The sequence below is a fragment of the Brevundimonas sp. UBA7507 genome, from assembly GCF_002478355.1.
Taxonomy (GTDB): Bacteria; Pseudomonadota; Alphaproteobacteria; order Caulobacterales; family Caulobacteraceae; genus Brevundimonas; species Brevundimonas diminuta_D.
In genome coordinates this window covers 603-110,665 of the sequence record NZ_DLNP01000013.1, presented here as the reverse complement: position 1 = coordinate 110,665, position 110,063 = coordinate 603, and the positions used below count along the sequence as shown (strand labels likewise).

The following is a 110,063-nucleotide window of genomic DNA, read 5'->3' as shown; positions in this document are numbered from 1 at the left end:
ACATCGTGGCCCAGACCCGCGACGGTCTGGTCATCGTCGACCAGCACGCCGCCCACGAACGGCTGGTCTATGAGCGAATGAAGGCCCAGATGGCCGACGGCGCCGTCACCCGTCAGGCCTTGCTGACGCCCGAAGTGGTCGAACTGGACCCCGCCGAGGCCGAGCGCGTCGCCGCCAAGGCCGAGGAACTGGCCGAGATGGGTCTGATCGTCGAAGCGTTCGGCGCGGGCGCGGTGCTGGTGCGCGAAACGCCAGCCCTGCTGGGCGACACCGATGTTCAGGGACTGATCCGCGACATCGCCGACGACCTGTCCGAACACGGCGCCGCCCTGTCGCTGAAGGAGCGCATGGCCGAGGTCTGCGGCACCATGGCCTGCCACGGCTCGGTGCGCTCGGGCCGCGTCCTGTCGGCGCCGGAAATGAACGCCCTGCTGCGCCAGATGGAGGCCACGCCGCACTCCGGCCAGTGCAACCACGGCCGCCCGACCTATGTGGAGCTGAAGCTGCACGATCTCGAGAAGCTGTTCGGACGACGCTGATCTTTTCGCCGCCCTACCGCTTCGCTACTTGAGGGCATGACCCCTTCCGTCCTCTTCGTCTGCCTGGGCAACATCTGCCGCTCGCCGCTGGCAGAGGCCGCCTTCCGTGAAGAAGCGCGGCGCCTGAAGCTGGACGCCATCACGGATTCCGCAGGGACAGGAAACTGGCACATCGGCTCCCCACCCGATCCGCGCGCCCAAGCCGTGGCGCTTAAGAACGGCGTCGACATCTCGGCCTTGCGCGGCCGTCAGGTGAAGCCCGCCGACTTCCGACGCTTCACCCATCTGGTGGCGATGGATCACGACAATCTGGCGAACCTGCGCCGCCTCGCCCCGCCCGGCGCAACGGCGAATCTGTCCCTGCTGCTGGATCACGTCGAGGGCCGCAGAGGTCAGGCCGTGGCGGACCCCTATTTCGGCGAGGACGACGGTTTCGACGTCACCTGGGCCGACGTCACAGCCGGCGCCCGCGCCCTGGCCGCCAAGCTTCAGCGCCGCAGAGGTTGAAGCGCCTAGCCGCCGACCACGCCTCGCGCTATAAGTCGCGCCTTCCCCCAATGGGATGGAACCATGTTTGAGATTGTAGCCACGGCATAGGCCCGGGCGCTGATCGTCCCGAGGCCTCCTGAGCCCGCCCGCGCCCCGTTGCGCCGGGCGCGTGTCTTCTCATGCCTTGGAAATCTCAATCCCATGAACCTGTCACGTGCGGAGCAACGCACGCTCCACGCCCTCGCCCAGGGCGGTCGCATCCTGCTGGAACGCGACGAACAGGGCCGCATCCTGGCCGCCCGCTGCTTCACCCGCGAAGGCTGGGTGCTGGACGGCTGTAACCTCGATCAATGGCGCAGCCTGAAGCGCAAGGGCGTCATCAAGTCCCGAAACGGCGGCCCCTACGTCGTCAACCGCGACGGCCTCAGCCGCCTGCGCAGCCGGGCCGACAACCGGACCTCAGGCCGAAGCTTCTGACGCCCTGAGGAATAGGACGCGCGCGGCGCCGTAGTCGCGCGCGTCCAACCGCTCATAGCCGGGGGTGTCGATCTCGGGCTCGTCCGAGCCGCGCTCGAAGACCACGATAGCGCCCGGCGCCAACCAGCCGCCCTCCAGCAGCCGCGCCAGCGTCTGCTCTCCTAAGCCTTTGGCGTAGGGCGGATCCAGAAACGCCAGGGTAAAGGCCTCGCCCGCCGAACCGGGGCGCGGCCCCAGATCGGTCGCACTGCGCCGATGCACCCGGCACCGGCCGAACAGGCCATAGGCGTCCATATTCTCGCGGATCGCGCCGCGCGCGCCGTCGTCCGTATCCACGAACAAACAGAAGGCCGCCCCGCGCGACAGCGCCTCGAACCCCAGCGCGCCCGATCCAGCGTACAGGTCGATCACCCGCGCCTCGTGCAGCCCTTCAGCCCACGGCGCGTGCTCCAGCACGTTGAAGATCGCCTGACGCGCCCGATCCGACGTCGGCCGCGTGTTCTGTCCCTCAGGCGTGACGATGGCCCGACCGCGATATTGTCCAGCGACGATTCTCATGGCCCCGCCTCTGGACCGGTCACGCGCGCAATGCAACGTTCGGCCCATGTCGAACGCCGGATTCTCAAGTTCCACCCCCTCGCCTTTCCTCACTGCGGTCGAGGAAGTGCGAAGCAGTCCAATGATCGCTGGCGTTCGGCCCGTTGCGCGCTGGAAGCGGCTGGCAGGCTTCATCGCTCTATCCTGCGTGCTGATAATCGCCGCCGGCATCATCATCGGTCTGGCGAGGTCCGCTTTAGAGGCCGCAGGCGTTGTTGGTGCAGACGCCTTGGCCACTGTGCCGGAAGGGCCTGACCGCCTGTATGGCGAAGGCGCTTACGTACTGGAACTCGGCGCTTTCCTTGGTTTGCTGGCGGGGGCCGTCCTGCTCAGCGCCAGAATCGCCTATGGCGTGCCGACGACGGCCTTTCTCTGGCCCCGCCGCCGACTCTCGCTGCGATATTTGTGGCTCGGGTTCGCCGGTATGGCCCTGGTGGGGAGCGCCAGCGCCATAATCTACAACTTGATCGACCCTGCAGGTCCGGCGCCGATCCTGAATCCCGCCTATTCGGTCGAAAGCCGTCTGTTCTACGTCGCCGCAGCGGCCCTCGGCCTGTTCGTCGCAGCCACGGCCGAAGAAGTCGTCTGCCGCGGCGTCCTGCTCCGAGTGACAGGCGGCTTCACCGGCAGCCTGATCATTCTATGCCTGTTCAACGCCATCGTGTTTTCCGCCATTCACATGGACCCCGATCCGGTAGCCTTCGTCGCGCGCGCGCTGTCAGGCCTAATCTGGACCTGGGCCGCCCTGCGTCTTGGCGGGATCGAGTTCGCCATCGGCGCCCACTGGGCCGGCAACCTCGCCATCGCTCTACTGGGTGAACCGATTTCTACTGAACCTCCGCCAGGAGAAATTCTGCCGCTGTCGGCGCTTGCCTACGAAGCCGTCGCCCTGATCGTGGTGCTGCTCGTCGTCGAGCGGATCGTGCGCGCCCGACGCGCTCAGCCCTCCCCGTAGAGGGCTTCGACCTCGGCGCCGGTCATGCGGACGCGGTCGCCGGCGAAGGCGTAGTTGGCAGGCTTGGCGTCGATGTAGATCTCGCTGTCGAAGGCGAAGGCCGACGGATCGTCGAAGGCCTGAACCGAGACCATGACCATGCCGCCCGCCTTCAACCGCCAGAACAGGTTGGAGCCGCAGGCCGAGCAGAACTGCCGCTCGGCCCAATCGGACGAATCATAGGTCGTCAGCGGTCCCTCGACTTCGACGGTGTCGCCGCAGTCCACGCTGAGCGACACCCCGCCCGAGGTCCGGCGACACCGTTCGCAATGGCAGGCGTGCATCCCGCCCTTGGGCGTGGCGGTGAAGCGCACCGCCCCGCACAGACAGCGGCCGTTCAACTGGGTTTCAACATCCGCCATGCCTTGCGTCTCTGCTCAATAATCAGCCGCGTCCGCGCGGGCCGCCACGACCGCCCCCGCCGCCGGAAGGCTTGCCTCCGAACGGCTTGCCGCCGCCGCGAGGACCGCCTGATCGGTCGCCCGAACGAGAGTCCGAACGCGCGTCAGGACGCCCACCGGCTCCACCGGGACGACCGAACGGCTTGCCGCCGGGCTTTCCGCCGGGACGGCCGCCCTTGGGCGGACCGCGACGGTCGTCGATGAATTGGTCCGCGCGTGGTTCGCGCGGGGTGAACGGACGGCGCGGACGATCGCCGCCTTCCGTCCCTTCGCCATCGCCCGGACGAGCGCGCGGCTTGAAGGTCTTCTTGTGCTCGAACTTCGGCTTGGCCTTGGCCCAGCCTTCCTTGCGAGCGGGCTTGCCGAACTCAGCGCCTTCCTCGGCCGCCGTTTCTGCGGCGCGAACGCGGCTGGGCTTGCGCGACGGATCCGACATGGCCGAGCCGGATTTGCCGCGCACGATCGGCGTGCCGGTGCGACGCCCCGGAATCGGCGCCGGAGTCGCAACCGTATTGCCGGTCGGCAGGTTCTCGGGACGAATATGCTCGGCCAGCATTTCGCGGATCACGCGCGGGCCGACTTCCTCGACCGATCCGACCGGCAGGGTGCCGAGCTGGAACGGACCATAGGCCAGGCGGATCAGGCGATTGACCGTCAGGCCGATGCTCTCCAGCACCTTGCGGACTTCGCGGTTCTTGCCCTCGGTGATCGAGACGCTGAGCCACAGGTTGGCCGACGACTTCTCGCCCTCCGCCTTTTCCTTGGCCTTGTCGATGGTGGCTTCCACGGGGCCGTAGCGCACGCCGTCGACGACCACGCCGTCCTTCAGCTTGTCCAACTGCTCCTGGGTGATGCGGCCGCGCGCACGGGCGCGATACTGGCGCACCAGGGCCGTTTCCGGCAATTCCAGCGCCCGGCTGAGTTCGCCGTCGTTGGTCAGCAGCAGCAGGCCTTCGGTCGCTAGGTCGAGGCGGCCGACCGAAATCACGCGCGGAAGGCCGCTGGGCAGGGCGTCGAACACGGTCGGGCGGCCAGCCGGATCGTTGTGGCTGGTGATCAGGCCCGCAGGCTTGTGATAGCGCCAGACGCGCGTCGCCTGGGCCGCGCCGATCGGCTTGCCGTCGACGGTGATCTTGTCGTCGCGTTTCACCAGCACGGCGGGCGTGGCCAGGATGCGGCCGTTCACCGCCACCTTGCCCAGACCGATCAGCCGTTCGACCTCACGACGCGAGGCGATGCCCGCGCGGGCCATGGCCTTGGCGATTCGTTCGGTGCGTTCGGGGCTCTTGGCCTCGGGCGCAAACTTGTCGCCCGGCTTGCCTCCGGCGCGGTCGCGCGGCTTGCCGCCCGGCTTTGCGTCCTTGTCGAAGGACTTTCGCGGGCCTTTATCGGCGAAATTGCGGGGACCGCGCGCACCGTCGTCTTGACGGGAGCGGGGCTTCTTGTCGTTGTCTTTGGGATGGCGATCCATGATGAGCGGTTCATGAGCATGGCGCTCGATCTGGCGCAAGCGGCGGCTGAAGCCGGCGAGGTGCCGGTCGGGGCCGTGATCGTGGACGAAAACACCGGCGAAGTGCTTGGGCGCGGGCAAAACGGGCCCATCACGGCCCATGATCCGACCGCCCATGCCGAGATCGTCGCCCTGCGCGATGCGGCGGCGAAGTTGCAGAATTATCGCCTTACGGACCTGACTCTCTATGTCACCCTAGAGCCGTGCGCCATGTGCGCGGGCGCCATCAGCCACGCTCGCATCGGCCGCGTGGTCTGGGGGGCGGACGATCCCAAGGGCGGCGCCGTGATCCACGGCGGGCGTTTCTTCGACCAGCCGACCTGCCACTGGCGACCACAGGTCGAGGGCGGCGTCCTGGCCGATCCGGCGGCCGGCATGCTGCGCGGCTTCTTCCGCTCGCGCAGGAAGTCCCGCACAGGAACGACGGGCGACGCAGGGCGTTGAACCTTCAAGCTTGACCTTGAGAGGGGCCTCACTTGCCGACCCGTATCCTCTGGCCCGCCGTCGCCGCTCTGGTTCTATTGTCCGGCTGCGGCCCTGAACCGCGCAAGGCCCCCACAGATGGCGAAGAGGTGCGCGAACGCGCCGTGGAGGCCCAAACCGCGCGCCGACGCACCGGCGCCGAACTTCAGGACCGAGCCCTGAACCGCGTCATCCACGCCGTCTATCTGTGCAACAATTCCGAACGTCTGTCGGTCGACTTCGACAATCCGCGCCAGATGGCGACTGTGCGCAACTCCAGCGGCGAGGCGGTCGACCTGTATCAGGAGCGCGCCGCCGACGGCATCTGGTATCGCGCCTCGGGCTATGAGCTGCGCGGCAAGGGCGTCATGGCGACATGGACCGCCGCCGACCGCGAACCCACCGAATGCCGGGCCGTCGACTAGGCGAAGGCCGCCAACCGTTCGTCCAGCCGTCGCCGCACCTCGGGCCAGTCCTCGTCCAGGATGGCGAACTGCGCCGTATCCCGCGCCCGCCCGGTCCAGGTCGTCTTGTGCTTGCGCAGCACGCCCTCATGGGTCGCGCCCAGCTTACGGATGGCGGCCTGGCTGGCGGCGTTCAGGGCGTCGGTGATGATCTCGACCCGGATCGCCCCGTTCGAAAAGGCGTAGTCCAGCAACAGACGCTTGCACGCCGGGTTGACCGGCCCGCCCCGCGCCTCGGGTCGATAGAAGGTCGAACCGATCTCGCAGCGTCGATGCGCGGGCTTGATCTCATAGAGGCTGGTCGTGCCGACGACCGCACCATCGGCACGACGCCGCACGGTATAGGCGATGCGAGATCCCGCCGCCATCGCCTTCAGCGCCGCTTCCCACCAGTCGTCGAAATGCGCGCCATAGGCGGCGGCGACCATGCCGTTCCAGGCCTCCGGGTCGCAGTCCAGCGCCGCCCGAACCTCATCCTTCAGCGCCTCGGTGAACGGCTCCAGCCGAACAAAAGCGTCTTCCAGGACGACGGGCGACAGCTTCACGCCGCGCCTTCCTCGATCAGGAAAGCGCGCACCGCCTCGGCGTCCACGTCCTTGTCGGTGAAGGCGTCGCCCACCGCCCGCGCCAGGATCAGGGTCAGACGACCGCCCTCGGCCTTCTTGTCCCCCGCCATGCGCGCGATCAGGGCGTCAGCCGCAAAGGCGTGCTCCACGTCAGCCAACCGCGTCGGCAGACCCGCCGCGCGGATGCCCGCCTCGGCGCGCTCGGCCTCGGCCGCCGGGCACAGCCCCTGCCGCGCCGAATAGCGGAAGGCCATGGCGCAGCCCAGCGCCACCGCTTCGCCGTGGGTGACGGTCTCGTCGAACGCCAGTTCAGCCTCCAGCGCGTGGCCGAAGGTATGGCCCAGGTTCAGCAGGGCTCGACGGCCCGCCTCCTTCTCATCCTCGCCGACGATCCGGGCCTTGATCTCAACCGAGCGGATCACCGCCCGCTCCAGCGCATCAAGATCGCCCCGCGCCCCAGAAGCTCCTTCGCCGCCCAGCCAGTCGAAGAAGGCCGCGTCGCAGATCAGCCCGTGCTTCAACACCTCGGCCCAGCCCGAGCGCACCTGACGCGCAGGCAGGGTGGCCAGGGCTTCGATGTCCGCCAGCACCCTGCGCGGCTGATGGAAGGCGCCGATCAGGTTCTTGCCGCGCGGGGTGTCGATCGCCGTCTTGCCGCCGACCGAGGAATCCACCTGAGCCAGTAGGGTCGTCGGAATCTGCACGAAGTCGATCCCGCGCATGAACAGGGCCGCCGCCAGACCGGCCAAGTCGCCCACCACGCCGCCGCCCAGGGCGACGACCAGGCTCTTGCGGTCCAGTCCTTCGGTCAGCAATCGGTCCAGCACCGCTTCAAGCTGTTCAAACGACTTGGACGCCTCGCCTGCGGGCACGGTTACGATCCCGGTCGCCAGCCCCGCGCCTTCCAGCGACGAGCGCACCGTCTCGCCGTGAATGGCCGCCACCGTCTCGTCGCTGACGATGAAGGCGCGCGTCGGTTTCAGCACAGCGACCTCGGCGCCCGCCGCCTTCAGCAGACCGCGCCCGACGACGACCTCATAGGGGGCGAAGGCGCCGCCTGCGACCGGGATCGTCGTGGTCATGACTGGGTCTCCTGCCGTCCGAACCGGCGCAATTGTTTCAAGATGGCCTCAACGGCCTGGGCGTGCGATCCGCCGCCCACATCGACCGTCAGATCGGCCTCGCCGTAGATGGGATAGCGCGCCTTGGCCAAATCGTTCAGGGCTGTCAGAGGATCGCGATTGCGCAACAGCGGCCGGGTGTCGCGTCGCCCTACCCGCTCGGCGATGACCTTCAGGTCCGCACGCATCCAGACGCTGACGGCGTGCTGCTTCATCAGGGCGCGGGTGTCGGGGTTGAGCACCGCCCCGCCACCGGTCGCCAGCACGATTGGCGGCCCTTCCAGCAGGCGCTTCATGACCCGCGCCTCGCCCGCCCGGAACTCGACCTCGCCGCGCGTGGCGAAGATTTCGCTGACGGTCATGCCCGCCGCTTCCTCGATCACATGATCGCCGTCGGCGAACGGCAGGCCCAGCCGCGCCGCCAGGCGCCGCCCCACGGTCGATTTCCCGACGCCCATCAGCCCCACCAAGGCTATGGTGCGGACCGAAGACAGCGGGAAGGAATCAGGCGAGGCGTCAGAAGGCATGGTCCGTACACCCTCTACACCAGACGCCGCCCCGCTCCACACCCAGAAGCGATGACCAGACGCGCCGCATGACCCCGCAGATCGAAGCCTTCCTGGAGATGATGGCGGTGGAGCGCGACGCCTCGCCCCACACCCTGGCCGCCTACGGCCGCGATCTGGCGGATGCACAGACATGGCTGAACGACGCCGGCGGTCTGATGGGCGCGCCGCAGGAGGCGCTGGAGGCCTGGTTCGCCGATCTGTCGCGGCGCGGCCTGTCCGCCGCCACAGCCGCCCGCCGCCGCGCCTCCGTGCGCCAGTTTTATCGCTTCGCCCTGGGCGAGGGCTGGCGAGCCGATGATCCTTCGCGCCGGCTGGACGCGCCCACGCAGGGCCGCAGCCTGCCCAAGACCCTCAGCCGCGACGAGATCGAGGCCCTGCTGATCGCCGCCGCCGCCGCCGACAGCACGGCGGGCCTGCGCCTGATCGCCCTGGTCGAGATGGCCTACGCCTCGGGCCTGCGCGTATCCGAGCTGCTGGCGCTCAAGGTCGAGGCCGTTCGCCGTGACCCCGCCTATCTGATCGTGCGCGGCAAGGGCGGCAAGGAGCGGCTGGCCCCGCTGAACATGCCCGCGCGCGAGGCGATCAAGGCCTGGTTGAACGCCCGCGACGCTGCTCGCAAGCCGAACACGCCCGACAGCGCCTGGCTGTTCCCCTCGCACGGCAAGAGCGGCCATCTGACCCCGCGCCGTTTCGCCCAGCTTCTGGATCAGGCGGCGATCACGGCCGGTATCGACCCGGCCCGCGTCAGCCCCCACGTCCTGCGCCACGCCTTCGCCACCCATCTGCTGGAGGGCGGCGCCGACCTGCGCGTGGTGCAGACCCTGCTGGGCCATGCCGACATCTCGACCACCCAGATCTACACCCACGTCGCTGTCGACCGCCTGTCCCAGGTGGTTCACGCCAACCACCCCTTGGCGAAGGACGACTGAACCCGCGCTTGCTCCGAGGCGTTCCGCGCTCTAGGTTCCGCCGCCTTCCGTAGCGCCAAGCGCGCTTCTTCCTCACGGACGCCTTATGGCCACGCACTATCTCGAATTCGAAAAGCCGATCGCCGAACTGGACGCCAAGATCGCCGAGCTGTCGCTTCTGGCGCCGACCAGCGGGTCGTTCGAGACCGAGATCGCCGCCCTGCGCAAGAAGGCCGACGCCATGCGCACCAAGGCCTACGCCAACCTTGATCCGTGGATGCGCACCCAGGTCGCGCGCCACCCCCAGCGTCCGCACTTCGTCGATTACGTCGACGGCCTGTTCACCGACTTCGTTGAGCTGCACGGCGACCGTCAGTTCGGCGACGACCAGGCCATCCTCGGCGGTCTGGCCCGCTTCCGCGGCCAGCCGGTCGTGGTCATGGGCCACGAAAAGGGTCACGACACCCAGACCCGCATCACCCACAACTTCGGCATGGCCCGCCCCGAGGGCTATCGCAAGGCCGTCCGCCTGATGGACATGGCCGAGCAGTTCGGCCTGCCGGTCCTGACCTTCGTCGACACCGCCGGCGCCTATCCGGGTCTGGGCGCCGAAGAGCGAGGACAGGCCGAGGCCATCGCCCGCTCGACCGAGCGCGGCCTGACCCTGGGCGTGCCCTCCATCGCCACGGTGACGGGCGAAGGCGGCTCGGGCGGCGCCATCGCCATCGCCGCCGCCAGCCGCGTGCTGATGCTGGAGCACTCGATCTATTCGGTCATCTCGCCGGAAGGCGCGGCGGGCATCCTGTGGCGCGACGGCGCGCGGGCCAAGGACGCGGCCAACGCCATGAAGATCACCGCGCCCGACCTGATCGAGCTGAAGATCGTCGATCGCGTGATCCCTGAGCCCCTGGGCGGCGCCCACGCCGACCGTGAAAAAGCGATCCGCAATGTCGGCCAGGTTCTAGAAGAAGAGCTGAAGGCCATGTCCGGCCTGTCCGCTGAGCAGCTCAAGAAACAGCGCGCCGACCGCTTCTACGCTATCGGCCGTCTGGGTTGATCAAGGGCTGATCGCGATTGCGCAGCGTCGCAACGCCGCCGAAGCTGACATCATGCGATTCGTTCTGTTTCCCTCCGCTCGCATCGGCAGGCTCCCATGCGCGGCATGAACGGGGTCGGCGAATCCCTGCGCGAAAGCGCGGTGTTCAACTTCGACGGCGCGGTGACGATGGTCATCGACGATTCTCCCTTTTCACTGGAGCTGACCGCCCAGGCCCTGCTCGGTTTCGGCATGAAGGTGCGTCACGCCTGCGAGAGCGCGGCCGAGGCCATCTCCATTCTACAGACTCATCCAGTCGATCTGATCCTGGTCGACTGCGAAATGCCGGGCATGAGCGGATACGAATTCGTGCGCTGGCTGCGCCGTTCCGGCCTGGAGCCGAACGCCTATACGCCCGTCATCATGACCGCCGCCCACGTACGCCGCTCCAAGGTGTCGGATGCGCGCGATTGCGGCGCCAACTTCCTGATCACCAAGCCGTTCAGCGCGGGCGTCCTGCTGGAGCGCATCGTCTGGGTGTCGCGGGATAACCGCCCCTTCCTGGAGGTCGGCGACTATTTCGGCCCCGACCGCCGCTTCCGCAGCGAGCCCTGGCCCGGCCCCGAGCGTCGCGCCGAAGAGCGCCGCAAGACAGCCTTTGAAAAAGAACGCAGGGCGGCGGTGGAGCTATGACAGTCATCACGCACAATCGCCGCCGCAGCCGCCTATCGACCCTGGTCGACCAGCCGGGCGGCGTCAGCGTCGGCGTCGCCCTGAACCAGGCCCGCGCCAATCTGGCCGGGCTGGAGGCCCGCAGCCGAGCGATCATTCAGGAACAGGTCACTGCCCTGGCGGCCCTGCCCGCTCCTGTCGGCGTCGACGAAACCGCCCTGGATCAGGCGTACGGCCACGCCAGCGCCGTGATCGACGCGGCCGGGCCGTTTGAGCTCAACGACCTGTGCGCGGCCGCAGCCAATCTGTGCGATCTGATCGACGCCGCGCCCGAAGGCCGCCCGTTCGACTGGCGCGTCGTCACCGTCCACGCTCAAGCCCTGCGCCTGCTGCTGACGCTGCCTTCCGAAGCCGCCGACGCCCGCACCAAGGTGCTGGACAGCCTCAAGGACGTGCTCAAGGCCAAGGTTCCCGGCGCCGGAGAGCCTGAAGCCTAACCGGCCTGGGCCTTCGCGCCGCGCGTCTGCTTGCGCCACAGGGCCGCATACTCTCCGCCCTGACGCGCCACCAGCTCATGATGGGCGCCGCGTTCGACGATGCGGCCCGCCTTCAGCACCAGAATCTGATCGGCGTCGGCCACGGTCGACAGGCGGTGCGCCACGACCAGGGTCGTGCGGCCCGTCCGCGCCTTGCGCAGCGTCTTCTGGATCGCCGCCTCGGTTCGGCTGTCCAGCGCGCTGGTCGCCTCGTCCAAGATCAGGATGCAGGGATCGGCCAGCAGGGCGCGGGCGATGCCCACTCGCTGACGTTCTCCGCCCGACAGCTTCAGACCCCGCTCGCCGACGCGCGTGTCCATGCCGTCGGGCAGGTTGCGGATGAAGTCAGCCAGTTCCGCCGCTTCCGCCGCCGCCCAGATCGCCGCCTCGTCCGCGTCAGGCCGGGCGAAGGCGATGTTGGCGGCGATGGTGTCGTTGAACAGGGCCACGTCCTGCGGCACCAGGGCCACGGCCGCCCGCAACGACGCCTGGGTCACGCTGCGCGCGTCCCGGCCGTCGATGAGCACCGCGCCCTCCTGCGGATCGAGCAGTCGCAGGGCCAGCTTGACGATGGTGGACTTGCCCGCCCCCGACGGCCCGACCAGGGCGGTCGTGGTGCCCGCGGGCGTGACGAAGCTGACGTCGTCCAGTCCCGCCGCCCGCGCGTCATGCCGGAAGCCGACATGGTCGAACACGATTTCGGCGCCCCGCCCGCTTTCAGGACGCGGCAGATCGGTGGCGTCGGGCGCGTCCGCCACCTGCGGCGCCTGACGCGTCACTTTAAGCATCTCTTCCATGTCGATGAAGGATTGGCGGATTTCTCGATACGCAAAGCCCAGAATATTCAGCGGCGCATAGAGGGAGATCATGATCAGCACCGCCGCCGTGACATCCCCCGGCCCCATGCGCCCGGCCGCAGCCTCGAATCCGGCCATGACCGCCATGACGCCAAGGCCGACGTTCATGATCAGACCCTGGATCAGGTTCAGGGTCGCCAGCGAAGTGTTCGCCTTCAGCGACGCCTTCGCATAGGTTGCAAGGGACGAATCATAGGCCTGCGCCGCCCGACCCTCGGCGCCGAACGACTTGACGGTTTCGTAGTTCAGCAGGGCGTCGACCGACAGGCCCGCCGCCTCGCTGTCGGCCGCGTTCATGGCGCGCCGGTGCTCCAGCCGCCAGTTGGCCATTGAGAAGGTCGCGACCGCATAGACCAGCACCACGGCCACCGCCACGGCGCCGAATCGCCAGTCGTATTTGCCGCCCAGAACCGCCGCCGCCAGCACCAGCTCCAGCACCGTCGGGCCCAGGTTGAACATCAGGATCCGCAGCAGGAAATCGACCGCGCGCGAGCCCCGGTCCATCACCCGCGACAGTGCGCCGGACCGCTTAGTCTGGTGGAAGTCCAGCGACAGGCTGAGGGCGTGGGCGAAGGTCTCGGCCGCCGTCTTGCGCTGGGCCGCCGCACGCACCGGCGCGAACACCACGTCTGACAACTGCGGCGTCGCCGCCGACAAAAAACGCACCAGGGCCCAGCCCACGGCGAAGGCGGCGAAGCCCAACCCTATTGACGCCGCCGGCCCCTGATCCGCCGCAAGATGATTGACCGCCGCGCCCAGGACCAACGGCGCCAGCACGCCCAGCCCCTTGCCCGCCAGGGTCAGCAGGATCGCCCCCGTCACGCGCCACGGCAGTTGCGGCGCGCCCGAACGGGCCACCACGCCGATCAGATTCTTCAGCGCCTCCAGCGTAGGCGGCGCCTCCTGTTGCACAGGATCTGTCCCGGCGTTCATGGCCTTACTTGCGACGTCGCCGCGCCGTCCTGAGCGTTCACCGCGCATCGTCACGTCCCGCCGCCATCATGCCTCCGAGGCGGAACGCGCCCGCCACGTCAATCCAGGCTCGCCACGGCGGCGATCAACTCATCCACCGACGCTTCATCTGTGGCCCAGGAGCAGACGAACCGCACAGAACCATCGTCGAATTGATAGCAGGCCCAACCCGCAGCGTTCAGCGCCTGATGCGCCTCGTCCGGCATCCGCACGAAGACGGTGTTCGATTCTACCGGGTGGGCCAGCACGAAGGGCGTCCGCCCCTCGATGCCGTCAGCCAGGCGCTGAGCCATCAGATTGGCGTGGGCGGCCCCCGTCAGCCACTCGCCGGATTCCAGAAGTCCCAGCAGCGGCGCCGCCAACAAGCGCCCCTTGGACGCCGTCTGCCCCGCCTGCTTCAGCCGGTTGTCGATCCGGCGCGTCAACGTCTTGTCGAAGATCACCAGGGCCTCGACGCAGTGCGCGCCCGCCTTGGCCCCGCCGAACGACAGCACATCGACGCCCAGGCGCGGAATGTCCTTGGGATCGAAGCCCGCCGCCACAGCGTTAGCCAGCCGCGCGCCATCCATATGCACGCCCAGGCCCGCCCGCTTTGACGGTTCGATCAAGTGGCGAAGTTCTTCTTCGGAATAGACGGCGCCGTATTCGGTCGTCTGCGTCACACTGAGCGCCGCCGGCGGTTGACGGTGCCCGACCACCGGCTCTTCCAGCGCGGCGTAGAGCGCAGCGAGGTCGACCTTGCCCGAATAGCCCGGCAGGCCGATCAAGCCGACGCCCTGGCCGAAGAATCCAGGCGCCCCCGTCTCGTCCGTGCAGACGTGGGCCGCATGGTGCGCCAGCACCGCCTCATAGGGTCGCGCCAGCATCGACAGGCCGATGGCGTTGGCCGCGGTGCCGCTGAAGACGAAACGCACCTCGGCGTCGGCGTCCAGCGTCTGGCGGATCAGATCGGCGGCGCGCGCCGAGGTTTCGTCCGCGCCATAAGCCCGCGCGAACCCGGCGTTGGCGGCGACCAGGGCCTGAAGCGCCGAGGGCGCCATGCCCGTCGTATTGTCGGAACCGAAATCAAAACGCACGGCTCATTCTCTCCCTTGGTCCGAGGCCTCGCCTTGGACCGCACTGTCCTGAATCGGGGCCATGACGACCCGCGCGAACTTGGCGTCCTTCGCCGGCACCTCGACCTGATGCGGGAAGGGAATCTCGATGCCGGCTTCGTCCAGGGCTTCCTTGCCCGACTGCATCAGATCAGCCTGGGTCTGCCACCAGTCGCCGGTGTTCACCCAGGCGTGGAGGGTGATCTCCACCGCGCTGTCCAACAGGGCCGTCACCCCGGTCCAGGGCGCGGGATCCTTCAGCACCTTGTCGTGAAGCCGCGCGACCGCCGCCAGCACGTCGCGCGCCTCCTTCAGATTCTCGCCGTAGCCGACGGTGAACTTGATCTCGATCCGGCGCGTCCGCTGGCCCGTTAGGTTGATGATGACGTCGCTCAGCACCTTGGAGTTCGGAATGACGATCTTGTGGTTGTTGGCGTTCGTCAGTTGGGTGGTGAACAGGTCCAGCTTCTGCACCGTGCCCGAGGCGCCGCCCACATCGATGACCTCGCCGACGCGATAGGGGCGCAGGACCAGCAGCATCACCCCCGCCGCCACGTTCGACAGCGTGCCCTGCAACGCCAGGCCGACCGCCAGGGAAGCGGCGCCCAAAACGGCGATGATGGAGGTCGTCTGCACGCCCAGCCGCTGCAGCACGGCGATCATGCCGATGATGATGACCACCACCCGCACGATCTGAACCATGAAGGCCAGCACCGTCGGGTCGCGCCGAACGGCCTTGGTGCGGCCCAGCAGCTTGCGCGCAGCACCCGACGCCCAGCGCGCCGCCACCAAGGTCAGGGCGAAGATGATCGCCGCCACCGTCAGGTTGATGGCGAAATCGCCCAGCATATCCATGGCCTTGGCCAAGATGGCCGCGTCGACGGTCAACCTCTGCTCGCCAGCGGCCACCACCTGAGCCAGAGGATCGGCGAGGACGGCAGGGGTATGCAGGAAATTCATGAGCATGAGCCGGGTCTAACGCCTATGCAGCCGATTGGAAGCCCCGCCGGTCAAGCTTTTTCACCGGCGTTGACCCGCCCGCCGCCGCGTTCGATGGCGTCCAGCAGGTCCAGAACGGAGTCCAGGGCGTCGGCATCACGCGCCGGCTTGTCCCAGCGGATGCGGCTGACGCGCGGAAAGCGCATGGCCACCCCCGACTTGTGCCGCGTGGAGCGCTGCAATCCCTCGAAGGCGATCTCCAGCACCAGGCCGAAATCACGCTCGGCGCGGACGGCGCGAACAGGGCCGAAGCGATCCGTCGTGTGATCGCGGACGAACTTGTCGATCTGCTTCAACTCTTCGTCGGTAAAGCCGAAATAGGCCTTGCCGACGGGCGTCAGCGTCCCCTCCTCCGTCCAGACCCCGAAGGTGTAGTCGGAATAATAGCCGGACCGTTTCCCATGGCCGCGCTGGGCGTACATCAGTACGGCGTCGATGACGTGCGGGTCGCGTTTCCACTTGAACCAGGGCCCCTTGGGGCGACCCGCCACATACAGGCTGTCACGACGCTTCAGCATCAGCCCTTCGGCCGCAGCGCCCACAGGCGGATCGGCGCGCAGAGCCGCCAGATCGTCCCAATCTGTGAATTCCACCAGAGGCGACAGGCCCAACCGCTTTCCATCATGCTCGGCCGCCAGTCGCTCCAACCGCCCCCGCCGCTCGGTCAGGGGCAGTTGGCGCAGATCACTCGCCCCTTCGGCCAACAAATCATAAGCCAGGATGCCCGCCGGATAGTCCTGCATCAGTCGGGCGCTCGCCGTCTTGCGGTTCAGGCGCTGTTGCAGGTCGCCAAAGGGCGCCACCACTCCGTCGCGGATCACCAGCAGCTCGCCGTCCACCGCTCCCTCAAAGTGCAACCCCGCCGCCACATCGGGAAAGGCGGCTGAAATCTCGTCGCCTGTGCGGGAATAGAGGCGCGTCTGACCGCCCTCTCGCACCGCCTGAACGCGAATGCCGTCCCACTTCCATTCAGCGAAGAAATCAGCGGGGTCCAGGCGCGGCAGGTCCAGCCCTTCGTCCAGAGCTGTCGCCAGCATGACCGGACGAAACCGGCCGGGCGCATCCGCGCTGGGCTGCTCCGCCCGCCCCTCCACCCAGGCGAACAGATCCTCATAGGGCGGCCTCAGGGCGTGCCAGATTTCCTCAATATCGCCGACGGTGATGGGCGGCAGGCTTTCCGTCGCCTCACGGCCATCCGGGCTGGGCGGATCGATCACTGTCGCCGGACGCATCATGGCCACGGCCGTACGCGCCAGCCGCGCCGACAGACCGACCCGCAGCCCGCCCGTCACCAGTTTCAGCAAAGCCCAACGCCCCTTGGGCTCAAGCGCGTCCAGCCAACCTTCAATCAGAGACGGCGCTTCCGCGCGATCGGCCCGCATAAGGGCGTCCACCACCTCGCCCAGTTCCGGCTCGCGATTGGCGCGGTGCATCGGATCGCGCGGCCAGATCAGCGCTGTCGTCTCCGCCAGGTCGCCGACATAGTCATAGGACCAGCCGAACAAGACCGGGTCCACCCGCGCCTCTACCGCCTTGCGGATCATGGCGGGCTTGGCCGTGGCGAAGCTCAGATCGCCCGTCAACGCCGCCAAGGCCCAGCCACGATCGGGATCCGACGTCGCCTTCAGATAATCGCGTAACAAAATCAGCTTCGCATTGCGCGAAGTCGTCAACGACAGGCGATCCAGCAGTTCGGCGAAGGGACGCAATCGGGCTCCAGCTCTTCAGGCGCCACCGCACAACGGCCTAGAAGCCATAGGTTTCCCTAGGCTTCCGCCTGCCGGATCAAGCGGCCGCCGCCTCGTTGTCCTGCTCCGCAAGGCGACGCAACGCGGCTCGCCCGCCTTGAGCGTGGACCATCAGGGCCGAAAGACTTCGGAAATCGATCGGCTTGTTCAGATAGGCGTCAGCACCCGCCGCCAGACCCGCCTCATGGTCTTCGTTCCGCGCAGAGGCCGACAGGAAGATGATGGGCGTCTCAGCGTTGACGCCCCCGTCTTGGCGGATCAGGCGCGTCGCAGCCAGTCCATCCATGACCGGCATGTTGACGTCCATGATGATCAGGTCGAACCGCTGATCGCGGGCGGCGTCCACCGCCTCCCGCCCATTTTCGGCCATGCTAGTGCGCCGTCCCGTGGACGCCATCCAAGCCTCAAGGATCATACGGTTGACGGGGTGATCCTCGACCACCAGCACCTCCATCCCGTCGCCGACAACGACATCGCCCTCTGCGACGACCGCGGTTTCGGCGGCGCGCCAGGCCACTACTTCGCCTTCGACGGCAAAGGTGAAGGTCGAACCTTCGCCCAGACTCGAGGTCACGGAAATCTCTCCGCCCATGATGTTGGCCAGGCGACGCGAAATCGTCAGCCCCAGACCCGTTCCGCCGAACCGTCGCGTCGAGGACGCGTCCACCTGGGTGAAGGGCTGGAACAGTTGATCCATATCATCGTCGGAAATACCCGAGCCGCTGTCGATCACGGCGAACTCAAAGGCCACCCGACGTTCCGAGACGCGACGCCCGCGCGTCACGAACCGCACCGCCCCCTGATCCGTAAACTTGACGGCGTTGGACAGAAGGTTCTGCACGACCTGGCAGACGCGCAGAGGATCCCCCCGCACCACGGCAGGCACATCGCCCTGGAATTCCGCGATGAAACTCAGGCCCTTCGCTTCAGCCTGGGCTTCGAACGGGCCGACAATGCGGCGATGCAAATCCTCCAAATTCACGTCCACCGCTTCGAAATTCATGCGCCCCGCCTCGATCTTCGTCATGTCGAGGATATCGTTCAGCAGGCTCAGCAGATTGTCGCCGGAGTTACGGATAATGGCCAGATATTCACGCTGCGCCCCTTCCAGCCGAGTGGCGCTAAGCAATTGCGCCGCGCCCAACACACCGTTCATCGGCGTGCGCAACTCGTGGGAGATGACGCCCAGGAAGTTGGATTTCGCCTCATTGGCCGCGTCGGCCTTGTCTCGCGCGGCTTCCAGTTCCTCGATCAGATGAGCCTGATGTTCCTGGAAGGCGCGGATGCGCTCCTCGCGCAGCATGGTCATCGTCACCAGAACGAACAGGCTGGCCGCAGTGAACGGCGCCAAGGCCACAAAGGGCCAGAAGACGGGGTCGCCCAGAAGAGTAACGGCGATGATCGCCGCCGCCACGCCATAGGGGGAGGAGATCAAAATAGCCTGTCGCGGCGAATTGCGCAGTTGGGCGAAGACCAGCACATAGCCCGACATCAAAAAGGCGATGGCCAGTTCACGCCCGAACATCGACGACGAGAACCAGGCCACCAGCGGCGCCACAGCCCAGACCGCCGTGGTGGCCGTGGCCACAGCCGGGAACACCAGGCCCCAACCGCCGCCCACTCTCTGGCTGACTCGCTTTTCGACTTCCCCGCGCAGGGCGCCCGCCGCCAGGGTGGCCGCGAACCAGACCAGACCCTGCGCCAGGCCGACCGCCGCGATCAAGCCCAGCGCCCAGCTGACGATGATGAGGTAACGCAGATAGTGAGTCTGCAGGATGGCGGTCAGGGCCTGGGCCGCTTCGCCCGGCGCCTGCGCCCCTTCCATCCCCTTTGTGAACCCGTCAGATCCAACCATCGCGACGCCCCCGCCCGCTGCAAAATGCTTCGGGTGCGGACGCTAGGGCGAAAGGTTCTAAGACGATATGAATGGGGATAACTACGTAATCCGAATTTCTTGCACGTCTGTGGGTATCAAGATTGAGCCTCTTGCGGAGTCTGCGCCCGGATCGACAGCGCGTGAACAGGCCCGGCCAGCTCCGCCTTCAGCACCGCGTTGACCGCCCGTTGGCGCTGCACGCGATTTTGCCCCGAGAAGGCCTCTGAAACGATGGTCAGCTGAAAATGGCTCTCGCCGCCGTCGCGGGCGACGATTCCGCCCTCATGGTGATGACCCGCGTGTTTCCAGCTGTCGTCCTCCAGATCCAGACGCACCGGGGCGAAGGCCGCCGTCAGTTTTTCGCGCATAACCGTCGCGATCGGGCCGTCAGACATGGGAACTCCTTGAAGCTGTCCAATTCGGCCTTACACTTCGGGCGATGTCTGCGTCTTTTCAATACAAGCCTCGCTTCACCGACATTCGGGTGAAGCCGCCGCGTCCCGACGAGGAACAGGAAGCGGCGGAGGATGTCCTGCGTCTCAAGCCGGGCGAGAAACCCTGCGACTGGGCCGACTGCACGCGTCCGGCGACGGCGCGCGCGCCGAAGTCGCGTGAGCAACTGAACGAGTTCTACAACTTCTGCCAGGTGCACGCGGGCCAGTACAACAAGAGCTGGAACTTCTACGCAGGCATGAACGAGGGCCAGATTCGCGCCGCCCAGGAAAACGAGGCCATGACGGGCGGCCGTCCCACCTGGCAGATGAAGGCGGGACCGCAGACGCGCGAAGCCGCCGCATTCGCGGCGAAGTTCGGTACGAATAACAACTCGGGCGCCGGTTCGTGGCGCGACAGCTTCGGCCTGTTCGGTCGCAGGGTGAATGGCGACGCCCCCGTCCAGAACGATCCCCATCATGGAATGGGACGCCTTGAACGTACCGCTCTGGCCGACCTTGGCCTGGAGCCCGGCGCCGACAAGGCTGCTATCAAGGCCCGCTATCACGAGATGCTCAAGCGCTTTCACCCCGACACCAACGGCGGTGATCGCGGCGCGGAAGCCAAGCTTCAGAGCGTCATCAAGGCTTGGAAAACCTTGAAAAAGGCCGGGCACGCCTGAGCGACCGCAACAGGCCGCCCTCGCCCGGCAAGGCATCAACGCGGATCATGGGCTGACCGGCGGCCGAGGAATCCCAGATTTCCGCAAAGACCTCGGCCCCGGTCTCATCCCGCATCATGCGCTGCGTTTCCTGGATCGCCTCGGTGAAGCTGTCGGCCTCCAAGGGGAACATCTGAGGCGTCCTTCCGGGCGCATCATAAACATAGCAAAAATATTGCGTGTGCGTTTCCATGTTCCTCTCCCCCGACGGGAGCGATGCCTAATTATTAACACCCTCTTGCCGATTTCTCGAATCACAGAACCGTTGTTTCTGACGGGCGTTGCCTCCGTGTCACCCCCATTTGATCCCCAGGCTGGGGATAAGGAGTCCACAGATGGAAGTCTTGTACCGCGCCCACGCCACAGCATCCGGCGGAGGCCGCGACGAAGGCCGATCGGCCACTGACGACGGTAAGATCGACGTGCGCCTGTCCGTTCCCACCGAAATGGGCGGCAAGGGCGGCGATGGGACCAATCCAGAGCAGCTTTTCGCCACGGGTTACGCCGCTTGCTACCTCGGCGCCCTGCGGCTGGTTTCAGGCAAGGCGGGCACGCCGGTCGGCCCCGACACCAAGGTCGCGGCCGGGATCGGTTTCGGCAAGAACACGCGCGGCGAAGGCTTCAATCTCGACGTGACCCTGCGTGTGTCGGACCACGGCCTGGATCGCGCGGTGATCGACGACCTGATCCAGAAGGCGCATCAGGTCTGCCCCTATTCCAACGCCACGCGCGGCAATGTCGACGTGGACCTGTCGGCGGAATAGAGCAACCGGCCCAGGGCGAATAATCCATCCGGCCCCTCGCGCGTGTTGAGCCGCGCGCGCGAGGGCGCTAGGTGGATGGCCATGACCTCTCCGCTCGACGCCTCCCCCGACCCGCTCGTCACCCTGGAACCGCACCGCAAGGTCACGCTGAAGGAGGCGTTCGGCGTCGATTCCGACATGGTCGTGCCGGCCTTCGACACGCGCGACAGCCATGTGCCCGAAATCGACGAGTCCTATCGCTTCGATCCCCAGACCACGATCGCCATCTGCGCGGGCTTCGCCTACGACCGCCGCGTCATGGTCCAGGGCTATCACGGCACCGGCAAGTCGACGCATATCGAGCAGGTCGCCGCCCGCCTGAACTGGCCGCTGGTCCGCATCAACCTGGACAGCCACGTCAGCCGTATCGACCTGATCGGCAAGGACGCCATCGTCCTGAAGGACGGCAAACAGATCACCGAATTCCGCGAAGGCATCCTGCCCTGGGCCCTGCAACGGCCGGTCGCCCTGGTGTTCGACGAATATGACGCGGGCCGTCCGGACGTCATGTTCGTGATCCAGCGCGTGCTGGAGGCTCAAGGCCGCCTGACGCTGCTGGACCAGAACCGCGTCATCCGCCCGAACAAGTGGTTCCGCCTGTTCGCCACTTCGAACACGGTCGGCCTGGGCGACACCACGGGCCTGTACCACGGCGCCCAGCAGATCAACCAAGCGCAGTTGGACCGCTGGAACATCGTCACCACGCTCAACTATCTCGACCACGACGTGGAAGCCGAGATCGTCGCCGCCAAGGTGCCCGAGTGGAACGACGCCGAGGGCAAACGCCGCATCGCCGCCATGGTCCGCGTCGCTGACATGACTCGCAACGCCTTCATGAACGGCGACATTTCGACCGTCATGTCGCCCCGCACGGTCATCACCTGGGCCCAGAACGCCATCATCTTCGACGGCGACGTGGCCCTGAGCTTCCGCCTGACCTTCCTGAACAAGTGCGACGAACTGGAGCGGCCGACCATCGCCGAATTCTATCAGCGCGCCTTCGGCGAGGATCTGCCGGAATCCGCCACTCGGGTGAAGATCGGCTAAAGGGTTCCCCCTCGCGCAATTGAGAAGGCCGCCTTCCCGATCCGGAAGGCGGCCTTTTTCTTAGCGAAGTCCCGAGACGAACATCCTCGGACGTGAACGCCGCACCAGCCACAGGTTCACCGTGGCCGTCGCCAGCACCAGCGCCGCCACAGCCTGGTGCAACACGCCGAGCGTCACCGGCACGGCATGGATAAGCGTCAGGACGCCCAGTCCAGCCTGCAGCCACAGCATGCCAGCCAGAACCAGGGCCGAAGCGCCCAGCCCCTCGCCCAGGCGCCCGCGCAGGGCCTGGACCGCGTAGAAGGTGCCCGCGAACAGCAGCACATAGGCGCCGATCCGGTGGTTCAACTGCACCAGCCCCTGATCGTGCAGGAAGGCCAGCGCCCCCTGCCCCCACTCGACCGGCGGGAACAGGGCGCCGTTCATCATCGGCCAGTCGGTGTAGATCATGCCCGCCTTGGCCCCGGCCACCAGACCGCCGAGCAGGCACTGGAAGAAGACGCCGCCCAGCAGCAGGCCCGCGCCCCAGCTCCAGCCGCGCGGCGAGCGCGTGAAGTCCGAACCCGACCAGGCCTCTAGCCCCGTCCAGATCAGGCCGGCGAAGATCAGAAAGGCCAGGCCCAGGTGGGTCGTCAGCCGCTCAGGCGCCACGTCGATCCGCTCAGCCAGGCCGCTGGACACCATCCACCAGCCGATCAGCCCCTGCAGGCCGCCCAAAACCAGCAGGATCGCGCAGCGCCCGATCAGGCGGCGCGGAATGGCGCGGAAAGCCAGAAACAGGACGAAGGGCACGGCGAAGACCACGCCGATCAGCCGCCCCAGCAGGCGGTGCGCCCATTCCCACCAGAAGATGTATTGGAACTCCGCCATGCTCATGCCGGCGTTGACCTCGACGTACTGAGGAATGGCCTTGTACTTGTCGAAAGCTTCGACCCAGTCGGCGTGGTTCATCGGCGGCAGGGCGCCCATGATGGGCTTCCATTCCGTGATCGACAGACCCGAGCCGGTCAGCCGCGTCGCGCCCCCGACCACCACCATGGCGAACACCAAGGTCGCGCAGAAAAACAGCCACAGCGCCACCGCGCGGCTGTGGTCCAATTCACCAAAACGCTTCATTCGACGCCTGCCGTTCGCCCCGATATGCTTGCCGCCTCTTTCACAGGCGGCGGAACCGAGGGATATGCCCCTCCCGCGAGGCAAGATCGAGTCGGTTTCTACGCCAAAGCGTCGCACAACATTCAAGGGGAGCGCCAAGCGGTGCAATATGTCGAGATCGTCATCGCCTTGGCCGGGGCCCTGGGCCTGGCCTGGATCGCCGACCTGCTGACCGGGCGGCGCGGCCTGGGCGGGACCATTCTGGTCGCCCTGGTCAGCGGCGCATGCGGCGCCTTCCTGGCTGTGCGGGTGTTCGCCGTGGCCACTCTGTCCGACTGGGAATGGCTGCCCTGGGCCTTTGCCGCCGTCGTCCTGGGACTAGTCGCCTTCTTCCTGTTCCGGAGCAAGCGCTGATGCCGCCTCGCGCCCGCCGCTTCGTCGCCACCCTGGCCGTCGTCTTCTTCCTGGCTTTCTGGGTGTGGGGCGCCGTGACCCTGCATGACCATCTGCCGAACGCCTGGTGGATCGACTTGATCTTCTTCGCCGTGGCGGGGATCGGCTGGGGCGTGCCGCTCATTCCCCTGCTGCGCTGGGCCGAGCGCGAGCCTAAATAGGCTTTGGCTTCAACGGTCATCGGGAGAAGAGAGCATGCCTCACAGGGAGACGCACCGGGTCGAGCGCATAGGCTGGCTCAGGGCGGCGGTGCTCGGCGCCAATGACGGCTTGGTCTCGACCGCAAGCCTGATCGTAGGGGTGGCGGCCGCGGCGTCCAGCCAAGGCGCAGTTCTGATCGCGGGGGTCGCGGGTCTGGCCGCCGGCGCCATGTCCATGGCCGCAGGCGAATACGTCTCAGTCAGTTCCCAGTCCGACACTGAAAAGGCCGATCTCGCACGCGAAACTTCCGAACTGGCCAGGGATCACGAGGCCGAGGTGCGGGAATTGGCCGGGATCTACGCCGCTCGCGGCGTCACGCCCGATCTGGCGACAGAGGTCGCGAAACAGATGATGGCGCACGACGCTCTCGGCGCCCACGCCCGCGATGAGTTGGGCATATCCGAAATCACCACCGCCCGTCCTATTCAGGCGGCGATCACTTCGGCCGTGACCTTCTCGGCTGGAGCCGCCCTGCCCCTGGTCGTCGCCGCCTTGGCGCCCTTGGCCGGTCTGGCTCTATGGGTCGCAGGATCGGCGTTGCTAGGCCTGGCTCTGCTAGGAGCCTTGGGCGCAAAGGCCGGAGGCGCGCCCATCGGCCGCTCGGTCGCGCGCGTAGTCTTCTGGGGCGCGCTCGCCATGGGCATAACGGCAGGCGTCGGTCGCCTGTTCGGCGTCGTCGCCTAAGACAGCGTCTCGCCTTCCGCCAACGGCGCCTCGCGATCAGTCAAGGCTTTAGCAATCGGAAGGGCGCCTCGGATAGCGATCGCTCTAGCCAGCAGCGACACAGGATCGCGCAAAGGCGCGGTCACATAACCAACTGAAATAGTAAGGGGAAAGTGGTACGCCCCCTCGGGCTCGAACCGAGGACCCTCTGATTAAAAGTCAGATTAGTTTCTCTTTGTTTTCAAATACATAAATCACGATCAACTGTATCTATCTCAATGACAGCGACATACGGCCGCCCTCATGTACTCGTTCAGTTGGTTTCGAAGGCGTTCACTGAAAGGTGGTGGCCGACAAAATGCCTAGGCAAACTTGAACCGTAGACCGCGTGAGAGGCGTTCAATTTCCGCCTTCTGGTCCCAACAGGGGCTTTGGCGCTGTTGCTTCTCTCGCCTGTGGACACTTACGGAACAGCGTTCCGGTGCGGACAGAATCCGATCACATAGGAGCAAACCGTTACCCGGAGTGTCCCGTGAATCCAGCAGATCTTGAATACGCCCCGATGCTCGTGGCGATTAAGCCGTTCATGGACAAAGGACGACCTGCGTCGATCGCTTTTCTCAACTGGTTCCTCGAACATATCTATCGGCTCGACCAAGTGACGGCCGAAGATGTCATTTGTGACAAGAACAATGATCGAGGCATTGACGGGATTTACGTCGATAACGACCAATTGGAAGTGCATATATTCCAATCGAAGACCAAGCAAAAAGGCACTATGGGCGACAAGGATGTCCGAGAGTTTTCCGGCACCTTAAATCAGCTACGAGACTTGGCTTCTTATGAACAATTCATTACGGGCAAGGTTGATCAGGAGATCAAAGACAAGCTACTGAAGATAAACTTCTCTGGTCTTCTTGAGCGAGGCTACGCCGTCAAGGGCGTTTTCGTCACGAATGCTAGGTTCGACGCCAACGGCCGAGATATGCTTGACAACGACGTGGCTCTCCTCGGGTTCGGCGGCGACGAAATAGCAGAGGCGTTCATCGACCTCGGTGCCGAGGCTGGCATTCTCGGCAAATACGAATTTCGCTCAGACGGTAGTCCGTTAGAGCATCAGGCTGGGCAGGTCTCGAAGGTGGTGGTCCTTTTTGCCGAAGGTAAGCAACTCGCCGATCTTCCTGGCATCGCCGACGGCAGCCTCTTCGAATTGAACGTCCGCCTCCCGCTTGGCAGTACCAAGGTCAACAAAGCGATCCAGGAATCACTCGCCGAAACCGCTCAGCATCAGAAATTTGCGCTGTTCCACAACGGCGTCACGGTCTTGGCGGAACAGGTTAAAGTTGAGGGGGACCGCGTAGAGATCGAAAATTTCGTAGTGGTAAACGGCGCCCAAAGCCTGAAGCAATTTCACAGCGGTGCTGCGAAAATCACAAGCGACCTAAAGGTTCTTACCCGGATCATTGAAATCGGTGCGGACAAGGATTTGGCGCGTGAAATTTCGGTGAACAGCAACAACCAGAATGGCATCAAGCCTCGTGATCTTCGATCGAACGATCAGCTGCAGGTCCGCTTGAAAACAGAATTCGAAGAGCTCGATTTCGAAGGCTTAAGGTTTGACGTAAAGCGCGGGGCTACCGGCGGAGAGAATATCATCTCCAACGAGCAAGCAGGGAAACTCCTCCTTGCCTTCGACTTGGATGAGCCCTGGTCGTGCCACCAGACCTACAAGGTTTTTGACGAGAAGTATGCTGACTTGTTTGGTCGGCCCGCCGTGAACGCCTATCGAATAATTTTGCTGCACAAAATCATGGCGGCGATCGAGCGTCATCGGGAAGCAATCAAGAACCGTCCATTCGCCACCTATGGCCTCACCCCGTACGTTATCTTAGCGGCAGTAAAACAAATCCTTTCCTGCTCAGATGAAGGTTCTGAATTGTGCCGCCACCCACAGGTGGCTTTCGACAATGGCAATATGCAATGCGTGATGGACGCCATCGACGTCCTTCTCCAATCCCTAATGATCGATATCAACCATGAGATCGACGGGGGTTTGCTAACGGACTACAAATCAGACCTTAAGAGCAAAACTAGCGTTGAGCAGTTTTTGAAGGAGTTGGTTCGGAGCTACGAAAAGGATCTGTTACGCAACAAAGTAGAAAACATCGGAGACCTCTTGAAATCATGCAAAGCAGTTAGCAAGCCTTGAGTTATTAACTTGCCGCCGCGCGGCACAGGGCGGCGCCAACCGCGTTGCCTTGCCAGCGTTGGCCGCCTCTGGCACCTGACCGTGCAAGGAACCGCAAGAATGCTCGCGCCGCAGCGCTGCCATTCCACGCCCCGCTTAGCGCCATCGACACCTCCCCCCTAGGTGCAAGGAAAGCGAGACATAAAGCCCGCGGGCGAGGCGGGGGACTCAGCGCGTTCCTTGGGGTGGCGGGGCCAGAACGGCCCGGGGCGGCGCTGGGAGCGCCCTGGAGGCCGCATGAAGGGCAAGCGTGGCCGAGGGGACGCCCACGGCTACAGGCCGCCCAGGGCGGCTTACAGCGCAACTATTAGGGTGTTGCGGACGCAGCCGGGCTATTCCGGCCAGACCCGGCGCACGTCCAGCGTCCCCGGCACGCTCGGCCGAAGCATCAGATCTTGGGCGGCCGACAGATCCAGCCAGTGAACGCCAGCACCTGGCGGCAGCAGCACGACCTGGCGATCATGGTAGGGCGCGACGTCCTCTCCCGGCTCGGTCGTCAGCATGGAGAAGGCGCCGTCCTTCACCAGGCCGAGGATCCAGAACCACGGCTGATCTCGCATCGTGAACAGCCACTTCGTCTTGCGGCCTCCGACCTTCGGATCGGTGAACTCGAAGAAGCCGTCGCTCGGGATCAAGCACCTGGTCGACCGACTGAAGTCCCGCCCGTCCGATCGGAAGTTGAACACCGGCTTGCCGCCTGGCCCGCGCCAGGACCAGGTCGTCACGATCAGTTCCGGCGCGGTTTCGCCCTGGACGATGATGGGCGCCCGGTCACCGATCCGATACTCGCCGGGCTCTAGGTTCGGCTGGCCGTCCGGAAAGACGAGCGATCGCTTCGCGGCGCTGAACGGCTCCGCGATCTGGTTCGTCGGGACGTGCAGGCGATAGTTGTTGCACATGCCGTCCACCCTCTCACTCGGTCCAGGCTGAGCCAAGCGGGGCTGGCGCCTTCAGGGGATAGAAGACGCCGTGCTGGGCGCCTGGCGGCGTCCCCATGAACATCATCCGTCCGCCACAGCCCAGCCGCCTGCAGCGGCAGGTCTTGCCGAAGATCATCAGGTCATGACCGTTGAGCCGGATCATCAGGTCCAGGTCGATCCGTATGTCGAGCTCGCAGGTGCGGCACCTGGCCATGACAACCCACCCCCGCCGCCGCATCTCCCCGATCGAGAGCGGGGTGGCCAGGTGGTAGGACAGCGGCCGGTTCTCATATTTCCGAAAACCCATCTCAGGCCTTTGGCCAGCGCCACCGCTCGACCACCTCGCCGCTCATGAACCCAAAGCCGCTGATGACCACGGTCGGCGACCGCTGCCCGCATCGCTCGCATTTCAACCGCGCCCTCAGCTGCGCCAACGGAATGGACCGCGCAGAGGCTGGCCAGCGCCGAGAGGCGGGGCCGACCTTGTAGCCGCAGGGGCACTCCAGAGTGAGCTGGTTGCCTGACTCGATGTCATCGACGGTCGTGTCGTCGCCGTATTCGCGCATCGTCAGTGCGCCGGGGCTCCGGCCGACAGCACCAGGCGTTCGAATTGCGCCCTGCCCTTCGCGGCCGCCTCGGGCGAGATCCGCGCCAGCTCGGCGGCGATCCGCGCCTGCATGTTCAGCAGAACCGGATCCGCCTGCGCGGCCTCTCCATGTTGCCAGATCGCCATGAGCGACCCGAGCGCGACGTCCTCCTGCGACAGCTCAGGCGACGTCGACGGTCTTCCTTCTTTCGTTTGCATGGTTCAGCTCCAGACCAAGCGCCCGACCCGACGCCGCTCTACGGCGCCGGGCCTGCCAGCCTCAAGCTAAATGTTCTAGTTTTGTTCCACACCCTTGCAGGGGTTGTGGAGAAGGCTTCAGCGAGGCGTGATGATCACCTCGCGCGCCAGCTGCGCACCCTTTCCGGCTAGGCCGTAATGGGTATCGATGGAGTCGACCTGGAAGGCGGCGAAGATCTTCCGCACCTCCGGCCGATCGTTCAGCGACAGGATGAACCGGCCCTTCAGGCCAGCCAGCACCTCAGCCATGTGCTCGAACTGATCGCGGCCGAAAAGGTCGGCGCCATAGTCGTTCTCGCAACCGAAATATGGGGGATCGAGATAGATCAGCGCGCTTGCGCGGTCATAGCGCTGGATGAAGTCCGCCCAGGGTAGGTTCTCAATCGTCACGCTCTCCAGCCGACGTGCGGCCGCCAGCAGATCTTCGCCGACCTGGCTGGGTCTGAACCGTGAGGGGCCATCGGTCCTCACACCGAAGTTCTGGCCTGTCACCTTTCCACCAAAGGCCAGCTTTTGCAGGTAGATGAACCGCGCCGCTCGCTGAAGATCCGTCAGCATGGTCGGATCCTGTCGTTTCAAATGGTCGAAATCTTCGCGGCTGGCCAACATCAACGCCGTCAGCTCGCTCAAAGCGCCGGGGTGCGCCCGCATGCAGCGAAACAGGTTCACGACATCGCCCGACCAGTCGTTGATGATTTCACATCTCGGCCGAACGCGGCGGCGCAGGAAGACCCCGCCCATGCCGACAAACGGCTCCAGGTAGAGATCGTGGGGCTTGGTCTCGATCATGGCGCACAACCGGCGCGCCAGGTTGCGCTTGCCGCCGATCCACGGCGCCACCGGCCGAACGGGCTGAACAGGGATATTAGGCGTTGAAAACATTGACGACTCAATCACGGATACGCCCCGCCGGACGGTCCGGTAGCGGGGCTGAAGGGGCGTGCACCCCTGGACGTGCTGAGTTGTGGCTCGGCGGCTCGGGCGCGCTAACGCCCGGCCCCCGCTGCAGACGCTGCGAAGGCGCCGCCTAGCTCTCTGATCGACCGCCCGGATGAAACAGCCCGCTGTTGTGAGAGCGGGCCTGACAACAGCCGGGGGACACGATGGGTTGGATCAAAAGCGCATGGTCGAAGGTCTCAATCCGCAAGCCGCGTCCATTCGAAGATCAGGTCTGGAAACGACTACAAGACCCGGCATTGGGCATGCAGATCTTCGCGATCGTGCCAATAATTATTGTCGCCACCGATATCGTGACAACATATCCGGATGACTTCACTTGGGCGCAGCTATTCCAGAAACTTACAGGCTGGCAGACGCTCCTCGCGGGCACCCTCGCTATCATGGCGTCCGTCTTCGCTGCGCGGGCTGTCGTGGTGCAAACGGCGTCTGCTGAACTGGCCGAACAAAAACGTCTGGACATGGCCGCCGCCGAAAAGGAACTCGCGACCACCCGCGCGCTTGTAGCGGCGCGCTCAGTCATGCCGATGAGCCTGAACGCCTTGGCCGAATATGCCGAGGCTGTCGCCGAGGCCTCAATGACCGTGCTGGATCGCTCGCCCGGCAGAAGGGTCAGACTAACGGCTGACCGCATGCCACCTCTGCCGCACGCCCCCAGCGAGACAGTTCCGAGCCTTCAAGCGTTCATCCTAGCCGCACCGATGGAGATGGGACCGTATGTCGCCGATCTCCTATCAGACGTGCAAATCCTTTCAGCAAGCGTCAGCAGCGTGTGGAGACGGACCCTCGGTGACGAAGGTCAGATCGTTTTTCAGGACAACTATCGGGCCCTGATTGCCCGCGCTGCCGTGCTCCATGCCCGGATTGCAGAGCTCTACCCTTTCGCTCGGCGCGAAACAGAGGTTGTTCCTTCGATGCCCCGGCATGAAGACGTGCACACGGCGTTGCGCCTTTGGCGCGTATTCCGAGAAACCGAGGGCGACATCTACGACAAGGCCGATCTCTTCTTCCGGCGCGTTAAGCCGTCCGTTCTCTGAACCGCACGACCTCTTCACCGATCCATTCGTTCAAGGCCATGAACCGGCGTTGCAGGGGCACGATCTCCGCCTCATAGAAGATTTCGCTAGCGTCCCTCACGGATCCAAAACCGGCGGCGTTCTGGGGAACGACGCCTAGCAGAACAGGCGGCACCCGGTGAACGGCCAATAAGTCATCGCGCGATACATTCTTGATGTCCGCGAAGTTGTCTTTCGCCGCCGCCTCTGCTGGGTGCATCAGTTGAATGCCCTTTTCCTTGCCGCCAGCATTATGAATGAATAGGTTCCGAAAATTACCCGGCCCCTTTGCGCTTCTTAATGAACTACGGATTGCATCTGCATCTTTATCATTCAAAGGGTCGGTGACATACATTATGAAACCACTATGAGAACCATTCTCATAGAATCTTCTTCTGAACAATCCGGCCGCTTCGTTAAGTAGAGCCGACTGCAGCGCCGCCAGATATTCCGGCTCGCCATAGATTTCCTGATCGATCCCCGTCCGGCGCCCATGGAACATTTGGCCAGGCTCGAATGCGTGCTCGACCGCCCAGCTCGGCGTGAAGAAGTACTCTCCGTCGACCAGGCCGCGCCGGGTGTATTTCGCCAGTGATCGACGCAGCGCCATCGGCCGCCCCAGGCGGTTGTTCACCCGCTCCACGTAGAAGTTGGCCAGCACCTGGTCATCCAGCGCCAGCCCCTCGAACGTCTCCAGCGACAACAGCGGATGCGGGATGAAGTCGCGCACCAGCTGATTGACCTTGTAGAACATGGCCGAGCCGTGATGGCTGGCCACCTTGGCCGCCCGGCTCAACCCCTCCATGGGGATCGGCGGCTCATACCATTTGCCATTGCTCCAGCAGGCCAGGTGATCGGCCAGCCCGGCCCGGCCGCCCAGGACCGGCTCCGGATCCCCAAAGCTGAAGACCATGGGCGCGGCCGCCTCTGCCGTCGCTTCAGTCGTCATCGTCACCGAAAATCTCCACGCTGGATTGGCTGGTCACGCCGATGGCGGCTTCCAGCGGTTCGTTATCGAGGGCCTGCATCAGCGCCCATGCCAGGTCGCCGTGGCCGCTGGCCTTGGTGCGGGGCGCTTCATAGGTCAGGTGGCGGCCCTTGCTGGTCAGGGTGCGCCGGATCGACATCAGGGCGTTGGTCAGATCCTGCCAGTTGGCCGGATACTCCAGCCGCTTGCGGCTGATGACGTTCAGCGCCTTGTGCACCAGCCGCGTCTTGACCATCGGGTCATAGAGGTGGCCCCGCGCCATGGGGAAAAACTTGGACACCAGCTGCAGGACCGCATTGCCCAGGCCGGTGCGATCGATGTCGATCTTGGTGACGTTGTACCGCAGCGTCATCGCCTCGATCATCAGGGCCTGTTCGGTGAAGTCGGATCCCCGGAACTGTTCCTTCCAGATCACCCTGAACTTGCCCTTCCCAGGCGTTTCAGGCGGCGCGACCAGGACCAAGGCCGCGTTGTCCGCGTTCTCCCCGTCCCCGTTCGGATCGTAACTCAGCCAGACCTCGCCCTCATACGGCCGCCCGAAACCCAGCAGCTGCATCTCGAAGTCGATATCGGTCCATTCCAGCTCGTCCACCTGGCACGGCCGAAGCGAAGCCATCGGGAAAATCGACATGGAATCGTCGACGAAGGCGCACATGTAGAGGTTGGCCCACGCAGCCGCGCTCTTTCGCCGTTTCAGGTCGGCCAGGTCGAACAGGGTGCAGCCACACGCCGCCGCGTCCTCGATCGTGACGATCTGACGCCAGATCCCGTCCTCACACAGGCGGCCGTCTTTCAGCGCCTTCCAGCTGACGTCGAACTCGACCTTGTCCTTCTTCGCCCGCTCCTTGTTCCAGGCGGCGCCGGTCCAGAACGGATAGGCCTCGTCGTTCACCGACGTCGGCGTCGAAATGTAGGTGATCCGATACTGCTTGTGCGACGCCATGCCCGACGCGACGTCTTCCAGGCGCGTGAACCCATGAACCCACATGAATTCATCGAAGTAGAGCGACCCGTGATAGCTCTGCGCCGTCCGGCTGTTCGTCCCCAGGAAGTATAGAGTCGGCTGTGTCTGCGGCAGGCCGGTTTCCGGGTGATCACCCCGATCGATGACCAGGTCTTCGCCCTTCAGCTCGACGCCGATCGTCAGCCGGACGAACTCGATGATGTAGGACTTGAACTGGCAGGCCTGCTTTTTCGAGGCCGACAGGAAAATCTGGTTGTCGCCGGTGTCCAGCGCCTCCATCAGCGCTTCGCGGGCGAAGTACCAGGTCGCGCCGATCTGGCGCGACTTCAGGATCATCCGGGCCTTGTGGGTCCGGGCGCCGTACCAGACGCGCTGATAGTCGAAGAGCTCGTCCTGGAACCGCTGACGCAGGATCTCGACCTGGTCGGCCGTGATCAGGTTCTGCCGGGCCTTCTTGCGATCCTTGCCCTTGCTGTTCCGATTGGCGACATTGTCGTTCAGGTGGCCGGTGTGGCCGCCCTCGCTCTCGAACTTCCGGACGCGCGCGACCGTGACCAGCTGGCGCCCCAGCAGGTCGATCTCCTTGAAGTCCCGCCCGTCCTTCAGCTCTTTCAGGATCAGGGTGATCAGGCGCGCTTCCAGCACGCCTTCGACCCGGGCGATGGAGGACGCCACCTCCCACCCGTCGCGGCTTTTCCAGCTGGCCAGCGTCCCTTCCGGCACGCCCAGCCACTCGCTGATGTCCGTCAGCCGCCAGAACGACCAATAGAGAAACTTCGCGGCCCGGCGCGGGTCCAGGTTCTTGCTGACCGGGAAGCCGACGACGCCGGATTCCAGCATCATCGCGCCCAGGTCGGTGGCGGGCGCGTCGGTGTCTGGCGGCAAGGCCGTATCGGTTCTGGGGCGGCGGCGGGTCATCGGCGCGGACGCTACTCACGCCCCCGCCCGCCCTCGCGCCCGCCGTGTTGTCAGACCCTCTCTGACAACAGCAGCGCCTTGAGCGGACCGGCCCCTCGGGACTGATCTGGCGCCTGTTCAATCGGCCCGCCCCAGATCGAGGGACTGGCCTCACCCCAGATCAGGCGAGCGACCCTGCCCCATGGCCGACAAGACCCAAACGTCCCGTTTCTTCCGTGTCGCTGTCGAAGGCGCCACGACCGATGGCCGCGTCATCGAAGCGGCCTGGATTGACGAGATGGCCCGGAACTACAACCCGAAGACCTTCGGCGCCCTGGTCAACATCGAGCACATCAAGGGCTATTCCGGCGAGGCCCCGTTCAACAACTACGGCAAGGTCCTGGCGCTCGAGGCCCGGGACCATGAGCTGGAGCTGAACGGCAAGACTGAAAAGCGCCGCGCCCTCTATGCCAAGATCGAGGCCAACGATCAGCTGATCGCCCTGAACCGCAAGGGCCAGAAACTCTACACCTCGATCGAGGTCAACACGAACTTCGCGGGCAAGGGCCAAGCCTATTGCATGGGCGTGGCCGTGACCGACAATCCGGCCTCGCTCGGCACGGAGATGCTCGCCTTCTCGGCCAAGGCCGCGACCAATCCCCTGACCTGCCGCAAGCAGAACCCCGGCAATCTCTTCACCGCGACCGACGAGCCGGTGGAACTGGTCTTCGAAGACGCCGGTTCCGGCGCGACCAGCTTCAGCCTGGATACCTTCCTTGAGGCCGCAGCGGTGAAGTTCGGCTTCAAACAGGCCGCTCCACAGAACCCGGGCGCGCCCCAGGATGCGTCGCCCTCGACGCCGGATCAGGGGCAGGCCTTCGCGGCGGGCTTCGCCGAGCTGTCCCAGGGCATCAAGGCTCTGGCCGATCAGTTCAGCGGCGAACTGTCCGCCATCCGCGCTGACCAGGGCCAGCTGCAGTCCGAGCTGGCCGCGCTGACCAAGGATCTCTCCGACACCCCCGGTTCCAACTACACGGCCCGCCCGCCCGCCACGGGCGGCGAGACCGCCATCCAGACCGATTTCTGACCACGCCGGTTCGCCTGCGCCCCACCTGCCCCTGACCTTCTGGAACTCCCATGCAGAACGATACCCGCGTCAAATACAACGCCTACGCCGCCCGCGTCGGCCTGCTGAACGGCGTCGCCACGACCTCGGCGGCCTTCACGGTCGCGCCGACCGTGCAGCAGAAGCTGGAATCCAAGCTTCTGGAATCCTCGGCCTTCATGAAGCGGATCAACGTCGTCCCGGTCCGCGACATGGAAGGCGCCAAGCTGGGCCTGGGCAACACTGGCCCGATCGCCAGCCGCACCAACACGGCGGCGGGCAATAAGCGCAAGACGCGCGCGACCCACACGCTCGATAAGCGTGGCTATAAGTGCTACAAGACGAACTTCGATACGCACCTGCGCTATGAGACGCTGGACAGCTGGTCGGAGTTCCCGGACTTCGAAACCCGCGTCCGCGATCACTGGACCCAGCAGCAGGGCCTGGACCGCCTGATCATCGGCTGGAACGGCACGCACGCCGCCGAAGAATCCGACATCGATCAGTTCCCGCTGCTCCAGGACATGAACATCGGGTGGCTGCAGATCTTGCGCGAAGAGGCGCCGCATCAGGTCATCCCGGGCATCAATACCGCGCCGGAAGGCCAGCCGCCGGTCTACCGCCCTGTCCGCGTCGGCCCGGGCGGCGACTTCGCCAACATGGACGCTCTGGTGATGGCCGCCATCATGTTGATGGAGCCTCAGTATCGCGAGGACACCGGGCTGGAGGCGATCTGCGGCCGCGAGCTGCTGCACGACAAGTACTTCCCCGTCGTGAACCAGGAGCACAAGCCCAACGAGACCCTGGCCGCCCAGACCGTGGTGGCGCAGAAGCGTATGGGCAATCTCCCGGCCAACACCCAGCCCTACTTCCCGGCGCGATCGACCCTGATCACCCGCCCCGACAACCTGTCGATCTATTGGCAGAAGGGCGGCCGTCGTCGCCATCTCAAGGACAACCCTGAGATGGATCAGGTCGAGAACTACGAGTCCTCGAACGACGCCTATGTGGTGGAACGCATCGGTGCAGCCGCCCTGGTCGAGAACATCGAGTTCGGCGACTGGTCGCAGCCAGAAGCGCCTGGCGGCGCGGGCTAATCGCCATGCGCCACGTCGATCCCTTCCAGCGGCATCGCCAGCGCGTCCTGGCCGCCACCGCCTCGGGCGTAGCCGCATCGATCGGCTACTCCGTCGCGGGCGCGCGCCTGGCCGCCAATGACGCCGGTCCCCCGAGCGCGGCGGGAACCGAATACAGGCGTCAGCTGGCCCAGTTGCTGCACGACCGCCAGCGCCTGAAGCAGATTCAGTCCCGCCAGACCAAGATCGAGCTGAAGCGCGAACTTATCCCGGCCTATGACGCCTGGGTCGAGGGCGTGTTGGAAGCCACTGAAAACGGCCAGCCGGGCGTTCAGGACGACGTCCTGGTCACGATGATGATCTGGCGGATCGACGTCGGCGATTACGCCGCCGCCCTACCCCTGATCGCCTACTGCCTGAAGTGGGGCCTGCAGTTGCCGGGCCACTTCAAGCGGACGCTGGCCGCCTTCGCCGTGGAAGAGATCGCCGAGGCCGCCGTCCGCGCCCTGGCGCCCTCGGCCGAGCGCCCGTCGACGGACCTGGTCAAGGCCACGACCGAGGCCCTGGCCGGGATAGAGCGCCTGACCCACGACAGCGACATGCCGGATGAAGTCCGCGCCACCCTGCACAAGGCCATCGCCATGGCCATTCTGGCGGGCGGCGAGGAAGACGGTCCGGATCGCCGCCTGCGCGAAAGCCAAGCGCTGAAACGCTACCAGCTCGCCCTGGATCTCGATCCCCGCTCCGGCGTGAAGGGCGACATCGGCCGCCTGCAGCGCAGCCTGAACAAAGAACCGCCTTCCGGCTCGGCCGACGCGTCCTCGGACGCCGCCGCCGCCGAGGGCTGACGGCCTGCCCCCCCCGGCGCTCGGGGCGGGGACGGAAAGTCCGACGGCGGCTCGCCGCCCGACGGTCGATCCGTCCCCCCACCCCGTAGCCCGGGGGGCATTTCCTGACGGAGCTGACCATGGCCGATCCGATCTGGCCGAACGACCCCTCGCTTGATCCGGCTCCTCCCGCTCCCTCGCCTGAAGGACAGGTCAAGGCCGACGGCTGGTGGCCGGACATCGACCTGGCCCATCTCCGCGACACCGTTCGCCTGAACCAGACCAAGATCCCGGCCGCCCGCCTCCGCGAGGCCGTCCAGGTCGCCATTCTCGACATCGCGGACGAGCTGTCCGTCTGGCGCGCCGACCATGCGGCCTTTGCCGATCTGGCCGCCGTCCCAGCCATGCAGATCGACGGCGAAAGCGCCCTGGTCATTCGCTGGCGTAGGGCCGTCACCGCCTGCGTGGCGGCCGATCTCGGCGAGCGTTTGCTCGGCCAGTCCTCGACAGCGGCCGGTCATGATCGCGCCGCCGAGCTCCTGCCCGAAGCTGACCTTCACAGACGCAATGTCGTCCACGCCGTCCGCCTATTCCTGGGCAAGACCCGCGTCGTGGCCGAGCTGATCTGATGGCCGCGTATCAGGCCATCTCTGAACCCGGCGACACCGTCGACCGCCTGGTTTGGCGCGAGATTCGCCAAGGCCCGGCCGCCGTCGAGCGTGTTCTGGAAGCCAACCCGGGCCTGGCTGACCTCGGCACGATCCTGCCGGTCGGCACCGCCGTCATCATTCCGGTCGGGGCGCGCGCCGCCTCGGCCAAGCCGCAAGTTCAACTCTGGGACTGACCATGACCTTTCCGCATCTGCAGCCCGCGCCCAGCGTGAACTGGGCCAAGGTCTCCTTCTTGTTCGGCGCGGCCGTCACGATCGCAACGTGGGTCGTCTTCGGAGCCCAGACCGTCCAGCGCGTCCAGGTTCTCGAGGAACGCACCGCGCCACTCGCAAGCGGCGACCTGATCCGCGTCCAGACCGACGTGGCTTGGATCCGCCAACGTCTGGAACAGGAACGCGGCCAATGACCGTCACCCGCCGTCAGGTCTTCCGGATCCTGCAGTCCCTGCCGATGATCCGTTTCGCCCTCATGCTCGGCGGCGGCATAGTCGCCACCGCTCTGGTCGCCTGGATCCAGGCCTTGATCGGCCATGGTCGATGGCCCGCGACCGAGGCGACGGCCATCGCACGCATCACGGCCCTGCAATGGCTCGGTCTCGGCGGCCTGGCCATCATCGCCATCGTCATGATCGCCCTGGCCTTCGGCCAGCTCGGCAAGGCCAAGGTCGCTGTCGGCGACGTGGCCGTCGACCTTGATTTCGACAGTCCTGAAGACGGAGCCTCATCGTGAAAGCCATCCGCTACCTGGTCGTCCATGCGGCCGCCACGCCCCCTGAGCGCGACATCGGCGTGAAGGAAATCCGCGCCATGCACCTGCAACGCGGCTTCCGCGATGTCGGCTACCATTATGTCATTCGCCGCGATGGCCGAGTGGAAAAGGGCCGCCCCGACAATGTCGCCGGCGCCCATGTCAGCGGCTTCAACAGCATCTCCTTGGGCGTTTGTCTGGTCGGCGGCATCGACGCTGAGGGCAGGCCGGAAGACAACTACACCCCGGCCCAATACGCCGCCCTGGCCCGCCTGCTGCGCCAGCTGCAGGCCTCCCATCCGACCGCCAGAATTCTCGGCCATCGCGACCTTTCTCCGGACAAGAACGGCGACGGCAAGGTCACGCCGAACGAATGGCTGAAGGCCTGCCCCTGTTTCGACGTCCGCACCTGGTGGGCTCGAGAGCAAGCTGCCTGATGTTCCGCCGCGCCTTCAACTTCGACAGTCCCTTCGGCGTGGCCCTTCTCGTGGGTCTGGCCGCCCTGGTCCTCTTCCTCGGCCTCAACGCGGTCGGCCTGCGCTTCGACCCGTTCGACCTGAAGGCGAAGCGAGCGGACCGGGCCGAAGCCGCCGCCCAGGCCTCGGCGGACGACGCTGGCGCGCGCCGGATCGAGGCGGCCGGGGCCGCCGACACCGTTCAGCGGATTGACCGCATCACCGTCCAGATCCGCGCTGCCGACGCCATCGCCCATCAATCCGCCATCGCCGCTCAGGAAGCCCCCGATGCGAACTCCCCTGTTGACCCTGCTCGCCTTGACCGTCTGCAGCTTGCCGATCGTCAGCTGTGCGAGCTACGGCCCGCCCTCTGCCCCGACGCCGCCGCCCCAGCGCGTCATGCCGGATCTGGCGCAGCGGGCCTGCGCCCTGCCCCTCCTTCCTGACCAAGCCACGGCCGCCGACCTCGAGAGCGCCTTCACCGCGCGCGGCGTCGCCCTGGTCGCCTGCGACGCCGCGCGTCAGCTCGCTGTCGACGTCCATACCGGCCAGCGCCTGGACCAGGAGGCCTGGCTGCATGACGCCGCGGATCGCCGCCTGCCCTGGTGGCGAAAGGTTCTCCCATGAGTTTCTGGAAGCCCGACAGCCTGAAAGAGGCCCTGACCAAGGCGCTCGACCCTGCCCATCACATCGCAGACAACCCCGATCGCCTGCAGATCGAGGTGATCGAAGGCTCGGTTCACGCCCTGGCCACGCCTGGCCTGGGCTTCCGCTACCAGTATGAGATCGCTGTCGGCGTCCTGGACTACACCGGGACGCTGGACGAGATCATGATCCCCCTGCTGATCTGGCTCCAGCGCTGGGAGAAATCCCAACTCCTGGACCATTCCAAAGCCGCCCGGGGCGTGAAGTTCGAGCGACAGCCGCTCGACGCCGAGGCCGCGAACATCATGTTCACCATTCAACTGACGGAAGCGGTGTCATTCGAGCAACGCGAGGATGGCGGTTTCGACGCTGTCCATCGCAAGGATCCGCCCATGGCTGACACCGGCCGAGCCTCCCTTCTGCACCGCATCTACGTCAACGACGAACTGGTGGCCGAATGCGGCGTCCACCCGGTGACGGGCTGATCCATGGCGGCCGCGCGTGAAGACGCTCTGATCCTGTTCGAGGAGTCTGCGGGCGCCATCCTTCAGAGCCTCGAGCCGCGCGAGCGCCAGCAGTTGCTCCGGCGCATGGTCCACGCCCTTCGCCGTTCCCAGGTGCGGCGCATGACCGCTCAGACGGACCCCGACGGCTTACCCTGGCCGAAGCGGAAGCCCCGCAAGGCGCGCCAGCCCGTCACCCGGCCGATCCGCTTCCTCTACAATAAGGGCGGCCAGACGCGCGTGGCCGAGATGCGCAGTTGGCGCCGCGACGGCCCCATGGTGATCGGCTACGACAAGGAAGCAGGCGGTATCCGCACCTTCCGGCGCGACCGCATCGCGCGGCACATTCCCCCCGAAGGCGGGTCCGTGGATCCCGGCGCCCTGGACGGGTCGCTCTGGAACGAGCGCGGCAAGTTGAAGGCAGTCGGCCGCAAGATGTTCCTCAAGCTCAAGACCGGCCGGAACCTGACGGCTGGCGCGGACACGGGCGCGGCGTGGGTGTCGTTCACCAGCCGCGCCCAGCGGCTGGCCGCCGTCCACCATTACGGCCTGCGCGATCGCGTCGCCAAGGGCGGCCCCGAAGTCGATTATCCGCAGCGCGAACTGCTCGGCTACAGTCAGGCTGACAAGGAGGCCCTGCTGGACATGCTCCTGCAGCACGTCGCCCAACCCCGCTGACGCTCGCGCGCCCCGGCAAGCGCCTCCTCGATGTTGTGAGACGGTCTCTGACAACAGCGCCCCGTCGCGCCTCCTGCGGCCCGGCGGCGACATGGCGCCATGTCCACCTTCACCGGCCAGTCCACCGGCTCGACCGCCGTCGACCTTTCGAAGCTGCCCTTCCCGGCAGTCATCGAAGTCCTGTCGTTCGAAACGATCGTGGCGGCCTGCAAGTCGCGGCTGATTGAACTCATGCCGGAGCTGGAGCCCGTTCTGGCTATCCCCAGCGAGCCCCTTGTCCTGGTGATCGAGATCTTCGCCTATCGGGAGACGTTGCTGCGCGCCCGGGTGAACGACGCGGCTCGCGACGTGACCCTGGCCTACGCCACCGGCGCCATGCTCGATCACCTTGTCGCCCTGCTGGGCGTCAAGCGCCTGGTGATCGAGGCCGCTCGTCCCGAGACCAACACCCCGGCCGTCATGGAAAGCGACGATTCCTTGCGTCGTCGCGCCCTCCTGGCGCCCGAAGCCTATTCCGTCGCCGGTCCGGCCGGGGCCTACGTCTCCCACGCCCTCGGCGCTGACGGCGACGTCCTGGACGCCTCAGCGACCACGCCATCGCCCGGCGTCGTCCTGGTCACGGTCCTGTCGCGCCAGAACGATGGCGTCCCCTCGGCCGAGCTGCTGGACAAGGTCTTCGCCGTCGTGGCGGCCGACGACGTCCGCCCTCTTACTGACCATGTTCAGATCCAGGCGGCGCAGATCGTCCCCTTCGATATCAAGGCCGCAGTCTCGACCTTCGCCGGGCCTGACTCGGCCGTCGTCATGGACGAGGCGCGTCGCCGCCTGAACGACTACCTGGATCGCTCCTACAGGCTTGGCCGCGACGTCACCCGCTCCGGCATCATCGCCGCCCTGCACACCGACGGGGTCCAGAACGTCCGTCTGACCGCGCCCGCCGCCGACGTCGTCATCTCGGCGATCCAGGCCGCCCGCTGCGCCTCGATCGCCGTCACCCATGCGGGCCTGGACGAATGACGTCGACTTCCCGCCCGCTGTCCCCCCTGGCCGTTCCCAGCGCCTGGCCGGTCGAGCGTGCCCTCGATGTCATGACGCTTCGCATCGACGAGATCGACGTCCCCTTCCGCGACCTTTGGAACGCTGATGCCTGCCCGGCGTCCTTCCTGCCCTGGCTCGCTTTCGCCCTATCGATCGACGCCTGGAACTCTGACTGGCCAGAACGGACCAAGCGGGCCTTCGTCAAGGACGCCATCGCCGTGCAACGCCAGAAGGGCACGGCCGCCGCGATCGAGCGCGTGGTGAAAGCCTTCGGGGCTCAGATCAAGGTTCGCCCCTGGTTCAAGCAGGATCCGCCCGGCCAGCCCTACACCTTCGACCTTGTGCTGACGGTCAATGGCGAAGGCGGCGCCGCAGCCACCGCGCGCATGGTCGATGACGTCATCGCCGAGGTCAGCCGGACCAAGAGCGCCCGCGACCATTTCAACTTCACCCAAGGCTTCCAGGCGACCGGCGCCATCGCCGTCGTCGGCGCGGCCCGCGTTGCCGCCTACCGCCGCCTCTCCCTCGCCGAAGCCGCCTGACGGACGACCATGGCCCTGACTGTCACCATCACCAACGCCGGGCGCGCAGAATTGATCAACGCCCAGAACACCGGCACGAACGCCGCCGTCATCGATAGGATTGGCGTCAGTTCAGTCCATGCCGCTGGCGATCTGAAGCTGCTCACCGCCCTCCCGAACGAGCGCAAGCGGCTGAAGACCATCGGCGGGGAAGTCGTGGCGGACGACGTCATCCATGTAACGATCAACGACACCACGGCCGACACCTATACCCTGCGCACGTTCGGCCTCTACTTCGAGTCCGGAACCCTGTTCGCGGTCTGCACTTCCGTGGATCCGATCATGGAGAAGGCGGCGGCCGCCATGCTCCTGCAAGCGGTCGACATCACCCTGACCACCCTGGACACCGCCAGCATTCATTTCGGCGGAACCGGCTTCACCAATCCGCCCGCCACGACCGAGCGGATGGGCGTGGTTGAACTAGCTACGGCCGAAGAAGTCATGGCTGGCGTAGATACAGTTTGTGCAGTCACTCCCTTCGGCCTTGGACGAGCTCTCCTTGCCTGGGCAGCGAACTTCGCGGCTAAGATCCATGGTCACGCCATCAGCGACATTGAAGGATTAGGCGACGCTCTCGCTGGCCGAGCCGCCAAGGTTCACTCACACACGGCGTCGGACATCACTAGCGGGACCATTCACCCTGATCGTCTGCCGTCGATCTCTCAGTCCAAAGTCAGCGGTCTCATAGATGCTCTGAACGGACTTCTCGAGGCCGTGGCAGGCAAGGCCAGTATCGGTCACAAACACGACGCGGCTGACACCACTAGCGGCACCTTCCTCGCAGCCCGCATCCCGACGCTGGCCATGGAGAAGATTAGCGGACTGGTTGACGCTTTGGGGAGCCGGGGCATCCTCGGCAACTCTCAAATCTGGACCGGGTCTAACACCTTCGCGGGCGCCGTCCCTGTCCGCGCCCAGCAAGCGGCTTCCACCGGCGCCGGGTTCGTAGATTTGGCCGGGGTCAACGCCAACAGGTCCGGTTCCGTCGTCTTCAGAAACGCAGCGGGAGAACGCCTGGGCTTTGTCGGCAACGTCGATACGGGCGGGACGCTCTACATCAACGCTGACGTCCCCAATATCGCATTCAACCGGCGCCCGACGTTCGGCGGGCACCTCGCCTGGGACGCTGGCAACTTCGACCCGGCGACCAAGGTCGATCACCAGGCTCAGCACCTTTCGGATTTTAATGCCGCCCCTAGCTCAGCAGGCCTCAGCGTAATTTATGCTGGAACAGAACCTAACGGCGCGCCTGGACAGTGGGCGCAAGGTCTACAGTTCGGACGCGCACGCGAGCGCATGGTCCAGGTTCTGTTCGACAACCATCAGAACCCAGGAATTTACGTCCGAAAAACCTACGGCATACCCGAGGCGATATCCTGGACCGGAACCGTCAGGCTCTGGCACTCAGGCATATTCGACCCGGACAGCAAGGCCAACCTGGTCAGCCCCGCTCTGCTGGGTGGTCCGACCGCCCCGACCCCGGCGGCAGGCGACAACACCACCCGCCTGGCGACCACGGCTTTCGTTCAGCGTGAAATCGCCGCCATTCCTGCACCGGGCGCCTCGACCTATACTGCGCGCGGCCTGATCGAACTGGCCACGGACGCCGAGGCCATCGCCGGGACCGATCAGGAACGGGCGATCAATCCCTACATCCTGAAGCGCCGTGTCGACGCCCGCGCAGCCTCCAACGCCGAAACGCTCGCAGGCTCGCTGACCGACAAGTTCGTCACGCCCGCCGCCCTCTGGTCGTTCGCCAAGTCCATCGGTTCCGCTGGCTATCAGCAAATCCCAGGCACCGATCTGATCATCCAGTGGGGCTTGTCGACCGGAAGCCATGCAGAAGGCGCAGTTCACACCTCCTTGCCGGTGGCTTTCGGCGGCGGCTGCCTGTTCGCCAGCGCGATCCCCCGCAACGTCGGTCAGGCCTACGCCATGGACTTCGTGATGCAGATCGTCGGCCGCTATCTGGACCGCATCGTCTTTTACGCCAACCGCGGCAACAGCAACGCGGGAAACATGTCCGGCTACGAGTGGATGGCGATCGGCCTGGCGCGCGGCAATCCCGACCCCGCCTACAGCTCGGGCGGAGGCGGCGGCCTGCCGCCCGGCGGCGGCGGCGAAGAACCCATCATTCGACCGGACATCTGATCATGAGCATTGTCTTCTGCCCCGCCGAGCGCATCTTCATCGACCCGGACCTCTGGCCGCACGATCTGCCGGACGACATCATCCCGCTCAACGCCGAGGATCACGCCCGGATTCTGGACGAACTTTCGACCGGCAGGGTTCTGTCGGTGGACGAGGTAGGCTTACCCGTCACGGTCGAGGCGCCGCCGCCCTCGGCCGAGGCTCTCGCGACCGAAGCTCGCCGCCGCCGCGATGTGGAGATCGCCGCCGTCCGCTGGCTGGTCGAGCGTCACCGCGACGAGCAGGCCCTGCAGATCGCCACCACCCTGACGCCCGAAGACTATCGCCTCGTGCAGGAACACGTGCAGGCCTTGCGCGACGTGCCCGAGCAGGACGGATTCCCTCACGCGATCAACTGGCCTGTCCTGGACCCCGCCCTGCTCGCCACCGGATCATAGCTCTTGTTGTCAGAACCTCTCTGACAACAGCGGGCGCGCGATAAGCCGGAAGGGCTGCGCCATCGTCCGCCGCGATGACCGCCCGCGCCACGAACAACGAAACCCTGCGCCAGCTCGCCCAAGTCGTGCACGAGGGCGTCATCGACTCCGTCGATCTGGATGCTGGCCTTGCCCGCGTCCGGATCGGCGAGACCCTCTCCCCGCCGCTCGACTGGATCATGGTTGTGGGCGACACGACCGTCTGGTCGCCGCCGACGCCAGGCGCGTCCGCCGTCATCATCTGCCCCGAAGGGGACATCGAGCGCGGCTTCATCATCAACGGGCTGCCCTCGCGCGCCTTCGCGGCCCTTTTCCTCGGACTAAAGAACGCGGTCCGCTTCAAGGACGGCGCCCTAGTCTCCTATGATCCGGAAGCCAGCGACCTGGCCTTCGCCCTGCCCGGCTCCATGACCATCACCGCCCCGGGCGGCCTCAAGATCACGGCCGACGTCGATCTGACTGGCGACCTGCAATCCAGCGGTACGATCAAGGCCGCCGTCGACGTTGTCGCCGCTGGCGTCTCCGGCAAGGGCCACGTCCACACCAAGGTCGCGGCGGGTCAGGCCCTTTCGGGAGCGCCCCAGAAATGATCGGCGCATCGATCGGCCTGTCACGCGCCTCGGGGCGCGGCGTCGCGGCGAACAGCCTGGAGCATCTGCGCCAGTCGATCGCCCATATCCTCGCGACGCCGGTCGGCTCGCGCGTCATGCGCCGGGACTACGGGTCCGAACTGCCGCGCCTGATCGACCAGCCGCTCAACGGCTCCCTACCCCTGCGGATCTACGCCGCCACGGCGATCGCGCTCCAGCGCTGGGAAAGCCGTGTCCGCCTGCGCCGCATCCTGCTGACCGCTTCGGAAGACGGCCGCGCCGTCCTCCAGCTGGATTTCCAGCGGCTCGATCTGCCGCGCCGGGCGGACGTCACCCTCTCCTATCCCCTGCATTCATTCGGATCTTGAACATGGCCGCCATCACGCCCCTGGATCACGGCGTCACCGTCATCGAGCTGGTCGAAGGGCCGCGCGTCATTCGCACAGTGGCGACCAGCATCATCGGCATGGTCGCCGTGGCTGCCGATGCCGACGCGACGGTCTTTCCGCTCGACACCCCGGTCCGTCTGACCGACCTGCCTGGGGCGATCGCCAAGGCTGGCCGGGACGGCACCCTGGCCAAGGCCCTGACGGCTATCGACAACCAGGCCAACACGATCGTCGTCGTCGTCCGCGTCGCAGAGGGCCTGGGCGACACGCCGGAGGAAATCGCTCTGGCCACGCGCGCCAACGTCATCTCAGGCGTCAACAAGCTGCTGCTGGCCGAACAGATCTGCAAGGTGCGCCCGCGCATCCTGGTGGCGCCGGGCCTCGATTCCCAAACGGTCACCGTCGCCATGGGCGACGTAGCCGCCAAGCTGAACGCCATGGCCTATTGCTCCTGCGGCGATGCGACGACGATCGAGGAAGCGATCGAGTTGCGCAACGGCGTCAGCGGCCGCGAAATCTGCCTCATCTATGGCGACTTCCTGAATGGGGACGAGATCGTCTACGCCACGGCCGTGGCGGCCGGTCACCGCGCCCTGCTCGATCAGACGGTCGGCTTCCACAAAACCCTGTCGAACGTCCCGGTCAAAGGCGTGACCGGCGTCGCCTCGCCAGTCACCTGGGACCAGCAGCGCAGCGACACCGAGGCAGGCCTGCTCAACGGCGCCCGCATCACCGTCCTGATCGAGGACGAGGGCCTGAAGTTCTGGGGCAACCGCACCTGCTCGCCGGAACCCAAGTTTGAGTTCGAAAGCGCCGTTCGCACCGCCCAGGTGTTGCGCGACACGATCGCCTACGGCCTGAAATGGGCGATCGACAAGGAGCTGTACCCGTCGCTGGCCATCGACCTAATTGAGACCATCAACACGAAGCTTGATGAGCTACGCGACGGCGGCAAGCTGATCGGCGGCAAGGCTCGGTTGGCGGATGACAACACCACCACCAGCCTCGGCGGCGGCGCGCTGAAGGTCGTCTACGACTTCACCCCCGTCCCGCCGCTGGAACACCTGCAGCTGATCCAGGTGATCACCGACGAATATTTCTTCGACTTCGCCGCCACCGTCGCGGCGGGCTGATCTCGCTCGCCCCTCCTCCTGATTTTTCCGGACCTTAGACCATGAACCTGCCTTCTCAGTTGATGGAAATGAACGCCTTCCAGGAAGGCGCGAGCTTCGTCGGCCTGTGCAAGACCTTCACCCGGCCCAAGCTGGCGCTGGCGACCGAGTCGTGGCGCGGCGGCGGCCTCGGCGGCCCGATCAAGATCGCCACCGGCCTGCAGGAGATGGAGGCCGAACACGCCTATGGCGCCGCCATTCCCGCCATCACACGTCGGTTCGGCGAGACCCGCGTCAACGGCGTCGGCCTGCGCTTCGCCCTGGCCTACGAGAACCAAGCCACCGGCGCCTACGACGACGTCCAGATCACCCTGCGAGGCCGCCACGAAGAGATCGACCAGGGCAGCGACGAGCTGGGCTCGCAGAAGGACTGGAAGGTCAAGACGGCCTGCACCTACTACCGCGAGACGATCAACGGCGTGGTCGAGCTGGAGATCGACTTCCTGGCGCGGATCTTCCTGGTCGGCGGCGTCGATCGCTGGGCCGAGCTGCGCCGCATCACGCGCTGACCCCTCGCCGTCCGCCTCCTCTTGATTTCCGAAAGTACGAACATGACCAAGGCTCTGCCCGCCGCCGCCCGCGCCGCCATCGACGCCGCCGCTGAGAAGAAGCGCTTCGCCGTTGTGGAGCTCGACAACCCGCTGAAGCGAGGCGACCTGGTGATCGAGAAAGTCACCCTGCGAAAGCCCATGGGCGGCGACCTGAACGGCACCAACCTGGGCGACCTCTACAATATGAACGTCCGCGCCATGTCGGTCGTCATCCCCCGCATCTCGGACCCGATCATCCACGGGCCGGAATTCATGGCTATGGACGGCGAGGACATCGCCTCCCTGTCGGGCAAGGTGGTCAATTTTTTGCTGACGAAGCGTCAGAAGGCGGACGCTGGACTCGAAGCGTAGACGACGCTTTCGCGGACATCGCCGCCGTCTTCCACTGGCCGCTCTCGGCGATGTCCGACCTCCCGCTTTCCGATCTGATGCGCTGGCGCGATCTCGCGGTCGCTCGCTGGAACGCCATGCACGCGCCGCCTGAAACCTGAATCCGCCTCCCGAGCCCGCCCTGCCCCATGGAAAAGAAGCTTGAGCTCCGGCTGATCCTGGACGCTGTCGACAAACTGACCCGGCCCCTGCGGGCGGCCAATCGCGAGGCGGCCGCCGCGAACCAGGTGCTGCAGCAGACCAAGGCCAAGGTGAAAGAGCTCGAGGCGGCGCAGCGCGACATCGCCAGCTTCAAGGGCATGACCACCCAGCTCGCCCAGACGAGCGGCGCCCTGCAGGCGGCCAAGATCAAGGCCGATGAACTCGCGCGCGCCCACGCGGCGGCCGAGAACCCGACCAAGAAAATGACTGCCGCCTTGAGCAGAGCGGAAAAGCAGGTGGAGCGCCTGCAGGCTGAAGAGGCCAGCCGAACCGCTCAACTCGATCAGATGCGCTCCAAACTGGACGCGGCCGGAATCTCGACCAAGAACCTGACTGCCCATGAGGCGCGCCTGAAGGCCGAAATCGCTGACGGCAACCTCCAGCTCGCCCTGCAGAAGGACCGTGTGCACCAACTCGCCCAGGCTGAAGCCCGGCTGAAGGCGGCTCGCACCCAATACGACAAGACCCAGGCGTTCGCCGGATCCATGCAGGGCGCAGGCATGTCGGCCATCGGCGCGGGCATGGTCGCGGCCGCGCCCCTGGTGGCGTCGGGCGGTCTGGCCGTGAACTTCGAGGACGCCATGCTGGACGTCAAGAAGGTGGTCGACTTCGAAACCCCCCAGCAGTTCGCTCAGATGTCCGACGACATTCTGACGCTGACCACGCGCATCCCGATCGCGGCCGAGGGCTTCGCATCCATCGTCGCGGCAGCTGGTCAGGCCAAGATTCCGCGCGCCGAGCTCATGGGGTTCGCCGAGGACGCGGGCAAGATGGGTGTCGCCTTCGACTCCACGGCCGAAGAGGCCGGAAAGATGATGGCCACCTGGCGCACAGCCTTCGCTCTGACGCAGCCCCAGGTCAGGGGCCTGGCCGACCAGATCAACTACCTGGGCGATAACGGCAACGCGACCGCCCTGCAGATCTCCAACGTCGTCACCCGCGTCGGCCCCCTCGGCAAGGTTGCGGGCTTGGCCGCCGCCCAGGTCGCCGCCCTTGGCTCCACCATGGTCGGCATGGGCGTGGGCGAAGAGATCGCCGCGACCGGCATCAAAAACACCATGCTCGCCCTGACCAAGGGTGAAGCCGCCACCAAGTCCCAGAAGCAGGCCTTCGCCGCGCTTGGGCTGGAGGCGACCGCTGTCGCCAAGGCGATGCAGACCGACGCGGGCGGCGCTATCATGGATGTGATGCGGAAGATCCAAGGGCTCGACGCTCACCGTCAGGCCGCCATCCTGACCCAACTCTTCGGCAGCGAAAGCGTATCGGCCATCGCCCCGATGCTGACCAACCTCGACGTGCTGCAAGAAAACCTGAACGCCGTGGGCGACGCCAGCCTCTACGCCGGGTCGATGGACAAGGAATTCCAGAACCGGATGTCGGGGACCAAGACCGCGATCGACACCGCAAAGAACAGCGTGAAAGCCCTGGGCGTCGAGTTCGGCAGCGCCTTCCTGCCTCAGATCAAGGCGGTTTCGGACACGGTCAACACGATCTCGACGGGCTTTCGTGATTTCGCCAAGGCTCGCCCGGCCGTTGTAGGCGCGATCGGGACCGTCGTCGGCATCGTGGCGGCCGCCCTTCTGGCCTTCGGCGCCCTGGCCATGATCATCGCTGCCGTCCTCGGCCCCTTCGCCCTGATGCGGATGGCTATGATCATGACGACGCCCCTGTTCAAACCGCTTATTGCCGGTGTTGCAGGCGCCGCCCGCGCCTTCGCCGCTTGGGGCGTGGCCATGCTGGCCAATCCGATCACCTGGATCGTCCTGGGCATCGTGGCGGCCGTCGCTCTCGTCGCCGGCGCCGCCTATCTGATCTACAAGAACTGGGGCGCGATCTCGTCTTTCTTCACCGACCTTTGGTCGAAAGTCAGCGCGGGCGTCTCCAACTTCCTGACAATCGCCGCCCAGGCCTTCATGCGGTTCAGCCCTGCTGGGTGGCTCCTCCGAGCGTTCGCGGCTGTCTGGCCGGTCCTTTCCTCGATCGGCGCGCGCTTCGTGTCGTTCGGCGGCGAGATCCTCCAGGGCCTGGTGAACGGCATCAAAGGCGGGATTCCCGCCATTGTGCGCGCCATCGTGGGCGCGGGCGCGGCCATGGTCACCGGCTTCAAGAACCGGCTCGGGATCCGCTCGCCCTCGCGCGTCTTCGCGGGCTTCGGCGACGACACCATGGCGGGCCTGACGCGCGGCCTCGATCGTTCGTCCGCCTCGCCTGTCGCAGCCATCAGTCGGACGGCGGCCGCCATGGCGGCGGCGGGCTCCGTCACGGCCTCGGCGGGCCTGGCCTTCGCCGAGCCGCCCAGCTTCGACGCCGCGCCGCGCTTCATCCCTGGCGCCGGATCGGCCGGGCCGGGCGGCGGCGCGCGCGGATCCTCTCGACCCGCGCCGACCGTTCACAACGAATTCCACATCCACGCGGCCCCGGGCATGGACCTGGAGGCCCTGGCCCGTCTCGTCGCCGAGAAGATGGCCGAGGCTCAGCGCCAGACCAACCTGGCCGCCCTGGACGACACCGACGAGTCCTGGAGCTGATCCCCCATGCTGATGAGCCTCGGCCCCTTCATCTTCTCGAATGACGATCTCAGCTATTCCCAGCTGCAGCGGCGTAGCAGCTGGCGCCATCCGACCAATGACCGGGTCGGGGCGCGCGCGGCCGGTCAATACGCCGGACCGGGCGACGACGTCGTCACCATGTCCGGCATCCTGGCGCCGGGCGTGATCGGCCGCGCCGAAGCCCTCAACGAACTTCGCGAGTTGGCTGACCAAGGCGGGGCCTGGCCCCTGGTCGACGGCGCGGGCTATGTCTACGGCGCCTTTGTCATCACCGACCTCGACACCACGCAGCGCGCCATGTTCGCCGACGGCGTCGCCATCCTGTCGGACTTCAACCTGACGCTGAAGCGCAGGGACGACGGCTTGGCCGAGGACGCTGAGTGATGGCTGAAACCGACGCCCTCGCGCGCGCCGGGCGCTACCGTCATCCGCAGGCGGCCTTTCGCCTCACCGTTGAAGGTCGCGACATTTCAAATGTAGTGAGACCGCGCCTGATCAGTCTGAACCTGACCGAGAAGCGCGGCACGGACGCGGACGAGCTTGACCTTGTGCTCGATGACACCGACGGCCAGCTGCAGATCCCGCCGAAGGGCGCTCGCGTGACGGTCGCGCTCGGATGGCGTGAACCCGGCAGCGGCCTGGCGCCAGTCTTGATCGACAAGGGCGTCTTCACCGTAGACGAGACCTGTCACACCGGCGCGCCCGATCGCCTGACCATTCGCGCCAAGTCGGCCGACCTGACGCGCGCCTTCCGGACCAGGCGAGAAACCAGCTGGTCGAACGTCAGCCTCGGCGCGGTCCTGTCGGAGCTGGCCGGGCGGAACGGCCTGCAACTGGCCCTCTCACCCGCCCTGGCGTCTGTCGTCCTTCAGCACCTCGCCCAGGGGCGCGAAAGCGACGCCGCCCTTGTAACGCGCCTGGGCCGCGAGCATGACGCCGTGGCGACGGTGAAGGCCGGTCGCCTGGTCTTCAACCCGATCGGCGCTGGGACGACGCCGGGCGGTCTCGAAATCCCTCCAGCCACCATCACGCGCCGCAGCGGCGACGGTCATTCCTGGAAGACGGCTGAGCGGGGGTCCTATTCCGGCGTCACGGCGGAATGGCAGGACCGCCAGGGCGGTCGACGGCGCGAAGTCGTGGCCGGGTCCAGGGAGAACGCCCGCCGCCTCGGCCGCATCTACGCGACCGAGAAGTCAGCGCAGAAGGCTGTCGACTCCGAGTTCGCCCGGCTTGAGCGAGGCAAGGCCGAGTTCAGCATCAACCTGGCCGTCGGCCGTCCCGACCTCTACCCGGAGCGCACGGTCACGGTGTCGGGTTTCAAGGCCGAGATCGACAGCACGGCCTGGCTGATCAGCGAGGTTCGCCACAGCCTGGACAACGGCCTGCGGACCTCGCTCCAGATGGAGTTGGCCGAGAGCTGACGCTTTGCAGATTCTTCGCCCTCGAACGGCGTCATATGTTAAGACCTCGGCGGGGGCTCCTTCGGGGTCATTTCAGTGAAAGAACAACGTCTCGGCGGCCGCGCGCCCTGCCCGCATTGCTGCTCGCCGACCACCTTCCGCACATCGCGGCAGATCTCGCCGACCTTCCGCGAAACCCGCCTGGCCTGCTCGAATGACGACTGCGGCTGGAAAGGGGTCGCCTCTCTCATCATCGAGCGAACAACGGTTCAAAGCGCCATGCCGAATCCTGCAATCCAGCTGGCGGTGGCGCCGCCCCGCATGGTTCGTCGCGATCGCGCAGGCCGTCCCCTGCCCGCCAACGATGACGCCCCGCCCGCGTTACCCGCCGTCGCTGTTCCCTAGTCCTCGATCTCTCGCTTCAGCGCAGCGACGGCCAGAACGAACTGTTCGAACGGGCTGTCGCTGCGCTTAAGCGAGGTTGAATAGCGGCTGCTGCCAAAGCGCGCTTTCGACCCGTTGCGGACATCCGCCTGACGTCGCAATCTAACGCGATGAGAGAGCGAGCGCCCGCCCCCTTCGACATTTCAGTTTCCGGCGCGGACGGTCCCTATTCGTTGCACTTCAGGCCCACAGACGAGTGGGATGGCGTGATCGACGTCGTTGTCAAAGGTCACAAAATGACTTGGCCGGTGCTCACTGTAGATCGCGAGGCTGACGGACGTTTGACGCTGAGTGGCTCGACCGATGGCAGCCGGGTCATCTGGAACGACGAGTTTTGGTACGTTGTGCGGTTGGAGCCTGGTGCGCCCAGCGTAAGCTACTATGGCGATCAGGTGTGCTGGAGAACCGACCGCGCCCCCGACGGTTGAATCCGCTTCCCACCCTTAGGCGAACTTCGGTTCACGACCCATCACGGACATTCAGAACGACCGCTTTGTGGAGCCATCGATTCCACCCCACTGAATGCATCAGTCGCTCAGGGCGAAACCCGCCGGATGAGCAGCGCGTGTGTGTCAGTTAATAGGGACAGCGTGCCCTCCTCGGCTCTCTCGACTAGCGGATTTGCGTGCAGAAGGCGGATGCTGTCCGAAGCTCTGGGCAGTGCCGGGGCATCCGGCGTATCGCTCAAGCCTAGGCAGGCCAGAGGACCAGTCGGGAGCGGCGTGCCTCCGTTGTTCCGAAGTTGTCCGCGTTCCGTATAGTGGAAGGTCAAATTGATGCCCGGGCATCCTTGGATCACGAGCCGATCACCGTTGATAACGACACGGTTCGGCACCTCAGAGAGACCGATTCCCGCTACGCCTCCGCTCGGAGGAAACCATGAAAGCTCTAGCATTTCCCACTCACCCTGAAGCTCGGCGTTCGAAACGAGATACGAAAGCCGTCGAAGCGAGGGGCGCTCAAGGATTAACTCGTCTGGTCCCGCGCTCAGCCGCAAGCGCTCCGTGCTGACCATTTCTATGCTGGGATTCGACTCGAAGAATCTGAAGTACCGCTCTTCACGAGGGCCACGCTCCGAGCCGCACCCAATCGCGGTTTGAACGCGGTCGCTCGCACCATTGGAGGTGAAGTGACCATCAACGACGCGCCCTGATCGTCCCGTATAGTTGCACTCCATCCTCAAGCTCACGCCTTCGGCACCAAAGTCGGCATATGCTGCCCGCTCCGTCCCGGACAATCGGCTCGGTCTATATCCTGCGAAACTGACAACATCCCATTGTCCGGCGACATCCGCTGCAGTTGGGATCTGCTGTAGCGGCACATCGCGCTCGAGTTGGGGGCCTGAACCCGGGATGCAGGCGGCGAGGCAAAGCGCATAGACAGGCATCAAAATCCCTGCACGGAGATTGCGCCGTGTCACCCTAGTCATAACATCTTCCTCGCCGCACACTGCTGATGCCCCTAGCGCGAGAGAACACGCCAATGCGGGCGAAATCTCGGCGGCATCGTCCATTCTACATCCCGGCTCCGTGCGCCTTTAACCAGGGCTAATAGGGGCCGACTTCCGCTTCCCACCCTTAGGTGAACTTCGCTTCACGACCCATTGCGGAACTTCGGGGTGTCCGCTTCGCCCCAAGAGGGGGCAAACCTGTTGGATTAGGCCATGACCCAGTCCCAGACGCGGCTCCAGATCGCTCCGGCAATCGAGATCTTCTTGCCCGGATTGTCCGGGTCGGCCGATCGGAAGCCATGATCGGCGTCCGGATAGACCCAATAATCGAGATTGGTTCGCCCGCGGGACAGGAAGGCGACCATAGCGAAATCGGTATTGATGATGGGCGCTTTGGGGTCATCCCCTCCTTGGACGAGCAAGAGGGGAATATCCAAGGCGAGCATGTCATCCACCACGGCATGGGAGCCGAAGCCGGACCATCGCCGATTGGTTTCCCCGATGAAGCGCCTCTCCAGGCTAAGCGGGTCAGCCTGGATCGCCTGGATGTCAGCGAAGATGTCTTCGACGGCCGCCTGGGCCTCGGCGCGGGAAATCTCGCCCCTTTCGGCGCGGAGTCGTTGATCAAGGATAAAGTCGTAGTACTGCGGCAATGCGAGCCCGCCCCAGCCTACGGCCTTATCGGCATGGGCGAGGCCCGCCACGGCGAAAACGTATTGCGCGCCTTCCGACCCCCCGATCACGACCACACGATCAATCTTGTCGCCAAGGGCTACGCGGGCCGCAGAGATCGCGAGCACGGTGCGCGAAATCAGCGTGTCGCGCGCCAGTCCGGCTCGATAAATGGGATTATCCAACGGGAGCGGGCGCCCATTTTCTTCGTCGAACTGCATCTCGGCGACAAAGGGCATGCCCGGCTTGTCAATGAGCATGAAATGCGCGCGGTCCCGGTATGCCAGCAATTCGGGCGGAAAGCTCCTCCCTCGAGAACCATCGCTGAAATTCTGGAAGTGAGGATAGGCGCCGGACCCTGGAAGCCAGACGACCAGAGGCCCCTTCGCCTCGGCGTTCACGTTGTCGATGTGCCACGCGATGTCCCCAAAAGCAGGATCGCTTGCGACAAAACTGTCGAACTGCGTCGCTGAAATTGAGGTCTGTGCGACGGCAGGACTTGCTGCCAACAGTGTTGCTATCGTCAAGAACATTCGCATCACGCTAGTATTCAGCAGAGCGAGACGCCGCATAGTTAAATCGCTGCAATCTGGCCGGAGCGCCTTCACCGACCATTTTCGTAGGGCTGAATATGGTCGGTGATACGCCGCGGTGCAGCGGGGGACGGGATGTCCGCTTTCCACCCTTAGCGGCATTTAGGCTGCTAGCCGTCACGCGACATTAGAGACCAGCCAATCCGACTGCGCCCCATCACTTCGCATGGACAGCTCGCTTCAGCGCCTCATCAATGCGCGTCTGCCAACCTGGGCCTCCTGCCTTGAAGTGTTCGAGCACCTCGGCCGACAGCCGGATGTTCACGGCGACCTTGGTGCGTGCCTTCTGCGGCCCCCGCCCCTTGGCTCGCCCGAAAGCGGCCATGACGTCGGCGGGCAGCACCTCCGACGCGGGACGGGCGCGAGCGAAGTCGGCCTCGGTCCATTCGGGGTTCTCTGGATCGTTCAGCTTGGGATCACGGGCCATAGCGTCTCATCTCCTTCTGGTGTGCGCGACGTAGGCTGATAGCGCGGACGGCGTTCTCGCGAACGGTGAAGACGAAGCAGTAGGCCAGCCCATCGATATGGCCGAACGCCCGAAAGCGGCGCTCGCCATATTCATGACGGTCATCTTCAACGACCACGGCCGTCGCCATGTCCATCTCGGCCCCCAGCGCCAGCGACACGCCGTGCTTGGCGATATTCGCTTGGTTCTTGGCGCTGTCGAACTCGATGTCCATGAGCATTTTGTATCCACAATCTATAGAAGACACAAGCTAAATCGTATATACAAAATTACTCGCCCCCTTCGAGACCCGCCCTCGATCATCGCCTTGGCATCGTCCAGACCCGCCATGACGCGATTGTAGACCTCGGCCGCTGACGCAGCGGCGGGCCGCCTGCGCGAAAACCCCAACTCCTCGCCCTACGCAGAGCCAGCGACGCTGGCCTCAGACGCTGCCGTGGCCTCGCCACGCTGCGGCAGCCGGGCGCTACAAAGGGCGCGCGAGAGCGCGCCCGCCCCTCGGCTGACTGATCTGGCTATCGCTGACAGCCCCTCAAACCTGTATCTGGATCATGTTGTCGCCCGACTAGGGCGACGCCGCATACTTCACCTGTATAGAATTATGATCGCACTACCGTTCCTTCCTAGCTGCTAGAATCGGAACGACCGATGTGCGCGTATTTGGCCAACGCGGCGTAGTGAGGCGGTTCAGGCTTCAGCCTCGGCGGGCGATTTTGCACGAGCGCCTTGGCCATCTCTTGGGCGTTGGCTTCAGCCCGCACGCGGGCGGCCATCTCGGCCTGGCTCTCCTGCTTCTGCTTCCGGAGGCCCAGCACATACCGTCGGAGCACCGTAGCCTTGGCCGGTCGCTTCAGCCGATAGATGTTTTTGTCCTGGACGCACTTACGGTGACCTCTAGGCCCCCGCTCGTTCAGCACGATCTTTCGGCGCTGCTTCTCTAGGAACCCAGCCTCGATCAGAGCCTTCATCGCGTTGACAACGGTCTGGACGGAGCACTTCAGCATGGTCGCATAGCCCCGGATCGACATCTCCTTGAGATAGCCGTTCATCCGCCGGGTCTCACGGATCATAAACTCCAGCAGATCGCGACCTCTGAAGCCGAGTGCGCCATTGCGGCTGCCTTGGATCCGCGTCCGGTCGTCATAGATCTTGGCCTCTTCCTCGAGCAAACGGCCTTCAGCGAACGACCAGACCTTCTGATAATCGCGCTCCCAACTGCCTCGCTCTGAAACCGGCTGGCTCTCTCGGCTGCTATGCCGGACCGGATCGCCGCGCCGTTCGTTCTTGTAGCCGCTCCCTGGCTTGGGGATCGCCAGCGCGCTCATGTCTGATCCGTCCCGTGGATGACGGCGCGCAGCTCGGCCGTCTCGCGATCGACGCGCTGAAGCAGGCGCTCGGCCTCCCGCCGCTGCGATTCGGTCAGCGGGCCTTGGTCGGCTGTCCGGCGCAGGAAACGCCACACGTCATTCCCGGCCTCGTCGACGTCGGCCGCCTCCTGGACCAGGCAGGCGGTCTGCGGTTCGGCCTTCACCTGGCTGAACAGGAACGATGAATAGACCGGATTCCCGCAGCGGGTTTCCAGAGCGTCGATCACATCGGCGGGCATGAAGACGCCGGATTCGAACTGGCGATAGGCGTAGAGCTGCGAGCGCTCGACGCGCGTAACAGGCGAGCAGCAGGCGTCGACGCCGCCATTGGCGTCGATGAGCGCCCGCGCCAGCAAGGTGTGCTGGGTCGCGTTCATGGGGTGGATTCGTCCTTTGCGAATCCGCCTGACGAAGCCGGCCTCAGGACGCAGACATGCGTTCGCTCCGGCGGTTCAGGGCCGGGCGTTGGCAAAAGGCATCCCGATGACCGTTCGTCAGACGGCCATGGTTGGCTTGGATGGGGGCAAGGGGGCCGCGCGCGCCGCCGCTGGCGTCGTCGCTCCGCTCCGCAGAATTCCGTCCCCGGCATTGCTCGGGCGGGGCGCGATGACGCCTTCAGGCGAGGCTCACGCTGGGCTTGCCGATGTGGTTGGGGCGCTGGCCGGGCCGCGTCGGGTCGAGAAGGCGGAGCCTTCTGAGCGCGGCCCAGCGTCAACTGCGCTTGGCGCCCTCCCCGCGCTCGCGGTCCAGGGCGAGGCGCGCCAGCAGCTGGCGCAGCAACAGGGACAACCGGCCCCGGGCGCAGAAGCGCACGACGGCGGACGGAGTCAGACTGTCAGCAACAGGGGCGAACAGAGGGCTCAGAACCAGGCCCCTGAGAACGAGAGCCCGTCGACGCGGCGTGTCAGCAAGGAGGAGCCGCCGCGCCGACGGGAAACACCGACGCAGATGCGGTGCGTCGGCGAACTGGACAGGGGGCGACGGCCCGGCCTGTGGATAACTGGGCGGACGCGCGACGGCGCTGCTGGGGGCGGGATAGCCGCCGCGCGTCCTGGACTTCCGCCGCGCCGTGCAACGCGGGGAAGGGCCGAGAAGGGCGCGCTACTCATGCCGCGCCCCCTCGGATCGGTTGTCCTGGTCAGACATGAGCCTGACCAGGAAGAGCCGCTGAAACTCCTCAAGGGTCTCGGGGAAGCTGGGAAACGTCAGCAGGAATGGGAGCGCCAGCTCGCGGATCTCAGCGACCGGAACGCCGAGATCCACTCCGATCCACACTGGACCGGCGCTGGCCAGATCGGACGCATCGACGCCCATCACCCGAGCCTGCGCGCTCAGGCAGACGCCGACCGTCAGGGACTCCTGATAGCCGCAGTCGTCACAGTCTCGGCAGTTGCTGGATCCCCCCGGAGCCATGGCTACGCCGCCCTCGGGAAGTCGTTGACGGTCAGGCGCAACCCGCCGCTGCGACCAAGCTTGGCCGCAACGGCGGGCGCCTCTACCTTCGCTTCTGTCAAAAACCCGAAGGAGAGATTCGTATGTCCGATACAGCCCGCCTCATCGCGGTCGAGGCCAAGCTGGCCCTGCTCGAAGCCGAACATCGCGCCCTTCGAGACTTCACCCTGGATTTGCTCTCCATTACGGGCTTTCAACTTCCCGCTGGTGTTGGTCTTTTCCGGACGGCCGTGCGCAAAATCGGAGAAGATCGGATGCCTGCCCCGGGCAAAGACGATCCGTACGCTGACGCTCTGGCCAAGCTTCTGGGCGTTATGGAAAGCCGCATCACCCCGGCCGACTAGCCCGCTACTCATAAGCTCGGCCTTTATTCAGCCAGGCCTCGACCTCGGCCGGATCGGCGAGAAGCCCCTTGGCGACGTCATCCACAGACCAACCCGCGTCGAAGAGGTACTTGGCCGCGCGACGATTGCTGGCCTTGCGGGAAGCGTCAGCCGTTTCGGAAAGTTGCTCGCGCACGATCTGCGCCAGCTGGTCCAGCGTTGGCGCCTTCGTTTCGAGCTGGTTCAGCCGAGCGCGGACGCGGACGTTGATGCAGAACTGCAGGACGTTGCACACGCACAGCGCGATGACGGCGATCTGGAGATTGCTCACGGCCGCGCCTCCGGCTGGATGACTCGGACGTCGTGGAGGTCGGGACGCAGTTCGGCGACCGAAACGGCGCCCTGCGTCAGACGATCAATGGCGATTGCGAGGTCTGTCGGGCACCGCTCGATGCCTCGCTCGATCCGGCTCATCCGGCCCTTGGACTGGATGCCCGCTCGCGCAGCAGTCTGCTCGAGGGTCAGTCCTTTCGATTTTCGCCATGTTGCCAGACTCATAGCTGGTCTTGTTCCATTAATCGGAACAGTGAGTCAAGCGGACCTGTTCCGATTAGCGGGGCCGACAGCGTGAGCGCGTCGCACCATCATCCCGCCATGGATAGGGACTGGCACCTCAAATCGTGGATGGCGCTCGCAAAGAAACGCCAGGCCGATCTGATCAAAGACCTTGGATGGAGTCGTCGAAAAGCCTCCGAGGTCTTCAACGGCGATCAATCGTACAAGCGGGAAATCGTGAACGAGGTCTCGGAGTGGCTCCAGATCGAGCCCTACGAACTACTCATGCCCCCACAAGACGCTCTGCAGCTACGTCAGCTGCGAAGCGCCGCCATGGCTATCGCCGCAGCCCAGGATAATAAATCAGGCACCACGGACTTCTCCGTAGGCGGCGCCCCTCCGACCTGACACCTAACTCAGCCCCAACGCCTACTGAGCCCTAGCGGGTGACAGGAAGGCGCGCCCAGGCTCATTCCACGCCCGCAGTAACGCCGTATTCTAGGCTTGCAGCGAGAATGTTCCGAAAGTCGGATAATTAAGGTTGACTCGCTGTTCCGTTTTGCGGAACACTCTCCCCCACATTGAAGGGGGAGCAAATGCCCGTATCCGAAATCAACAAGCTGACGGACTGGACGATCTGTCCTTCTCGCAACGGCTTGATCATCACTGGCCACGATACCCAGGGCCAGCCGCGCAAGTTCAGTGGCGTCATCGACGTCCAGGGCGGAAGCACCGCCATCGCCTGGGAAAGGCCCCTGCCCTGTTTCACCCATGAGGGCGTGAAATGGGAGCTGGCCTCGTGAGCCGCGCCTTGGTTTCCGCGGGTCTTTCCCTCGCCTCAGAGGGCGGCTTTCGCCGCGCCGCGGACAACAGCGGGCCGCGGTGGAGCATCGCGCTTGGCGACGGCTACACCTTCGACATCGTCCAGGACGTCGGCGGCGGTTTTCCGACCCGCGACATGGCGATCGACGGCGTGATCCGTCTCCTGGAACATAACCGTCAGGAGTTGGCCCGATCCCTCCAACGCGCCCGTCGCATGCGCAGCTATCGCCGCAGCGTCGCCAAGCGCCAGGCCGGAGACCGCGCGTGAAGGTCTTCCAACTGATCAACGCCATGGAGGCTCTCGCCTCTCCCCAGGCCGAAGTCTTCTTCTATGACGGCGACGGCCAGGCCATCGCCATCGAGGGCGGCCTGCTGGACACCGAGGACGGAACGGGGCGTGTCGCCCTGCTCCTCAGCTCCGAACCCGTCGTCACGGAAGGCGGGTTCTGATGACCGACCATCACCACCTGCCGAACGACCTTGACCCGGACGTCCTGACCGCCAGCGCCCAAGGCCGCCTGCGCTCGCTGGTCGAGCGCATCGAGAACCTCGAGCGCGACAAGCAGGACGTCATGTCCGACATCAAGGAGGTCTTCGCCGAGGCCAAAGGCGAGGGCTACGACGTCAAGATCCTGCGCAAGGTCATCCGGATCCGGAAGCAGGACAAGGCGAAGCGCCAGGAAGAAGAGGCCATCCTGGACCTCTACCTCTCGGCGCTGGGGGAGGTCTGATGACCCATCACAACATCGCCCGAAGCGAAGCTTTCTCTACCCGCCCCGTCGTCCTGGTCCGCGAACTGCCGCGCCGCCCGCGACGCTTCTCGCCGCTGGCCCTCTATGTCGCCGCCCCGATCGCCGGCGTCGTCATCGGCCTGATCGACGCCGCCCTGAAGCAGCCGATCTGCGTGTCGATCGTCGTCCTCGCCTTTGTCGTCGCCTGGTTGCGCGAATGAGGCCCAGCCGACCCGCTCTGGCCCTCGCGCTTCTGCTGGCCCTCGTCGCCTACGCCCTCACCTACCTGATCGTCAGGGGACTGCCGTGAATCCCGCCCGCACCATCGAACAGGCCATTGGCCAACGCCTCCGCGCTGCGCGCCTGAAGGCCGGTAAGACCCAGGCCGAAGTGGCGGCCGCCTTGGACGTCAGCCACCAAGCCTATCAGAAGTATGAGGACGGCGACGTCCGCATCACCATCGGCGCCTTCGTCCGCGCCTGCGCCGAGTTGCAGACCGACCCCGCCGAGATCCTGCCTCGCCTCATGTCCGATCGCGGACCTGCGCCCGACCCGTTCGCGGCCCTCGGATCCTCGATCGGCGGCTACGAGCTGGCGGACTGCTACGCCCGCATGAGCGGCCCCCAGCGCCGATCCTTCCTCACCATCGCCAAAGCCATCCTCGCCGCCAGCGCCGTGCCCACGGCCGCTCGCGCCACAGCCTGAAGGTTTCCCCATGACCAAGCCCCTCAACAAGCGAAAGCACGCCAAGGCCGCCACCCGCCAGAAGGTGATCGACGGCGCCAAGGCGCTTTGGGCCGAACCCGGCTCCTACAAGGAAAAAGGCGGCGCCGGGATTCGCGAGATCGCCGCCCATATCAAGATGTCGACCGGGGCCGTCTTCGCCAATTTCGAGACGAAGGATGATCTGTGGCGCGCCGCCTTTGAATGCGAGCCGCCAATCGACAGCGTCTTGACCCGTGCTGCGCCCGAGCTGTTCCAGACGTTGCAGGATCTGGTCGACATCCGGCCCGAAGTCTCCAAGGGCGACGACGCCTACGCAGCGCAGACCTGGCGCATCGCCGAAGCCCTGCTCGAGCGCGTGAAAGACCAACTATTGGAGGAACAGCGCAAGGCCGAAGCCAAGGTCTCCCAGCCGCCCGCCGCCACACCTGCAGCCGTCGAGCTCGCCGCCGCATGACGGGCCTGAACCCCACCCCCGGCCACCATGAACGCCTGATCGTATGGGCGACCTGGTTCCGCGACGCTGGCTATCCTGCTCGCAAGATCGCCGCGCTGTTCAACGTCGAGCTGGGGCTCCTGATAGAGGCGGGGCTGGAGCCGTGAGCGGACGTGTTGCCCCATGCGCCGAAGAGAGAGTTCGCGACTTTCTGCTCGCCTTGCGTCTCCTCGGCCCCTGCACGTTCAATGGCCGGATAATCAATGCATCGGACCTGGAGTCGGTCCTCGGCGACCGTTCGGACGGCAAGCCGGGCAGGACGGTGGCCGAGGACGTGCTTGAGCGGGTAAAGGGCCGCGCGGAATCGCTGGAGCGCATCGGTGCAACTCAAGACGCCAGCGATCTCCGAGCAATTCTGTCTGCGCTCGAGGACGATCCGGCGGATGCGGAGGCGTCGGAAAGGCACATGATCGTGATGACGGATGCAATGTTCGCCAGCGCGAAACGGATGCGCGAAATGCTGGATGACCTCGGCGTCCTCAACACCCGTTACCTGAGCGACGGCCAACTCGCGATCGCCTTTGATCGCCTGTGCGCCGCTGGTGAGGCGCGCCCATGAAGCGGATCTCTGAGACCTCGCACAAGGTGCGCGCCGGTTGCCGAACCTGCCACGGCGACCAGCCGCACTGGCTCGGCCGGAACGCCCTGGCCATGGCCGCCCAGCACCACGACCGGACCGGTCATCAGACCTGGTGCGAGCAGGAGCTCCGCACGGTCTACGGCGCGGCCGGGCCAACCCATCCGGATCTGTTCCAGGAGTCGACGTCGTGATCATCGACCTGCGTCGCGCCATCATGAATCGCGCCTGCGCCGCCCTGAGCGACCCGCGCGCGGCCGCGATCGGCCAGGCCTTCTACCTGCAGCCGGGCGCCGCCTGGATCCTGGCGCGCATGGAAGAGGAACCGGCCGCCCTCACCCGCTCGGCCATCCAGCGCCGCCCGCGCAGCAGGTTCGCCATCCTGCGCCACGTCCAGGCGACCGGCCCGCTGATCGAGGAGATCGCCCAGGCCCTCGGCCGCGACGCCATCCTGACCGAGCCGGACGGCTACCGCCTCACCCCGCTCGGCCGTATCCGCATCCGTAAAGCCCTCAAGGAGCCAGTGCTGTGACCGCCGCCCTGTTCCCGCCCGGCCACCCCCGCCATATACCTGAAGCTTGGCCCGCGCTGCTCAGCCGCGACCAGCTGCGCGCCTATGTCGGCGGCATGAGCGACGAGACCTTGTCGAAGGTCTGCCCCGTCGCGCCGGTCGAATTGGGCGCCAACCTGCTTCGCTATCCCCGGGACCAGGTCGACCGCTGGGTGGCTGGCCTGCAGCCTCGTCCTGGCGGATTGCGAAGAACGCCGGTCGAGGCGAAGATCGAGCAGGCCGAGCCCGAAGAACCGATCGGTGCCGGTGATCATGCAGCCCGCGCATTGGAGCGCATCAGGGCGCGCGCCAAAGGGAGCCGCCGTTGTCGGACGACGGACTGATCAAGGTCAAATACGTCCAGCGCCAGAAGGCGGCGGACGGAAGCGACCTGCTGTATTTCCGCAAGGGCGGCTACCGTGAAGGGCCGCTGAAGGCGGCGTTCGGAACGCAGGCTCTGCAGGACGAAGTGAAGTTGATCCTGGACAGGATCGCCAAGGTCGAGCTGGCCAACTCGACCCCCCGGCCCGGCACGGTCGGCGGCATGCTCAAGGCCTACAGGAAATCCAGCGAGTTCCTCACCCTCGCCCAGATCACCCGATCGGGCTACGACGACTACATCGAGGAGCAGATCGCGGACATCGGCGACGTCCTCCTGGGCGAGGTCACGCGTTCCTGGATTATCGGCCTACGCGACGCCTGGGCGCTGCGCGGCCACAACGCCGCGAACAAGCGCATGCAGGTGCTGAAGAACGCGCTGGCGCCCGCCATCCTGGACGAAAAAGACACCCGCATCGATGGCGACCCCTTCCACAAGGTGGCCAAGGTCAAGCGACCGCATGCAGCGGGAGAGGCGAATCCCGCCTGGCAGGATTACGAAGTCACGGCGGCGATCGAGGACGCGATCGCGCGGGACACGCCCGGCCTGGCCCGCGCGATCGCCCTCGGCCGTTACGGCGGCTTCCGGCGCGGCACCATCTGCAACTTGCCGCTTCACGCCCGCACGAAAGGTTATGACAAACATGGCGACCCCGAGCGTCGCCTCTATTGGCTGACCGAGAAAAGGATCGTCCTGGCCGATAAGCGGGAAGACGCGCGCCTGATAGACGTCATCGCCCGTACCCCCAACCGCGCCTTCACGGTGGCGTACAACGCCAACGGGATGAAGTGGAAAGAGCGCCAGCTGAACCAGGCTATCGAGCGCCTCATGGACCGTCTCGCTCGCGCCGGGAAAGTGCGCGCCGCCACTGATGAGGACGGCAAAGTCTACTGCCCTCTCACCATCCACGGCCTACGCCATGCGCGCGGCGTGGAGCTCGCCCTGGCGGGCGCCTCGGACAGCGAGATCATGTCTCAGCTGGAGCAGACCTCAGAGGCCGCCGCGAAGATCTATCGCCGCCAGGCCAACCGCCGGAAGCTGGCCGACGCCGCCCAGGACAAGATCGACAACGTCATCGAGATCCAGAGACGCGGCAAGGCCAAGAACGCGGGGTGAACGCGAAGTGTATATGGCGCTGTATATGGACTGTATATGCCCTCGCCGGTTTCAGCGGGACCACCCGCTAACCCTTTGAAAAGCGAGTGGTACGCCCCCTCGGGCTCGAACCGAGGACCCTCTGATTAAAAGTCAGATGCTCTAACCAACTGAGCTAGGGGCGCACATCGCATTTGCGAAGAGGCGCGGAACATACGGATGAGCTTCGCGACGGGCAAGTGGAAATTTCAGGAAATTTTTCACTGCACAAACAAGGGTCTGACGACCGCATCCATCGCGAAATCAAGGCGCTTCGCAGCGCGCGATTCATTCCAGGTTCACCTGAGTCCTTTAAAGGCGCGAACAGAGGAACCGGCTCCGCCCCTCCACGTTTCCAGCCCCTAGAGGGGGATCAAGAATGAATCGATCCATGTTGAATCGTCTGATGATCGGCGCGGCGCTGGCCGCCACCGGCTTGCTGGCCGCTTGTGAACAACCTTACAGCGAACCGCCCCCCGTCGAAGCGCCGGCGCCTGTCGAGGCCCCCGCCGCAGAAGACGCCGCTGCGCCCGCGGTCGCCGAGGCTCCCGCCGCGTCCGAAGCGGCTACGCCTGTGGAGACCCTTCCGCCGGACCAGCGTTCGTCTGAAGAGACAGTTCAACCCGAAAGCGATACGCTGTTTTACTGATTCCTCCGGCGAACAGGGCTAAGCGCCCTTTGATCGTCTCGTAACCAGGGTTCGGATTTGACGTCGAGGCTCCCCCTCCTTCTTGCCGGCGCAGCTGTATGCGCGCTCGCAAGCCAAGCCGTCGCCGAACCTCGCGCCCAGATTCGCGGTGAAATAGACGGCGACCTCAAACGCCAGCTGGAACAGGCGATCGGCGATGTCGACGGCGCGCCGTCCAGCCGGTTCGAGGCCCGTCGTCGCGCCCGTGCGGCCGTGACCTCGGCTCAAGCCTTGTTGCGTTCGGAAGGCTATTATCAAGCCACGGTCGAGGATCAGGTCGAGGGCGACGACAAGCCCGTCGCGATAGTCCAGATTGCGCCGGGTCGCCGCTTCGTCCTGGGCGAAACCACGATCAACTGGACCGCTCCCGCGCCGGACCCAGAGACCAGCGCTGCGGTCATCGAGGACATCCGCCTCAAGTCAGGCGAACCGGGCCGGGCCGCTGAGATCCTGGAAGCCGAAGGCCGCGTCGTCGCCGGCCTGACCCGACGCGGCTATGCGGACGCCGCCGCCCTGCCCCGGCGCGTGGTCGTGGATCACGCCACCTTCCTGGTTCAACCGGGCTTCAACATCAACTCGGGCGAGCTCGTGCGGCTGAACGGCATTCAGCTACGGACCCGGGGGCCGACCAAGGAAAGCTGGCTTCAGAGCCTGGTCCCCTGGGAGGAAGGCGACCGCTATGATCCCGAGGACGTGGCCGAACTGGAACGACGCCTGCTGGACACCGGCGTCTATGACGGCGTGGGCGTGGCCCTATCGCCGCTCGACGACATTCGACCGGACGGCTTGCGCCCGGTCGTCGTCACCCTGGCCGATCGGCCGGTCAGCCTGCTGGAAGCCGGCGCCAGCTATTCGACTTATGAAGGCGTCGGCGCCGACGTTTTCCGGACCCGCTACAATCGCTTCGGCCGGGCCGACACCCTGCGCTACGGCGCACGTATCGCCAGCATCGACAGCCGCATCGGCGGCGAGTGGTCGCAACCGCACTGGCGCAGGGCGGGACGAACGCTGAAACTGTCGTCCTATATCGTCAACGAACAGACCGACGCCTACGACCGCAGCGCCATCACCCTGGCTGCGGACCTGTCGCAACGCCTCGGCAAGACGTCGTGGTTCAGCTACGGCGTGGGCGTCGATGCGGGCCGCTATACGGAGTATCGCTTCGATCCGGTGACCCAGGCGCCGATCACCTTCGACCGCGACCTGGCGATCGTCACCCTGCGCGGCGGCGCCTTCATGGATCGCTCGAACGATCCGCTGAACCCGACCTCGGGCTATCGCCTGTCGCTGTCGACCCAGCCCACGGCTGTGACCGGCGAGGATACCGTGCTGTTCCTGCGCACCGAAGGTCAGGCGAGCGCCTATCTGCCGATCCAGGATGACGCCAAGACCGTGCTGGCCGGCCGCGTCCGCATCGGATCCATCATCGGCGGCCAGGAACTGACCGTGCCGTCGGACCGACTGTTCTATTCCGGCGGCGGCGGCTCTGTGCGCGGCTATTCCTATCAGAGCATCAACCCTCGCCTGCCCAACAACCGACCGCGCGGCGGCCTGTCGCTGTTCGAGACCTCGATCGAGGTGCGGCGCGACATCGGCGAGAAATTCCAGGCCGTGGCCTTCGTCGACGGCGGCGCCGTCGGCTTTCAGGAAACGCCGAACCTGACCAATATGCGCTACGGCGCGGGCGTCGGCGTACGTTACAAGCTGCCCTTCGGTCCTGTTCGCGCCGACATCGCCTTCCCGCTGAACAAGCGTGAGGGCGACTCCGGATTCCAGCTCTATCTCAGCATCGGCCAGGCGTTTTGACCGACACACCTCCGCCTCACGAAACGGGCGCAGACGTCGCCGATACGCCGGCCGAGAAGGCCAAGCGCAAGCGCACGCGTCTGCAACTGGCGGCCTTCGTCGCGGGCGTGACCTTCGCCGGTCTGCTGGCCCTGATCGTCGTCGCTCTGGTGGGCGGGCGGATGTATCTGGTGTCCGACGCGGGGCGCGAACTGATCACCAGCTTCGTCGCGGGTAAGAAGATCAGCCGCTACGGCCGGATCAACGTCGAGGGGCTGCAAGGCGATCTGTTCGACGACTTCCGTCTGAAGCGCGTCACCGTGACCGACGAAAAGGGCGTCTGGCTGGAAGCGACCGACATCCGCGTCGACTGGTCCTACTGGCCCCTGCTGGCGCGGCGATTCCATGCGACGGAAATCAGCGCGGGCCAGATTCGTCTGTTGCGCCGTCCCGAGCTTGAGCCGCCGAGCGAGCCGGGCGGGCCGCAGGCCATCTCCATCGACATCGACCGCTTCAGCGCCAATGTCGAACTGCTGGAAGGCTTCTCCAAGGAGTACGGCCGCTGGACCCTAAGCGGCGACGCCGCCATTCCGCGCAAGGGCGTCAAGACCGCCAACGTCAACGCCTACAGCCTGAACCGCAAGGGCGACTATCTGCGCCTGGCCGCCGCCTTCGGCGACAAGCCCGAAGATCTGCGCGTCAATCTGCGCGCCAATGAAGCCCAGGGCGGCCCGATCGCAGGGTCGCTGGGCTATTCGCCCGATCAGCCTTTCTCGGCCGTAGCCGTGGTCAACGGCGAGGTCATCGACGTGGCCGTCCAGACCGGCCAGTTCCGCCCCCTGTTGGTCAAGGGAATCTATGGCGACAACGGCGCCAAGGTGTCGGGTTACGCCGACTTCTCCGGCTCCGACCTGCTGGAGCCCTTCGTCGAGCGCATTGGCCGCACCGCCCGCTTCGGCTTCGCCATGACGCCGGACGCCAAGCGCGAAGGCTATCAGGGCGTGGCCTGGCGCCTGTACGCCGACAACATCGAATCCAGCGCTCGCGGCCTGATTCGCACCACGGACAACACTTCGCCCGACGGCATCAGCCTGGAGGTGAACACGCCGTCGCTCAGCCGCCTGGTCGGCAGTCCGATCGCCGGTCCCGCCGCCTATACGGGCGTGTTCAGGGGCGACGCCCAGGTGTGGAGTCTGCAAGGCTCGGCCAGCCTGCTGAACGCCGACATCGCCTCCTATCGCGCCACGCGCATCTCGGGCCCCGTCAACATCGCCGCCAACAAGGGGCGCATCGACGTCACGACCGACGTGCGCGCCGTCGGCGGCTCCTCGGCGGGCATCATCGGCGGCCTGCTGGGCTCTGCGCCGCGCATCCAGATGGAAGGCGCGCGCATGGCCGACGGCGCCATGCTGCTGAAGAAGATCGACGCGCGCGGCCAGGGGCTGACCCTGACCGGCTCAGGCGGGCGCAGCCTGAACGGCGGCCTGAACTTCAGCGGCCGCGCCGACCTGACCGATCTGTCGCGCATACAACCCGGCGCGCGCGGCGCGTTCGGCGGCCCGATCCGGGCGGCCTCGGCCAAGACGGGCGCGCCCTGGACATTGAGCTTCGACGGACGCGGCTCGCGCATGGCCGTCGGCATGGAAGAGCTGGACCGTCTGCTCGGCGCCGCGCCGCGCCTGCAACTGGCCGGTTCTCTGAACAACGGCGTCGTCTCCATCGATCGCGGAGAGCTGACCGGCGCCGCCGGGCGCGCGGGCGCCAAGGGTCTGATCGAGGGCGCCAAGCTGCGGCTGGCGCTGGACTGGAACGCTCATGGCCCCTTCGGCGTCGGCCCGGTCGCCATCGACGGCGCCATGTCGGGCGACGGCGCCCTGACCGGCACCCTGGCCCAGCCGCGCGCCGATCTGCGCGCCGCCTTCGACAAGGTGGCCGCGGGCGGCCTGATCCTGACCAACGCCGATCTCATCCTCAGCTTCCGCAAGGGCGCCGACGCTTCGGACGGGCGCGTGGTGCTGAACTCAGGCTCCAACTACGGACCGGCCCATGCTTCGGGCAACTTCTTCCTGGGCGGACCGCGCCTGCGTCTGTCGGATGTCGATGTGAACGCGGGCGGCGTGGCGGCCCAGGGCGACGTCGCCCTGTCGAACAACTTCCCCTCCAGCGCCGACCTGACCTTCACGGCACGCCAGGGGGCCTTCCTGGCCTCGGGCGAGGCCAACGGCCGCGTACGCCTGACCGAAGGCGCGGGCGACCAGACGGCCGTACTCGACGTCACCGGGCGCAATGTGCGCCTGACCGGCCAGGACTGGACCCTGCGCACCCTGTCGCTCAAGGGCCAGGGCACGCTGGATCGCCTGCCCTTCACCCTGGCCGCTGACATCGGCGGCGCCAATCCGGTGCAGTTCAACGGCTCGGGCGAATACGCCCGCCAGGGCCAGGCCCAGAGCCTGACCTTGCGCGGCGGCGGCCGCGTGCGCGATATCGCCTTCACCACCCGCGCGCCCGCCGTTTTCGCCCTCAACGGCGACGGCCGCGTCGCCCGCCTGGACCTGGGCGTGGGCGGCGGCGTCCTGACCGGCGAGTTGAAGCAGGACAGCAAAGGCAGCGTCGTCCAGGCCGACATGGGCAACGTGGAAATGGGCTCGCTGATCCCCGATCTGCGCGGTCAGGTGACGGGTCGCGTTTCGATGCAGGGGCAAGGCGACACGCTGCGCGGCTCCGCCAATGTCGACCTGAAGCAACTGCGCAGCCTGGACGCGCCGCGCGGCCTGGCCGTCGACGGCACGCTGAACGCCGACCTGACGGGCGACGCCCTGCGCCTGCGCGCCGAAGCCCACAACGGTACGACCGTTCAGGCCACAGCCGATGTCACCCTGCCGGTCGAAACCTCGGCCGCGCCCCTGCGCCTGGCTATCGCCCGGACCGAGAACCTGTCGGGTCAGGTCGTCATCCGCGGTCAGATCCAGCCCATCTGGGATCTGTTCCTGGGCGGCGCTCAATCCCTATCGGCCCAGGTGAACGCTCAGGCGACCCTGGCCGGCACCCTGAACGCGCCGCGCCTGAACGGTCGGCTGGACCTGAGCGAAGGCTCGTTCCGTGATGGAGCCTCGGGCCTGCGCCTGCAGAACATGACCCTGGCCAGTCGTTTCAACGACAGCCAGGCGGTGATCGAACGATTCCAGGCCACCGACGGCCTGAAGGGCGAAGTGTCCGGCAGCGGCGACCTGGGCCTGCGTCAGGGTTCGCCCTCTACCCTGCGCCTGGAGCTGGCGCGCTTCCAGATCATTGACAACGACATCGCCAAGGCGCGGGCCAACGGCCGACTGACGGCCGTGCGCGGCCCTGACGGCAACATCCGCCTGACCGGCAATGTGAATATCGACGACGCCGAGATTTCGCCCGACCTGCCCGGTTCGACCGGCATCGTCAAAATGGACGTGGTCGAGATCAACCGCCCCGGCGGCGACGCCGTCGAGACCGAAAAGAAGGCCGCCGCCGGCCCGCAGATCGGCCTGGACCTGACCCTGACGGGACGCGAGATCTACCTGCGCGGACGTGGCCTGAACGTCGAATTGCGCGCCGACGCCCGTGTGCGCGGCACCATCACCCAGCCCGAACTGAGCGGCACGGCCAATGTGGTGCGCGGCGACTATGAGTTCGCGGGCAAGCGCTTCGTCTTCAACGATCGCGGCTCGGTCATCCTGTCCACCGACCCGGCGCGCATCCGCCTGAACCTGGAAGCCGTGCGCGAAGACCCCGCCCTGACTGCCGTGATCAAGGTGACGGGCACCGCCGTCTCGCCCAAGATCGAGCTGACCTCCACGCCTGACCTGCCTCAGGACGAAATCCTGTCGCAGGTGCTGTTCGGACGTTCCGCGGCCCAGTTGTCGCCGTTCGAAGCGGCGCAACTGGCCTCCGCCGTGGCGTCCCTGGCGGGCGGCGGCGGCTTCGACGTCATCGGCAACCTGCGCGAACTGGCCGGCCTGGACCGCCTGTCCTTCAGCGGCGAGGCCTCCAGCCTGACCGTCGCGGGCGGGCGCTACATCACCGACGACATCTATCTGGAGGTCATCGGCGGGGCCGAGCGGGGCGCAGCCGTCAATGTGGAGTGGCAGGTGCGACGCAACCTGGCCATCACCTCCAAGTTCGGCGGCGAAGGCGACACCGCCCTGTCGGTCCGCTGGCGCCGCGAAGGCCCCCGCCCCGGCGGCGACCGTCGCGACCGCCGTCCCAACGCCGCCGCCCGACGCTAACCCGAGCGAGGCCGGCTAGAAGCCAGCCTCGTCCTGTCGTCCATTTTGTTCTTGATTTGTTCTTATTCGTTCCGCATCCTGCGGACATGAGTAAGGCGATCAACGGACGCGGCGCACGCTCCAACGCCTCGGGTCGGTATGAAGCCGATCGGCGCGAGGCCTACGACGACGGCTGGACGGATCAGGACGAGGCGGCGGCTCCGCTTCGCACCACCCTGTCCCCGGAACACGCGCGCACCATCATCGCCAAGAATACGAGTCCCGACGTCGGCTTCGATCGCTCCATCAACCCCTACAAGGGCTGCGAACATGGCTGCATCTACTGCTACGCCCGTCCGTCCCATGCCTGGATGGGCCTATCCCCGGGCCTGGATTTCGAGAGCCGGATCTTCTTCAAGCCGGACGCCGCGCGTCTGCTGGAACAGGAACTCTCAAAGCCCCGATACGTCTGCCGGCGCATCCACATAGGCGGCAACACCGACCCCTATCAGCCGGTCGAGCGCGAAACGAATTCGACTCGTTCGATCCTGGAGGTCATGCAGCGCTTCAACCACCCGTTCAGCATTATCACCAAGTCGGTGCTGATCGCGCGCGACGCCGACATCCTGGGCGACATGGGGCGGCGCGGTCTGGCCTCGGCCTTCGTCTCCATCACCACGCTGGACCGTAAGCTGGCGCGGGCGATGGAGCCTCGCGCCTCCACGCCCGCCAAGCGGCTGGAGGCGATCAGCCGCCTGGCTGACGCAGGATGCCCGGTCGGCGTCGGCTTCGCCCCCGTCATTCCCGGCCTCAACGACCATGAACTGGAAGCCGTGCTGGAAGCGGCGCAGAAGGCGGGCGCGACCTCGGCCATGTATGTGACCCTGCGCCTGCCGATGGAGATCAAGGATCTGTTCCGAGAATGGCTGGCCGACGCCCGTCCCGACCACGCCGCGCGCGTCATGTCCCTGATTCGCCAGACGCGCGGCGGCAAGGATTACGACCCCGACTGGTCCCAGCGCATGAAGGGAACCGGCCCGGTCGCCGAACTGATCGCCACGCGCTTCAAGGCGGCGGCCAGGCGTTACGGTCTGGACGCGCCGCGTCAGGTGCTGGACCTCACCCAGTTTCGCGTACCCGCCGACGCCCGGTCGCAGTTGGAACTGTTCGACATTCCCGCCTGACGCCGCCTTAGGATGACCTTTCAGCAGGCAAGGTGAGGATCATCTCCATGCACGGAACCCGGATGATCATCGTCGCAGCCGCGGCCATCAGCGTCGGCGGCTGTTCCGTCAACGTGCCGGAGAACGCCTTCCTCTACCCCGATACGCGTATCGCAGCCGAGAGGATCGAGCTCCCCCCCGGCCCCGCCATCGTGCTGGAGGCCGGGCGCGACACGGTGCTGCCTCCCATCCTGAGCCGCCGTCTGACCCAGGCGCTGACAGCAAAGGGACGATCTATCGACCACCTGGTCTTCGCCGAAGCCGGCCATAACGACGTTCACAGCCAAACCGACTTCACGTCCCGAATGGCCGAAGCTCTCGCCCGTCCGTGATCGGTTCGACCTGATCTTGCCTAGCGCCGGAAAACGCCGACCAGTTCGATGTGCGTCGACCAGATGAACTGATCGATTGGCGTGACCTTCTCCAGTCGGAAACCGGCGTCGACCAGCACCCGCGCGTCACGGGCGAAGGTCTGGGGATTGCAGGACACCCCGACGACAACCGACGCCTTCGTCCCCGGCAGTTGCTGCGTCTGTTCCAGCGCGCCCGCGCGCGGCGGGTCGAGCACAATGGCGTCGCAGCCCTTCAAGTCATAGGGCGACAGCGGACGGCGGAACAAATCTCGCGCCTGGGCTTCGATCCCCTTCAGACCCTGCGCCGTGCTCACGCCCGCCTTCAGGGCGGCGATGGAGGCTGCGGCGGAATCGGCGGCTGTAACGCTGGCGATCTCGGCCAGAGGGAAGGTGAACGTCCCCGCCCCGCAGAACAGGTCCACCACCTTCTTGCCCCCCCTCACCGCCTCGACCGCGCGTTCGACCATGGCGGCCTCAGCGGCGGGCGACGCCTGCAGGAAACCGCCCGCCGGCAAGGGCACGGACGCGCGCCCGAACCGCACGCGCGGCTGACGCGCCATGACTAGCGTGTCGCCATCCAGGCTGAGACGCGCCAGATCGGCCTCGGCGGCCGCCGAAATGGCCAGCGCCAACTGGTCGCCATTCAGGCCGCCCGAACGCTTCTCGACCCCGGTCACATCGACGTCCAGACCGGTGTCGGTCAGGGTGACGTGCAGGGTCGGCGCCGATTTCGGATGCCCCAGGAAGGGCGCCGCCACCTTGGCCAGGGCGGGCAGAGCCGCCGTCAGGTGCGGGTCCGACAGCGGGCAGTCCGTCAGTTCTACCACCCGCCACGACTTGCGCGCCTTGAAACCCAGCACGACGCGGCCGTTCGCGCCCTGCCGCGCGTGCAGCGCCAGGCGGCGACGACTGGCCAGAGGCGTCGCCACCGTCGCCTCGACCTCGGTCTCCAGCCCCTCGCGCGCCAGGGTCTGGATCACCACCTCGCGCTTCCAGGCCAGATAAGGCTCATCGGCCCAGTGCTGCAACGGCGCGACCCCGCATTCGGCATAGGTCCGCGAATGGATCGGACGGCGGTCGGGGCTCGCCTCGATCAGATCGAACTGCTCGACCCGTCCGTCCTTGACCTCAGCGGCGATCACCTCGCCCGGCAGGGCGCCCGGCACGAAGACCGGGCCGTTGGCGGTGTCGGCGATCCCGTCGCCCTGATGGCCCATGCGGGCGATGGTCAGCGTCTGCATCATGCGCGGCTTCTAGCGGTTTCCGCGCAAAAATCGAAACATGAACGAAGATGAACGACGAGATCAAAAGCCGTTCAGCTTCGCGACCCTATCAATGGCTGCAACAGACGGCGGCCTGATCCGTTCAGGTGCGGCATCCGTCGAAGGAACAGAAACGATGATCGCTCTCATCTCGAAAAAAGCCTCGGCCGCCGCCATCGCCGTCCTGGCCTGCGCCTCCGCTGTCGCCCTGCCCAGCGTCGCTTCGGCCCAGAGCTACGGCTACGACTATCCGCCCGCCTATGGCTACGGAAACGGCGGCTACAGCCAGGGCACCTACTACGATCCCTGCGCGCGTGATCAACGCCAACGCGCCACGACCGGCGGCCTGCTGGGCGCGGCCATCGGCGCCGTCGCAGGCTCTCAACTGGCGGCGCGCGGCCGCCGCACCGAAGGCAGCGCCCTGGGCGGCGTTCTGGGCGCCGCGATCGGCGCGGGCGTGGGCAACAGCTCGGCCGCCTGCGACAGCCGTACTCGCCGCGACGCCAGCTATAGCGGTTATCAGGGAACCTATGTCCCGCCTGCCTATGGATATGACAACCGTGGCTATGACAATCGGGCCTACGACAATCGCGGCTATGACTACGACCGTCGCTATGACGATCGCCGCGACGGCTACGACTATTATCGGGATTACCCCGACACCTCGGTTTCCGCCTCGCGCGACGCCGACCAGTGCCGCCTGGCCGAAAGCAATATCCGTCTTCCCGACGGTCGCACGGAGACGCGCTACGTCCGCTCCTGCCGCGACCAATCGGGCCGCTATCGCGTCGTCGATTAAGTTTCAGCCCCCCTGTCAATCGACGATGTGAAGAGGGCCGCCGGACATCCGGCGGCCCTCAAATCGTTTGGGGTCAGGCTTTCTGCGCCCAGAGCAGAAATTCGACGTTGCCGTCGCCGCCCGTGATCGGGCTGTCGGCGACCCCGCGAACGGTCCAGCCGCTTGCCTCCAGCCAATCGCGTACCTTGGCCACGGCGGCGGCGTGCGCCTCAGGATCCTTGACCACGCCCTTCTTGCCGACCGCCTTGGGGCCGTCCGCCTCGAACTGCGGCTTGACCAGGGTGATCAGGTCCGCCCCCGGCGTCGCCAGATCAAGGGCCGTCGGCAGCACCTTCGACAAGCTGATGAAGCTGACGTCGCAAACGATAAGGGACGGCGCCTCGGTGATGACGGCAGGCGTCAGATCGCGAGCATCGGTCTTCTCCAGGTTCGCCACGCACGGATCGGCCGCGACCTTCGGGTGAAGTTGCCCCGTGCCCACATCCACAGCGAACACCTGCGCCGCGCCGCGGTCCAGGCAGACCTCGGTGAAGCCGCCCGTCGAGGCGCCGACATCCAGCACGACGCGTCCATCGACCGCCACCGGCCACAGATCCAGCGCCCGTTCCAGCTTCAGGGCGCCGCGTCCCACCCAGCGAAAGGCGTCGACATAGGTGACGACAGCTTCTTCGCTGACAGCCTGAGACGCCGCCCTGGCGGGCGCGCCGTCCACGGTGACGCCGCCCGCCTCGATCGCCGCCTTGGCCTTGGCCCGGCTTTCGGCCAGGCCGCGCGCGACCAGGAGCTGATCCAGCCGGAGCCGGCTCAAACCATGGCGTCCAGACGAGCGAGAGCAGCCTGCAGCCTGGCCTTGCCCTCTTCGGCCTCGGCCAGCTTGGCGCGCTGTTCCTCGACCACCTCGGCGGCCGCGCGGGCGACGAAGTTGGGGTTGCCCAGCTTCTTGTTCACATGGCCGATGTCGCTGTCGAAGACGGCGATCTCCTTCTCCAGACGCGCGCGCTCCGCAGCCAGGTCGATGATTCCGGCCAGCGACAGGGCGACCGTCGCCCCGCCTGAGACGAAGGTCACAGCCCCGGCCGGCGCGGCTTCCGCCACGGCGACCTCGGACACGCGGCCCAGCGTCAGGATCAAATCGCGGTGACGCGCGATGCGCTCAGCCGTGGCTGCGTCCGGCGCAACGAAGGCCAGCGGCGGCTTGGCCGACGGCGGCACGTTCATCTCGGCCCGTAAGGCGCGGATTTCACCGATCAGATCGACCAGCCAGCCGATCTCGGCCTCAGCGCCGGCATCGACAAAGGCGTCCGGCAGCACCGGCCAGGTTTCGCCCATCAGCAGGCCGTCGCGGCCAGAATCACGGGCAGCGCCTTCCTTGCCAAGTTCGGCCCAAAGCTCCTCGGTGACGTAGGGCATGACCGGATGCAGCAGCTTCAGCGTCTGGTCGATGGTCCAGGCCGTCATGGCGCGGGTCTCGGCCTTGGCCGCTTCATCAGCGCCGTTGAACACCGGCTTGGCCAGTTCCAGATACCAGTCGCAGAAGACGTTCCAGATGAAGCGATACAGGGCGCCTGCCGCATCGTCGAAACGGCCGCCTTCGATGGCGTCCGACACCTGGCGTTCGGCCTTGGTCAGTTCGCCGCGGATCCAGCGGTTGATCGTCTGCTGCACGGCTGCGGGATCGAAGCCCTCGACGCGGCGCGCCTCGTTCATCTGGCTGAAGCGCGCGGCGTTCCACAGCTTGGTGCCGAAATTGCGATAGCCTTCAATGCGCTGCTTCGACAACTTGATGTCGCGCGTTCCAGACAGGATCGCCATGGTGAAGCGCAAGGGATCGGCGCCCAGTTCGTCGATGATGCCCAGGGGGTCGATGACGTTGCCCTTGGACTTCGACATCTTCTGGCCCTTCTCATCGCGGACCAGACCGTTGATGATGACCCGCTTGAACGGAACTTCGCCGTCCATGAAGTGGATGCCCATCATCATCATCCGGGCGACCCAGAAGAAGATGATGTCCGCCGCCGTGACCAGATCGCTGGTCGGATAGAAGCGCTCCAGATCCTCGGTCTTCTCCGGCCAGCCCATGGTCGAGAAGGGCCACAGGGCCGAGCTGAACCAGGTGTCCAGAACGTCCTCGTCCTGCGTCAGCACGACCTCGGAATCATAATCCGACATCGCCTGTTCGCGGGCGTCCTCTTCCGTCTCGGCGACGTAGATCTCGCCGTTCGGGCCGTACCAGGCCGGGATGCGATGGCCCCACCACAGCTGGCGCGAAATGCACCAGGGTTCGATGTTGCGCAGCCATTCGAAATAGATCTTCTCGTAGGACTTCGGCTCGAAGACGGTGGCGCCGTCCTCGACCGCCTTCAGGGCGGGCTGGGCCATGACCTTGGCGTCGACGTACCACTGATCCGTCATCCACGGCTCGATGACGACGCCAGAGCGGTCGCCGTGCGGGACCATGTGCTTGGTCTTCTCGATCTCGCGCAGCCAGCCCTCTTCCTCGGCGCGGGCGACGATGGCCTTGCGCGCGGCGAAGCGGTCCATGCCCTCGTATTCAGCGGGCACGTCGGGCGTGTCGGCGGCGGTGATGCGGCCGAAAGCGTCCATGACGTTCAGCGCTTCAAGTCCTGCACGCTTTCCAACACCGAAGTCGTTGAAATCATGAGCAGGCGTGATCTTGACCGCGCCCGACCCTTTGGTCGGATCAGCATAGTCGTCAGCCACGATCGGCACGCGGCGGCCGGTGATAGGCAGGGTCACGAACTTGCCGACCAGACCCGTATAGCGTTCGTCTTCCGGGTGAACGGCCACGCCGGTGTCGCCCAGCATGGTTTCGGGCCGGGTCGTGGCGACGACGATGAAGTCGCGCGCCTCGAACTCGGTCGCCTTGCCGGCATCATCAAAGGCGATCGGATGCTGATAGGTCACGCCGTCGGCCAGCGGATAGGCGAAGTGCCAATAGGCGCCGTCGACCTCCTTCTGCTCGACCTCAAGGTCGCTGATGGCGGTCTGGAAATGCGGATCCCAGTTCACCAGCCGCTTGTCGCGATAGATCAGGCCGTCCTTGTGCAGTTGCACGAAGACCTTGCGGACGGCGGCGTTCAGCCCCTCGTCCAGGGTGAAGCGTTCGCGCGACCAGTCGCAGGACGAGCCCAGACGGCGCAACTGGCGCACGATGGTCCCGCCGGATTCGGCCTTCCACTCCCACACCTTCTCGATGAAGGCGTCACGGCCCATGTCGCGGCGACCGATGTTGCCCTCAGCGGCCAGCTTGCGCTCGACCACCATCTGGGTGGCGATGCCCGCGTGGTCAGTGCCCGGCAGCCACAGAACAGCCTTGCCCTTCATGCGGTGATAGCGGGCCAGGATGTCCTGAAGCGTGTTGTTCAGGGCGTGGCCGATGTGCAGGCTGCCCGTTACGTTCGGCGGCGGAATGACGATCGAATAGGCGTCGGCGGCGCCGTCAGTCGGCTTGGCCGCGCGCGGGGCGAACAGGCCGCTGTCCTCCCACTGGGCGTAGATGCGCGGCTCGGCGGCCTTGGGTTCGAACGTCTTCTCAAGCATGGTCATCTCGTTTCCCCGAGGCGTCGCGCGAAAGCGCCGCCGATCGGGGCTTCGGTAAAGCAAAGGGCGGTCCCGCCGGAACCGCCCTTAGACGACTTAATGATCGCCGCGTCCCACGGCTAGGCCAAATCAGTGCCGTCGCGGCGAGAACCAGCCCTCGTCCGTGTGCTGGACCGACCCCGCCACCGCCAGAACCGCCAAGGTCTGTTCGATCCGATCCGTCTTGCGGCGACCGATCCGCCCGTCGAAGCGACGCGCCAGCTCCAGCGGCTGCAGCGGCCGCCCTTCGCGACGCAGCTCTTCCAGCAACACGCCCGCCAAGATCGCAGGCGCATCAGGCAACGGCGCTCGTGTTCTCATCCTGTCCAACGGCGCCTCGATCTGCACGGCGCGTGCAGACGACTTGATCCGTCCCGCTTGATAGCTCGGTCGCAGGAAACGGATCTTGCCCTTCTCCTCCTGTACTCGCCGCGCACGGTTCAGTTCCAGCAGGGCGCTGAGCGTCGCTTGATCCGTCATGCCGTCGCGCCAGCCGTAAGCCGACGCGACCTGCTGATCCAGCCGTTCGTGCAGATGATGCAGCAAGCCGATCTGACCGCGATCATAGAGATCGCGCTCGCTCACGGTCAGTTCGCCGCCTTCCTGAAGGCGACGCCGGATATTGTAGAGCCCGGTCATCGTCAGATCCGCGTGCTGGCTCAGAACATGACGGCGACGGTCATCGATCTCTTCGGCCAGAACGCCGATCTCCTCGCCTGCGGCGCTGTTCAGATCCGGAAAGGGAAAGGCGTCGAAGCAGGCCTTCTTGTTATAGACGGGCCGATCCTCCAGCCGCCCGCCGCGCGCCAGCGCCCAAACCCCATGCATATGCGACGACAGCACGCCCAGGATGCGCGGATCATCCGAGGCGACGGCGATCAGGGCGTTGTCCGGCAGGATGTCCGCGTCCAGAAAACGGAACCACCGGTGCTTGGCCGTCTCCACCGTGGCGATATAGCGGGACAGCCCCTCCAACGCCGGGCGGAACTCGCTGCGCGGCTCGCCGAACACCCACCAGTTGTCACGATAGGTCTCGCGATTATTGCGGTCGCGTTCAGGCTTCACCGCCTCCAACAGGTGTTGAAAAACGGCGGGATGGCTGCGGCGCGCCTCTTCCTCGCTCCAGCCGAACAGGTCGATCACCTTCACGCCGCGCGGTCGTGACGCCAGATCGCGTCCGTTGCGGTAAGCGCGGATCGGATTTTCCGCCTCGTCATTGGACGCCGCCAGCAACTGCTCCGCCCGTTCCGGCGACACCATGAAGCCCGCACCATGCAGCTTCACCCCCGGCGAGCACAGCAGCGCATTGGCCTTGAGCGGCTGCGCCTCGGTGATGGGAAGACCGATGTTCAGGCCCGGCCCGATATCGCCGCGCTGTTCGCAAAAGAGGATCTCCGGCGTCTCGCCGTCGCCCATAGACTCATCGACCACCGTCAGCAGGCGGCCCTGACCATTCGGCTCGCCGCGCTCGGCCACGGTCATGGCGATGCGCACGTCGGCGCGGTCGGCGCCCTTGATCCACGGATGGTCTGGGATCGCGAAGGTCAGACGCATCGACGGCGCGCCGTTCAGATGATGCTCCAGCACGCGCCGGGAAAAGGTCTGGGTGATCGAGTTGGTGGTGATGAAGCCGAACCGTCTCAGCACGCTGTTCTTAGCCGTCAGGATCTCCGCCGCACGGTCCCACCAGGCCGTGACCAGGTCCGCCGAGCGGAACCGCCCCTGTCGCACCCGCCACAGAGCGTCGACATAGCCGTCGCCCAGTTCGCCGCGCACGTCCTTGCCCCCGATGAAGGGCGGATTGCCGATGATGAAGTGCGCCATCGGCCAGACCGTAGGGCGCGGATCAATATATCGCGTAACTTCTCTCTCCTCGTGCGCCACAACCGCCGAGAGACCGCCGCCTCGGCTCAATACCCGCGCGTGGGTAAGCGGCCGCCCCTGTTCGTCGCGCACCAGTTCTTCGCGCGTCCACGTCAGCAGCGCGTCCATATGTTTGATGCAGTTGAAGTTTCGTAGGATCGGCTCGGTCGGCTTGGCGTCGCCAGCGTTCCTGAAATGCCATTGCAGATAGCCGATCCACATCACCATCTCCGCGATCCAGGCGGCGTGGACGTTCTTCTCCAGCCCCCAGAACTGCTCGGGGCTGACGGTATGCCCCTCCAGGCCGAGCGCAGTTTGGGCGTCGCCCAGATCGGTCAGGGCGGTCAGAACCTCGCTCTCGAGATCCTTCATCATGTCCATGGCCACATAGAGGAAGTTGCCGGTGCCGCAGGCGGGGTCCAGCACCCGCGTCGCACAAAGCTCGCGATGGAAATCGCGCATGATGCGGCGCGCCCGCACGACGTCGCCGCTGGCGTAGTGGCCGACCGCCAAGCCTGCGACCGCTTCCCACTCGGCGCGAAGCGGCTCCATGATCGTCGCCTCGACCAGCCGCCGCACATAGGCCTTGGGCGTATAGTGGGCGCCGAGTTCTCCGCGCTCCGTCGGGTCCAGCGCCTGCTCCAGCAAGGCGCCGAAGATCGCCGGCTCGACCGAAGCCCAGTCGCGCTGGGCGGCGGCGATCAGCGCCTCCAGCTCCGCCTCCGTCACCGGCACGGCCGCCTCTTCCTTGAACAGACCCCCGTTAAAACGGCGCAGATCCTGGCGAACCGCTGAGCAATGTCCGCCGCTGTCCATGCGGCGAAAGAAGTCCGCCGCGCTGACATGAAAGCGATCCGCCATTCCGCGATAGCTTTCCAGCAGGCGCAGAAATCCCCGGTCGTCGATCAGTCCCACGCTGTCGGCGAACATGGCGAAAATGCACTGCATGACGAACAGCGAAGTGCGCTTGTCCCATGCCGCCCGCGTCACGACATCGACGCAACCGCTGGAATCGGTCGGCGCCCGCTTGCGGATCGAGCGCACCAACCAGGCCAGCCGCTCGGCGATGTCGCTGGTCACGGCCGCCACATGGTTCGCCGGGTTCAGACTCATCGGCTCTTCCCACACCCGGCGCAGACGCTCCCGCACCGTCGGATCACGCAAGTCGTCCATGGAGATGCGGCAGCGCGCCAGATCGGGAAACGGCACATAGCCCTTCCCCTGTCGGTCAAAGTCCGCCCACAGGTGGATGGAGCGCCCGACGTCCACGACAACGATGAAGGGCGGCCATTCGTCCAGAGCCTTGGCGTAGGTCTCGGCCTGACGCTTGGCGTCCAGCATCAGCCGCTCGATTGCGCCCGCATCGCCCTTCGGCGGCTTGCGCCCGCGCCCGTTGAACAGGGCCAGATGCCGCTGCGGGTCCAATTCGCCGCCGGGCGCCCGCTTCTGCGACTGCTTGGCCTCCAGCACGAAGGCGCCGCGCCGATAGCAGTCGATGAATCCCCGGTGCGCGCCGCCGTCGTGAAAGCGGAACTCCACCCGCCGCTCGAAGCAGTAACTGCGATCTCCAGCGATCTCCTGATCCGGCGCCGGTGTTCCGATCAGGGCGCACAACTGGCTGATGAATGTCTGATAGTGCGAACGCTCGCTGATCGTCGCGCCGCTCCAGCGCGTGATGAACGCTTCGACATCCATGGATTGTTCTCCCACCCCTGAGAGAACAATATTAGGTTGAATTTTAGTAAGAACACAACCTTACATTATCGCAGACAACCTGGACGCGACAGGCCTCAGCGCCTGCCCAAATCCTTCAGCACCGCCTGCGCCGCATTGTGTCCTGGCGCGCCCGTCACTCCGCCCCCCGGATGAGCGCCCGATCCGCACAGATAGAGCCCAGGCGCCGGCATCCGGTGATCGGCGTGGCCCAGCACCGGCCGCGCGCTGAACAACTGATCCAGCGTCAGCCGCCCATGGAAGATGTCGCCGCCGATCAGGCCGAAGCGTCGCTCCAAGTCGCGCGGTCCCAGCGCCAGCCGCCCGACCACGGAGGCCTTGAATCCCGGCGCATGAGCATCGACCGTTTCGATCATCAGGTCGGCCACGGTATCGCGATGCGCGTCCGCCAGATCCGGTGAAACGTGTTGGCAGAACAGGCTGGCGACGTGCTGGCCCGCCGGAGCCAGGCTGTCGTCCAGGGTCGAGGGGATCAGCACCTCGACGATCGGCTTTGACGACCAGCCGTTCAGCCGCGCCTCGGCGTGGGCGCGGTCCATATAGGCCAGCGTCGGCGCGATGATGATGCCCGCCGTCAAATGATCGCCTGCGTCCGGCAAGGCGGTGAAGCGCGGCAGTTCGGACAGGGCCACATTCATGCGGAAGGTGCCAGAGCCGGAGACGTAGCGGCTCATCCGCTCGGTGAAGTCCGCCGGGACCACCGCGGGATCGACTAGTCGGTCGAACAGCAGACGCGGGTGCAGGTTGGACACCACGGCGCGGGCGCGGACCACATCGCCCGCCTCGGTCACGGCGCCGACCGCCCTGCGCTTTTCCGTCAGCACCTCGGCGACGGGCGTATCCAGCCGAATGTCGACGCCCTGCTCGGCGCAGGCGGCGGCCATGGCCTGCGTGATGGCGCCCATGCCGCCGATGGCATGGCCCCAGGCGCCCTTCTTGCCGTTTACCTCGCCGAAGACATGGTGCAGCAGGACATAGGCCGAACCGGGCGTATAGGGGCTGGCGTAGTTGCCTACGACGCTGTCGAAACCGAACAGGGCCTTGATCGGATCACTCTCAAACCAGCCGTCCAGCCAGTCGCCCGCCGACTTGGCGAACAGGTCCAGCAGATCGCGTTGCGCCGCCAACCCTAGCCCCGAAACCCGCCGCCCCAGAGACGCGGCCTTCAGAATCTCCGGCATGGCGGCCAGCCAACCACCCTCGACCACGTTCGGCGGCGTGGTCAGGATCAGGTCGCGCAGGATGGCGGCGACCGTCTCCAGCCGCGCCTCATAATCGGGCAGACGCTCAGAATCGCGCACCGAGAACTTGGCGACCTCGGCCTGAGTCCGCCCCTCACCGGTCAGCAGGTAACGCCCGTCGTCAAAGGGCAGGAAGTTGGCCGCCCGGCGCTCCACCACTCGCAAGCCATGGCGGGGCAGCTCCATGTCGGCGATGACGCGCGGGTTCAGCAGGCTGACGGTGTAACTGGCGGTCGAGTTGCGAAAACCGGGATGGAATTCCTCGGTCACCGCCGCCCCGCCGACGACGCCGCGCCGCTCCAGCACCGTGACCTTCAGGCCGGCCCGCGCGAGATAGAAGGCGCAGACCAGTCCGTTGTGCCCGCCGCCCAGGATGACGACGTCCGTTTCCGTCTGCGCCATGGCGCTCCCTCCCGCTTGAGGGAGCAACGCTAGTCCTAGGCTGCGCGTCCCGCCAGATAGCGACGATTCAGCAGCGGCTTGCCCAGCCAATAGGCCAGCTCCGCCGGACGACTGATGTCCCAGACGGCTAGGTCGGCGGCCTTGCCCGCCTCAAGCGTGCCGATCTCGTCCTGCAGGCCCAGCGCACGGGCCGCGTTGCGCGTGGCGCCCGCTAGCGCCTCTTCCGGCGTCAGGCGGAACTGGACGCAGGCCAGGTTGATCGCCGCCGTCATCGAGGCGACCGGCGAGGTGCCGGGATTGCAGTCCGTCGCCACCGCCATCCGCGCGCCGTGCTGGCGCAGCAGGGCGATCGGCGGCGCCTGCGTCTCGCGCAGCATCAGGAAGGCGCCGGGCAGCAGCACCGCCACCACGCCCGCCTCTGCCATCGCCTTCACGCCCGCCTCGGTCGTGTGCTCGATATGGTCGGCCGACAGCGCCTGATAGCGCGCGGCCAGCGCCGCCCCGCCGCCATCCGACAACTGGTCGGCGTGCAGCTTGACCGGCAAGCCCAATTCCTCAGCCTTGTCGAACAGGCGGCTGACCTCCTCGACCGAGAAGGCGATGGGCTCGCAATAGGCGTCCACGGCGTCGACCAGCCCCTCGGCGTGGGCGGCGGGCAGAATTTCGTCCACAGCCTTGTCCACATAGACGGCGCGGTCGGCCTTATGCTCCGGCGGGACGGCGTGCAGGCCCAGATAAGAGGTGCGGACCCGCACCCCGGCCTCGCGCCCGATGCGGCGGGCGACGCGCAGCATCTTCAGCTCGCTGTCGTGGTCCAGGCCATAGCCGGACTTGATCTCGACCGTGGTGACGCCGGTGGCCTTCAGCCCCTCCAGCCGCGCCAGGGCCGAGGCGTAGAGCTGATCCTCGCTCTCCTCGCGCGTGGCGCGCACGGACGAAACGATGCCGCCTCCGGCGCGCGCGATCTCTTCATAGGTCGCGCCTTCCAGCCGCTGCTCGAACTCGCCCGAGCGGTCGCCGCCGAAGACCAAATGGGTGTGGCAGTCCACCAGCCCCGGCGTGACCCAGCGCCCGCCCAGACGGTCGGTTTCCACAGCCTTGTGCACAGGCAGGCCCGCGCGCGGCCCGACCCAGGCGATGCGCCCGTCCTTGATCAGGATGGCGGCGTCCTCGATCGCGCCATAGGGCTCGCCGCCTTCGGTCATGGCGGCGACGTGGCAGTCGGTGATGAGACGGTCGTAAGTCAGTGTCATTCGTCAGTTTCCAGCCTTCCAGCGGCCTGCCTCAAAGCTTCTACCATCTGTGGATCAACGACCTCGGCCGAGGTCAAATGGCTGATCACATACCAACGCCCCCAACGCCAAGGCTCCAAAGGCATGTCGCTAACTCTAATGCGGCGAGCAAAAGCGATCACAACACCCTCCGCAGGCGTCTCACCACAATTGGTACTGACAGTGGCCACGCTTTTCCTAGGCGGAGTAATTCCATGAATGGAAATCACAGGACGGAGTTGGCTCCGAGCTTCCGCTATAGGTTTGGCTCTTGCTAGGAAGACGGCGTCTGCGTCCCTCCACAAGCCCTGCTGAAAGTCCAGATCCTCGGCATAGGTCGTTGCAAAGTACGAGCAGGACCAAGCGGGCGCAGCGCCTAAACATCCCAACAGGAAAACAAAGGTCGCCGCCCAACGTCCTGTCATCGTGCAGCTGCTCCAGCCAGGATTTCACAGAACCAGCGGCCCGCCGTCAGGGAGCCGAGGTCGCCGACTTCCAGCGACGGGTCGTATTCGGTCAGGTCGACGGCGCGGACCTTGGCGTGCGCGCCGATGGCGCGGGCGGCATCGAAGAAGTCGTGCACCGACACCCCGCCCGGCCGCGCGCCGGGGCTGGCGGGCCACTGGCTGCGGTCGATCACGTCGATGTCGAAATCGACGTAGATGACCTCGCACAGGGACGACAGGCGCTCCAGTTCCTCAACCACGACGTTGGCCAGGCCGCGCTGGCGGCACTCGCGGGCGGTGCGGACGCTGATGCCGGCCGCCTCGGCCTTTTCATGCGCCCGGCGGGTGTTGGCGAAGGGGGCGAGGCCGACCTGACTGATCCGGCGGCCGTCCATGCCGTCATCCAGCAGCGCCTGGATCGGGTTGCCGTTGGTCAGGCCCTGGTCCGTGTCGCGCAGGTCGAAATGGGCGTCCAGCGTCAGGACGCCGACACGCTCAAGCCCCAGAGCGTGAACGCCCGGCCGGGTGATGGCGTTGTTGCCGCCGACCAGCATGGTCAGGTCGCGATGGGCCTGCGCCGCCACGGCGTCGCGCACGGGCTCGAAGGCGTCGAACGGCGAGACGGCCTTCAGCGCCACATCGCCAACGTCATGGACCTTGATATCTAACTCCAGACCCGTCTCGACGTCATAGGTCGACAGACGCGGCAGAACCCCACGCAGCACCTTCGGCCCCAGGTCACAACGGCCCGGCGTCAACGACCGCTCGTTCAACGGCGCGCCGATCAGGGCGACGCGGGCGTCGGGATGACGCCCCACCAGATCGCCGACAGAACGCCACCCCAGGGCTTCAGACGGTTGGCTCATGGGTGTCATCCTTTGGTCGGAGAGAAGCGCGCGACCAGATCATAGGCCGCACCGGGGAAAATCTGTGAGGCCCAGGTCACACCCTGGCCGTCGCGCCAGGTGCGGCGCTCCAGCCGCAGGCAGGGCGCGCCGTCGGCCAGACCCAGCCCCGCCGCCGTCTCGCGATCGGCGCCGACGGCCGAGATGCGATGCTCGGCCTCGGTCCAGGGCATGTGGGCCAGCAGCCAGCCGCCTGGCGGCTGCATCGTGAAGTCGGCGGATTCCGCCTCGGGCGCAGCGGACAGAGAGATCAGACGGCGCTCGAAGACGAACGGCAGGCCATCGGCCAGATGCAGGGTCTGCAGCTCGATCACCCGCTCGCCCAGCCCGTCCTCCTCCCCGCTCGCCGGGCGGACGATTCGGCCCAGCAGGCGATGAGAATAGGCCAGGCCCCGGCTCTCGATCTCGCCCTGAATGTCAGGAATGGACACCAGAGCCGAGGAATGCAGCGGCGGGTGGGCCACTACTGTCCCCGCGCGGCGGCGTCGCACCACCAGCCCGCGCGCCGCCAGGTCGGACATGGCGCGCGACACCGTCATGCGGGCGCAGCCGTATTCCGCCGTCAGTTCCGCCTCGGTCGGGATGCGGAACCCCGGCCGCCACTCGCCCGAGGCGATGCGGCGTTCGATGTCGCCCGCGATGCGACGATGAAGCGGCTCCTGATCCATGAAACGAAAATGCCTCTTGCACGCAATATTGTCTAGACATAACAGTACGACCAACACACGACGGCGGCTGACGCCGCATGGAGGATTCGATGGCCACGCCCAATACCCGTATCATTCGTAGCCCGCGTGGGCCGGAAAAGACCGCCAAGACCTGGGCGGCCGAAGCCGCCATGCGGATGCTGATGAACAACCTCGACCCCGAGGTGGCCGAGCGTCCCGAGGATCTGGTCGTCTATGGCGGCATCGGCAAGGCGGCCCGCAACTGGCAGGCTTTCGACGTCATCGTCGACCAACTCAAGAAGCTGGAAGCCGACGAGACCCTGATGGTCCAGTCGGGCAAGCCGGTCGGCGTGTTCCGCACCCATGTCGACGCGCCGCGCGTACTGATCGCCAACTCCAACCTGGTGCCCAAATGGGCGACTTGGGACCATTTCAACGAGCTCGATAAGAAGGGCCTGGCCATGTATGGCCAGATGACCGCCGGTTCGTGGATCTACATCGGCACCCAGGGCATCGTTCAGGGCACCTATGAGACCTTCATGGAAGCCGGTCGCCAGCATTATGGCGGCGACTGGGCGGGCAAGTGGATTCTGACGGCGGGCCTGGGCGGCATGGGCGGCGCCCAGCCTCTGGCCGCGACCATGGCCGGCGCCTCGTGCATCACCATCGAATGCCAGCGGAGCCGCATCGAATTCCGCCTGCGCACCCGCTACGTCGACGTCATGGCCGAGACGCTGGACGAGGCCCTGGCCCTGTTGGAGCAGTCGTTCAAGGACAAGAAACCCTTGTCGATCGGTCTGTTGGGCAATGCGGCTGATCTTTTGCCTGAAATGGTCAAGCGCGGCGTCCGTCCCGATCTGGTGACCGATCAGACCAGCGCCCACGACCCAGTCAACGGCTACCTGCCCTCGGGCTGGACCGTCGCCGAGTGGGAGGAAAAGCGCGTCAGCGACCCGGCCGCCGTCGAAGCCGCTGCGCGCGCGTCGATGGCCACACACGTCAGGGCCATGCTGGACTTCCAGAAGATGGGCGTCCCCACGACCGACTACGGCAACAACATCCGTCAGGTCGCCTTCGATGAGGGCGTCGAGAATGCCTTCGACTTCCCCGGCTTCGTCCCTGCCTATATCCGCCCGCTGTTCTGTCGCGGCATCGGCCCGTTCCGCTGGGCCGCCCTGTCGGGTGATCCCGAGGACATCCGCAAGACGGATGAGGCGATGAAGAAGCTGTTCCCCGACAACGCGGGCCTGCACCGCTGGCTGGACATGGCGGGCGAGCGCATCGCCTTCCAGGGCCTGCCGGCGCGCATCTGCTGGATCGGCCTTGGCGACCGTCATCGCGCGGGCCTGATGTTCAACGAGATGGTGAAATCGGGCGAGCTGAGCGCGCCCATCGTCATCGGCCGCGACCACTTGGACAGTGGCTCCGTCGCCAGCCCGAACCGCGAGACCGAGGCCATGATGGACGGCTCGGACGCCGTGTCCGACTGGCCCCTGCTGAACGCCCTGCTGAACACGGCCTCGGGCGCGTCGTGGGTGTCGCTGCACCACGGCGGCGGGGTCGGCATGGGTTATAGCCAGCACTCGGGCGTCGTCATCGTCGCCGACGGCACGGAAGAAGCCGCCAGACGTCTGGAGCGCGTTCTGTGGAACGACCCGGCCACCGGCGTCATGCGCCACGCCGACGCCGGATATGACATCGCCAGGGACGCCGCGCGCGAACATGGCCTGAACCTGCCCTCGCTGGACCTGTAAGCCTATGACCATCACGATTGAAATCGGCGCCGCGCCGCTCACCCTCGCCCAGCTTCGCGCCACCCTGAGCGGCCCCGTCGCCGTCAGCCTGACCGACGCCGCCTGGGCCAATGTCGAGAAGGGCGCGGCGACCGTCGCCGCGATCCTGGACGAAGGCCGCACGGTCTATGGCATCAATACCGGCTTCGGCCTGCTGGCCAACACCAGCATTGCAGCGCAAGATCTTGAAACCCTTCAGAAGAACCTGGTGCTCAGCCACGCCTGCGGCGTCGGCGCGCCACTGGACGAAAACGTCACCCGCCTGCTGATGGTGCTGAAGATCGCCAGCCTGTCGAAGGGCGCTTCGGGCGTGCGTCGTCACACGCTGGAAACGCTGATCGGCATGGTCAATGCGGGCGTCCTGCCGCTGATCCCGTCCAAGGGTTCGGTCGGCGCCTCAGGCGATCTGGCGCCGCTGGCCCATATGTCGTGCGTCCTGATCGGCGTCGGCGAGGCCCGCTATCAAGGCCAGGCGCTGGACGCCGTTTCGGCGCTGGCCAAGGCCGGGCTGAAGCCGGTCGTGCTCGGCCCCAAGGAAGGCCTGGCCCTGCTGAACGGCACCCAGTGCTCGACGGCGCTGGCCCTGACCGGCCTGTTCGCCGCCGAGGATGTCTTCGCCGCCGCCATCGCTGCAGGCGGTCTGTCGGTCGACGCCCTGCTGGGCTCGGACGCCCCGTTCGACCACCGCATCCACGCCTTGCGCGGCCAGCCGGGTCAGATCGACGTCGCCCGCCGCCTGCGTGAGCTGCTGAGCGGCAGCGCCATCCGCGAAAGCCATCGTCACGACTGCGCCAAGGTGCAGGATCCCTACTCCCTGCGCTGCCAGCCGCAGGTCATGGGCGCGACGCTGGACGTGCTGCGCAACGCCGCCGCCATGCTGGAGCGCGAAGCCAACGCCGTAACCGACAATCCGCTGGTCTTCATCGAGGACGGCGACGTCATCTCGGGCGGAAACTTCCACGCGGAACCCGTTGCTTATGCAGCCGATCAGATCGCCATGGTCCTGTGCGAGATCGGCAATATCTCCGAGCGTCGCACCTCCATCCTGGTCGACCCCAAGATGACCGACCTGCCCGCCTTCCTGGTCAAGGACAGCGGCGTGAACTCGGGCTTCATGATCGCCCAGGTGACGGCGGCGGCCCTGGTGGCTGAGAACCGCATGGTCGCCCATCCCTGCGTCATCGACACCGTGCCGACCAGCGCCAACCAGGAAGACCACGTCTCCATGGCCACCCACGGCGCGCGCCGCCTGCTGGACATGGCCGCCAATACGGCGACCGTGGTGGGCATCGAGCTTCTGGCCGCCGCCCAGGGCATCGAGTTCCGCCGTCCGCTGACCTCGTCCCCGGAACTGGAACAAACCTACGCCATCGTGCGCGAGGCCTGTGCAGCCTATACCGAAGACCGATATTTCGCGCCTGATATCGCCCGTGCGACGGAAGGCGTGCGCGCGGGTCGTTACCGCGCCTTCGCGGGCGATCTTCTGCCTTCGGCTTGAAACCGGACGGCGGTTGAGCGCTTTCGTATCCAGAGCGAACTCAGGACGCCGCCGACCATGAAAAAAAGCGCCGTGATACTGGCATCCGCCGCCCTTGTCCTGACCGGACTGGGCGCGGCGGGCTGGGCCGCCTGGAACTCGACCTCGGCGGCGCATGGCGGGCGGGCGTCCGGTCCGGCCGTCGCCATCGACGTGGTGCCGCCCGTCGAACCCGATCTGCCGGTCGGCTCCATCATGGCTGTTGGGGAGTTGCGGGACGGATACGAGCACGATCCCGAACGGCTCGCCGCCCTGCCCGGCGAGGACGAACCCTATGTCGAAAACGCCTGGCTGGAGTTGACCCCCGACCTGCCGCCGCTGCCCGAACAGGAAGCGTCGCCGACTATCGTCCGCCCCTCGCCGCCTCAGCCCGCGCCACAACTGGAACGAGACGACTACGGCTTCGGCTTCGATACGCCTCAGCCCGACTACGCCGCCGAACGCGAGGCGCGTCAGTCGGCGCTCAATGACCCGCCATCGGAAACGCGCGCTACATCAGACAGCGTCTTCTATTGAAAAAGGCCCCGGTTTCGCCGGGGCCTTTTCCTTGTCAGCGCATCATCGTGACAGAGACGGTGTAGTCGCCTTCCTGCGCCGAGCTGAGGCTGTTAGCGCGGAAGGAATAGGAGCCGGGACGCAGATCCTGTGTGACCATGGCGCTGGTGCCGCCGCCGCTGTCATCGTCGGAGGCCAGGCTGTCGCCGTCGCACTGCGGCCCTTCATGCAGCGAGAGGTAGGCGTCGAACTGCGCCGAATCCATGCGCACCGAAACATTGCCCCCGCGGCTGACGTTCAGCGCGTAGCAGTCGTAGAAGGAGCCGTCGTCGGCCTGACGATCGCTGAACTCCAGACGGCCCTGACGGCTTTCACCGACAGAAATCGGCACGATCTGAGTGGTCGGGCGCAGGCGCTCCCCCTCCGAGACGGTGAGACGGAAAGCGCCGGTCTGACCCTCGCTCAGGGTGTTTGCGCGAATGATCCAGTTTCCGCCGTTGGAGATGAAGCGCAGTTGCGAATCCGTGCCCATGTCCGGGCCGTCGTCGTTCGTCACCGAGGTCTCGTCGCAATCCGTGCCGGCGCCCGCCATCAGGAAGGTGTCGAAGTCCGACGACTGCATGGTCACCGTATAGGCTTGGCCCGCCTGGGTCTGCACCACATAGCAGCGGTAGTGGGACCCGTCGTCCATGCGGGCGTCCTTGCTGCTGAAGTTGCCGGTCACGGTCTGCCCAGGCCGGATGGAGCTCTGAGCCGCGGCGGCGCCGGCCAAGATCAGGGAAGACGCGAGGACCGACGTCATCAACAGGGCGCGCATGGGAATCTCCTTGGGTGCGACGCAAAAACGCAGGGGCGAAATGCCCAGCTTATTTGACAGGAAGCAACGGCACTCGTTTCAACGCCGCTAAATTTGAAGCGTTTACGCAAAAACACACGGTTCTCAGCTGCCTAACGGCGAGCTGAAACTGTTCGATGACCGCCTCGGTCGAGACGGTCGCCGCCTGGATCACGCCCGAAGCCATGCCGACGATGTCGGCGCCCAGGCGAATCGCCTTGGCCGCGTCCACCCCGTCGCGCACGCCGCCCGATCCGATCAGCAGGGCGTCCGGCACGGCGTTGCGCGTTTCGGCCAGGGCGCGCGCAGTCGGCACGCCCCAGTCGGCGAAGGCCAGGGCGTGCGCCTTGTCCGCCGGATCGGTCGCCCGCTCGCCTTCGATCAGGCCCCAGTTGGCGCCGCCGGCCCCCGCCACATCCACGCCCGCCGCGCCCATGGCGATCAGACGCTGGGCGGTGACGGCGGAGATGCCCGCGCCCGTCTCCTTGACGATGACCGGCGCGTCCAGATCGCGGATCAGGGCCTGAAGCGCCGCGCCCACGCCCCACCAGTCGCGGTCGCCTTCCGGCTGGCAGGCCTCCTGAAGCGGATTCAGGTGAACGACCAGGGCGTCAGCGCCGATCATGTCCAGCGCCCGGCGCGCCTCGTCCCGGCCGAAACCACGCGTGAGCTGGGCCGCGCCGATATTGGCCAGGATCGGCGTGTCCGGCGCCTTGAGACGCAGCGAGAAGTCCAGACCGCCCGCCGCACCGCCTTCCAGCGCCGCCCGCTGCGAGCCGACGGCCAGGGCGATGCCCAGATGCTGGGCCGCCTCGGCCAGGCGGGCGTTGATCGCCTCGGCGCGCGCGGGGCCGCCGGTCATGGCGCTGATCAGAAACGGCGCCTTTAACCGTCGCCCCAGAAAGTCGACGCCCAGATCGATGCGCGCATGATCCAGGTCCGGCAGAGCCTCGTGCACGAAGCGCCAGTCATCGAACCCCGCTGACAGGGCGTGACGCCCGCCGCCGGCCAGCACCACGTCAAGGTGCTGGTCTTTCCGACCCAGGATCAGGGCCGAGGCGGCGGCGTCGTCAGGTTCGCTCAGGGCTGCCGCTCCGTGATCAGGACATAGTCGCCTGTCGAGTTGGAGCCGAAGCTGCGGGCGCGCAGCACATAGGAACCGTCACGCGGAGCCGTCCAGTTCAGGCGGGCATGGGTGTCGGACAGGCCGTCGTCGTCCTCTTCCAGCTTGAAGTAGTCGCCGTCCTTCTCCTCGCCGACCTCGACCACGGCGTCGAAGCTGCTGGCGATCAGGGTGAAGCGCAGCTTCTCGTCCGCCTTGGCCTTGAAGTGGTAGGCGTCGTAATAGATTCCTTCGTCGGTGATGCTGGCGCGCTCGGTCAGACGCGCGCGAACGGTCGAGCCGATCAGCAGGCTGCCCGGCGAAGGTTCGCCTCCCAGATCCTGCAGCTCCAGCGCATAAAGACCCTTGGCGTCGCGCGACCATGAGCGTGCGCGCAGCACATATTCGCCCGTTTCCGGCAGGGTGAAGATCAGACGCGCGTCCGTGCCCTGGCCCAGACCGTCGTCGTCGCTGGCGATCTCGCTGAACTCCTCGCCGTTTTCGCCCAGCTGCAGATAGGCGTCGAAGTCGCCGGACCGCATCACGGCCTGAATGCGCTGCCCCTCGGTTCCGCTGAAGACGAAGGCGTCGTACCGGCGTCCGTCATCGTCGGTGGCGTCGCTGTTGGTCAGTTCGCCCTCGACCGTCTGGCCGAATGCGATGGCCGAAGGCGGCGGCGGCGGCGCGATTTCCTCAATGTTCAGCGTATAGGGGCCCTCGCCGCTGGAGAAGGCGCGCGCCTCGATCAGGTAATCGCCGTCCTCGGCCAGGGTGTGGGTCAGCCGGGCGTTCAGGTCGCCGGCGCTGTCGTCGTCAGTCGCCAGGCTGTTGTGGTTGGCGTCGAACAGTTCGAGGTAGGTGTCGAATCCGTCGGCCTTCATGGTGATGGCCACACGCTGACCGGCGCGACCGCTGAAGCGGTACAGGTCGGCCGGAGCGCCGGAATCGCTGGTCGCGCTGTCTGAATTCAAGCGGCCCCGCGTCTCTTCGCCGATCGTCACCGGCGCGGCGGTGGGCGCGGGCGGCCCCTGCTCCATCGACAGGCGGTAATCGCCCTCGGCCGAGCCGTTATAGGAGGTGACGCGGATCAGATACTCGCCCGCCTGCGGCGCCGTGAATACGAGGCGCGCATTGAGGCTGGAGCCGCCGTCGTCGTTCTCGGCCATCTGGACGAAGGCGCCGTTCACGATGCGGCCGACGCGCAGGAAGCTGTCGAAGTCGTCGGACTCCAGGTCGATCTTCACCCGTTCGCCCGCCGAGGCGCGGAAGGCGTAGGCGTCGTAACGCTTGCCGTCGTCATCCTCGGCGCTGTTGGCCCCCAGGCTGCCCGTCTCGTCGCGACCGACAGCGATGCGGCCCGGCCGCGGCATCCGCGGCGCGGCGCGCTCCTTCAGCGACAACTGATAATCGCCGGTCTCAATGCCTGAGAAGGTGCGGGCCCGCACGATATAGACCCCGGCCTCGGGCGCGGTGAACCGAAGGCGCGCGTTCAGGTCGCCCGCGCTGTCGTCGTCGCTGGCCAGCGACTGCCGCAGGGAACCTTCAGCATAGACTTCCAGATAGGCGTCGAAATCGTCCGACGTCATCTGGGCCTCCAGCCGCTGACCGGCGCGCAGGTTCACACGGTAGTCGTCATAGCGATAGCCGTCGCTTCCACGCGTGCGGGCGTCGCCATCTTCCAGCCGACCGCGGATGTCATCCCCCAGCCGGGCGTCAGCCGCCGATTGGGCCCAGGCGGCGCCGGTGGACAGAAGAGCGACAGCACTGACCGCCGCGAGCAGGGAATAACGCATAAAAACCTCTTTGCTGGCGTCATCATAGACGCCGAACCGCAGCGCCTGTAAATCGCGGCAACGCTTTCCAGTTCCCGGCAGATGGAGCCAATTATGGCTGTCGAACCCGCCCGCGCCTCGCTGATCGACGGCAAGGCCTTCTCGCAGACCCTGGTGGAGCGCGTCGCAGCGGCCGCCGCACGGCTGGAATCCGCCCACGGCGTCAAGCCGGGCCTGGCCGTCGTCATCGTCGGCGAAGACCCCGCCAGCCAGCTCTATGTCCGCAACAAGGGCGAGACGACGCTGAAGGCCGGAATGCGGTCGGACACACACCGCCTGCCGGCCGAGACGACTCAAGATGAACTGTTGGCCTTGATCGCGTCGCTGAACGCCGATGCGGGCATCCACGGCATTCTGGTGCAGCTGCCCCTGCCCAAGCACATCGATTCGGCCGCCGTGCTGGACGCCATCTCGCCGGACAAGGACGTTGACGGCTTCCACGTCGTCAACGCCGGACGTCTGGCGGTCGGCCTGCCGGGCATGATCCCCTGCACCCCGCTGGGCAGCCTGATGCTGTTGAAGGATCAGTTGGGCGACCTGTCGGGCCTGAACGCCGTGATCGTCGGCCGCTCCAACATCGTCGGCAAACCGATGGCGCAGCTGCTGCTGGGCGAAAGCTGCACCGTCACCATCGCCCACTCGCGCACGCGCGACCTGCCCGCCCTGTGCCGCACCGCCGACATTCTGGTGGCCGCCGTCGGCCGCCCGGAGATGATCAAGGGCGACTGGATCAAGCCGGGCGCGACCGTCATCGACGTCGGCATCAACCGCGTCCCCTCGCGAGATCCGGTCAAGGCCGCCGAGGGCAAGACCCGCGTGGTCGGCGACGTGGACTTCAACGAGGCGGTCGAGGTCGCCGGCCGCATCACCCCCGTTCCCGGCGGCGTCGGCCCCATGACCATCGCCTGTCTGCTGGCCAACACCTACACCGCCGCCTGCCGCGCGGCGGGCGTCGAGCCGGAAGACCTGAACGGCTGAGATCTGCGTCAAAAATCCAGCCTTGAAGCGGAGCCTTTCGGGCCCGATAGTCTTTAGCGATCAGCGGTCATGAGGACCGCCCGCAGGAGCTTCTTCATGGCTGGATTTTCGCCTCGCATCGCGGCCGCCGCCGCTGTCGTCGTCCTAGCCCCCGCCGTGGGCGCCTGCGGCTACAACACCATTCCGACCAAACAGGAGCGCGCCGAGGCCGCCTGGGCCGACGTTCAGAGCCAATATCAGCGCCGCGCCGACCTGGTGCCGAACCTGGTAGCCACCGTCCAGGGCGCGGCCATTCAGGAACGCACCACCCTGACCCAGGTGATCGAAGCCCGCGCCAAGGCCACCAGCGTCAATATCGACGCCTCCAACCTCGATGACGCCGCCGCCTTCCAGCAGTATCAGCAGGCGCAGGGCGAGCTTTCCAGCGCCCTGTCGCGGCTGCTGGTGACGGTCGAGGCCTATCCTCAACTTCAGGCCAACCAGAACTTCCTGACCCTGCAATCACAGTTGGAAGGCACGGAAAACCGCATCGCCGTGGCGCGCCGCGACTACAATGAGGCCGTGCGCGACTACAACACCACCCTGCGCACCTTCCCGAACGTGATCTGGGCCAAGACCCTGCACGGCGGCTCCAAACCCATGCAGTTGTTCACCGCCACGGCCGAGGCTCAGTCCGCGCCCAGCGTGAACTTCAACCTGGGAGCACAGCCCGGCGGCGGCGCGCCGGCGACCGCGCCCGGATCGACGCCGCCTGCGGCTGCGCCGGCCCCGGCGGCGCAGTAAGCCTGAAATGAACCCTTCCGCCCTCTCCCCGAGGGAAGGCGCGGCGCGGGGCCTGCTCCCCGCGCTGTTGCTGGGCCTCGTCCTATGGCTGGCCGCCCTGCCCGGCGCCGGCCTGGCCGCCGAAATCACGTTTCCGACGCTCACCGGCCGCGTGGTCGACGACGCACAACTGTTGACGCCCGAACAGGAACAGGCCCTGACCGGCAAGTTGGCGACGCTAGAGCAGCAGACCGGCGACCAGCTGGTCGTCGTCACCCTGCCCTCGCTTCAGGATCAGGAGATCGAGGACTTCGGCTATCAGCTGGGTCGTCACTGGGGCATCGGGCAGAAGGAAAACGACGGCGGCGCCCTGCTGATCGTCGCGCCGAACGAGCGCAAGGTGCGGATCGAGGTCGGCTATGGGCTGGAGGGCGTGCTGACCGACGCCTATTCCTCGCTCATCATCCGCAACGACATCCTGCCGGCCTTCCGTCAGGGCGACTACGCCGCCGGCATCATCGCCGGGACTGACGCCATCATCGCCCAGCTGACCGCCGATCCGGCCGAAGCCCAGGCGCGCGCCGAAGAGGCCAAGAGCGCAGCGACCGCGACGACCAAGCCGGTCCTGCCCGCCATCGTCATCCTGTTGGTGTTCGCCTTCATCTTCTTCAGCATGATCGGCGCGGCGGCGGGCGGCCGCAAGCGGCGCGGGCGCGGCGATGGCCTGTCGCCCATTCTCATCTGGGCCGCCAGCGAGGCTCTGAAAGACCGTGATCGCGGCGGTGGCGGCTGGGGCGGCGGTGGAGGCGGCTTCGGCGGCGGTGGTTTCGGCGGAGGCGGCGGCGGCTTCGGCGGCGGCGGCGCCTCGGGGGGATGGTGATGCAGTTCACGAACGACGACCACGCACGGGTGGCCCAAGCCATAGCCCAGGCCGAGGCGGACACCTCCGGCGAGATTTTCTGCGTCGTGGCGCGGCAGGTGTCGTCCTATCGCGACGTCAGCCTGGGTTGGGCGGCGGCGGCGGCCTTGCTGCTGCCGCTGGGCCTGATCCCGCTCGGCTTCAACGGCGACTGGCTGACCTTCGGCAGCGGCTGGGAAGTCGCCCACGCCCCCGCCGCCTCAGCCGAGATCGGGCGCGCCCTGACGGCCTATGGCCTGGTGCAGGCCGGCGTCTTCGTAGCCGTCTTTCTGCTGTCTCTGATCCCGGTCGTGCGCAGACGGCTGACGCCCGCCGCCCTGCGTCGCACGCGCGTTCGCCGCGCCGCGATGCAGCAGTTCCTGGCCCACGGCCTGCACGTCACCGAGGCGCGCACCGGCGTCCTCATCTTCGCCGCCCTGGCCGATCATCAGGTCGAGGTGGTGGCCGACGAGGGCATCCACTCCTGCGTCAGTCCTGAAGTCTGGGCCGACGCTGTGGCCGCCCTGACCGGCGCCCTGCGGCGTGACCGGCCGGTCGAGGGCTTTGAGCAAGCCATCACCCTGTGCGGTCAGGTTCTGGCGGAACGCTTTCCGCCCAAGCCCGCTGATGAAAACGAGATCCCCGACAAGCTGGTTGTAATCTAGCCCGGTTATCAGGATCGCTATCGGGGCCTCGCGACCGCCGCATTGAGGCGCGACAGTCGCTGCGATCGCAGGCAAGGAATTCATGCCGAGACTTCTGACCTACAACGTCCATCGCTGTGTCGGCGTCGACCGCAAGCTGGACGTGCACCGTATCGCCGATGTCATCGCCGAATACGAGCCCGACGTCGTGTGCCTGCAGGAGCTGGACGTGGGCCGCGCCCGCACCGGCTGGGTCGACCAGGCTGACTCTATCGCCCAGCGCCTGGCCATGAGCGTGCAGTTCCATCCCGCCATGAAGGTCGAGGCCGAGCTTTACGGCGACGCCATCCTGACCCACCGGCCCGAGCGCCTGGTGCGCGCCGCCGCCCTGCCCACCCTGCCCGGCCTCAAGGGGCTGGAGCCGCGCGGCGCCCTGTGGTCGGCGGTCGATTTCGACGGCGTGGTGGTCAATATCCTGAACACCCACCTGGGTCTGGTCCCGCGTGAGCAGCGGCTTCAGGTCGCGGCTCTGGTCGGCCGAGACTGGCTGGGTGATCCGATGTGCGACGGACCGACCATCCTGACCGGCGACTTCAACGCCACCTCCATCACCCGCCCCTACCAGGCCCTGACCCGGCGGCTGGACGACGCCCAGCGGCGGCTGGGGCTGAAGCCCTCGATCAAGACCTTCCCGTCCAGCTTCCCGGCCATTCGCATCGACCACTGCTTCGTCAGCCGCGAAATCCGGGTGACCGGCGCCCGCACGCCGTCATCGCCTCTGGCGCGAGCCGCTTCGGACCACCTGCCGCTAATCATCGACTTCGAGATCGATCAGTCCAAGGGTCAACCCGGCGCCTGACCGCCCTCTGACCTGGGCCGAGTGCGGTGCGAGCGGTTCAGCCGTTTCCACGGCCGCCAGGCGTCGGTGGAAGACATCGGATCGCCGAACTGCCACTCGGCGAACATCCGCTCCACCCGCGTCGGCTCGGTCGCGCCCAGCGGCTTCATGCGCTCATGGCCGAAGGTCTGAATCGCCTGACCGACTGAACCCAGCAGCGTCTCAGCCTCAGCAAAGGCGTCGCCGGACACGCCGATGAAATGGCCGAGAGAGTGACGGCGAAAACGCTGGATCACCTCGCTCTGCTCTTCCGTCTCAGCCTCGACCGAAACGTCGCACTCCGTATCCAGCCCCATCGAGCGGTTGTTCAGATTGCTGGACCCGATCCGCAACAGCTTGTCGTCGATGATAGTCATCTTGGCGTGGACGATGATCCGTTCGCCCTCGTCCGTCACTGGATAGAAGGCGGTGAAGCGATCGTGCCGGTCCGCCTGCTCCAGCCGATACAGAACCTCGGCCCGCGCCGTATCCATGGTCATGCCGTCGAACCAACTGGGGCTGCGCCCGGTCGAGACCAACACCACCTCCGGCCCGTCCGGCTCGGCCAGACGCTCGGCCAGAGCCGCCGCCAGCAGGGGCGAGGTGAAGTACTGGTTCTCCATATAGATCAGCGAACGCGCCCGCCGGATGGCCTCCAGATGCAGAGCCTCGTTCTCACGCACCTCGGGCCGGCCGCGCACCTGAGGCTCTGTGCGGGAGATCCCGACCGACACCTGCGTCAGCACGGGCGCCACGCGCTCCGGCCATGAATCCGCGCATTCAGCCGTGATCGGCGCGATCACCTCGCCGGTGGCCCGCCTCCATCGCTCGCGCGCCAGTTCGCCCAGAGCCTGCGCCGCCGGGCCGTCCATCACGCACATGACTTCGTGCCTCGGCGCAGGGATGACGCCCGTCGGCTCGCACCGGCGCGGGTCGCCCGAGAAATGCTCTTCGGTGTCCCAGCGGTCGGTCGAGATGTCGCCGCCGCCGCAGAAGGCGATCTGGTTGTCGATCACCACCACCTTCTGATGGTGACAGGCGCCCAGTATGCCCGGCCCGTCCAGTCGAAACTCCACGATCCGGCGCCGAAACCACCTCTGGGCCTTGTGCGGATAGAAGCCCTGCGATGCGGCGATCAGCAACGGCGAACGCCAGATCAGCAGGCGCACGTCCAAATCGGGCTTCTGGCGCACCAGAGCCTTCAACTGATGGCCGATCTCGGCGCGCCGATCGGTCAATGGCCCCTCGGGGTCCAGGCGCGTGCGCGGATCGAACTGCCAGCCGAGAATCAGGATGGAGCGTTCGGCCTTGTGCAGCGCCGACGCCAGGGCGTCGAAATAGGCCTTGTTTTCCATCAAGGGGGCGAACCGATGCGCCTTTGCGGACCGCCACACTGCGGTGGCCGTCTCCAGCAGGCTGCCCTCATAGAACTGGTCTGCTCGCATACCCCCCGCAATGGCTGATTCGCGTGACGGCCGGACGGGCCTCCTGATCTCACTCAGACGCCGATGAGGTCGGATCGTTCCATTTTCGCATCAATCGGGTCAATGGCGCCGCTTCATCTGTTCGCCGCATTGTCGCCCGAAGATGTTTCTGGCATACTGTGAATATGCAAGCTTTGATCGAGATGCTGGCTGGTTTGATCGCCCTGCTCGCCGCAGCGGCGTTGTCGCAATTCGGCGTCGATATGAAAGCGCCGCAAAAGTCGGACCGCGAGATTCAACGGGTGCAGGATTGCGGCGATACAAAGCCCGCAACCACCGTCCACCTGACCGCTCCCTCGTCCTGCTGATCCACAGATCACCTTGATCCGCGTCGGCAAACGGCGATCTAATCCGCGCTCGAGCCTTTTCGCCTTACGATCCAGCCGTTAGGGTCCATGCCTTGCGCCCTTCGCCGCCTATCCTGGCGATCAGTGATCGAGACCGACGCCCATGAAATCCCGCCATCGGCCGCCGCTCAATCTGACCGACCCCGAGCCCGTCTCCACTGAGACGGAGGCCTCGCTCACGCCCGAAGCGGCCGAGTCCCCCGACGAAGCCACGCCAGAGGCTGGCTTGGAGCCGCTGCCTGACGCACCCCAGCGCCCCATGTCCGAACGCCAGCGTCGACGCCTGGCTGAACAGCAGGCGTTGGCCGAAGAACGCGCCGCCGAAGCCGAAAAGGCCGCGCGCGCCCTGTCGCCGTTCGCTGAATCCGCCGACGCCCCGCCCGCTACGGTCGCGCCCATCTCCCCGCCGGCCAAGACCTCGGCCAAGCGCAAGGGCAAGAGCGCGGGTTCAAACGACGCCGCCAACGCCTATCTGATCGCGGGCTTGGCCTCCGCCCTATGGGTCGGCGGCTTGGCCTCCTGGTTCGCCTATGAACTGGGCTCGGGGATGATGGAGATCGATCCGCTGCGCCTGGCGGTCTACGCCCTGATCCTGCTGGCGCCGGTGGGTCTGTCCGTCCTTCTGGCCCATGCCGTGCGTCAGGGCGCGGGTCTCGCCCAGGAGACGAAGCGCGCGCGGGAAATGGCTGACGCCCTGGTGGGACCGACCGCCCTGGCCGCCAATCAGGCCGGGCATGTGCTGAACACCCTGCGCGAAGACATCGACCGCGCCGCGCAATCGGCCGAGCGCGCTCGCGACGACTTGGCGTCCCTGCGCGAGGCCTTGGTCAAGGAATCCAACCTGCTGAACGAGGCCGCCGAACTGGCCGGGGGCACGGCGCGGCGCCTTGCCGAACAATTGTCGCACGAACGCGAGCAGATGGGCGTTCTGGGCGGCAAGCTGGAAGGCCAGGCTTCAGCGGTTGTCGAAACGGTCGAGCGTCAGTCGCGCATGGTGGCCGACGCCTCCGACCTGGCCCAGACCCAGCTGCGTGAGGCCGAGGCCGCCCTGGCCGCCCGCGCCGCCGACCTGGCCGCCGCCGCCAACGAAGCCCAGGAAGCCGCTCGCGCCGCCTCTGACGATCTGGCCCGCCAGACCCTGCGGCTGGAGACGGCCGGCTCAGGCGTCGCCGAACAGATTCAATCCGTCGAGGAAGGCCTGGGCCAGCAACGCGCAGCCCTGGTCACGGCCGCCTACGCCCTGCGCACCGATCAGGAAGACTTCTCGGCCCAGATCGAGAGCCAGCGCGCCCAGCTTCTTGACCACCTGTCCCAGACCCGCGCCGCCGCCGACGACCTGAACCAGCGCGGCGATGAGGCCGCCGCCGCCATCAAGGCCCAGGTCGAGGCCGTGGTCGACCAGTTCAAGGCTCTGGTGGAGATGTCCCAGCGCGAGGCCGACGGCTTCGACCACGCCACCAAGCTGTCGCTGGATCGCTTTGAAAGCCTGGCCGCTGAGTCCCGCGACCTGCTGGTCGAGGAGACCCGCCGTTCGCTGGAGGCGCTTCAGGCCACGGCCGACGAACAACGCGCCGCCGCTCAGGCCGCGATCGAACAGGCCCAGATCCGCGCCGATCGCCTGGGCGAATCCCTGTTCGACGCCGCCCAGAAGGCCGATGAGGCGGCCGAGGCGCGGATCGACGGCGCCCGCCGCATCGTCGCCCAGACCGCCGACATGGTCGATCTGACCGGGCAGAAGCTGGTCGACAGCCTTCAGGCGACCCTGGCCCAGGTCACGGACGCCCTGGCTTCGGTCGAACAGGCCGTCGCCGAAATGGACCAGCGCACCGCCCGCCTGCCCGACGAGGCCCGCGCCCGCGTCGAATCCGTGCGCCTCAGCGTCGAAGAGGGTCTGAGCGCCCTGACCGCCGCCTCACGCAAGGCGGCCCAGGACACCGAGGCCCTGGACGCCGGGTTCCAGGATCGCGTGCGTCGCAACTATGAAATGTTGACCGAGGCTGTGCGCCTGATGGGCGCCGTCTCCGCCGAGGGCGGCCAGCCGCGCCGCCGCCCGACGACCGTCCCCGCCCCGCGCGAGGTCGTGCCCGCGCCTGAGCCCCGGCCGACAACGTCGCCGGGTCTCGCGTCCGGCCTGGCTTCAGGTCTTGGCCTGCGGGGCCGCATGCGCCCGGAACACCCGGTCGAATCCGAGATCGAGCCGATCCCCACAGCCCCGACGCCGCCGCACACGCCTGAGACGCCCCACGCCGAGCCGACCCGCATCGGAGACGCGCTCAGCTGGCGCGATCTGGTTCAACCGGAACCGGCGCCCGCCGCGCCGGCCGCTCCATTGGAGCTGAACGCCGCCATCGGCACGCCTGAAGAGATCGACGCCCTGGCTGGACGCGTCACCTCAGCCATCCGGCGTATGGGCGTCGACCCCAACGCCCTGCTGCCCCGTCCCCGCGTAGAGGAGGCCGCGCAGGCCTTCGCCGGTCACGACCCGGCGCGGGCGCGTCAGATCGTCCGCCGCGTGGCGCCGGCCGCCGTCCGCAGCGTCTCTCGCCGGGTGCTGAGCGACGACGCCCTACGCGCCGACGCCGAGGCCTATGTTCGCGCCTTCGCCCATGGGCTGAAACTCCAGGCGGAACGCGGCGACGCCGAGGACGTGCAGATGCGGCTGGCGACCGACGAAGGCCGCGCCTTCATGTTGCTGGACGCAGCCGTAGGCGACCTGAGCTGACCGCCTCGCCCTTTCATCACGCCATCGCGGCGCCGGTCAGGCTTGACCTGACGCCGCATTTCAAAGCACCGTTCACGCTGCGGCGCGCCACGACGGCGCTAGAGGGGGTCTCTTTCCTTTGATGGGTCTGGATTCCAACGGCCGTCCTGATCGACGCCCTGTCATCTCCATCTGCGCCTGGTCGCCGTCCTATAGGGCCTGGGATCCCGTCGAGGATCTGTCCGGCGAGCCCTGGAACCCGCCCGGCGCGCGCACCCTGGCGACGCCCGGCGACGCCTCGGCCGAAGCCCTGGCTGAAACCCTGACGGGCTTGCTGTCACGCGGCGAGTGCTCGGCCTTGCTGCTGGTCGGTCGCACGATTCACTCCGGACCCGTCCGGGTTCAGATGCGCGCCGAAAACCGCCGTCTGGGCGAGCCGGGACGGCTGGACAGCACCGCCCCCAGCATCGCGCGCGTGACAGCGCCGGTCGCCGACATCTTGCGTGAGCTAACGGAGGCCGGGATCTCGGCCATCGCCGACTCTGACGCCGAAGAGGATGCGGGAAGCTATATTCTGTATCGCATTCTGGCGGACCTGCCCGACAGCCTGGAGTCTCCGTCCATCGGCCTGCTGCGCATTCCTGACGGCGAGAGCGAAAACACGGTCCGGACGGCGGTCAAGACGGCCGCGTCGGCGATGGCGCGTCGACTGGCGCCCCTGCCCCGTTCAAACGTGGCCTGACGCCGCTTCCTTCGACCGCACCCACACGCCGACCAGCCCGCCGGTCAACGCCAGCGCCGCCATGGCCAGATAGGCCTGCAGATCGACTGCGTCGTACAGCGGCCCGCTGGCCAGGGTCGCCAGACCGATCAACACCCCGGCCGACAGAGCCGAGCTCAAGGTCTGGGCGGCGGTGTGGCTGTCCGGCGGACACAGGCGTTCGACGATCTGCACCCCCGCCAGATAGGTGGCGGCGAAGGTCAGGGCGTGCAGCATCTGCAACGGGATCAGCATCCACAGCGGCGGGGCGAAGGCCATCAGGCTCCAGCGCAAGACCGCCGCCCCTGCGCCGATGAACAGCATGGTCCACGGGCCGATGCCGATGCGGCGACGCCACGGCTCGATCCACCACATGAAGCCGATCTCGACCACGACGGAAAAGGCCCACAGCATCCCCGTCACGCTCTCGGCCAGGCCCTGCGCCCGCCAGCTGATGGCCGAAAAGCCGTAGTAGAAGGCGTGCGTCGCCTGCACCGCGCCGATCGAGAAGATCGCCGCCATGAAGACCGGGCGACGCAACAGCCGCCCCAACCCCTGAAATCTCTCCAGCTTTGACACGGGGCCGTCTTCAGACACAGGCTCGGCAGGCAGGACGCGCCAGGCCGTGACCGCGATCAGCAGGGAGGCGGCGACCGCCCAGAAAATGACGGCGTCCGAGGACACGCGCGTCAACAGCGCCCCCATCGCCAGATTGGCGACGACGAAGGCCGCCGAGCCGCACCCGCGCGGAAGCGAGAAGGCGAACCCTTCGCGCCCGGCCACACGCAGGGTCATCACGTCGCTGAGCGGAATGAGGGCGGCCGCCGCCGTCGCGCCCAGCAGCCAGAACAGCGTCCAGAGGACAAAGCCCTCGACCAGCCCCGCCCCGCCGTAGCCGACCGCCATGACCAGCCCCAGGAAGGCGATGGGCGTTCGCCGGAGCACGAAACCGTCGGCCCAGACCGCCAGCAGCGGCCCTGTCACCGCCCGCGCCAGCATGGGGATGGCCAGCAGGGCGCCGATCTGGGCGCCGCTCAACCCCTGATCGCGGAACCACAGGCCGGCGAACGGCAGGGTCACGCCGCTGGCGCTGAACAGCAGGACATATTGCAGCGCCATGCGCGATGCGGCTTTCATCGGCGGGCGATAGCAGACTTCGGGGTTTTTGTGGTCTAGACATTAGACATGAGCCCTGACCGCAAACTGCTCGCTTTCGCCGGTTTCAACGGCGCCATGGCTGTCGCTTTGGGCGCCTTCGCCGCTCATGGCGCCGCACCCGCCGTCAAAACCCTGCTGACCACGGGCGGTCACTATCAGATAGTGCACGCCGTTCTGGCCGCCGCCCTGGCGTTGTTCGGTACGAACCGCTTGTTGAGCCTGGCCGGATGGCTGGCCAGCACGGGCGGACTGATCTTCTGCCTGGCCCTGTCCATGATCGGGCTGTTGAGCCTTCCGGTCATGGGCGCCGTGGCGCCCGTCGGCGGCGCGCTGATGATTGCAGGCTGGGTTCTGATTCTCTTCGCCGCCTTCCAGTCCAATCTCGCCAAGGCCTGACCGCTTCAGACCTGACCGATCCTTTTCTCAGAAGGGCATCTCTCGTGACCAACACTGCGCGCCGCGACCTCTACCCGGAAATCGAAGCCTACGCCTCGGGCTGGATGGCGACCGACAGCGTCCACGAGATCTATTACGAGGAAAGCGGCAACCCGCACGGCGTGCCGGTCGTCGTCCTGCACGGCGGCCCCGGCGGGGCGGTCAATCCGGGGATGCGGCGCTACTTCGATCCGGCCAAGTACCGCATCATCATGTTCGACCAGCGCGGTTGCGGTCTGTCGCGGCCGAACGCCTCGCTTGAGAACAACACCACCTGGGATCTGGTCGCCGATATCGAGCGCCTGCGCGAGATGCTGGGCATCGACAAATGGGTGGTCTTCGGCGGTTCCTGGGGTTCGACCCTGTCGATGACCTACGCCATCAAGCACCCCGATCGCTGTCTGGCCCTGGTCCTGCGCGGCATCTTCCTGTTGACCAAGAAGGAGCTGCACTGGTTCTATCAGGACGGCGCCTCGATGATCTTCCCCGACGCCTGGGAACGCTTCCTGGCTCCGATCCCCGAAGCCGAGCGCGGCGACCTAATGGCCGCCTATTACAAGCGCCTGACCGGCGACGACGTGGAGGAACGCAACCGCTGCGCCGTGGCCTGGGCGACCTGGGAAGGCGAGACCGTCAGCATCCAGGGCCCGTCGGGCAAGCCGGACAAGTTCGCCGACCCCGAGTTCGCCGTCGCCTTCGCCCGGATCGAGAACTGGTACTTCACCAATGGCGGCTTCTTCGACAGCGAGCACTGGATCCTCGAGAACATCGAGACCATCCGCCACATCCCCTGCTGGATCGCGCAAGGGCGCTTCGACGTGGTGACGCCGATCTCGGGCGCTTGGTCCCTGCATCGCGCCTGGCCTGAGGCCAAGCTGGATATCATCGGCGACGCCGGCCACGCCTCCAGCGAGCCCGGCATCATCGACAGCCTGATCCGCGCCACCGACTGGGCGGCGACGCTCTAAGGGCGGCGCACCCTCGATCAGGGGCTATTTCGGATTGGTCTTCTCGACCATCTCGCTGAGTTGGAAGCCGATGCGGCGCGCCTCGCGCTCCTCCGGCTTCTTCATGGCGCTGAGCACTACGTTGATCTGGCTGTAGTGCTGGATCAGGCGCACAGGCTTGCCGTCGGCGTTGCGGCCGAAGAACATGATCAGGTCCGGCCCCCAGAAGCCCACGTCCATGATCTGCATGGCCCCATCGCCCGGCAGGCCGACCACGCGCGCGCCGATCTCCTCGTCCTTGTCGAGGTTGGCCTCGAACTCCTCGATCAGCTTGGACAGGCGAACGAAGGCCCACTCGGCCGGGTTGTCGCGCATCCGCAACCCCTCGGCCTGGACCGCCGCCTCATTCTTTGGATCAGCCAGAACGGGTTGCGGACAAGGCGTGTCGCCGCAGTCGGAGAACATGGCCGGATCGGCCTTTGGGATGTCGGCGGCTTCGGTGTCGGGCGTCTGAACAGTCATGACGACAGCCTAACGCCCGTACAGCCGATTAGAACAGCCCCTGGCCCTTCGGCAGTTCGACATAGCGATGCACCCGCATCGACAGGATCAGGCCGAAGCCGATCATCACCGTCATCATGGTCGACCCGCCATAGGACAGCAGCGGCATGGGCACGCCTACGACCGGCGCCAGCCCCATCACCATCGCCCCGTTGATCAACACGAACAGCGCCAGGAAGGCCGTCATGCCCGCCGCGCTGATCCGGCCGAAATGGCTGTGCGACAGGGCCGCGATCCGCAGCGAGATCAGGATTAGCGCGACATAGCAGGCCAGGACAGTGAAGGAGCCTAGGAAGCCGAACTCTTCGGAAACCGTCGAGAAGATGAAGTCCGTATGGCGTTCCGGCAGGAACTCCAGCTGGCTCTGACTGCCCAGGCCGTAGCCCTTGCCCATCAGCCCGCCGGAACCCAGGGCGATCTTGGACTGGATGATGTTGTAGCCGGTGCCCGACGGGTCAGCCTCCGGGTTGAGGAAGGTCAGCACGCGGTTGCGCTGATAATCGTGCATCACGAACATGACGAAGGGCGGGATCACGGCCACGGCGGCGGCCACGGCGGCGGCGATGACGCGCCAGCTCAACCCCGCCATGAACATGACGGCGGCCCCGGTCAGGCCGATAATCATGGCCGAGCCCAAGTCCGGCTGCTTGGCGACCAGCAGGAAGGGCACGCCGATCATCCCCACGGGGATAAGCAGCTTCCATGACCAACGCGCCTCTTGCGCCGAGTGGCCATGATACCAGCGCGCCAGAGCCAGCACGAGGCCGATCTTGACGAACTCGGCCGGCTGGATGCGGGTGAAGCCCAGGTTCAGCCAGTTCTTGGCCCCGCCCGCCGTATAGCCCAGCGGCGTGAACTCGATCATCAGCACCAGCACCAGCAGCACGCCGTACAGCGGATAGGCCGCATGGAACCACCACTTGGGGTGAATCATGGCCATGCCGATCATGGCGACCAGCAAGACCCCGAAACGGATCAGATGCTTGGCCGCCCAGGGCTGCCAGTGGCCGCCCGCGATGGAATACAGCATGGCCGTGCCGATCCCGGCCAGGATGCACAACAGGCCGATGACGCGCCAATCCAGCTCAGCGAACTTGCTGGACAGGCGGTCGCGTTCGCCGGGACGGGTCAGGGCGGATGCGGTCATTGTCCGGGCTCCGTCAGGGGCGGCGGCGCGACGACGTCGACGCCGGCGCCGTCGATCGGCTCGCCTCGCGCCTCGGCCTCGCGCGCGCCGGCGTCCTCCTGGGCCTCAAAGCCCGCCGATTCGATGCGGGCGCGGATTTCCGGATCCTTCAGCAAGGCGACCTTCATCACCTCGCGCGCGCGCGGCGCCCCGGCCGTGCCGCCGCCCAGGCCGCCATGCTGAACGATGACCGAGACCGCGTAGCGCGGATTATCGGTCGGCGCATAGGCCACGAACAGGTTGTGGTCCTTCTGATTCCAGGGCCGCCCTGCGCCCTTGCGTGAGCCGGAGCCGTAGTTGCGAGCCTGGGCCGTGCCGGTCTTGCCCGCCATCTTGACCGTGCCAAGACCTAGCTGGCTGTTGCGGAAGCCCGTGCCCCCGGCGGCCGTCACCGCCTCCATCCCGTCGCGCAGAACCTGCAGCATCTGAGGGTCATAGGGCAGGTCGGCGAAGGCGCTGCCGCCCTGCTCCACCCCGCCGATCGACTTGATGAGGCGCGGCGACACCGCCTTGCGGCCGTTGGCGACACGCGCCGTATAGACCGCCAGTTGCAAGGCGTTCACCGTCAGGGCGCCCTGACCGATGCCATAGCTGGGATTCTCGCCCGGATACCATTTCGCATCGCCGCGCACCGGGTTCTTGCGGCGCCATTCGCGGTCCGGCACCAGGCCCGCCTTCTGACCGGGAATGCCGATATCGAAGGTTTGGCCGAAGCCCATGTCCCGCGCGGTCTCGGCGATGGCGTCCGGCCCCATCTCCGTCGCCAGGGTCATGAAGTAGACGTTGCAGGACGCCTTGATGGCCCCGCGCAGATCCAACGCCCCATGCCGCCCCAGGCAGGCGAACCGGCGCCCCAGATAGAAGCTGCCGTTGCAGAAGATGCGGCGGCTGGGGTCCAGCCCCCGCTTCATCGCCGCCAGCCCGACGATCGGCTTGAACGTCGACCCCGGCGCGAAGGTGCCGCTCAACGCCTTGTCGGTCAGCGGTCGACGCTCATAGTCGGCCAGGGCGCGATAGATCTTGGTCGGGACACCCGACACGAACAGGTTGGGATCGAACGAAGGCGACGACACCATGGCCAGGATATCGCCGTTGCGGACGTCCATGACGACGATGCTGCCCGCCTCCTCGCCGAACACCTCCAGCGCGCGCTGTTGGACGTCGTTGTCCAGCGTAAGCACCACCTCGGCCCCCTGAACCGCTGGACGCGATCCGGCGATGTCCTCGGCCACGACGCGGCCGCGCGCATTGACCTCGACCCGCTTGCCGCCCTCGACGCCACGCAAATCCTGATCCAGCGATTGTTCAATGCCTTGTCGGCCGATGCGGAAACCTGGGTTGAACAGGATGGACGGCGGCTGTTCGCCCTTGTCGCGGATCGCCTGCACGTCGCGATCCGACACCTTGGCCACATAGCCGACCACATGGGCGTAGGCGCCGCCGTGCGGATAGTAGCGGGCCTCGTTCATGTCGGCCATGACGCCGGGCAGTTCAGCTGCGTGCAGATTGACCTTGGAGAACTCCTCCCAGGTCAGGTCGCTCTTGACCGGAACAGGCGAGAAACGCGGCGCGGCGTTGACCTCGCGGATGATGGTGCGGCGGCGCTCCAGGGTGTCCGGCAACAGTTGACCCAGTAGGTCCAGCGTCTGGTCCAGATCCTTGGTCTCGTCGCGCACGACCAGGACGCGGAAGCTGGGCCGGTTCCCGGCGATGACCACGCCGTTGCGGTCCTTGATCAGGCCGCGCGGCGGCGGCACCTGGCGAAAGTTGAACTGGTTGCGCGTCGCCAGGGTGGCGAACTCTTCCGACTTGAAGAGCTGCAGATGCGCCAGGCGCCCGACCAGGGCGAGCCCGCCTACGACCGTCGCCCCGCCCAGCAGCATGGTGCGCCGCAGGAAGGAGCCCTGCCGCTCGTTCACATCGGAAAAGAAGATATGCGGTTCGCTGCTCATCGGAATCGCACGTCCGCGTCGTCGAAGCGCTCGATCAACCAGTCAGCCAGGGGGAAGAGCAGAAGCGTCGGGATCATCTGCCCCATAACAGCCAGCAGATTGGGAGCATTCCCAAGGCTGCCGCGCGTCACGAAATAGGCGACCGCGAAGGCCAGGCCCGTCGAGGCGACATAGAGGGCGAACAGGACGATGGTCGCCTG

Annotated in this window: 122 protein-coding genes, 1 tRNA gene and 1 pseudogene (1 of these 124 only partly in view); 77 read left to right on the top strand and 47 right to left on the bottom strand. The window is 66.3% G+C overall.

From position 1 onward, the window contains the following. The 3 genes from mutL to B3D50_RS07985 all read left to right on the top strand — a co-directional run. Nucleotides 1-539 carry the 3' end of a DNA mismatch repair endonuclease MutL gene (mutL, locus tag B3D50_RS07995; RefSeq protein WP_286950630.1) on the top strand. It extends 1,384 nt beyond the left edge of the window, so the window shows 539 of its 1,923 coding nt (coding positions 1,385-1,923); the start codon falls outside the window, past its left edge; it ends in the stop codon at nt 537-539. 36 nt (nt 540-575) lie between these two features. After that, nucleotides 576-1,046 carry a low molecular weight protein-tyrosine-phosphatase gene (locus tag B3D50_RS07990; RefSeq protein WP_286950629.1) on the top strand — a complete coding sequence of 157 codons (471 nt, stop codon included), beginning with the start codon at nt 576-578 and terminating at the stop codon, nt 1,044-1,046. Between the two features lie 183 nt (nt 1,047-1,229). Further along, nucleotides 1,230-1,505, top strand: coding sequence for a YjhX family toxin (locus B3D50_RS07985; protein WP_003165268.1), 276 nt, complete (start codon nt 1,230-1,232; stop codon nt 1,503-1,505). Here B3D50_RS07985 and rsmD read toward each other — a convergent pair. Then, nucleotides 1,488-2,063 (bottom strand): 16S rRNA (guanine(966)-N(2))-methyltransferase RsmD, encoded by a 576-nt coding sequence (gene rsmD / locus B3D50_RS07980; protein ID WP_278448589.1) that lies wholly within the window; start codon nt 2,061-2,063, stop codon nt 1,488-1,490. The two genes, B3D50_RS07985 and rsmD, sit on opposite strands and share 18 nt — an antisense overlap. Nucleotides 2,064-2,184: 121 nt before the next feature. Here rsmD and B3D50_RS07975 point away from each other — a divergent pair, with 121 nt between their 5' ends. Next, complete coding sequence (locus B3D50_RS07975; protein WP_286950628.1) at nt 2,185-3,057, top strand: CPBP family intramembrane glutamic endopeptidase; 873 nt, start codon at nt 2,185-2,187, stop codon at nt 3,055-3,057. On the opposite strand, the gene B3D50_RS07970 is transcribed toward B3D50_RS07975, so the two are convergent. Together B3D50_RS07970 and B3D50_RS07965 are read right to left on the bottom strand one after the other, a co-directional pair. Next, nucleotides 3,042-3,458 carry a GFA family protein gene (locus B3D50_RS07970; protein WP_286950627.1) on the bottom strand — a complete coding sequence of 139 codons (417 nt, stop codon included), beginning with the start codon at nt 3,456-3,458 and terminating at the stop codon, nt 3,042-3,044. The two genes, B3D50_RS07975 and B3D50_RS07970, sit on opposite strands and share 16 nt — an antisense overlap. Before the next feature lie 22 nt (nt 3,459-3,480). Then, nucleotides 3,481-4,968 carry a pseudouridine synthase gene (locus B3D50_RS07965; RefSeq protein WP_286950626.1) on the bottom strand — a complete coding sequence of 496 codons (1,488 nt, stop codon included), beginning with the start codon at nt 4,966-4,968 and terminating at the stop codon, nt 3,481-3,483. On the opposite strand from B3D50_RS07965, the gene tadA reads away from it, so the two are divergent. Further along, entirely contained in the window at nt 4,957-5,451 is a 495-nt protein-coding gene (tadA, locus tag B3D50_RS07960; protein ID WP_286950625.1) for a tRNA adenosine(34) deaminase TadA, read from the top strand. The genes B3D50_RS07965 and tadA overlap by 12 nt on opposite strands. A gap of 32 nt (nt 5,452-5,483) precedes the next feature. Next, a complete protein-coding gene (locus B3D50_RS07955) occupies nt 5,484-5,894 on the top strand; it encodes an MliC family protein (RefSeq protein WP_286950624.1) in 411 nt (136 codons plus the stop codon). Here B3D50_RS07955 and B3D50_RS07950 read toward each other — a convergent pair. Genes B3D50_RS07950 through B3D50_RS07940 form a run of 3 tightly spaced genes read right to left on the bottom strand, consistent with a single transcriptional unit; the run spans nt 5,891 to nt 8,147 of the window. Beyond that, nucleotides 5,891-6,478, bottom strand: coding sequence for a GNAT family N-acetyltransferase (locus B3D50_RS07950; RefSeq protein WP_286950623.1), 588 nt, complete (start codon nt 6,476-6,478; stop codon nt 5,891-5,893). The genes B3D50_RS07955 and B3D50_RS07950 overlap by 4 nt on opposite strands. After that, nucleotides 6,475-7,581, bottom strand: coding sequence for a 3-dehydroquinate synthase (gene aroB / locus B3D50_RS07945; RefSeq protein WP_286950622.1), 1,107 nt, complete (start codon nt 7,579-7,581; stop codon nt 6,475-6,477). Before aroB ends, B3D50_RS07950 begins: the two co-directional genes overlap by 4 nt. Next, nucleotides 7,578-8,147, bottom strand: a complete 570-nt coding sequence (locus tag B3D50_RS07940) for a shikimate kinase (RefSeq protein ID WP_003165277.1) — start codon at nt 8,145-8,147, stop codon at nt 7,578-7,580. Before B3D50_RS07940 ends, aroB begins: the two co-directional genes overlap by 4 nt. Nucleotides 8,148-8,215: 68 nt before the next feature. On the opposite strand from B3D50_RS07940, the gene B3D50_RS07935 reads away from it, so the two are divergent. The 4 genes from B3D50_RS07935 (at nt 8,216) to B3D50_RS07920 (ending at nt 11,302) form a co-directional block, all read left to right on the top strand. Beyond that, entirely contained in the window at nt 8,216-9,118 is a 903-nt protein-coding gene (locus B3D50_RS07935) for a tyrosine recombinase (RefSeq protein ID WP_286950621.1), read from the top strand. Between the two features lie 85 nt (nt 9,119-9,203). Then, nucleotides 9,204-10,154 carry an acetyl-CoA carboxylase carboxyltransferase subunit alpha gene (locus B3D50_RS07930; RefSeq protein ID WP_046654116.1) on the top strand — a complete coding sequence of 317 codons (951 nt, stop codon included), beginning with the start codon at nt 9,204-9,206 and terminating at the stop codon, nt 10,152-10,154. 96 nt (nt 10,155-10,250) lie between these two features. Beyond that, nucleotides 10,251-10,826: a response regulator gene (locus tag B3D50_RS07925; RefSeq protein ID WP_046654117.1), complete on the top strand. Its 576-nt coding sequence runs from the start codon at nt 10,251-10,253 to the stop codon at nt 10,824-10,826. Beyond that, complete coding sequence (locus B3D50_RS07920) at nt 10,823-11,302, top strand: chemotaxis protein CheE (protein WP_286950619.1); 480 nt, start codon at nt 10,823-10,825, stop codon at nt 11,300-11,302. Before B3D50_RS07925 ends, B3D50_RS07920 begins: the two co-directional genes overlap by 4 nt. On the opposite strand, the gene B3D50_RS07915 is transcribed toward B3D50_RS07920, so the two are convergent. The 6 genes from B3D50_RS07915 to B3D50_RS07890 form a co-directional block, all read right to left on the bottom strand. Continuing rightward, on the bottom strand, nt 11,299-13,131 hold the full coding sequence (locus tag B3D50_RS07915; RefSeq protein ID WP_286950617.1) for an ABCB family ABC transporter ATP-binding protein/permease: 1,833 nt from the start codon (nt 13,129-13,131) through the stop codon (nt 11,299-11,301). The genes B3D50_RS07920 and B3D50_RS07915 overlap by 4 nt on opposite strands. Nucleotides 13,132-13,229: 98 nt before the next feature. After that, a complete protein-coding gene (locus B3D50_RS07910) occupies nt 13,230-14,246 on the bottom strand; it encodes a threonine aldolase family protein (protein WP_286950616.1) in 1,017 nt (338 codons plus the stop codon). A 3-nt stretch (nt 14,247-14,249) separates the two neighbouring features. Next, nucleotides 14,250-15,224, bottom strand: coding sequence for a mechanosensitive ion channel family protein (locus B3D50_RS07905; protein WP_286950615.1), 975 nt, complete (start codon nt 15,222-15,224; stop codon nt 14,250-14,252). 50 nt (nt 15,225-15,274) lie between these two features. Continuing rightward, nucleotides 15,275-16,972 carry a cisplatin damage response ATP-dependent DNA ligase gene (locus B3D50_RS07900; RefSeq protein ID WP_286950613.1) on the bottom strand — a complete coding sequence of 566 codons (1,698 nt, stop codon included), beginning with the start codon at nt 16,970-16,972 and terminating at the stop codon, nt 15,275-15,277. A gap of 76 nt (nt 16,973-17,048) precedes the next feature. After that, the gene (locus B3D50_RS07895) at nt 17,049-18,836 is read right to left on the bottom strand and encodes a response regulator (protein WP_286950612.1); all 1,788 of its coding nucleotides are present in this window, start codon (nt 18,834-18,836) and stop codon (nt 17,049-17,051) included. 146 nt (nt 18,837-18,982) lie between these two features. Further along, nucleotides 18,983-19,282: a BolA family protein gene (locus tag B3D50_RS07890; protein ID WP_286950611.1), complete on the bottom strand. Its 300-nt coding sequence runs from the start codon at nt 19,280-19,282 to the stop codon at nt 18,983-18,985. Between the two features lie 44 nt (nt 19,283-19,326). On the opposite strand from B3D50_RS07890, the gene B3D50_RS07885 reads away from it, so the two are divergent. Beyond that, nucleotides 19,327-20,001 (top strand): J domain-containing protein, encoded by a 675-nt coding sequence (locus B3D50_RS07885; protein WP_269298303.1) that lies wholly within the window; start codon nt 19,327-19,329, stop codon nt 19,999-20,001. On the opposite strand, the gene B3D50_RS07880 is transcribed toward B3D50_RS07885, so the two are convergent. Further along, entirely contained in the window at nt 19,961-20,233 is a 273-nt protein-coding gene (locus B3D50_RS07880) for a hypothetical protein (protein WP_286950609.1), read from the bottom strand. The genes B3D50_RS07885 and B3D50_RS07880 overlap by 41 nt on opposite strands. A gap of 142 nt (nt 20,234-20,375) precedes the next feature. Between B3D50_RS07880 and B3D50_RS07875 the strand changes: the two genes are divergently transcribed. Beyond that, a complete protein-coding gene (locus B3D50_RS07875; protein WP_087141427.1) occupies nt 20,376-20,804 on the top strand; it encodes an organic hydroperoxide resistance protein in 429 nt (142 codons plus the stop codon). A gap of 75 nt (nt 20,805-20,879) precedes the next feature. Further along, the gene (gene cobS / locus B3D50_RS07870) at nt 20,880-21,890 is read left to right on the top strand and encodes a cobaltochelatase subunit CobS (protein ID WP_269298297.1); all 1,011 of its coding nucleotides are present in this window, start codon (nt 20,880-20,882) and stop codon (nt 21,888-21,890) included. A gap of 60 nt (nt 21,891-21,950) precedes the next feature. Here cobS and B3D50_RS07865 read toward each other — a convergent pair whose 3' ends face one another. Continuing rightward, on the bottom strand, nt 21,951-23,006 hold the full coding sequence (locus B3D50_RS07865; protein WP_286950606.1) for a COX15/CtaA family protein: 1,056 nt from the start codon (nt 23,004-23,006) through the stop codon (nt 21,951-21,953). A gap of 141 nt (nt 23,007-23,147) precedes the next feature. Between B3D50_RS07865 and B3D50_RS07860 the strand changes: the two genes are divergently transcribed. From B3D50_RS07860 to B3D50_RS07845, 4 genes are all read left to right on the top strand, one after another. Then, on the top strand, nt 23,148-23,399 hold the full coding sequence (locus tag B3D50_RS07860) for a transglycosylase (RefSeq protein ID WP_286950605.1): 252 nt from the start codon (nt 23,148-23,150) through the stop codon (nt 23,397-23,399). Beyond that, entirely contained in the window at nt 23,399-23,599 is a 201-nt protein-coding gene (locus B3D50_RS07855; RefSeq protein ID WP_128720187.1) for a DUF2842 domain-containing protein, read from the top strand. The genes B3D50_RS07860 and B3D50_RS07855 overlap by 1 nt, the downstream gene beginning before the upstream one ends. Nucleotides 23,600-23,633: 34 nt before the next feature. Continuing rightward, complete coding sequence (locus B3D50_RS07850) at nt 23,634-24,323, top strand: VIT1/CCC1 transporter family protein (protein WP_003165296.1); 690 nt, start codon at nt 23,634-23,636, stop codon at nt 24,321-24,323. 511 nt (nt 24,324-24,834) lie between these two features. Beyond that, nucleotides 24,835-26,511, top strand: a complete 1,677-nt coding sequence (locus B3D50_RS07845) for an AIPR family protein (protein ID WP_286950602.1) — start codon at nt 24,835-24,837, stop codon at nt 26,509-26,511. Nucleotides 26,512-26,882: 371 nt separating this feature from the next. Here the strand turns inward: B3D50_RS07845 and B3D50_RS07840 are convergent, their stop codons facing one another. The 5 genes from B3D50_RS07840 to B3D50_RS07820 form a co-directional block, all read right to left on the bottom strand. Then, nucleotides 26,883-27,449 (bottom strand): SOS response-associated peptidase family protein, encoded by a 567-nt coding sequence (locus tag B3D50_RS07840; RefSeq protein WP_286950600.1) that lies wholly within the window; start codon nt 27,447-27,449, stop codon nt 26,883-26,885. Between the two features lie 13 nt (nt 27,450-27,462). After that, entirely contained in the window at nt 27,463-27,777 is a 315-nt protein-coding gene (locus B3D50_RS07835) for a hypothetical protein (protein WP_040345475.1), read from the bottom strand. A gap of 1 nt (nt 27,778) precedes the next feature. Beyond that, nucleotides 27,779-28,036, bottom strand: a complete 258-nt coding sequence (locus tag B3D50_RS07830) for a hypothetical protein (protein ID WP_286950599.1) — start codon at nt 28,034-28,036, stop codon at nt 27,779-27,781. A gap of 2 nt (nt 28,037-28,038) precedes the next feature. Beyond that, nucleotides 28,039-28,275, bottom strand: coding sequence for a hypothetical protein (locus B3D50_RS07825; RefSeq protein ID WP_286950597.1), 237 nt, complete (start codon nt 28,273-28,275; stop codon nt 28,039-28,041). Between the two features lie 117 nt (nt 28,276-28,392). Next, complete coding sequence (locus B3D50_RS07820) at nt 28,393-29,196, bottom strand: DNA adenine methylase (RefSeq protein ID WP_286950596.1); 804 nt, start codon at nt 29,194-29,196, stop codon at nt 28,393-28,395. A gap of 221 nt (nt 29,197-29,417) precedes the next feature. On the opposite strand from B3D50_RS07820, the gene B3D50_RS07815 reads away from it, so the two are divergent. Next, nucleotides 29,418-30,308 (top strand): hypothetical protein, encoded by an 891-nt coding sequence (locus tag B3D50_RS07815; protein ID WP_286950595.1) that lies wholly within the window; start codon nt 29,418-29,420, stop codon nt 30,306-30,308. On the opposite strand, the gene B3D50_RS07810 is transcribed toward B3D50_RS07815, so the two are convergent. Together B3D50_RS07810 and B3D50_RS07805 are read right to left on the bottom strand one after the other, a co-directional pair. After that, nucleotides 30,289-31,275: a phage portal protein gene (locus B3D50_RS07810; RefSeq protein WP_286951129.1), complete on the bottom strand. Its 987-nt coding sequence runs from the start codon at nt 31,273-31,275 to the stop codon at nt 30,289-30,291. The two genes, B3D50_RS07815 and B3D50_RS07810, sit on opposite strands and share 20 nt — an antisense overlap. Beyond that, nucleotides 31,265-33,196: a terminase large subunit domain-containing protein gene (locus B3D50_RS07805; RefSeq protein ID WP_286950594.1), complete on the bottom strand. Its 1,932-nt coding sequence runs from the start codon at nt 33,194-33,196 to the stop codon at nt 31,265-31,267. Before B3D50_RS07805 ends, B3D50_RS07810 begins: the two co-directional genes overlap by 11 nt. A gap of 181 nt (nt 33,197-33,377) precedes the next feature. Here B3D50_RS07805 and B3D50_RS07800 point away from each other — a divergent pair, with 181 nt between their 5' ends. From B3D50_RS07800 to B3D50_RS15770, 25 genes are all read left to right on the top strand, one after another. Further along, a complete protein-coding gene (locus B3D50_RS07800) occupies nt 33,378-34,262 on the top strand; it encodes a GPO family capsid scaffolding protein (RefSeq protein ID WP_286950592.1) in 885 nt (294 codons plus the stop codon). A 50-nt stretch (nt 34,263-34,312) separates the two neighbouring features. Then, nucleotides 34,313-35,377, top strand: coding sequence for a phage major capsid protein, P2 family (locus tag B3D50_RS07795; protein ID WP_286950591.1), 1,065 nt, complete (start codon nt 34,313-34,315; stop codon nt 35,375-35,377). Between the two features lie 5 nt (nt 35,378-35,382). Beyond that, complete coding sequence (gene gpM, locus B3D50_RS07790; protein ID WP_286950590.1) at nt 35,383-36,204, top strand: phage terminase small subunit; 822 nt, start codon at nt 35,383-35,385, stop codon at nt 36,202-36,204. Nucleotides 36,205-36,323: 119 nt separating this feature from the next. After that, nucleotides 36,324-36,812 (top strand): head completion/stabilization protein, encoded by a 489-nt coding sequence (locus tag B3D50_RS07785; protein ID WP_003165056.1) that lies wholly within the window; start codon nt 36,324-36,326, stop codon nt 36,810-36,812. Beyond that, the gene (locus tag B3D50_RS07780) at nt 36,812-37,027 is read left to right on the top strand and encodes a tail protein X (RefSeq protein ID WP_003165057.1); all 216 of its coding nucleotides are present in this window, start codon (nt 36,812-36,814) and stop codon (nt 37,025-37,027) included. Before B3D50_RS07785 ends, B3D50_RS07780 begins: the two co-directional genes overlap by 1 nt. Nucleotides 37,028-37,029: 2 nt before the next feature. Then, nucleotides 37,030-37,260, top strand: coding sequence for a hypothetical protein (locus tag B3D50_RS07775; RefSeq protein WP_003165058.1), 231 nt, complete (start codon nt 37,030-37,032; stop codon nt 37,258-37,260). After that, a complete protein-coding gene (locus tag B3D50_RS07770) occupies nt 37,257-37,583 on the top strand; it encodes a hypothetical protein (protein ID WP_286950586.1) in 327 nt (108 codons plus the stop codon). The genes B3D50_RS07775 and B3D50_RS07770 overlap by 4 nt, the downstream gene beginning before the upstream one ends. Beyond that, on the top strand, nt 37,580-38,038 hold the full coding sequence (locus tag B3D50_RS07765) for an N-acetylmuramoyl-L-alanine amidase (protein ID WP_286950582.1): 459 nt from the start codon (nt 37,580-37,582) through the stop codon (nt 38,036-38,038). Before B3D50_RS07770 ends, B3D50_RS07765 begins: the two co-directional genes overlap by 4 nt. Then, nucleotides 38,038-38,502, top strand: a complete 465-nt coding sequence (locus B3D50_RS07760) for a hypothetical protein (protein WP_286950579.1) — start codon at nt 38,038-38,040, stop codon at nt 38,500-38,502. Before B3D50_RS07765 ends, B3D50_RS07760 begins: the two co-directional genes overlap by 1 nt. A 177-nt stretch (nt 38,503-38,679) precedes the next feature. Then, the gene (locus B3D50_RS07755) at nt 38,680-39,186 is read left to right on the top strand and encodes a phage tail protein (RefSeq protein WP_286950577.1); all 507 of its coding nucleotides are present in this window, start codon (nt 38,680-38,682) and stop codon (nt 39,184-39,186) included. Between the two features lie 3 nt (nt 39,187-39,189). Beyond that, nucleotides 39,190-39,882, top strand: a complete 693-nt coding sequence (locus B3D50_RS07750; protein WP_286950575.1) for a phage virion morphogenesis protein — start codon at nt 39,190-39,192, stop codon at nt 39,880-39,882. Nucleotides 39,883-39,981: 99 nt separating this feature from the next. Further along, the gene (locus B3D50_RS07745; protein ID WP_286950573.1) at nt 39,982-40,899 is read left to right on the top strand and encodes a baseplate assembly protein; all 918 of its coding nucleotides are present in this window, start codon (nt 39,982-39,984) and stop codon (nt 40,897-40,899) included. Then, a complete protein-coding gene (locus B3D50_RS07740; RefSeq protein WP_286950571.1) occupies nt 40,896-41,462 on the top strand; it encodes a phage tail protein I in 567 nt (188 codons plus the stop codon). The genes B3D50_RS07745 and B3D50_RS07740 overlap by 4 nt, the downstream gene beginning before the upstream one ends. Before the next feature lie 9 nt (nt 41,463-41,471). After that, on the top strand, nt 41,472-43,652 hold the full coding sequence (locus B3D50_RS07735) for a gp53-like domain-containing protein (protein WP_286950570.1): 2,181 nt from the start codon (nt 41,472-41,474) through the stop codon (nt 43,650-43,652). Nucleotides 43,653-43,654: 2 nt separating this feature from the next. Further along, nucleotides 43,655-44,089, top strand: coding sequence for a phage tail assembly chaperone (locus B3D50_RS07730; RefSeq protein WP_286950569.1), 435 nt, complete (start codon nt 43,655-43,657; stop codon nt 44,087-44,089). Between the two features lie 74 nt (nt 44,090-44,163). Beyond that, nucleotides 44,164-44,718, top strand: coding sequence for a phage baseplate assembly protein V (locus B3D50_RS07725; protein ID WP_286950568.1), 555 nt, complete (start codon nt 44,164-44,166; stop codon nt 44,716-44,718). Next, complete coding sequence (locus B3D50_RS07720; protein WP_286950567.1) at nt 44,715-45,086, top strand: GPW/gp25 family protein; 372 nt, start codon at nt 44,715-44,717, stop codon at nt 45,084-45,086. Before B3D50_RS07725 ends, B3D50_RS07720 begins: the two co-directional genes overlap by 4 nt. Nucleotides 45,087-45,088: 2 nt before the next feature. After that, nucleotides 45,089-46,240 carry a phage tail sheath subtilisin-like domain-containing protein gene (locus B3D50_RS07715; protein ID WP_286950566.1) on the top strand — a complete coding sequence of 384 codons (1,152 nt, stop codon included), beginning with the start codon at nt 45,089-45,091 and terminating at the stop codon, nt 46,238-46,240. A gap of 41 nt (nt 46,241-46,281) precedes the next feature. Beyond that, nucleotides 46,282-46,788, top strand: coding sequence for a phage major tail tube protein (locus B3D50_RS07710; protein ID WP_286950564.1), 507 nt, complete (start codon nt 46,282-46,284; stop codon nt 46,786-46,788). A gap of 42 nt (nt 46,789-46,830) precedes the next feature. Continuing rightward, nucleotides 46,831-47,181 (top strand): phage tail assembly protein, encoded by a 351-nt coding sequence (locus B3D50_RS07705; RefSeq protein WP_286950563.1) that lies wholly within the window; start codon nt 46,831-46,833, stop codon nt 47,179-47,181. Then, nucleotides 47,079-47,321, top strand: coding sequence for a GpE family phage tail protein (locus B3D50_RS15775; protein WP_409516078.1), 243 nt, complete (start codon nt 47,079-47,081; stop codon nt 47,319-47,321). The genes B3D50_RS07705 and B3D50_RS15775 overlap by 103 nt, the downstream gene beginning before the upstream one ends. Before the next feature lie 27 nt (nt 47,322-47,348). Next, nucleotides 47,349-49,949, top strand: coding sequence for a phage tail tape measure protein (locus B3D50_RS07700; protein WP_286950561.1), 2,601 nt, complete (start codon nt 47,349-47,351; stop codon nt 49,947-49,949). 6 nt (nt 49,950-49,955) lie between these two features. Continuing rightward, nucleotides 49,956-50,354: a phage tail protein gene (locus B3D50_RS07695; RefSeq protein WP_286950560.1), complete on the top strand. Its 399-nt coding sequence runs from the start codon at nt 49,956-49,958 to the stop codon at nt 50,352-50,354. Next, on the top strand, nt 50,354-51,391 hold the full coding sequence (locus tag B3D50_RS07690) for a contractile injection system protein, VgrG/Pvc8 family (RefSeq protein ID WP_286950559.1): 1,038 nt from the start codon (nt 50,354-50,356) through the stop codon (nt 51,389-51,391). The genes B3D50_RS07695 and B3D50_RS07690 overlap by 1 nt, the downstream gene beginning before the upstream one ends. 75 nt (nt 51,392-51,466) lie before the next feature. Beyond that, nucleotides 51,467-51,775 carry an ogr/Delta-like zinc finger family protein gene (locus tag B3D50_RS15770; protein WP_409516077.1) on the top strand — a complete coding sequence of 103 codons (309 nt, stop codon included), beginning with the start codon at nt 51,467-51,469 and terminating at the stop codon, nt 51,773-51,775. A 1,695-nt stretch (nt 51,776-53,470) separates the two neighbouring features. On the opposite strand, the gene B3D50_RS07685 is transcribed toward B3D50_RS15770, so the two are convergent. The 6 genes from B3D50_RS07685 to B3D50_RS07660 all read right to left on the bottom strand — a co-directional run bounded on the left by B3D50_RS07685 (nt 53,471) and on the right by B3D50_RS07660 (nt 57,775). Beyond that, nucleotides 53,471-54,463 (bottom strand): alpha/beta hydrolase family protein, encoded by a 993-nt coding sequence (locus B3D50_RS07685; RefSeq protein ID WP_286950557.1) that lies wholly within the window; start codon nt 54,461-54,463, stop codon nt 53,471-53,473. Nucleotides 54,464-54,686: 223 nt separating this feature from the next. Next, a complete protein-coding gene (locus B3D50_RS07680; RefSeq protein WP_286950556.1) occupies nt 54,687-54,956 on the bottom strand; it encodes a BrnA antitoxin family protein in 270 nt (89 codons plus the stop codon). Continuing rightward, the gene (locus B3D50_RS07675; RefSeq protein ID WP_286950555.1) at nt 54,946-55,215 is read right to left on the bottom strand and encodes a BrnT family toxin; all 270 of its coding nucleotides are present in this window, start codon (nt 55,213-55,215) and stop codon (nt 54,946-54,948) included. Before B3D50_RS07675 ends, B3D50_RS07680 begins: the two co-directional genes overlap by 11 nt. A 403-nt stretch (nt 55,216-55,618) precedes the next feature. Beyond that, the gene (locus B3D50_RS07670; protein ID WP_286950554.1) at nt 55,619-56,320 is read right to left on the bottom strand and encodes a hypothetical protein; all 702 of its coding nucleotides are present in this window, start codon (nt 56,318-56,320) and stop codon (nt 55,619-55,621) included. Next, a complete protein-coding gene (locus B3D50_RS07665; protein ID WP_286950553.1) occupies nt 56,317-56,739 on the bottom strand; it encodes a hypothetical protein in 423 nt (140 codons plus the stop codon). The genes B3D50_RS07670 and B3D50_RS07665 overlap by 4 nt, the downstream gene beginning before the upstream one ends. A gap of 724 nt (nt 56,740-57,463) precedes the next feature. Next, nucleotides 57,464-57,775 (bottom strand): hypothetical protein, encoded by a 312-nt coding sequence (locus B3D50_RS07660; protein ID WP_286950552.1) that lies wholly within the window; start codon nt 57,773-57,775, stop codon nt 57,464-57,466. Between the two features lie 122 nt (nt 57,776-57,897). Here B3D50_RS07660 and B3D50_RS07655 point away from each other — a divergent pair, with 122 nt between their 5' ends. Further along, nucleotides 57,898-58,158, top strand: coding sequence for a hypothetical protein (locus tag B3D50_RS07655; RefSeq protein WP_286950550.1), 261 nt, complete (start codon nt 57,898-57,900; stop codon nt 58,156-58,158). Nucleotides 58,159-58,162: 4 nt separating this feature from the next. Here B3D50_RS07655 and B3D50_RS07650 read toward each other — a convergent pair whose 3' ends face one another. Together B3D50_RS07650 and B3D50_RS07645 are read right to left on the bottom strand one after the other, a co-directional pair. Beyond that, nucleotides 58,163-58,468 carry a hypothetical protein gene (locus tag B3D50_RS07650; protein ID WP_286950548.1) on the bottom strand — a complete coding sequence of 102 codons (306 nt, stop codon included), beginning with the start codon at nt 58,466-58,468 and terminating at the stop codon, nt 58,163-58,165. Beyond that, nucleotides 58,465-58,695 (bottom strand): helix-turn-helix domain-containing protein, encoded by a 231-nt coding sequence (locus B3D50_RS07645; RefSeq protein ID WP_286950547.1) that lies wholly within the window; start codon nt 58,693-58,695, stop codon nt 58,465-58,467. The genes B3D50_RS07650 and B3D50_RS07645 overlap by 4 nt, the downstream gene beginning before the upstream one ends. Nucleotides 58,696-58,764: 69 nt before the next feature. On the opposite strand from B3D50_RS07645, the gene B3D50_RS07640 reads away from it, so the two are divergent. The 14 genes from B3D50_RS07640 to B3D50_RS07575 all read left to right on the top strand — a co-directional run bounded on the left by B3D50_RS07640 (nt 58,765) and on the right by B3D50_RS07575 (nt 64,086). Next, nucleotides 58,765-59,100: a hypothetical protein gene (locus tag B3D50_RS07640; RefSeq protein WP_286950546.1), complete on the top strand. Its 336-nt coding sequence runs from the start codon at nt 58,765-58,767 to the stop codon at nt 59,098-59,100. A 188-nt stretch (nt 59,101-59,288) separates the two neighbouring features. Beyond that, a complete protein-coding gene (locus tag B3D50_RS07635) occupies nt 59,289-59,495 on the top strand; it encodes a hypothetical protein (RefSeq protein WP_286950545.1) in 207 nt (68 codons plus the stop codon). Next, nucleotides 59,492-59,782, top strand: a complete 291-nt coding sequence (locus B3D50_RS07630) for a hypothetical protein (RefSeq protein ID WP_286950543.1) — start codon at nt 59,492-59,494, stop codon at nt 59,780-59,782. The genes B3D50_RS07635 and B3D50_RS07630 overlap by 4 nt, the downstream gene beginning before the upstream one ends. Beyond that, complete coding sequence (locus B3D50_RS07625; protein WP_286950542.1) at nt 59,779-59,964, top strand: hypothetical protein; 186 nt, start codon at nt 59,779-59,781, stop codon at nt 59,962-59,964. Before B3D50_RS07630 ends, B3D50_RS07625 begins: the two co-directional genes overlap by 4 nt. Beyond that, entirely contained in the window at nt 59,964-60,245 is a 282-nt protein-coding gene (locus B3D50_RS07620; RefSeq protein ID WP_286950541.1) for a DUF2312 domain-containing protein, read from the top strand. Before B3D50_RS07625 ends, B3D50_RS07620 begins: the two co-directional genes overlap by 1 nt. Continuing rightward, a complete protein-coding gene (locus tag B3D50_RS07615; protein WP_286950540.1) occupies nt 60,245-60,466 on the top strand; it encodes a hypothetical protein in 222 nt (73 codons plus the stop codon). The genes B3D50_RS07620 and B3D50_RS07615 overlap by 1 nt, the downstream gene beginning before the upstream one ends. An 85-nt stretch (nt 60,467-60,551) precedes the next feature. Continuing rightward, nucleotides 60,552-60,950: a helix-turn-helix domain-containing protein gene (locus tag B3D50_RS07610; protein ID WP_286950539.1), complete on the top strand. Its 399-nt coding sequence runs from the start codon at nt 60,552-60,554 to the stop codon at nt 60,948-60,950. Between the two features lie 10 nt (nt 60,951-60,960). Beyond that, nucleotides 60,961-61,425, top strand: coding sequence for a TetR/AcrR family transcriptional regulator (locus B3D50_RS07605; protein ID WP_286950537.1), 465 nt, complete (start codon nt 60,961-60,963; stop codon nt 61,423-61,425). Further along, nucleotides 61,422-61,571: a hypothetical protein gene (locus B3D50_RS07600; protein ID WP_286950535.1), complete on the top strand. Its 150-nt coding sequence runs from the start codon at nt 61,422-61,424 to the stop codon at nt 61,569-61,571. The genes B3D50_RS07605 and B3D50_RS07600 overlap by 4 nt, the downstream gene beginning before the upstream one ends. Then, nucleotides 61,568-62,023 (top strand): hypothetical protein, encoded by a 456-nt coding sequence (locus B3D50_RS07595; RefSeq protein WP_286950533.1) that lies wholly within the window; start codon nt 61,568-61,570, stop codon nt 62,021-62,023. The genes B3D50_RS07600 and B3D50_RS07595 overlap by 4 nt, the downstream gene beginning before the upstream one ends. After that, nucleotides 62,020-62,235, top strand: a complete 216-nt coding sequence (locus B3D50_RS07590) for a hypothetical protein (protein ID WP_286950531.1) — start codon at nt 62,020-62,022, stop codon at nt 62,233-62,235. Before B3D50_RS07595 ends, B3D50_RS07590 begins: the two co-directional genes overlap by 4 nt. Beyond that, entirely contained in the window at nt 62,232-62,573 is a 342-nt protein-coding gene (locus tag B3D50_RS07585) for a hypothetical protein (RefSeq protein ID WP_286950529.1), read from the top strand. Before B3D50_RS07590 ends, B3D50_RS07585 begins: the two co-directional genes overlap by 4 nt. Next, a complete protein-coding gene (locus tag B3D50_RS07580; protein WP_286950528.1) occupies nt 62,570-62,935 on the top strand; it encodes a hypothetical protein in 366 nt (121 codons plus the stop codon). The genes B3D50_RS07585 and B3D50_RS07580 overlap by 4 nt, the downstream gene beginning before the upstream one ends. Further along, a complete protein-coding gene (locus B3D50_RS07575; RefSeq protein ID WP_286950527.1) occupies nt 62,917-64,086 on the top strand; it encodes a site-specific integrase in 1,170 nt (389 codons plus the stop codon). Before B3D50_RS07580 ends, B3D50_RS07575 begins: the two co-directional genes overlap by 19 nt. Nucleotides 64,087-64,173: 87 nt before the next feature. Here the strand turns inward: B3D50_RS07575 and B3D50_RS07570 are convergent. Further along, nucleotides 64,174-64,250 (bottom strand) — tRNA-Lys (locus B3D50_RS07570). A gap of 245 nt (nt 64,251-64,495) precedes the next feature. On the opposite strand from B3D50_RS07570, the gene B3D50_RS07565 reads away from it, so the two are divergent. The 5 genes from B3D50_RS07565 to B3D50_RS07545 all read left to right on the top strand — a co-directional run bounded on the left by B3D50_RS07565 (nt 64,496) and on the right by B3D50_RS07545 (nt 72,367). Continuing rightward, nucleotides 64,496-64,753 (top strand): hypothetical protein, encoded by a 258-nt coding sequence (locus B3D50_RS07565; protein ID WP_286950525.1) that lies wholly within the window; start codon nt 64,496-64,498, stop codon nt 64,751-64,753. Between the two features lie 57 nt (nt 64,754-64,810). Beyond that, complete coding sequence (locus B3D50_RS07560) at nt 64,811-66,598, top strand: autotransporter assembly complex protein TamA (protein WP_286950523.1); 1,788 nt, start codon at nt 64,811-64,813, stop codon at nt 66,596-66,598. Next, the gene (locus tag B3D50_RS07555) at nt 66,595-70,833 is read left to right on the top strand and encodes a translocation/assembly module TamB domain-containing protein (protein WP_286950522.1); all 4,239 of its coding nucleotides are present in this window, start codon (nt 66,595-66,597) and stop codon (nt 70,831-70,833) included. Before B3D50_RS07560 ends, B3D50_RS07555 begins: the two co-directional genes overlap by 4 nt. Nucleotides 70,834-70,919: 86 nt before the next feature. After that, on the top strand, nt 70,920-71,996 hold the full coding sequence (locus tag B3D50_RS07550; RefSeq protein ID WP_286950520.1) for a PA0069 family radical SAM protein: 1,077 nt from the start codon (nt 70,920-70,922) through the stop codon (nt 71,994-71,996). 62 nt (nt 71,997-72,058) lie between these two features. Then, nucleotides 72,059-72,367: a hypothetical protein gene (locus B3D50_RS07545; RefSeq protein WP_286950518.1), complete on the top strand. Its 309-nt coding sequence runs from the start codon at nt 72,059-72,061 to the stop codon at nt 72,365-72,367. Between the two features lie 20 nt (nt 72,368-72,387). Here B3D50_RS07545 and B3D50_RS07540 read toward each other — a convergent pair whose 3' ends face one another. Beyond that, entirely contained in the window at nt 72,388-73,629 is a 1,242-nt protein-coding gene (locus B3D50_RS07540) for a class I SAM-dependent RNA methyltransferase (protein ID WP_286951128.1), read from the bottom strand. 157 nt (nt 73,630-73,786) lie between these two features. On the opposite strand from B3D50_RS07540, the gene B3D50_RS07535 reads away from it, so the two are divergent. Then, complete coding sequence (locus B3D50_RS07535) at nt 73,787-74,449, top strand: glycine zipper 2TM domain-containing protein (RefSeq protein ID WP_286950516.1); 663 nt, start codon at nt 73,787-73,789, stop codon at nt 74,447-74,449. Nucleotides 74,450-74,522: 73 nt separating this feature from the next. On the opposite strand, the gene B3D50_RS07530 is transcribed toward B3D50_RS07535, so the two are convergent. From B3D50_RS07530 to B3D50_RS07500, 7 genes are all read right to left on the bottom strand, one after another. Beyond that, the gene (locus B3D50_RS07530) at nt 74,523-75,257 is read right to left on the bottom strand and encodes a TlyA family RNA methyltransferase (protein WP_286950514.1); all 735 of its coding nucleotides are present in this window, start codon (nt 75,255-75,257) and stop codon (nt 74,523-74,525) included. After that, nucleotides 75,254-78,010, bottom strand: a complete 2,757-nt coding sequence (locus B3D50_RS07525) for a valine--tRNA ligase (RefSeq protein ID WP_286950512.1) — start codon at nt 78,008-78,010, stop codon at nt 75,254-75,256. The genes B3D50_RS07530 and B3D50_RS07525 overlap by 4 nt, the downstream gene beginning before the upstream one ends. Nucleotides 78,011-78,139: 129 nt before the next feature. Continuing rightward, nucleotides 78,140-81,607, bottom strand: coding sequence for a DNA methyltransferase (locus B3D50_RS07520; RefSeq protein ID WP_286950510.1), 3,468 nt, complete (start codon nt 81,605-81,607; stop codon nt 78,140-78,142). Nucleotides 81,608-81,702: 95 nt separating this feature from the next. Further along, nucleotides 81,703-83,289, bottom strand: a complete 1,587-nt coding sequence (locus tag B3D50_RS07515; protein WP_286950509.1) for a phytoene desaturase family protein — start codon at nt 83,287-83,289, stop codon at nt 81,703-81,705. Nucleotides 83,290-83,324: 35 nt separating this feature from the next. After that, nucleotides 83,325-84,542, bottom strand: coding sequence for an imidazolonepropionase (gene hutI / locus B3D50_RS07510; RefSeq protein ID WP_409516076.1), 1,218 nt, complete (start codon nt 84,540-84,542; stop codon nt 83,325-83,327). A 439-nt stretch (nt 84,543-84,981) separates the two neighbouring features. Then, complete coding sequence (locus B3D50_RS07505; RefSeq protein WP_286950508.1) at nt 84,982-85,872, bottom strand: agmatinase family protein; 891 nt, start codon at nt 85,870-85,872, stop codon at nt 84,982-84,984. Nucleotides 85,873-85,877: 5 nt separating this feature from the next. Beyond that, complete coding sequence (locus B3D50_RS07500) at nt 85,878-86,579, bottom strand: UTRA domain-containing protein (protein ID WP_286950506.1); 702 nt, start codon at nt 86,577-86,579, stop codon at nt 85,878-85,880. 89 nt (nt 86,580-86,668) lie between these two features. Between B3D50_RS07500 and hutU the strand changes: the two genes are divergently transcribed. The 3 genes from hutU (at nt 86,669) to B3D50_RS07485 (ending at nt 90,425) form a co-directional block, all read left to right on the top strand. After that, nucleotides 86,669-88,333 (top strand): urocanate hydratase, encoded by a 1,665-nt coding sequence (gene hutU, locus B3D50_RS07495; RefSeq protein ID WP_286950504.1) that lies wholly within the window; start codon nt 86,669-86,671, stop codon nt 88,331-88,333. Nucleotides 88,334-88,337: 4 nt separating this feature from the next. Further along, on the top strand, nt 88,338-89,870 hold the full coding sequence (hutH, locus tag B3D50_RS07490) for a histidine ammonia-lyase (protein WP_286950503.1): 1,533 nt from the start codon (nt 88,338-88,340) through the stop codon (nt 89,868-89,870). A gap of 72 nt (nt 89,871-89,942) precedes the next feature. Further along, on the top strand, nt 89,943-90,425 hold the full coding sequence (locus B3D50_RS07485) for a hypothetical protein (RefSeq protein ID WP_286950501.1): 483 nt from the start codon (nt 89,943-89,945) through the stop codon (nt 90,423-90,425). A 34-nt stretch (nt 90,426-90,459) separates the two neighbouring features. Here the strand turns inward: B3D50_RS07485 and B3D50_RS07480 are convergent, their stop codons facing one another. From B3D50_RS07480 to B3D50_RS07470, 3 genes are read right to left on the bottom strand one after another with little or no spacing between them, the layout of a single operon-like run. Then, nucleotides 90,460-91,221, bottom strand: a complete 762-nt coding sequence (locus B3D50_RS07480) for a peptidase (RefSeq protein ID WP_286950499.1) — start codon at nt 91,219-91,221, stop codon at nt 90,460-90,462. A 49-nt stretch (nt 91,222-91,270) separates the two neighbouring features. Further along, nucleotides 91,271-92,284, bottom strand: coding sequence for a type 2 isopentenyl-diphosphate Delta-isomerase (gene fni / locus B3D50_RS07475; protein ID WP_286951124.1), 1,014 nt, complete (start codon nt 92,282-92,284; stop codon nt 91,271-91,273). A gap of 35 nt (nt 92,285-92,319) precedes the next feature. After that, nucleotides 92,320-94,134, bottom strand: a complete 1,815-nt coding sequence (locus B3D50_RS07470; protein ID WP_286950497.1) for a PPC domain-containing protein — start codon at nt 94,132-94,134, stop codon at nt 92,320-92,322. 93 nt (nt 94,135-94,227) lie between these two features. On the opposite strand from B3D50_RS07470, the gene folD reads away from it, so the two are divergent. From folD to B3D50_RS07445, 5 genes are all read left to right on the top strand, one after another. After that, nucleotides 94,228-95,151 carry a bifunctional methylenetetrahydrofolate dehydrogenase/methenyltetrahydrofolate cyclohydrolase FolD gene (folD, locus tag B3D50_RS07465; RefSeq protein ID WP_269298253.1) on the top strand — a complete coding sequence of 308 codons (924 nt, stop codon included), beginning with the start codon at nt 94,228-94,230 and terminating at the stop codon, nt 95,149-95,151. Nucleotides 95,152-95,247: 96 nt separating this feature from the next. Continuing rightward, nucleotides 95,248-95,934, top strand: a complete 687-nt coding sequence (locus B3D50_RS07460; protein WP_286950494.1) for a LemA family protein — start codon at nt 95,248-95,250, stop codon at nt 95,932-95,934. A 7-nt stretch (nt 95,935-95,941) separates the two neighbouring features. Further along, nucleotides 95,942-96,793: a TPM domain-containing protein gene (locus tag B3D50_RS07455; RefSeq protein WP_269298249.1), complete on the top strand. Its 852-nt coding sequence runs from the start codon at nt 95,942-95,944 to the stop codon at nt 96,791-96,793. After that, nucleotides 96,787-97,476, top strand: coding sequence for a TPM domain-containing protein (locus tag B3D50_RS07450; protein WP_286950491.1), 690 nt, complete (start codon nt 96,787-96,789; stop codon nt 97,474-97,476). The genes B3D50_RS07455 and B3D50_RS07450 overlap by 7 nt, the downstream gene beginning before the upstream one ends. An 82-nt stretch (nt 97,477-97,558) precedes the next feature. Beyond that, nucleotides 97,559-98,314, top strand: coding sequence for an endonuclease/exonuclease/phosphatase family protein (locus B3D50_RS07445; protein WP_286950490.1), 756 nt, complete (start codon nt 97,559-97,561; stop codon nt 98,312-98,314). On the opposite strand, the gene B3D50_RS07440 is transcribed toward B3D50_RS07445, so the two are convergent. Further along, on the bottom strand, nt 98,299-99,777 hold the full coding sequence (locus tag B3D50_RS07440; RefSeq protein WP_286950489.1) for a phospholipase D-like domain-containing protein: 1,479 nt from the start codon (nt 99,775-99,777) through the stop codon (nt 98,299-98,301). The two genes, B3D50_RS07445 and B3D50_RS07440, sit on opposite strands and share 16 nt — an antisense overlap. A 164-nt stretch (nt 99,778-99,941) precedes the next feature. Between B3D50_RS07440 and B3D50_RS07435 the strand changes: the two genes are divergently transcribed. From B3D50_RS07435 to B3D50_RS07425, 3 genes are all read left to right on the top strand, one after another. After that, entirely contained in the window at nt 99,942-100,124 is a 183-nt protein-coding gene (locus tag B3D50_RS07435; RefSeq protein WP_046653508.1) for a hypothetical protein, read from the top strand. A 142-nt stretch (nt 100,125-100,266) separates the two neighbouring features. Beyond that, nucleotides 100,267-102,885: a tipN gene (locus B3D50_RS07430; RefSeq protein ID WP_286950488.1), complete on the top strand. Its 2,619-nt coding sequence runs from the start codon at nt 100,267-100,269 to the stop codon at nt 102,883-102,885. Nucleotides 102,886-103,006: 121 nt separating this feature from the next. Further along, nucleotides 103,007-103,606 (top strand): hypothetical protein, encoded by a 600-nt coding sequence (locus tag B3D50_RS07425; RefSeq protein ID WP_286950486.1) that lies wholly within the window; start codon nt 103,007-103,009, stop codon nt 103,604-103,606. On the opposite strand, the gene B3D50_RS07420 is transcribed toward B3D50_RS07425, so the two are convergent. After that, a complete protein-coding gene (locus tag B3D50_RS07420; RefSeq protein ID WP_286950484.1) occupies nt 103,592-104,761 on the bottom strand; it encodes an MFS transporter in 1,170 nt (389 codons plus the stop codon). The genes B3D50_RS07425 and B3D50_RS07420 overlap by 15 nt on opposite strands. A gap of 48 nt (nt 104,762-104,809) precedes the next feature. On the opposite strand from B3D50_RS07420, the gene B3D50_RS07415 reads away from it, so the two are divergent. Beyond that, nucleotides 104,810-105,178: a DUF423 domain-containing protein gene (locus B3D50_RS07415; RefSeq protein ID WP_286950483.1), complete on the top strand. Its 369-nt coding sequence runs from the start codon at nt 104,810-104,812 to the stop codon at nt 105,176-105,178. A gap of 44 nt (nt 105,179-105,222) precedes the next feature. After that, nucleotides 105,223-106,185, top strand: a complete 963-nt coding sequence (gene pip / locus B3D50_RS07410; protein ID WP_286950482.1) for a prolyl aminopeptidase — start codon at nt 105,223-105,225, stop codon at nt 106,183-106,185. Between the two features lie 24 nt (nt 106,186-106,209). On the opposite strand, the gene B3D50_RS07405 is transcribed toward pip, so the two are convergent. The 4 genes and pseudogenes from B3D50_RS07405 to B3D50_RS07390 form a co-directional block, all read right to left on the bottom strand. Next, nucleotides 106,210-106,686 carry a DUF6173 family protein gene (locus B3D50_RS07405; protein WP_269298229.1) on the bottom strand — a complete coding sequence of 159 codons (477 nt, stop codon included), beginning with the start codon at nt 106,684-106,686 and terminating at the stop codon, nt 106,210-106,212. A gap of 28 nt (nt 106,687-106,714) precedes the next feature. Then, nucleotides 106,715-107,872, bottom strand: a complete 1,158-nt coding sequence (rodA, locus tag B3D50_RS07400) for a rod shape-determining protein RodA (RefSeq protein WP_269298227.1) — start codon at nt 107,870-107,872, stop codon at nt 106,715-106,717. Beyond that, nucleotides 107,869-109,863 carry a penicillin-binding protein 2 gene (gene mrdA, locus B3D50_RS07395; RefSeq protein WP_269298225.1) on the bottom strand — a complete coding sequence of 665 codons (1,995 nt, stop codon included), beginning with the start codon at nt 109,861-109,863 and terminating at the stop codon, nt 107,869-107,871. The genes rodA and mrdA overlap by 4 nt, the downstream gene beginning before the upstream one ends. Continuing rightward, nucleotides 109,860-110,063, bottom strand: a pseudogene (locus tag B3D50_RS07390) (hypothetical protein); the annotation flags it as partial. The pseudogene B3D50_RS07390 and the gene mrdA, both read right to left, overlap by 4 nt.

Bases quoted from the DNA above. Each gene is read 5' to 3' on its own strand.
- B3D50_RS07740 (WP_286950571.1), top strand. From the start codon at position 40,896: ATGACGTCGACTTCCCGCCCGCTGTCCCCCCTGGCCGTTCCCAGCGCC.
- B3D50_RS07405 (WP_269298229.1), bottom strand. From the start codon at position 106,686: ATGACTGTTCAGACGCCCGACACCGAAGCCGCCGACATCCCAAAGGCC.
- B3D50_RS07660 (WP_286950552.1), bottom strand. From the start codon at position 57,775: ATGGCTCCGGGGGGATCCAGCAACTGCCGAGACTGTGACGACTGCGGC.
- B3D50_RS07430 (WP_286950488.1), top strand. From the start codon at position 100,267: ATGAAATCCCGCCATCGGCCGCCGCTCAATCTGACCGACCCCGAGCCC.
- B3D50_RS07620 (WP_286950541.1), top strand. From the start codon at position 59,964: ATGACCGACCATCACCACCTGCCGAACGACCTTGACCCGGACGTCCTG.
- B3D50_RS07800 (WP_286950592.1), top strand. From the start codon at position 33,378: ATGGCCGACAAGACCCAAACGTCCCGTTTCTTCCGTGTCGCTGTCGAA.
- B3D50_RS07785 (WP_003165056.1), top strand. From the start codon at position 36,324: ATGGCCGATCCGATCTGGCCGAACGACCCCTCGCTTGATCCGGCTCCT.
- B3D50_RS07865 (WP_286950606.1), bottom strand. From the start codon at position 23,006: ATGAAGCGTTTTGGTGAATTGGACCACAGCCGCGCGGTGGCGCTGTGG.
- B3D50_RS07985 (WP_003165268.1), top strand. From the start codon at position 1,230: ATGAACCTGTCACGTGCGGAGCAACGCACGCTCCACGCCCTCGCCCAG.
- B3D50_RS07905 (WP_286950615.1), bottom strand. From the start codon at position 15,224: ATGAATTTCCTGCATACCCCTGCCGTCCTCGCCGATCCTCTGGCTCAG.
- B3D50_RS07810 (WP_286951129.1), bottom strand. From the start codon at position 31,275: ATGACGACTGAAGCGACGGCAGAGGCGGCCGCGCCCATGGTCTTCAGC.
- rsmD (WP_278448589.1), bottom strand. From the start codon at position 2,063: ATGAGAATCGTCGCTGGACAATATCGCGGTCGGGCCATCGTCACGCCT.
- B3D50_RS07915 (WP_286950617.1), bottom strand. From the start codon at position 13,131: ATGAACGCCGGGACAGATCCTGTGCAACAGGAGGCGCCGCCTACGCTG.
- folD (WP_269298253.1), top strand. From the start codon at position 94,228: ATGGCTGTCGAACCCGCCCGCGCCTCGCTGATCGACGGCAAGGCCTTC.
- B3D50_RS07880 (WP_286950609.1), bottom strand. From the start codon at position 20,233: ATGGAAACGCACACGCAATATTTTTGCTATGTTTATGATGCGCCCGGA.
- B3D50_RS07795 (WP_286950591.1), top strand. From the start codon at position 34,313: ATGCAGAACGATACCCGCGTCAAATACAACGCCTACGCCGCCCGCGTC.
- B3D50_RS07645 (WP_286950547.1), bottom strand. From the start codon at position 58,695: ATGAGTCTGGCAACATGGCGAAAATCGAAAGGACTGACCCTCGAGCAG.
- B3D50_RS07480 (WP_286950499.1), bottom strand. From the start codon at position 91,221: ATGCGCGCCCTGTTGATGACGTCGGTCCTCGCGTCTTCCCTGATCTTG.
- B3D50_RS07670 (WP_286950554.1), bottom strand. From the start codon at position 56,320: ATGAGCGCGCTGGCGATCCCCAAGCCAGGGAGCGGCTACAAGAACGAA.
- aroB (WP_286950622.1), bottom strand. From the start codon at position 7,581: ATGACCACGACGATCCCGGTCGCAGGCGGCGCCTTCGCCCCCTATGAG.
- B3D50_RS07445 (WP_286950490.1), top strand. From the start codon at position 97,559: ATGCCGAGACTTCTGACCTACAACGTCCATCGCTGTGTCGGCGTCGAC.
- B3D50_RS07920 (WP_286950619.1), top strand. From the start codon at position 10,823: ATGACAGTCATCACGCACAATCGCCGCCGCAGCCGCCTATCGACCCTG.
- B3D50_RS07565 (WP_286950525.1), top strand. From the start codon at position 64,496: ATGTTGAATCGTCTGATGATCGGCGCGGCGCTGGCCGCCACCGGCTTG.
- B3D50_RS07805 (WP_286950594.1), bottom strand. From the start codon at position 33,196: ATGACCCGCCGCCGCCCCAGAACCGATACGGCCTTGCCGCCAGACACC.
- B3D50_RS07545 (WP_286950518.1), top strand. From the start codon at position 72,059: ATGATCATCGTCGCAGCCGCGGCCATCAGCGTCGGCGGCTGTTCCGTC.
- B3D50_RS07750 (WP_286950575.1), top strand. From the start codon at position 39,190: ATGGCGGCCGCGCGTGAAGACGCTCTGATCCTGTTCGAGGAGTCTGCG.
- tadA (WP_286950625.1), top strand. From the start codon at position 4,957: ATGGCGATCCATGATGAGCGGTTCATGAGCATGGCGCTCGATCTGGCG.
- B3D50_RS07600 (WP_286950535.1), top strand. From the start codon at position 61,422: ATGACGGGCCTGAACCCCACCCCCGGCCACCATGAACGCCTGATCGTA.
- B3D50_RS07815 (WP_286950595.1), top strand. From the start codon at position 29,418: ATGGGTTGGATCAAAAGCGCATGGTCGAAGGTCTCAATCCGCAAGCCG.
- B3D50_RS07820 (WP_286950596.1), bottom strand. From the start codon at position 29,196: ATGTTTTCAACGCCTAATATCCCTGTTCAGCCCGTTCGGCCGGTGGCG.
- hutI (WP_409516076.1), bottom strand. From the start codon at position 84,542: ATGACACTGACTTACGACCGTCTCATCACCGACTGCCACGTCGCCGCC.
- B3D50_RS07770 (WP_286950586.1), top strand. From the start codon at position 37,257: ATGACCGTCACCCGCCGTCAGGTCTTCCGGATCCTGCAGTCCCTGCCG.
- B3D50_RS07515 (WP_286950509.1), bottom strand. From the start codon at position 83,289: ATGGCGCAGACGGAAACGGACGTCGTCATCCTGGGCGGCGGGCACAAC.
- B3D50_RS07525 (WP_286950512.1), bottom strand. From the start codon at position 78,010: ATGCTTGAGAAGACGTTCGAACCCAAGGCCGCCGAGCCGCGCATCTAC.
- B3D50_RS07665 (WP_286950553.1), bottom strand. From the start codon at position 56,739: ATGAACGCGACCCAGCACACCTTGCTGGCGCGGGCGCTCATCGACGCC.
- B3D50_RS07970 (WP_286950627.1), bottom strand. From the start codon at position 3,458: ATGGCGGATGTTGAAACCCAGTTGAACGGCCGCTGTCTGTGCGGGGCG.
- B3D50_RS07830 (WP_286950599.1), bottom strand. From the start codon at position 28,036: ATGCGCGAATACGGCGACGACACGACCGTCGATGACATCGAGTCAGGC.
- hutU (WP_286950504.1), top strand. From the start codon at position 86,669: ATGGCCACGCCCAATACCCGTATCATTCGTAGCCCGCGTGGGCCGGAA.
- B3D50_RS07505 (WP_286950508.1), bottom strand. From the start codon at position 85,872: ATGAGCCAACCGTCTGAAGCCCTGGGGTGGCGTTCTGTCGGCGATCTG.
- B3D50_RS07675 (WP_286950555.1), bottom strand. From the start codon at position 55,215: ATGCTCATGGACATCGAGTTCGACAGCGCCAAGAACCAAGCGAATATC.
- B3D50_RS07460 (WP_286950494.1), top strand. From the start codon at position 95,248: ATGGCTGGATTTTCGCCTCGCATCGCGGCCGCCGCCGCTGTCGTCGTC.
- B3D50_RS07850 (WP_003165296.1), top strand. From the start codon at position 23,634: ATGCCTCACAGGGAGACGCACCGGGTCGAGCGCATAGGCTGGCTCAGG.
- rodA (WP_269298227.1), bottom strand. From the start codon at position 107,872: ATGACCGCATCCGCCCTGACCCGTCCCGGCGAACGCGACCGCCTGTCC.
- B3D50_RS07975 (WP_286950628.1), top strand. From the start codon at position 2,185: ATGATCGCTGGCGTTCGGCCCGTTGCGCGCTGGAAGCGGCTGGCAGGC.
- B3D50_RS07715 (WP_286950566.1), top strand. From the start codon at position 45,089: ATGGCCGCCATCACGCCCCTGGATCACGGCGTCACCGTCATCGAGCTG.
- hutH (WP_286950503.1), top strand. From the start codon at position 88,338: ATGACCATCACGATTGAAATCGGCGCCGCGCCGCTCACCCTCGCCCAG.
- B3D50_RS07895 (WP_286950612.1), bottom strand. From the start codon at position 18,836: ATGGAAGGGGCGCAGGCGCCGGGCGAAGCGGCCCAGGCCCTGACCGCC.
- B3D50_RS07745 (WP_286950573.1), top strand. From the start codon at position 39,982: ATGTCCACCTTCACCGGCCAGTCCACCGGCTCGACCGCCGTCGACCTT.
- gpM (WP_286950590.1), top strand. From the start codon at position 35,383: ATGCGCCACGTCGATCCCTTCCAGCGGCATCGCCAGCGCGTCCTGGCC.
- B3D50_RS07455 (WP_269298249.1), top strand. From the start codon at position 95,942: ATGAACCCTTCCGCCCTCTCCCCGAGGGAAGGCGCGGCGCGGGGCCTG.
- B3D50_RS07695 (WP_286950560.1), top strand. From the start codon at position 49,956: ATGCTGATGAGCCTCGGCCCCTTCATCTTCTCGAATGACGATCTCAGC.
- B3D50_RS07930 (WP_046654116.1), top strand. From the start codon at position 9,204: ATGGCCACGCACTATCTCGAATTCGAAAAGCCGATCGCCGAACTGGAC.
- cobS (WP_269298297.1), top strand. From the start codon at position 20,880: ATGGCCATGACCTCTCCGCTCGACGCCTCCCCCGACCCGCTCGTCACC.
- B3D50_RS07655 (WP_286950550.1), top strand. From the start codon at position 57,898: ATGTCCGATACAGCCCGCCTCATCGCGGTCGAGGCCAAGCTGGCCCTG.
- B3D50_RS07615 (WP_286950540.1), top strand. From the start codon at position 60,245: ATGACCCATCACAACATCGCCCGAAGCGAAGCTTTCTCTACCCGCCCC.
- B3D50_RS07535 (WP_286950516.1), top strand. From the start codon at position 73,787: ATGATCGCTCTCATCTCGAAAAAAGCCTCGGCCGCCGCCATCGCCGTC.
- B3D50_RS07710 (WP_286950564.1), top strand. From the start codon at position 46,282: ATGAACCTGCCTTCTCAGTTGATGGAAATGAACGCCTTCCAGGAAGGC.
- B3D50_RS07450 (WP_286950491.1), top strand. From the start codon at position 96,787: ATGGTGATGCAGTTCACGAACGACGACCACGCACGGGTGGCCCAAGCC.
- B3D50_RS07965 (WP_286950626.1), bottom strand. From the start codon at position 4,968: ATGGATCGCCATCCCAAAGACAACGACAAGAAGCCCCGCTCCCGTCAA.
- B3D50_RS07520 (WP_286950510.1), bottom strand. From the start codon at position 81,607: ATGGATGTCGAAGCGTTCATCACGCGCTGGAGCGGCGCGACGATCAGC.
- B3D50_RS07440 (WP_286950489.1), bottom strand. From the start codon at position 99,777: ATGCGAGCAGACCAGTTCTATGAGGGCAGCCTGCTGGAGACGGCCACC.
- B3D50_RS07680 (WP_286950556.1), bottom strand. From the start codon at position 54,956: ATGGCCCGTGATCCCAAGCTGAACGATCCAGAGAACCCCGAATGGACC.
- B3D50_RS07760 (WP_286950579.1), top strand. From the start codon at position 38,038: ATGTTCCGCCGCGCCTTCAACTTCGACAGTCCCTTCGGCGTGGCCCTT.
- B3D50_RS07775 (WP_003165058.1), top strand. From the start codon at position 37,030: ATGACCTTTCCGCATCTGCAGCCCGCGCCCAGCGTGAACTGGGCCAAG.
- B3D50_RS07840 (WP_286950600.1), bottom strand. From the start codon at position 27,449: ATGTGCAACAACTATCGCCTGCACGTCCCGACGAACCAGATCGCGGAG.
- B3D50_RS07735 (WP_286950570.1), top strand. From the start codon at position 41,472: ATGGCCCTGACTGTCACCATCACCAACGCCGGGCGCGCAGAATTGATC.
- B3D50_RS07470 (WP_286950497.1), bottom strand. From the start codon at position 94,134: ATGCGTTATTCCCTGCTCGCGGCGGTCAGTGCTGTCGCTCTTCTGTCC.
- B3D50_RS07690 (WP_286950559.1), top strand. From the start codon at position 50,354: ATGGCTGAAACCGACGCCCTCGCGCGCGCCGGGCGCTACCGTCATCCG.
- B3D50_RS07875 (WP_087141427.1), top strand. From the start codon at position 20,376: ATGGAAGTCTTGTACCGCGCCCACGCCACAGCATCCGGCGGAGGCCGC.
- B3D50_RS07825 (WP_286950597.1), bottom strand. From the start codon at position 28,275: ATGCAAACGAAAGAAGGAAGACCGTCGACGTCGCCTGAGCTGTCGCAG.
- B3D50_RS07700 (WP_286950561.1), top strand. From the start codon at position 47,349: ATGGAAAAGAAGCTTGAGCTCCGGCTGATCCTGGACGCTGTCGACAAA.
- B3D50_RS07415 (WP_286950483.1), top strand. From the start codon at position 104,810: ATGAGCCCTGACCGCAAACTGCTCGCTTTCGCCGGTTTCAACGGCGCC.
- B3D50_RS07925 (WP_046654117.1), top strand. From the start codon at position 10,251: ATGCGCGGCATGAACGGGGTCGGCGAATCCCTGCGCGAAAGCGCGGTG.
- B3D50_RS07500 (WP_286950506.1), bottom strand. From the start codon at position 86,579: ATGGATCAGGAGCCGCTTCATCGTCGCATCGCGGGCGACATCGAACGC.
- B3D50_RS07935 (WP_286950621.1), top strand. From the start codon at position 8,216: ATGACCCCGCAGATCGAAGCCTTCCTGGAGATGATGGCGGTGGAGCGC.
- B3D50_RS07540 (WP_286951128.1), bottom strand. From the start codon at position 73,629: ATGCAGACGCTGACCATCGCCCGCATGGGCCATCAGGGCGACGGGATC.
- B3D50_RS07590 (WP_286950531.1), top strand. From the start codon at position 62,020: ATGAAGCGGATCTCTGAGACCTCGCACAAGGTGCGCGCCGGTTGCCGA.
- B3D50_RS07990 (WP_286950629.1), top strand. From the start codon at position 576: ATGACCCCTTCCGTCCTCTTCGTCTGCCTGGGCAACATCTGCCGCTCG.
- B3D50_RS07605 (WP_286950537.1), top strand. From the start codon at position 60,961: ATGACCAAGCCCCTCAACAAGCGAAAGCACGCCAAGGCCGCCACCCGC.
- B3D50_RS07725 (WP_286950568.1), top strand. From the start codon at position 44,164: ATGACCGCCCGCGCCACGAACAACGAAACCCTGCGCCAGCTCGCCCAA.
- B3D50_RS07550 (WP_286950520.1), top strand. From the start codon at position 70,920: ATGAGTAAGGCGATCAACGGACGCGGCGCACGCTCCAACGCCTCGGGT.
- mrdA (WP_269298225.1), bottom strand. From the start codon at position 109,863: ATGAGCAGCGAACCGCATATCTTCTTTTCCGATGTGAACGAGCGGCAG.
- B3D50_RS07730 (WP_286950569.1), top strand. From the start codon at position 43,655: ATGAGCATTGTCTTCTGCCCCGCCGAGCGCATCTTCATCGACCCGGAC.
- B3D50_RS07855 (WP_128720187.1), top strand. From the start codon at position 23,399: ATGCCGCCTCGCGCCCGCCGCTTCGTCGCCACCCTGGCCGTCGTCTTC.
- B3D50_RS07720 (WP_286950567.1), top strand. From the start codon at position 44,715: ATGATCGGCGCATCGATCGGCCTGTCACGCGCCTCGGGGCGCGGCGTC.
- B3D50_RS07435 (WP_046653508.1), top strand. From the start codon at position 99,942: ATGCAAGCTTTGATCGAGATGCTGGCTGGTTTGATCGCCCTGCTCGCC.
- B3D50_RS07705 (WP_286950563.1), top strand. From the start codon at position 46,831: ATGACCAAGGCTCTGCCCGCCGCCGCCCGCGCCGCCATCGACGCCGCC.
- B3D50_RS07885 (WP_269298303.1), top strand. From the start codon at position 19,327: ATGTCTGCGTCTTTTCAATACAAGCCTCGCTTCACCGACATTCGGGTG.
- B3D50_RS07755 (WP_286950577.1), top strand. From the start codon at position 38,680: ATGAGTTTCTGGAAGCCCGACAGCCTGAAAGAGGCCCTGACCAAGGCG.
- B3D50_RS07940 (WP_003165277.1), bottom strand. From the start codon at position 8,147: ATGCCTTCTGACGCCTCGCCTGATTCCTTCCCGCTGTCTTCGGTCCGC.
- B3D50_RS07635 (WP_286950545.1), top strand. From the start codon at position 59,289: ATGCCCGTATCCGAAATCAACAAGCTGACGGACTGGACGATCTGTCCT.
- B3D50_RS07425 (WP_286950486.1), top strand. From the start codon at position 103,007: ATGGGTCTGGATTCCAACGGCCGTCCTGATCGACGCCCTGTCATCTCC.
- B3D50_RS07835 (WP_040345475.1), bottom strand. From the start codon at position 27,777: ATGGGTTTTCGGAAATATGAGAACCGGCCGCTGTCCTACCACCTGGCC.
- B3D50_RS07420 (WP_286950484.1), bottom strand. From the start codon at position 104,761: ATGAAAGCCGCATCGCGCATGGCGCTGCAATATGTCCTGCTGTTCAGC.
- B3D50_RS07780 (WP_003165057.1), top strand. From the start codon at position 36,812: ATGGCCGCGTATCAGGCCATCTCTGAACCCGGCGACACCGTCGACCGC.
- B3D50_RS07890 (WP_286950611.1), bottom strand. From the start codon at position 19,282: ATGTCTGACGGCCCGATCGCGACGGTTATGCGCGAAAAACTGACGGCG.